The organism is Pseudomonas sp. BIC9C (assembly GCF_034541995.1).
GTDB classification, from domain to species: domain Bacteria; phylum Pseudomonadota; class Gammaproteobacteria; order Pseudomonadales; family Pseudomonadaceae; genus Aquipseudomonas; species Aquipseudomonas fluorescens_CC.
On sequence record NZ_JAWDGM010000004.1, the window covers coordinates 513494 to 628836 of the forward strand.

The 115343-nt window shown below is 58.4% G+C and carries 88 protein-coding genes and 6 pseudogenes (2 of these 94 running past the window's edge); 58 read left to right on the plus strand and 36 right to left on the minus strand.

Features of this window, described 5'->3' with window-relative positions; genetic code table 11:
• The 15 genes from aceA to RS887_RS20330 all read left to right on the plus strand — a co-directional run.
• Positions 1-534 carry the end of an isocitrate lyase gene (aceA, locus tag RS887_RS20260; protein ID WP_096510123.1) on the plus strand. It extends 792 nt beyond the left edge of the window, so only the last 534 of its 1326 coding nucleotides appear in the window; the start codon falls outside the window, past its left edge; its stop codon occupies positions 532-534.
• Between the two features lie 652 nt (positions 535-1186).
• Positions 1187-1600, plus strand: coding sequence for an NADH-quinone oxidoreductase subunit A (locus RS887_RS20265; RefSeq protein WP_003223812.1), 414 nt, complete (start codon positions 1187-1189; stop codon positions 1598-1600).
• A gap of 10 nt (positions 1601-1610) precedes the next feature.
• Positions 1611-2285, plus strand: a complete 675-nt coding sequence (locus tag RS887_RS20270) for a NuoB/complex I 20 kDa subunit family protein (RefSeq protein ID WP_007970441.1) — start codon at positions 1611-1613, stop codon at positions 2283-2285.
• 72 nt (positions 2286-2357) lie between these two features.
• Positions 2358-4142, plus strand: a complete 1785-nt coding sequence (gene nuoC / locus RS887_RS20275) for an NADH-quinone oxidoreductase subunit C/D (RefSeq protein WP_008020717.1) — start codon at positions 2358-2360, stop codon at positions 4140-4142.
• Between the two features lie 2 nt (positions 4143-4144).
• Positions 4145-4642 (plus strand): NADH-quinone oxidoreductase subunit NuoE, encoded by a 498-nt coding sequence (nuoE, locus tag RS887_RS20280; RefSeq protein WP_046037843.1) that lies wholly within the window; start codon positions 4145-4147, stop codon positions 4640-4642.
• The gene (gene nuoF / locus RS887_RS20285; protein ID WP_008020713.1) at positions 4639-5994 is read left to right on the plus strand and encodes an NADH-quinone oxidoreductase subunit NuoF; all 1356 of its coding nucleotides are present in this window, start codon (positions 4639-4641) and stop codon (positions 5992-5994) included. Before nuoE ends, nuoF begins: the two co-directional genes overlap by 4 nt.
• A 136-nt stretch (positions 5995-6130) precedes the next feature.
• Positions 6131-8845, plus strand: a complete 2715-nt coding sequence (gene nuoG / locus RS887_RS20290; protein WP_322616741.1) for an NADH-quinone oxidoreductase subunit NuoG — start codon at positions 6131-6133, stop codon at positions 8843-8845.
• On the plus strand, positions 8842-9849 hold the full coding sequence (nuoH, locus tag RS887_RS20295) for an NADH-quinone oxidoreductase subunit NuoH (RefSeq protein WP_111287957.1): 1008 nt from the start codon (positions 8842-8844) through the stop codon (positions 9847-9849). The genes nuoG and nuoH overlap by 4 nt, the downstream gene beginning before the upstream one ends.
• 12 nt (positions 9850-9861) lie before the next feature.
• Positions 9862-10407, plus strand: a complete 546-nt coding sequence (nuoI, locus tag RS887_RS20300) for an NADH-quinone oxidoreductase subunit NuoI (RefSeq protein WP_218278330.1) — start codon at positions 9862-9864, stop codon at positions 10405-10407.
• Positions 10408-10416: 9 nt separating this feature from the next.
• On the plus strand, positions 10417-10920 hold the full coding sequence (gene nuoJ / locus RS887_RS20305) for an NADH-quinone oxidoreductase subunit J (RefSeq protein ID WP_057399869.1): 504 nt from the start codon (positions 10417-10419) through the stop codon (positions 10918-10920).
• A gap of 2 nt (positions 10921-10922) precedes the next feature.
• On the plus strand, positions 10923-11231 hold the full coding sequence (nuoK, locus tag RS887_RS20310; RefSeq protein WP_007946416.1) for an NADH-quinone oxidoreductase subunit NuoK: 309 nt from the start codon (positions 10923-10925) through the stop codon (positions 11229-11231).
• Positions 11228-13081: an NADH-quinone oxidoreductase subunit L gene (gene nuoL / locus RS887_RS20315; protein WP_085718311.1), complete on the plus strand. Its 1854-nt coding sequence runs from the start codon at positions 11228-11230 to the stop codon at positions 13079-13081. Before nuoK ends, nuoL begins: the two co-directional genes overlap by 4 nt.
• A gap of 39 nt (positions 13082-13120) precedes the next feature.
• A complete protein-coding gene (gene nuoM / locus RS887_RS20320; protein ID WP_111287961.1) occupies positions 13121-14653 on the plus strand; it encodes an NADH-quinone oxidoreductase subunit M in 1533 nt (510 codons plus the stop codon).
• A gap of 7 nt (positions 14654-14660) precedes the next feature.
• A complete protein-coding gene (nuoN, locus tag RS887_RS20325; RefSeq protein WP_008020698.1) occupies positions 14661-16124 on the plus strand; it encodes an NADH-quinone oxidoreductase subunit NuoN in 1464 nt (487 codons plus the stop codon).
• Between the two features lie 205 nt (positions 16125-16329).
• Positions 16330-16515 carry a hypothetical protein gene (locus RS887_RS20330; RefSeq protein WP_322616742.1) on the plus strand — a complete coding sequence of 62 codons (186 nt, stop codon included), beginning with the start codon at positions 16330-16332 and terminating at the stop codon, positions 16513-16515.
• Between the two features lie 231 nt (positions 16516-16746).
• Here RS887_RS20330 and RS887_RS20335 read toward each other — a convergent pair whose 3' ends face one another.
• Genes RS887_RS20335 through RS887_RS20360 form a run of 6 tightly spaced genes read right to left on the minus strand, consistent with a single transcriptional unit; the run spans position 16747 to position 22723 of the window.
• A complete protein-coding gene (locus RS887_RS20335; RefSeq protein WP_322616743.1) occupies positions 16747-18489 on the minus strand; it encodes an ABC transporter substrate-binding protein in 1743 nt (580 codons plus the stop codon).
• A gap of 48 nt (positions 18490-18537) precedes the next feature.
• Positions 18538-18810 carry a DUF2160 domain-containing protein gene (locus RS887_RS20340; protein ID WP_057399940.1) on the minus strand — a complete coding sequence of 91 codons (273 nt, stop codon included), beginning with the start codon at positions 18808-18810 and terminating at the stop codon, positions 18538-18540.
• A 10-nt stretch (positions 18811-18820) separates the two neighbouring features.
• Complete coding sequence (locus tag RS887_RS20345) at positions 18821-19621, minus strand: carbohydrate ABC transporter permease (protein WP_085718305.1); 801 nt, start codon at positions 19619-19621, stop codon at positions 18821-18823.
• Between the two features lie 8 nt (positions 19622-19629).
• A complete protein-coding gene (locus tag RS887_RS20350) occupies positions 19630-20496 on the minus strand; it encodes a carbohydrate ABC transporter permease (protein WP_008020692.1) in 867 nt (288 codons plus the stop codon).
• Positions 20493-21629: an ABC transporter ATP-binding protein gene (locus RS887_RS20355; protein ID WP_322616744.1), complete on the minus strand. Its 1137-nt coding sequence runs from the start codon at positions 21627-21629 to the stop codon at positions 20493-20495. The genes RS887_RS20350 and RS887_RS20355 overlap by 4 nt, the downstream gene beginning before the upstream one ends.
• Complete coding sequence (locus RS887_RS20360) at positions 21629-22723, minus strand: ABC transporter ATP-binding protein (protein ID WP_322616745.1); 1095 nt, start codon at positions 22721-22723, stop codon at positions 21629-21631. Before RS887_RS20360 ends, RS887_RS20355 begins: the two co-directional genes overlap by 1 nt.
• 392 nt (positions 22724-23115) lie before the next feature.
• On the opposite strand from RS887_RS20360, the pseudogene RS887_RS20365 reads away from it, so the two are divergent.
• Positions 23116-24953, plus strand: a pseudogene (locus tag RS887_RS20365) (sigma-54-dependent Fis family transcriptional regulator).
• 214 nt (positions 24954-25167) lie between these two features.
• Here the strand turns inward: RS887_RS20365 and cysS are convergent.
• Both cysS and RS887_RS20375 read right to left on the minus strand, forming a co-directional pair.
• A complete protein-coding gene (cysS, locus tag RS887_RS20370) occupies positions 25168-26550 on the minus strand; it encodes a cysteine--tRNA ligase (RefSeq protein WP_322616746.1) in 1383 nt (460 codons plus the stop codon).
• 15 nt (positions 26551-26565) lie between these two features.
• Positions 26566-28263: a glutamine--tRNA ligase/YqeY domain fusion protein gene (locus RS887_RS20375; protein WP_322616747.1), complete on the minus strand. Its 1698-nt coding sequence runs from the start codon at positions 28261-28263 to the stop codon at positions 26566-26568.
• 251 nt (positions 28264-28514) lie between these two features.
• Between RS887_RS20375 and RS887_RS20380 the strand changes: the two genes are divergently transcribed.
• Entirely contained in the window at positions 28515-29018 is a 504-nt protein-coding gene (locus RS887_RS20380; protein ID WP_008020681.1) for a peptidylprolyl isomerase, read from the plus strand.
• Positions 29015-29767 (plus strand): UDP-2,3-diacylglucosamine diphosphatase, encoded by a 753-nt coding sequence (gene lpxH, locus RS887_RS20385; protein WP_322616748.1) that lies wholly within the window; start codon positions 29015-29017, stop codon positions 29765-29767. The genes RS887_RS20380 and lpxH overlap by 4 nt, the downstream gene beginning before the upstream one ends.
• Before the next feature lie 127 nt (positions 29768-29894).
• On the opposite strand, the gene RS887_RS20390 is transcribed toward lpxH, so the two are convergent.
• The 7 genes and pseudogenes from RS887_RS20390 to RS887_RS20420 all read right to left on the minus strand — a co-directional run bounded on the left by RS887_RS20390 (position 29895) and on the right by RS887_RS20420 (position 41079).
• Positions 29895-31427: a DHA2 family efflux MFS transporter permease subunit gene (locus tag RS887_RS20390; protein ID WP_322616749.1), complete on the minus strand. Its 1533-nt coding sequence runs from the start codon at positions 31425-31427 to the stop codon at positions 29895-29897.
• A gap of 146 nt (positions 31428-31573) precedes the next feature.
• Positions 31574-32776: an HlyD family efflux transporter periplasmic adaptor subunit gene (locus tag RS887_RS20395; protein ID WP_322616750.1), complete on the minus strand. Its 1203-nt coding sequence runs from the start codon at positions 32774-32776 to the stop codon at positions 31574-31576.
• 15 nt (positions 32777-32791) lie between these two features.
• A pseudogene (locus RS887_RS20400) lies at positions 32792-34260 on the minus strand (efflux transporter outer membrane subunit).
• The gene (locus RS887_RS20405) at positions 34257-34730 is read right to left on the minus strand and encodes a MarR family transcriptional regulator (protein WP_322616751.1); all 474 of its coding nucleotides are present in this window, start codon (positions 34728-34730) and stop codon (positions 34257-34259) included. The pseudogene RS887_RS20400 and the gene RS887_RS20405 overlap by 4 nt, the downstream one beginning before the upstream one ends.
• Before the next feature lie 237 nt (positions 34731-34967).
• On the minus strand, positions 34968-38639 hold the full coding sequence (locus RS887_RS20410) for a translocation/assembly module TamB domain-containing protein (protein WP_322616752.1): 3672 nt from the start codon (positions 38637-38639) through the stop codon (positions 34968-34970).
• Positions 38636-40363, minus strand: a complete 1728-nt coding sequence (locus RS887_RS20415) for an autotransporter assembly complex family protein (protein WP_322616753.1) — start codon at positions 40361-40363, stop codon at positions 38636-38638. Before RS887_RS20415 ends, RS887_RS20410 begins: the two co-directional genes overlap by 4 nt.
• 65 nt (positions 40364-40428) lie before the next feature.
• Positions 40429-41079 (minus strand): GNAT family N-acetyltransferase, encoded by a 651-nt coding sequence (locus tag RS887_RS20420; RefSeq protein ID WP_322616754.1) that lies wholly within the window; start codon positions 41077-41079, stop codon positions 40429-40431.
• Positions 41080-41376: 297 nt separating this feature from the next.
• Here RS887_RS20420 and xthA point away from each other — a divergent pair, with 297 nt between their 5' ends.
• Positions 41377-42189: an exodeoxyribonuclease III gene (gene xthA / locus RS887_RS20425; RefSeq protein WP_322616755.1), complete on the plus strand. Its 813-nt coding sequence runs from the start codon at positions 41377-41379 to the stop codon at positions 42187-42189.
• 194 nt (positions 42190-42383) lie between these two features.
• Positions 42384-43724 carry a phosphate ABC transporter substrate-binding/OmpA family protein gene (locus RS887_RS20430; protein WP_322616756.1) on the plus strand — a complete coding sequence of 447 codons (1341 nt, stop codon included), beginning with the start codon at positions 42384-42386 and terminating at the stop codon, positions 43722-43724.
• A 113-nt stretch (positions 43725-43837) separates the two neighbouring features.
• On the opposite strand, the gene RS887_RS20435 is transcribed toward RS887_RS20430, so the two are convergent.
• Entirely contained in the window at positions 43838-45067 is a 1230-nt protein-coding gene (locus RS887_RS20435) for an acyl-CoA dehydrogenase (protein ID WP_322616757.1), read from the minus strand.
• Positions 45068-45231: 164 nt separating this feature from the next.
• Between RS887_RS20435 and RS887_RS20440 the strand changes: the two are divergent.
• The 3 genes and pseudogenes from RS887_RS20440 to RS887_RS20450 all read left to right on the plus strand — a co-directional run bounded on the left by RS887_RS20440 (position 45232) and on the right by RS887_RS20450 (position 47802).
• Positions 45232-46159: pseudogene (locus RS887_RS20440) on the plus strand (LysR family transcriptional regulator).
• 186 nt (positions 46160-46345) lie between these two features.
• Positions 46346-46747, plus strand: a complete 402-nt coding sequence (locus RS887_RS20445) for a MerR family transcriptional regulator (protein ID WP_007980992.1) — start codon at positions 46346-46348, stop codon at positions 46745-46747.
• A 155-nt stretch (positions 46748-46902) separates the two neighbouring features.
• Positions 46903-47802 carry a hydroxymethylglutaryl-CoA lyase gene (locus tag RS887_RS20450; RefSeq protein WP_322616758.1) on the plus strand — a complete coding sequence of 300 codons (900 nt, stop codon included), beginning with the start codon at positions 46903-46905 and terminating at the stop codon, positions 47800-47802.
• 691 nt (positions 47803-48493) lie between these two features.
• Here the strand turns inward: RS887_RS20450 and RS887_RS20455 are convergent.
• Positions 48494-50191 carry an AMP-binding protein gene (locus RS887_RS20455; RefSeq protein ID WP_322616759.1) on the minus strand — a complete coding sequence of 566 codons (1698 nt, stop codon included), beginning with the start codon at positions 50189-50191 and terminating at the stop codon, positions 48494-48496.
• A 292-nt stretch (positions 50192-50483) separates the two neighbouring features.
• Between RS887_RS20455 and RS887_RS20460 the strand changes: the two genes are divergently transcribed.
• From RS887_RS20460 to RS887_RS20475, 4 genes are all read left to right on the plus strand, one after another.
• Positions 50484-51647, plus strand: coding sequence for an isovaleryl-CoA dehydrogenase (locus tag RS887_RS20460; RefSeq protein WP_322616760.1), 1164 nt, complete (start codon positions 50484-50486; stop codon positions 51645-51647).
• Between the two features lie 12 nt (positions 51648-51659).
• The gene (locus RS887_RS20465; RefSeq protein ID WP_322616761.1) at positions 51660-53267 is read left to right on the plus strand and encodes a carboxyl transferase domain-containing protein; all 1608 of its coding nucleotides are present in this window, start codon (positions 51660-51662) and stop codon (positions 53265-53267) included.
• Positions 53268-53404: 137 nt separating this feature from the next.
• The gene (locus tag RS887_RS20470; protein ID WP_322616762.1) at positions 53405-54217 is read left to right on the plus strand and encodes a gamma-carboxygeranoyl-CoA hydratase; all 813 of its coding nucleotides are present in this window, start codon (positions 53405-53407) and stop codon (positions 54215-54217) included.
• Positions 54217-56172, plus strand: coding sequence for an acetyl/propionyl/methylcrotonyl-CoA carboxylase subunit alpha (locus RS887_RS20475; RefSeq protein ID WP_322616763.1), 1956 nt, complete (start codon positions 54217-54219; stop codon positions 56170-56172). Before RS887_RS20470 ends, RS887_RS20475 begins: the two co-directional genes overlap by 1 nt.
• A gap of 39 nt (positions 56173-56211) precedes the next feature.
• On the opposite strand, the gene RS887_RS20480 is transcribed toward RS887_RS20475, so the two are convergent.
• From RS887_RS20480 to RS887_RS20505, 7 genes and pseudogenes are all read right to left on the minus strand, one after another.
• Positions 56212-56859: a LexA family protein gene (locus RS887_RS20480; protein WP_111288008.1), complete on the minus strand. Its 648-nt coding sequence runs from the start codon at positions 56857-56859 to the stop codon at positions 56212-56214.
• Between the two features lie 1471 nt (positions 56860-58330).
• Positions 58331-60496: a methyl-accepting chemotaxis protein gene (locus tag RS887_RS20485; RefSeq protein ID WP_322616764.1), complete on the minus strand. Its 2166-nt coding sequence runs from the start codon at positions 60494-60496 to the stop codon at positions 58331-58333.
• Between the two features lie 612 nt (positions 60497-61108).
• Positions 61109-61972: a methyl-accepting chemotaxis protein gene (locus RS887_RS30625; protein WP_416339988.1), complete on the minus strand. Its 864-nt coding sequence runs from the start codon at positions 61970-61972 to the stop codon at positions 61109-61111.
• Positions 61967-63055, minus strand: a pseudogene (locus RS887_RS30630) (HAMP domain-containing protein); the annotation flags it as partial. The gene RS887_RS30625 and the pseudogene RS887_RS30630, both read right to left, overlap by 6 nt.
• 1366 nt (positions 63056-64421) lie before the next feature.
• Positions 64422-64862, minus strand: a complete 441-nt coding sequence (locus tag RS887_RS20495) for a MarR family winged helix-turn-helix transcriptional regulator (protein ID WP_322616766.1) — start codon at positions 64860-64862, stop codon at positions 64422-64424.
• A 3-nt stretch (positions 64863-64865) separates the two neighbouring features.
• Complete coding sequence (locus RS887_RS20500) at positions 64866-66770, minus strand: FAD-binding monooxygenase (RefSeq protein ID WP_322616767.1); 1905 nt, start codon at positions 66768-66770, stop codon at positions 64866-64868.
• 171 nt (positions 66771-66941) lie between these two features.
• Positions 66942-67838 (minus strand): LysR family transcriptional regulator, encoded by an 897-nt coding sequence (locus tag RS887_RS20505; protein ID WP_322616768.1) that lies wholly within the window; start codon positions 67836-67838, stop codon positions 66942-66944.
• Between the two features lie 110 nt (positions 67839-67948).
• On the opposite strand from RS887_RS20505, the gene RS887_RS20510 reads away from it, so the two are divergent.
• The 8 genes from RS887_RS20510 (at position 67949) to pcaG (ending at position 75607) form a co-directional block, all read left to right on the plus strand.
• Positions 67949-68371, plus strand: a complete 423-nt coding sequence (locus tag RS887_RS20510) for a DoxX family protein (protein WP_322616769.1) — start codon at positions 67949-67951, stop codon at positions 68369-68371.
• A gap of 80 nt (positions 68372-68451) precedes the next feature.
• Positions 68452-69213: a DODA-type extradiol aromatic ring-opening family dioxygenase gene (locus RS887_RS20515; protein WP_416339985.1), complete on the plus strand. Its 762-nt coding sequence runs from the start codon at positions 68452-68454 to the stop codon at positions 69211-69213.
• 636 nt (positions 69214-69849) lie between these two features.
• Positions 69850-70842: an AraC family transcriptional regulator gene (locus RS887_RS20520; RefSeq protein ID WP_191628356.1), complete on the plus strand. Its 993-nt coding sequence runs from the start codon at positions 69850-69852 to the stop codon at positions 70840-70842.
• A gap of 72 nt (positions 70843-70914) precedes the next feature.
• Positions 70915-71301, plus strand: coding sequence for a nuclear transport factor 2 family protein (locus RS887_RS20525; protein ID WP_150671726.1), 387 nt, complete (start codon positions 70915-70917; stop codon positions 71299-71301).
• Positions 71302-71509: 208 nt separating this feature from the next.
• Positions 71510-72988, plus strand: coding sequence for an aldehyde dehydrogenase family protein (locus RS887_RS20530; protein ID WP_150671851.1), 1479 nt, complete (start codon positions 71510-71512; stop codon positions 72986-72988).
• Positions 72989-73216: 228 nt separating this feature from the next.
• Entirely contained in the window at positions 73217-74146 is a 930-nt protein-coding gene (pcaQ, locus tag RS887_RS20535) for a pca operon transcription factor PcaQ (protein ID WP_322616771.1), read from the plus strand.
• Between the two features lie 126 nt (positions 74147-74272).
• Positions 74273-74992 (plus strand): protocatechuate 3,4-dioxygenase subunit beta, encoded by a 720-nt coding sequence (gene pcaH, locus RS887_RS20540; RefSeq protein WP_322616772.1) that lies wholly within the window; start codon positions 74273-74275, stop codon positions 74990-74992.
• 12 nt (positions 74993-75004) lie between these two features.
• Entirely contained in the window at positions 75005-75607 is a 603-nt protein-coding gene (gene pcaG, locus RS887_RS20545) for a protocatechuate 3,4-dioxygenase subunit alpha (protein ID WP_322616773.1), read from the plus strand.
• A 645-nt stretch (positions 75608-76252) separates the two neighbouring features.
• Here pcaG and RS887_RS20550 read toward each other — a convergent pair.
• Positions 76253-77626, minus strand: a complete 1374-nt coding sequence (locus RS887_RS20550) for an IS1182 family transposase (protein WP_322616774.1) — start codon at positions 77624-77626, stop codon at positions 76253-76255.
• On the opposite strand from RS887_RS20550, the gene RS887_RS20555 reads away from it, so the two are divergent.
• From RS887_RS20555 to RS887_RS20565, 3 genes are all read left to right on the plus strand, one after another.
• Complete coding sequence (locus RS887_RS20555; protein ID WP_322616775.1) at positions 77625-77801, plus strand: hypothetical protein; 177 nt, start codon at positions 77625-77627, stop codon at positions 77799-77801. The two genes, RS887_RS20550 and RS887_RS20555, sit on opposite strands and share 2 nt — an antisense overlap.
• 438 nt (positions 77802-78239) lie before the next feature.
• Positions 78240-78656: a hypothetical protein gene (locus RS887_RS20560; protein WP_322616776.1), complete on the plus strand. Its 417-nt coding sequence runs from the start codon at positions 78240-78242 to the stop codon at positions 78654-78656.
• Between the two features lie 6 nt (positions 78657-78662).
• Positions 78663-79103: a type II toxin-antitoxin system YafO family toxin gene (locus tag RS887_RS20565; protein WP_322616777.1), complete on the plus strand. Its 441-nt coding sequence runs from the start codon at positions 78663-78665 to the stop codon at positions 79101-79103.
• Between the two features lie 151 nt (positions 79104-79254).
• Here RS887_RS20565 and RS887_RS20570 read toward each other — a convergent pair.
• The 3 genes and pseudogenes from RS887_RS20570 to istA all read right to left on the minus strand — a co-directional run.
• Positions 79255-79677: pseudogene (locus RS887_RS20570) on the minus strand (ABC transporter ATP-binding protein); the annotation flags it as partial.
• Positions 79678-80122: 445 nt separating this feature from the next.
• On the minus strand, positions 80123-80926 hold the full coding sequence (gene istB, locus RS887_RS20575) for an IS21-like element ISPsy20 family helper ATPase IstB (protein WP_322615747.1): 804 nt from the start codon (positions 80924-80926) through the stop codon (positions 80123-80125).
• Positions 80919-82418, minus strand: a complete 1500-nt coding sequence (istA, locus tag RS887_RS20580) for an IS21 family transposase (RefSeq protein WP_322615748.1) — start codon at positions 82416-82418, stop codon at positions 80919-80921. Before istA ends, istB begins: the two co-directional genes overlap by 8 nt.
• A 616-nt stretch (positions 82419-83034) precedes the next feature.
• Between istA and RS887_RS20585 the strand changes: the two genes are divergently transcribed.
• The 3 genes from RS887_RS20585 to RS887_RS20595 are packed head-to-tail and all read left to right on the plus strand — an operon-like array spanning position 83035 to position 86556.
• On the plus strand, positions 83035-83694 hold the full coding sequence (locus tag RS887_RS20585) for a hypothetical protein (RefSeq protein WP_322616779.1): 660 nt from the start codon (positions 83035-83037) through the stop codon (positions 83692-83694).
• Positions 83684-85630, plus strand: a complete 1947-nt coding sequence (locus RS887_RS20590; RefSeq protein WP_322616780.1) for a hypothetical protein — start codon at positions 83684-83686, stop codon at positions 85628-85630. The genes RS887_RS20585 and RS887_RS20590 overlap by 11 nt, the downstream gene beginning before the upstream one ends.
• Positions 85627-86556 (plus strand): TniB family NTP-binding protein, encoded by a 930-nt coding sequence (locus RS887_RS20595; RefSeq protein ID WP_322616781.1) that lies wholly within the window; start codon positions 85627-85629, stop codon positions 86554-86556. Before RS887_RS20590 ends, RS887_RS20595 begins: the two co-directional genes overlap by 4 nt.
• Before the next feature lie 570 nt (positions 86557-87126).
• Here the strand turns inward: RS887_RS20595 and RS887_RS20600 are convergent.
• Positions 87127-87372, minus strand: coding sequence for a hypothetical protein (locus RS887_RS20600; protein WP_322616782.1), 246 nt, complete (start codon positions 87370-87372; stop codon positions 87127-87129).
• Positions 87373-89932: 2560 nt separating this feature from the next.
• Between RS887_RS20600 and RS887_RS20605 the strand changes: the two genes are divergently transcribed.
• Positions 89933-90274: a DUF6124 family protein gene (locus tag RS887_RS20605; RefSeq protein WP_322616783.1), complete on the plus strand. Its 342-nt coding sequence runs from the start codon at positions 89933-89935 to the stop codon at positions 90272-90274.
• A gap of 485 nt (positions 90275-90759) precedes the next feature.
• Positions 90760-91911 (plus strand): M14-type cytosolic carboxypeptidase, encoded by a 1152-nt coding sequence (locus tag RS887_RS20610; RefSeq protein ID WP_322616784.1) that lies wholly within the window; start codon positions 90760-90762, stop codon positions 91909-91911.
• A gap of 53 nt (positions 91912-91964) precedes the next feature.
• Here RS887_RS20610 and RS887_RS20615 read toward each other — a convergent pair whose 3' ends face one another.
• Positions 91965-92510, minus strand: coding sequence for a cytochrome b (locus RS887_RS20615; protein ID WP_322616785.1), 546 nt, complete (start codon positions 92508-92510; stop codon positions 91965-91967).
• Positions 92507-93592 (minus strand): catalase family peroxidase, encoded by a 1086-nt coding sequence (locus RS887_RS20620; RefSeq protein WP_322616786.1) that lies wholly within the window; start codon positions 93590-93592, stop codon positions 92507-92509. Before RS887_RS20620 ends, RS887_RS20615 begins: the two co-directional genes overlap by 4 nt.
• 158 nt (positions 93593-93750) lie before the next feature.
• Here RS887_RS20620 and RS887_RS20625 point away from each other — a divergent pair, with 158 nt between their 5' ends.
• Positions 93751-94257: a sigma-70 family RNA polymerase sigma factor gene (locus RS887_RS20625; protein WP_322616787.1), complete on the plus strand. Its 507-nt coding sequence runs from the start codon at positions 93751-93753 to the stop codon at positions 94255-94257.
• The gene (locus RS887_RS20630; protein ID WP_322616788.1) at positions 94254-95006 is read left to right on the plus strand and encodes an anti-sigma factor; all 753 of its coding nucleotides are present in this window, start codon (positions 94254-94256) and stop codon (positions 95004-95006) included. Before RS887_RS20625 ends, RS887_RS20630 begins: the two co-directional genes overlap by 4 nt.
• A gap of 130 nt (positions 95007-95136) precedes the next feature.
• Here the strand turns inward: RS887_RS20630 and RS887_RS20635 are convergent, their stop codons facing one another.
• Positions 95137-95973, minus strand: a complete 837-nt coding sequence (locus tag RS887_RS20635) for an IclR family transcriptional regulator (protein ID WP_322616789.1) — start codon at positions 95971-95973, stop codon at positions 95137-95139.
• Positions 95974-96219: 246 nt separating this feature from the next.
• On the opposite strand from RS887_RS20635, the gene RS887_RS20640 reads away from it, so the two are divergent.
• From RS887_RS20640 to RS887_RS20680, 9 genes and pseudogenes are all read left to right on the plus strand, one after another.
• A complete protein-coding gene (locus RS887_RS20640) occupies positions 96220-97245 on the plus strand; it encodes an ABC transporter ATP-binding protein (RefSeq protein ID WP_322616790.1) in 1026 nt (341 codons plus the stop codon).
• Positions 97242-98111 (plus strand): ABC transporter permease, encoded by an 870-nt coding sequence (locus RS887_RS20645; RefSeq protein ID WP_322616791.1) that lies wholly within the window; start codon positions 97242-97244, stop codon positions 98109-98111. The genes RS887_RS20640 and RS887_RS20645 overlap by 4 nt, the downstream gene beginning before the upstream one ends.
• Before the next feature lie 6 nt (positions 98112-98117).
• Entirely contained in the window at positions 98118-98912 is a 795-nt protein-coding gene (locus RS887_RS20650) for an ABC transporter permease (RefSeq protein ID WP_322616792.1), read from the plus strand.
• A gap of 7 nt (positions 98913-98919) precedes the next feature.
• Complete coding sequence (locus RS887_RS20655) at positions 98920-99210, plus strand: (2Fe-2S)-binding protein (RefSeq protein ID WP_322616793.1); 291 nt, start codon at positions 98920-98922, stop codon at positions 99208-99210.
• A 280-nt stretch (positions 99211-99490) separates the two neighbouring features.
• A pseudogene (locus tag RS887_RS20660) lies at positions 99491-100847 on the plus strand (FAD-dependent oxidoreductase).
• Positions 100844-101959, plus strand: coding sequence for an FAD-dependent oxidoreductase (locus tag RS887_RS20665; protein WP_322616794.1), 1116 nt, complete (start codon positions 100844-100846; stop codon positions 101957-101959). The pseudogene RS887_RS20660 and the gene RS887_RS20665 overlap by 4 nt, the downstream one beginning before the upstream one ends.
• Positions 101960-101977: 18 nt before the next feature.
• Entirely contained in the window at positions 101978-103024 is a 1047-nt protein-coding gene (locus RS887_RS20670) for an ABC transporter substrate-binding protein (RefSeq protein WP_322616795.1), read from the plus strand.
• A 259-nt stretch (positions 103025-103283) separates the two neighbouring features.
• The gene (gene zapE, locus RS887_RS20675; protein ID WP_322616796.1) at positions 103284-104408 is read left to right on the plus strand and encodes a cell division protein ZapE; all 1125 of its coding nucleotides are present in this window, start codon (positions 103284-103286) and stop codon (positions 104406-104408) included.
• A gap of 81 nt (positions 104409-104489) precedes the next feature.
• Positions 104490-105809 (plus strand): leucine-rich repeat-containing protein kinase family protein, encoded by a 1320-nt coding sequence (locus tag RS887_RS20680; protein WP_322616797.1) that lies wholly within the window; start codon positions 104490-104492, stop codon positions 105807-105809.
• A 122-nt stretch (positions 105810-105931) separates the two neighbouring features.
• On the opposite strand, the gene RS887_RS20685 is transcribed toward RS887_RS20680, so the two are convergent.
• Positions 105932-106636, minus strand: coding sequence for a YebC/PmpR family DNA-binding transcriptional regulator (locus RS887_RS20685; RefSeq protein WP_008020881.1), 705 nt, complete (start codon positions 106634-106636; stop codon positions 105932-105934).
• 225 nt (positions 106637-106861) lie between these two features.
• Here RS887_RS20685 and RS887_RS20690 point away from each other — a divergent pair, with 225 nt between their 5' ends.
• Positions 106862-108283: a type VI secretion system Vgr family protein gene (locus RS887_RS20690; protein WP_322616798.1), complete on the plus strand. Its 1422-nt coding sequence runs from the start codon at positions 106862-106864 to the stop codon at positions 108281-108283.
• A gap of 3 nt (positions 108284-108286) precedes the next feature.
• Here RS887_RS20690 and RS887_RS20695 read toward each other — a convergent pair whose 3' ends face one another.
• Both RS887_RS20695 and RS887_RS20700 read right to left on the minus strand, forming a co-directional pair.
• Positions 108287-109678 (minus strand): FAD-dependent oxidoreductase, encoded by a 1392-nt coding sequence (locus RS887_RS20695; RefSeq protein ID WP_322616799.1) that lies wholly within the window; start codon positions 109676-109678, stop codon positions 108287-108289.
• A gap of 70 nt (positions 109679-109748) precedes the next feature.
• Positions 109749-111074 (minus strand): MFS transporter, encoded by a 1326-nt coding sequence (locus RS887_RS20700; protein ID WP_322616800.1) that lies wholly within the window; start codon positions 111072-111074, stop codon positions 109749-109751.
• Positions 111075-111343: 269 nt separating this feature from the next.
• Here RS887_RS20700 and RS887_RS20705 point away from each other — a divergent pair, with 269 nt between their 5' ends.
• Entirely contained in the window at positions 111344-112216 is an 873-nt protein-coding gene (locus RS887_RS20705) for a LysR family transcriptional regulator (RefSeq protein ID WP_322616801.1), read from the plus strand.
• A 121-nt stretch (positions 112217-112337) separates the two neighbouring features.
• Here the strand turns inward: RS887_RS20705 and RS887_RS20710 are convergent, their stop codons facing one another.
• Positions 112338-113201 carry a LysR substrate-binding domain-containing protein gene (locus tag RS887_RS20710; RefSeq protein ID WP_008020876.1) on the minus strand — a complete coding sequence of 288 codons (864 nt, stop codon included), beginning with the start codon at positions 113199-113201 and terminating at the stop codon, positions 112338-112340.
• Positions 113202-113310: 109 nt separating this feature from the next.
• On the opposite strand from RS887_RS20710, the gene RS887_RS20715 reads away from it, so the two are divergent.
• Positions 113311-114420 (plus strand): 2-aminoethylphosphonate--pyruvate transaminase, encoded by a 1110-nt coding sequence (locus tag RS887_RS20715; RefSeq protein WP_322616802.1) that lies wholly within the window; start codon positions 113311-113313, stop codon positions 114418-114420.
• A 154-nt stretch (positions 114421-114574) separates the two neighbouring features.
• A protein-coding gene (gene phnX / locus RS887_RS20720; protein ID WP_322616803.1) for a phosphonoacetaldehyde hydrolase crosses the window boundary here: on the plus strand, positions 114575-115343 show its 5' portion. 59 nt of this gene lie beyond the right edge of the window; the window shows 769 of its 828 coding nt (coding positions 1-769); its start codon is at positions 114575-114577; the stop codon falls past the right edge of the window.

Consider the following 115343-nt stretch of genomic DNA (forward strand, 5'->3'; position numbering starts at 1 on the left):
CGTACCCAGGAAGGTTTCTACAAGGTTCGCGCCGGTCTGGACCAGGCCATCGCTCGCGGCCTGGCCTACGCGCCGTACGCCGACCTGATCTGGTGTGAAACCGCCAAGCCGGACCTGGAAGAAGCCCGTCGCTTCGCTGAAGCGATCAAGAAGGAATACCCGGACCAACTGCTGTCGTACAACTGCTCGCCTTCCTTCAACTGGAAGAAAAACCTGGACGACGCGACCATCGCCAAGTTCCAGCGCGAACTGTCCGCCATGGGTTACAAGCACCAGTTCATCACCCTGGCCGGCATTCACAACATGTGGCACAGCATGTTCAACCTGGCGCACGACTACGCCCGCAACGACATGACTGCCTACGTGAAGCTGCAAGAACAGGAATTCGCCGACGCCGCCAAGGGCTACACCTTCGTGGCTCACCAGCAGGAAGTGGGCACCGGCTACTTCGACGACATGACCACCGTGATCCAGGGTGGCTCGTCTTCGGTAACCGCACTGACCGGTTCGACCGAAGAAGAACAGTTCCACTGATCTGCTTCGCTTGAGACATCAGCCGTTGCGGACCGAATAAAAAGCTAACCGCAACGCTGCACATCTGACGCCCCGACTGGTTCGGGGCGTTTTTTTTGCCCGCAATTCAACAAACACCACAAAACCCCTTGTAGGAGCGAGCCCGCTCGCGATGGTGGTCAACGATAACGCTGGGGGCCTGACACCCCGCGGTGTCCTCAGGGTCATCGCGAGCGGGCTCGCTCCTACAAGGGATGGTTGGTGATCCGGAAAAACATTGATCCAGAGCGACATCGACGTCAGGAAAATCCGCTAAAACGCACACCGCCGCTACTTGCTGTAACGCTCAAATAAGACAACTTCCCGAGCATCCGAGGGACAAACAGTTTGAAAACCAAGACAAACAATATTGATTATCATTTAGCCACAACTATGTTCGTTACATTCCCTACAAAACATTATTTGCGAAAAGACCCCTAATGCCCGCAACGCAAGGGCTGCCGGGTTTTGCAGACTCGCTATGTCCTTATTCCTATAAATAATTTCGCTATAGGAATTTTACTTGCCGGGTGTTTAGCCATAAAATCAGCGGGATTGATTGCTGCGACATATCGTCACTGCTTTGTTTCTTTTCAAGCTCAGAGACCTTTGCTCTCTGTTAAGGATTACCAGCATGCCCGAAGCGACAGGACTCATGGCCCACAACTGGGGCTTTGCCATTTTCCTTCTAGGCGTTGTCGGCCTCTGTGCCTTCATGCTGGGCGTTTCCAGCCTACTCGGGTCAAAAGCCTGGGGCCGCAGCAAAAACGAACCGTTCGAGTCCGGCATGCTACCTACAGGTGGCGCCCGCTTGCGGCTCTCAGCCAAATTCTATCTGGTCGCGATGCTCTTCGTGATCTTCGATATCGAAGCCCTCTTTCTCTTTGCATGGTCTGTGTCCGTCCGCGAAAGCGGCTGGACCGGATTCGTCGAAGCTCTCGTTTTCATAGCAATTCTGTTGGCAGGCCTTGTCTACCTATTCCGAGTGGGCGCCCTTGACTGGGCTCCGGAAGCTCGGCGCAAGCGGCAAGCGAAGCTGAAACAATGAGGCTTTGGCAATGCAATACAATCTCACCAGGATCGACCCCGATGCTCCTAACGAGCAGTATCCGATTGGCCAACGGGAAACCGTTTCCGATCCGTTAGAAGATCAAGTCCACAAAAACATTTTCATGGGCAAGCTCGAAGACGTGCTCAACGGCACGATCAACTGGGGGCGCAAGAACTCCCTGTGGCCGTATAACTTCGGTCTTTCGTGCTGCTACGTGGAAATGACCACCGCCTTCACGGCGCCCCACGACATCGCGCGCTTTGGCGCCGAGGTTATCCGGGCATCGCCGCGCCAGGCGGATTTCATGGTTATCGCCGGTACCTGCTTCATCAAGATGGCGCCGATCATTCAGCGTCTCTACGAGCAAATGCTCGAGCCTAAATGGGTCATCTCCATGGGTTCGTGCGCCAACTCCGGTGGCATGTACGACATCTACTCCGTCGTTCAAGGGGTGGACAAGTTCCTGCCCGTGGACGTCTACGTGCCTGGCTGCCCGCCCCGCCCTGAAGCTTTCCTGCAAGGCCTGATGCTGTTGCAGGAGTCGATTGGCCAGGAGCGTCGCCCACTTTCCTGGGTCGTTGGCGATCAAGGCGTGTATCGCGCCGAGATGCCGTCCGAAAAGGAAAAGCGCCGCGAACAGCGTATTCAGGTAACCAACCTGCGCAGCCCCGACGAAGTCTGATCCAGTTCTGCTGTTTCAAAGAAACGAAAAACTGGCTTCATTCTTTACGTTGACCGAAAGCGATAAATAACCATGACTACAGGCAGTGCTCTGTACATCCCGCCTTACAAGGCAGACGACCAGGATGTGGTCGTCGAACTGAACAACCGTTTTGGCCCGGAGGCGTTCACCGCCCAGCCTACCCGCACCGGCATGCCGGTGCTTTGGGTTGCCCGCGCCAAACTCGTCGAAGTCCTGACTTTCCTGCGCAACCTGCCCAAGCCGTACGTCATGCTCTATGACCTGCACGGCGTGGACGAGCGCCTGCGCACCAAGCGTCAAGGGCTGCCGAACGGCGTCGACTTCTCCGTGTTCTACCACCTGATGTCGATCGAACGTAATAGTGACGTAATGATCAAGGTCGCCTTGTCCGAGAGCGACCTCAGCCTGCCGACCGTCACCAGCATCTGGCCGAACGCCAACTGGTACGAGCGTGAAGTCTGGGACATGTACGGTATCGACTTCAAAGGCCACCCGCACCTGTCGCGCATCATGATGCCGCCGACCTGGGAAGGTCACCCGTTGCGCAAGGACTTCCCGGCCCGCGCCACCGAGTTCGACCCGTTCACCCTGAACCTGGCCAAGCAACAACTCGAGGAAGAGTCCGCGCGCTTCAAGCCTGAAGACTGGGGCATGAAGCGTTCCGGCCCGAACGAGGACTACATGTTCCTCAACCTCGGCCCGAACCACCCGTCCGCGCACGGTGCGTTCCGTATCATCCTGCAGCTGGACGGTGAAGAGATCGTCGACTGCGTCCCGGACATCGGCTACCACCACCGTGGTGCCGAGAAAATGGCCGAGCGTCAGTCCTGGCACAGCTTCATCCCGTACACCGACCGTATCGACTACCTCGGCGGCGTGATGAACAACCTGCCGTACGTGCTCTCGGTCGAGAAGCTGGCCGGCATCAAGGTGCCGGAGAAGGTCGACGTCATCCGCATCATGATGGCCGAGTTCTTCCGGATCACCAGCCACCTGCTGTTCCTGGGTACCTACATCCAGGACGTCGGCGCCATGACCCCGGTGTTCTTCACCTTCACCGACCGTCAGCGTGCCTACACCGTGATCGAAGCCATCACCGGTTTCCGTCTGCACCCGGCCTGGTACCGTATTGGCGGCGTCGCCCACGACCTGCCGCGCGGCTGGGAAAAACTGGTCAAGGATTTCGTCGAGTGGATGCCCAAGCGTCTGGACGAATATCAGAAAGCCGCCCTGGACAACAGCATCCTGCGTGGCCGGACCATCGGCGTCGCCGACTACAACACCAAAGAGGCCCTGGAATGGGGCGTCACCGGTGCCGGCCTGCGTTCGACCGGTTGCGATTTCGACCTGCGTAAAGCGCGCCCGTACTCGGGCTACGAGAACTTCGAATTCGAAGTGCCGCTGGCGGCCAATGGCGATGCCTACGACCGCTGCATCGTGCGTGTCGAGGAGATGCGCCAGAGCATCAGGATCATCGACCAGTGCCTGCGCAACATGCCGGAAGGCCCGTACAAGGCGGATCACCCGCTGACCACGCCGCCGCCGAAAGAGCGCACCCTGCAGCACATCGAAACCTTGATCACGCACTTCCTGCAGGTTTCGTGGGGCCCGGTCATGCCGGCCAACGAATCCTTCCAGATGATCGAAGCGACCAAGGGCATCAACAGTTATTACCTGACGAGCGATGGCGGCACCATGAGCTACCGCACCCGGATTCGTACCCCAAGCTTCCCGCACCTGCAGCAGATCCCTTCGGTGATCAAAGGCAGCATGGTCGCGGACTTGATTGCGTACCTGGGTAGTATCGATTTCGTTATGGCCGACGTGGACCGCTAAGCATGAACAGCACGCTTATCCAGACAGACCGTTTCACCTTGAGTGAAACCGAGCGCTCGGCCATCGAGCACGAGCTGCATCACTACGAAGACCCGCGCGCGGCGTCGATCGAAGCCCTGAAGATCGTCCAGAAGGAACGTGGCTGGGTGCCGGACGGCGCCTTGTACGCCATCGGCGAGATCCTCGGCATCCCGGCCAGCGACGTTGAAGGCGTGGCGACGTTCTATAGCCAGATCTTCCGCCAGCCGGTCGGCCGCCACATCATTCGCGTCTGCGACAGCATGGTCTGCTACATCGGCGGCCACGAGTCGGTGGTCAGCGAAATCCAGAGCAAGCTGGGCATCGGCCTGGGTCAGACCACCGCCGACGGTCGTTTCACCCTGCTGCCGGTCTGCTGCCTCGGCAACTGCGACAAGGCGCCGGCGTTGATGATCGACGACGACACTTTCGGTGATGTGCAGCCCGCAGGCGTTGCCAACTTGCTCGAGGGCTACGTATGACCCTGACTTCTTTCGGTCCAGCCAACCGCATCAAGCGTTCGGCCGAGACTCACCCGCTCACCTGGCGCCTGCGTGACGACGGCGAAGCCGTCTGGCTCGACGAATACCAGGCCAAGAACGGTTACGCCGCAGCGCGCAAGGCCTTCGCCGACATGGCTCAGGACGACATCGTCCAGACCGTGAAGGATTCCGGCCTCAAGGGTCGCGGCGGTGCAGGCTTCCCCACTGGCGTGAAGTGGGGCCTGATGCCCAAGGACGAATCCATCAACATCCGCTACCTGCTGTGCAACGCGGATGAAATGGAGCCCAACACCTGGAAAGACCGCATGCTGATGGAGCAACTGCCCCATCTGCTGATCGAAGGCATGCTGATCAGTGCCCGCGCACTGAAAACCTACCGTGGCTACATCTTCCTGCGTGGCGAATACACCACCGCCGCCAAGCACCTCAACCGTGCCGTGGAAGAAGCCAAGGCAGCGGGGCTGTTGGGTAAAAACATTTTGGGCAGTGGGTTCGATTTCGAGCTGTTCGTCCACACCGGCGCCGGGCGTTACATCTGCGGTGAAGAAACCGCACTGATCAACTCCCTCGAAGGCCGCCGCGCCAACCCGCGCTCCAAGCCGCCCTTCCCTGCCGCTGTTGGCGTGTGGGGCAAGCCGACCTGCGTGAACAACGTTGAAACCCTGTGCAACGTCCCGGCGATCATTGCCGACGGCGTGGACTGGTACAAATCGTTGGCTCGCGAAGGCAGCGACGACATGGGCACCAAGCTCATGGGCTTCTCCGGCAAGGTGAAGAACCCGGGCCTGTGGGAACTGCCATTCGGCGTCACCGGCCGCGAGTTGTTCGAAGACTACGCCGGCGGCATGCGCGACGGTTACAAGCTCAAGGCCTGGCAGCCTGGTGGCGCCGGTACCGGCTTCCTGTTGCCGGAGCACCTGGATGCACAAATGTACGCCGGCGGCATCGCCAAAGTGGGCACCCGTATGGGTACCGGCCTGGCCATGGCGGTAGACGACAGCATCAACATGGTGTCCCTGCTGCGCAACATGGAACAGTTCTTCGCTCGCGAATCCTGTGGCTTCTGCACCCCGTGCCGCGATGGCTTGCCATGGAGCGTCAAGCTCCTGATGGCCATCGAGAACGGCGAAGGCCAGCCAGGCGACATCGAGACCCTGCTGGGTCTGGTCGGTTTCCTCGGCCCAGGCAAGACCTTCTGTGCTCACGCACCGGGCGCCGTGGAGCCGTTGGGCAGCGCAATCAAATACTTCCGCCACGAGTTCGAAGCCGGCATCGCGCCTGTCAGCGCCGCCGTCCCGCCTCTGGCAAGGCCGATCGTAGTCGGCGCGTAAATGCTTAAAAAGGCGAAGGGTCCGTGCCCTTCGCTTTTCGTGTGATGACGCCGCAAGCGGCTGTGTTGATTCACGCGAATAACAAGATTCCATTAGCCACGCCCGCTGACACCGGGCCAACGAAGAACTTTGAACCATGGCCACTATCCACGTAGACGGCAAAGAGCTCGAAGTCGATGGGGCAGACAACCTGTTACAGGCATGTCTGTCGCTAGGCCTCGATATCCCTTATTTCTGCTGGCACCCTGCCCTTGGCAGCGTTGGCGCCTGCCGCCAGTGCGCGGTCAAGCAGTACACCGACGAGAACGACACCCGTGGTCGTATCGTCATGTCCTGCATGACCCCTGCCACCGACAACACCTGGATCTCCATCGAAGATGAAGAATCCAAGGCGTTCCGCGCCAGTGTTGTCGAATGGCTGATGACCAACCACCCTCACGACTGCCCGGTCTGTGAAGAAGGCGGTCACTGCCACCTGCAAGACATGACGGTAATGACCGGCCACAACGAGCGCCGTTACCGCTTCACCAAGCGTACCCACCAGAACCAGCAACTGGGCCCGTTCATTTCCCACGAAATGAACCGCTGCATCGCTTGCTACCGCTGCGTGCGCTTCTATAAAGACTACGCTGGCGGCACCGACCTCGGCGTGTACGGCGCCCACGACAACGTGTACTTCGGTCGCGTTGAAGACGGCACCCTGGAAAGCGAGTTCTCCGGCAACCTCACCGAGGTTTGCCCGACCGGCGTGTTCACCGACAAGACTCACTCCGAGCGCTACAACCGTAAATGGGACATGCAGTTCTCGCCGAGCATCTGCCATGGCTGCTCCAGCGGCTGCAACATCTCCCCGGGCGAGCGTTACGGCGAACTGCGTCGCATCGAAAACCGTTTCAACGGTTCGGTGAACCAGTACTTCCTGTGCGACCGTGGCCGTTTCGGCTATGGCTACGTCAACCGCGAAGACCGTCCGCGTCAGCCGCTGCTGGCCAACGGCACCAAGCTGAGCCTCGACGAAGCGCTGGATAAAGCCGCCGACCTGCTGCGCGGTCGCAACATCGTCGGTATCGGTTCGCCTCGCGCCAGCCTCGAAAGCAACTACGCGTTGCGCGAACTGGTGGGCGCCGAGCACTTCTACTCGGGTATCGAAGCCTCCGAACTGGAGCGCATCCGCCTGGTGCTGCAAGTGCTGAAAGATAGCCCGCTGCCAGTGCCGAACATGCGCGACATCGAGGACCACGACGCCGTGTTCGTCCTCGGTGAAGACCTGACCCAGACTGCCGCACGCATGGCCCTGTCCCTGCGTCAGTTGGTCAAGGGCAAGGCCGAAGACATGGCCGACGCCATGCGCGTCCAGCCTTGGCTCGACGCTGCGGTGAAGAACATCGGTCAGCACGCGCTGAACCCGCTGTTCATCGCCAGCCTGGCTGAAACCAAGCTCGACGACATCGCCGAAGAATGCGTTCACGCCGCTCCAGACGACCTGGCCCGAATCGGCTTCGCAGTGGCTCACGCCCTCGACGCCAGCGCTCCGGCCGTTGAAGGCCTGGACGCTGAAGCCCTCGAACTGGCCAAGCGCATTGCCGACGCCCTGCTCGCGGCCAAGCGTCCACTGATCATCGCCGGCACCTCGCTGGGTTCCAAGGCGCTGATCGAGGCCGCTGCCAATATTGCGAAGGCCCTGAAGCTGCGCGAGAAGAACGGTTCCATCAGCCTGATCGTGCCAGAGGCCAACAGCCTCGGCCTGGCCATGCTCGGTGGCGAATCGGTCGACGCCGCGCTGCAAGCGATGATCGACGGCCGTGCCGACGCCATTGTCGTGCTGGAAAACGATCTGTACACCCGTACCGACAAGGCCAAGGTTGATGCTGCCTTGACCGCCGCGAAAGTGGTAATCGTCGCCGACCATCAGAAGACCGCCACCAGCGATCGCGCACACCTGGTTCTACCAGCTGCCAGCTTCGCTGAAGGCGACGGTACGCTGGTCAGCCAGGAAGGCCGCGCCCAGCGCTTCTTCCAGGTCTTCGATCCGAAGTACCTGGATGCGAGCATCCTGGTTCACGAAGGCTGGCGCTGGCTGCATGCCCTGCGCGCTACCCTGCTGAACCAGCCGATCGACTGGACCCAACTGGACCACGCCACCGCTGCCGTTGCTGCCAGTACGCCGCAACTGAACCGCATCGTCGATGCCGCACCGTCCGCCGCGTTCCGCATCAAGGGCTTGAAACTGGCCCGTGAACCGCTGCGCTACTCCGGTCGTACCGCCATGCGCGCCGACATCAGCGTGCACGAACCGCGTACCCCGCAGGACAAGGACACCGCGTTCGCCTTCTCGATGGAAGGTTACTCGGGTTCCGCCGAACCGCGTCAGCAGGTGCCATTCGCCTGGTCTCCGGGCTGGAACTCGCCGCAAGCCTGGAACAAGTTCCAGGACGAAGTCGGTGGTCACATCCGTGCTGGTGACCCGGGCACCCGCCTGATCGAAAGCACCGGTGACTCGCTGAACTGGTTCGCAAGTGTTCCGCGCGCGTTCAACCCGGCCCAGGGCACCTGGCAGGTCGTGCCGTTCTTCCACCTGTTCGGCAGCGAAGAAAACTCTTCGAAAGCCGCTCCGGTTCAGGAACGCATCCCGGCCGCCTACGTCGCACTGGCCAAGTCCGAAGCCGACCGCCTCGGCGTCAACGACGGTGCCATGCTGAGCTTCAACGTGGCCGGCCAGACCCTGCGTCTGCCGCTGCGCATCAATGAAGAGCTGGGCGCCGGCCTGGTGGCACTGCCTGCGGGCATCGCCGGCATTCCGCCGGCGATCTTTGGCAAATCCGTTGACGGTCTGCAGGAGGCAGCTCAATGACCTGGTTCACTCCTGAAGTGATCGACATCATCATCGCGGTCCTCAAGGCCGTGGTGATCCTGCTCGCCGTGGTGATCTGCGGCGCCCTGCTCAGCTGGGTCGAGCGTCGTCTGCTCGCCCTCTGGCAGGACCGTTACGGTCCGAACCGCGTGGGTCCGTTCGGTGCGTTCCAGATCGCTGCCGACATGATCAAGATGTTCTTCAAGGAAGACTGGACGCCGCCGTTCGCCGACAAAGTGATCTTCACGTTGGCACCGGTCGTGGCCATGAGCGCCCTGCTGATTGCCTTCGCGATCATCCCGATCACCCCGACCTGGGGCGTGGCGGATATCAACATCGGCATCCTGTTCTTCTTCGCCATGGCCGGTCTGTCGGTCTACGCGGTGCTGTTCGCCGGTTGGTCGAGCAACAACAAGTTCGCCCTGTTGGGCAGCTTGCGGGCCTCGGCACAAACCGTGTCGTACGAAGTGTTCATGGGCCTGTCGCTGATGGGCATCGTGATCCAGGTTGGCTCGTTCAACATGCGCGACATCGTTGAATACCAGGCGCAGAATCTGTGGTTCGTCATTCCGCAGATCTTCGGTTTCCTGACCTTCTTCATCGCTGGCGTGGCCGTGACTCACCGTCACCCGTTCGACCAGCCGGAAGCGGAACAGGAACTGGCCGACGGTTACCACATTGAATACGCCGGCATGAAATGGGGCATGTTCTTCGTGGGTGAGTACATCGGCATCGTGTTGATTTCGGCGCTGCTGGTGACCTTGTTCTTCGGTGGCTGGCACGGCCCGTTCGGCATCCTGCCGCAGATCCCGTTCATCTGGTTCGCACTGAAAACCGCGTTCTTCATCATGTTCTTCATCCTGCTGCGCGCTTCGATTCCGCGCCCACGGTATGACCAAGTGATGGACTTCAGCTGGAAGTTCTGCCTGCCGCTGACCCTCGTCAACATGCTGGTGACCGCTGCGATCGTGTTGCTCAACACGCCCGCCGTCGCGGCTCAGTGAGGATAGAGAATCATGAAGTACATTTTTGACATCGTGCATGGCTTCTTCACCCAGCTTCGCAGCCTGGTGATGATTTTTAGCCACGCCTTCCGCAAGCGCGACACGCTGCAGTACCCGGAAGAAGCCGTGTACCTGCCACCGCGTTTCCGTGGCCGTATCGTGCTGACCCGCGACCCCGACGGCGAAGAACGTTGCGTAGCGTGCAACCTGTGCGCCGTGGCGTGCCCGGTCGGTTGCATCTCGCTGCAGAAAGCTGAAACCGAAGACGGTCGCTGGTACCCGGACTTCTTCCGCATCAACTTCTCGCGCTGCATTTTCTGCGGCCTCTGCGAGGAAGCCTGCCCGACCACCGCGATCCAGCTGACGCCGGATTTCGAAATGGCCGAGTTCAAACGTCAGGACCTGGTTTACGAGAAAGAAGATCTGCTGATCTCCGGCCCCGGCAAAAACCCTGATTACAACTTCTATCGTGTTGCAGGTATGGCGATTGCCGGTAAGCCGAAAGGCTCCGCGCAGAACGAAGCCGAACCGATCAACGTGAAGAGCTTGCTGCCTTAAGGAAGAAAGATGGAATTCGCTTTCTATTTCGCATCGGGTATCGCTGTGGTGTCCACGCTTCGCGTGATCACCAACACCAACCCTGTGCACGCCCTGCTCTACCTGATCATTTCGCTGATCGCCGTGGCGATGACGTTCTTCGCCCTCGGCGCACCGTTTGCCGGTGTCCTGGAAGTGATCGCCTATGCTGGCGCCATCATGGTGCTGTTCGTGTTCGTGGTGATGATGCTGAACCTGGGCCCGGCCTCGGTTCAACAAGAGCGCGCCTGGCTCAAGCCCGGTATCTGGGGCGGCCCGGTCGCCCTCGCAGCCTTGCTGCTGGTGGAACTGCTGTATGTGCTGCTCTCCCACCAGAGCGGCCAGGCCGTCGGCCACACCACCGTAGACGCCAAGGCCGTGGGCATCAGCCTGTTCGGTCCTTACCTGCTGGTGGTCGAACTCGCCTCGATGCTGCTGCTCGCCGCAGCCGTCACGGCGTTCCATCTGGGCCGTAACGAAGCCAAGGAGCAATGACGATGCCTGCTATCCCCATGGAGCATGGTCTGGCGGTTGCCGGCATCCTGTTCTGCCTCGGCCTGGTCGGCCTGATGGTCCGCCGTAACATTCTCTTCGTGCTGATGAGCCTGGAGGTCATGATGAATGCCTCCGCTTTGGCGTTCATCGTTGCCGGTAGCCGCTGGGCGCAGCCGGATGGACAGATCATGTTCATCCTGGTGATCAGCCTGGCGGCCGCCGAGGCCAGTATTGGCCTGGCGATCCTGCTGCAACTGTATCGCCGCTTCCACACGCTCGATATCGACGCTGCCAGTGAGATGCGCGGATGAATCTTCTCTATCTGACTTTCCTGTTCCCTCTCATAGGTTTCCTGCTGCTGGCGTTTTCTCGCGGCCGTCTCTCGGAAAACCTGTCGGCGCTGATCGGCGTCGGTTCCGTCGGCTTGTCTGCCATCGTCGCGGCCTACGTCATCTGGCAATTCAACGTCGCGCCACCGGAAGGCGGCCACTACACCCTGGTGTTGTGGCAGTGGATGGCGGTGGAAGGCTTCACGCCGAACTTCGCGCTGTACCTGGATGGTCTGTCCCTGACCATGCTCGGTGTGGTGGTCGGCGTCGGCTTCCTGATCCACCTGTTCGCTTCCTGGTACATGCGCGGTGAAGACGGCTACTCGCGTTTCTTCGCGTACACCAACCTGTTTATCGCCAGCATGCTGTTCCTGGTGCTGGGCGATAACCTGTTGTTCCTGTACTTCGGTTGGGAAGGCGTGGGCCTGTGCTCGTACCTGTTGATCGGTTTCTACTACAGCAACCGCAACAACGGTAACGCGGCACTCAAGGCCTTCATCGTGACCCGTATCGGTGACGTGTTCATGGCCATCGGCCTGTTCATCCTGTTTGCCCAGTTGGGCACGCTGAACGTTCAGGAGCTGCTGGTGCTGGCACCGCAGAAGTTCCAGGCCGGCAATATCTGGATGGTCCTGGCCACCCTGATGCTGCTGGGCGGCGCTGTCGGTAAATCCGCGCAACTGCCGCTGCAAACCTGGCTGGCGGACGCAATGGCCGGCCCGACTCCGGTTTCGGCACTGATCCACGCCGCAACCATGGTGACCGCGGGTGTCTACCTGATCGCCCGTACCCACGGTCTGTTCACCCTGGCGCCGGAAATCCTGCATCTCGTGGGAATCGTCGGCGGCGTGACCCTGGTCCTGGCCGGTTTTGCCGCACTGGTGCAGACCGACATCAAGCGTATCCTCGCCTACTCGACCATGAGCCAGATCGGCTACATGTTCCTGGCCCTGGGCGTCGGTGCCTGGGATGGCGCGATCTTCCACCTGATGACCCACGCCTTCTTCAAGGCCCTGTTGTTCCTTGCTTCCGGTGCGGTGATCGTTGCCTGCCACCACGAGCAGGACATCTTCAAGATGGGCGGTCTGTGGAAAAAACTGCCATTGGCCTACGCCAGCTTCATCGTCGGCGGCGCGGCCCTGGCGGCCCTGCCGCTGGTAACCGCAGGCTTCTACTCCAAGGACGAAATCCTCTGGGAAGCGTTCGCCAGCGGCAACCACGGTCTGCTGTATGCGGGCCTGGTCGGCGCATTCATGACCTCGCTGTACACCTTCCGCCTGATCTTCATCGCGTTCCACGGTGAAGCGAAGACCGAAGCCCACGCCGGTCACGGCATCGCCCACTGGCTGCCACTGTCGGTGCTGATCGTATTGTCCACCGCCATCGGTGCGATGATCGTTCCACCGCTGCACGGCGTACTGCCGGAAAGCGTCGGCCATGCCGGCGGCGAAGCCAAGCACAGCCTGGAAATCGCCTCGGGCGCCATCGCCCTGTCCGGTATCCTGCTGGCCGCGCTGCTGTTCCTCGGCAAGCGTCGCTTCGTCACCGCCATCGCCAACAGCGGCATAGGCCGTATCCTGTCGGCCTGGTGGTTCGCCGCCTGGGGCTTCGACTGGATCTACGACAAACTGTTCGTCAAGCCATACCTGGCGATCAACCACATCCTGCGCAAAGACCCGCTGGACCAGACCATCGGTCTGATCCCGCGTATGGCCAAAGGCGGTCACACCGCCCTGAGCCGTACCGAGACCGGTCAACTGCGTTGGTACGCCGCCTCGATGGCTGCTGGTGCCGTGCTGGTAATCGGCGCCGTCGTGCTGGTAGCGGTCTGATATGAACCTTGCGAACTTGCGAAAGGAATTGAGCCCGTCATGATTCTGCCTTGGCTAATCCTGATCCCCTTCATCGGCGGCCTGCTGTGCTGGATGGGTGAGCGCTTCGGCGCCACCCTCCCCCGCTGGATTGCGCTGATCACCATGTCCCTGCTGCTTTCCCTCGGCCTCTGGCTGTGGGCCAACGGTGACTATTCATTTGCTCCGGCACCGGGTGCCGATCCGACCTGGGCTCTTGAGTTCAAGCACGTCTGGATCCAGCGCTTCGGCATCAACGTGCACCTGGCTCTCGACGGCCTGTCGCTGTTGATGATCATGCTGACCGGCCTGCTGGGTGTCCTCTCGGTACTCTGCTCGTGGAAAGAGATCCAGCGTCACGTTGGCTTCTTCCACCTGAACCTGATGTGGATCCTGGGCGGTGTCGTCGGCGTGTTCCTCGCCCTCGACCTGTTCATGTTCTTCTTCTTCTGGGAAATGATGCTGGTGCCGATGTACTTCCTCATCGCGCTCTGGGGTCACAGTTCTTCGGACGGCAAGAAAACCCGGATCTACGCGGCGACCAAGTTCTTCATCTTCACTCAGGCTTCCGGCCTGATCATGCTGGTGGCGATCCTGGGCCTGGTACTGGTCAACTTCAACGACACCGGCGTGATTACCTTCAACTACGCCGACCTGTTGAAAACCAAGATGTCGACCACCACCGAGTACATCCTGATGCTCGGCTTCTTCATCGCCTTCGCGGTGAAGCTGCCCGTGGTGCCGTTCCACTCCTGGCTGCCTGACGCTCACGCCCAGGCGCCGACTGCAGGTTCCGTCGACCTCGCCGGTATCTTGCTGAAGACAGCGGCCTACGGCTTGCTGCGTTTCGCCCTGCCGCTGTTCCCGAACGCGTCGGCCGAGTTCGCGCCGTTCGCCATGACCCTGGGTCTGATCGGGATTTTCTACGGTGCGTTCCTGGCGTTCGCGCAAACCGACATCAAGCGTCTGATTGCCTTCTCGTCCGTTTCCCACATGGGCTTCGTCCTGATCGGCATCTACTCCGGCAGCCAACTGGCGCTGCAGGGCGCGGTGATGCAGATGCTGGCGCACGGTCTGTCGGCGGCGGCACTCTTTATCCTGAGTGGCCAGTTGTACGAACGCACCCACACCCGCGACATGCGCGAGATGGGTGGCCTGTGGTCGAAGATCGCTTACCTGCCGGCCCTCAGCCTGTTCTTCGCCGCCGCGTCGCTGGGCCTGCCGAGTACCGGTAACTTCGTCGGTGAGTTCCTGATCCTGATCGGCACCTTCCCGATTGCCCCGTGGGTCACCATCATCGCGACGTCCGGCCTGGTGTTCGGTTCGGTCTACTCGCTGATCATGATCCACCGCGCCTACTTCGGCCCGGCCAAATCGGACGTGGTGCTGCACGGCATGGACGGTCGCGAAATGATCATGGTGGTCGGTCTGGCAGCGCTGCTGATCTACATCGGCGTCTACCCGCAGCCGTTCCTCGATACCTCTGCCGCTACGATGCATGGCGTGCAGCAATGGCTCGGCACCGCCTTCACTCAACTCGCTTCGGCCCGGTAAGAGCGCTATGGAATTCACGACTCAACACTTTATCGCGCTAGCGCCGCTGTTGATTACCAGCGCCACGATCATCGTGGTGATGCTGGCAATTGCCTGGCGCCGCAACCACTCCCAGACCTTCCTGCTGTCGGTGGCGGGTCTGAACCTGGCGTTGCTGTCGATCCTGCCAGCCTTGAAGGTCGCGCCGCTGGCTGTGACTCCACTGCTGCAAATCGATAGCTTCGCTTGCTTGTACATGGCGCTGATCCTGGTCGCCACCCTCGCTTGTGTGACCCTCGCCCACGCCTACCTCGGCGATGGCGGCACGGGTTACCCGGGCAACCGCGAAGAACTGTACCTGCTGATCCTGATGGCCGCCGCCGGTGGCCTGGTGCTGGTCAGCGCACAGCACCTGGCCGGGTTGTTCGTCGGTCTGGAACTGCTGTCGGTGCCGGTCTACGGTCTGGTGGCCTATGCCTTCTTCAACAAGCGCTCGCTGGAAGCCGGTATCAAGTACATGGTGCTGTCGGCGGCCGGTTCCGCGTTCCTGTTGTTCGGCATGGCCCTGCTCTACGCTGACGCCGGCTCCCTGAGCTTCGTCGGCATCGGCCAGGCGCTGGCGGCTACCGGCCTGCCAAGCTCGCTGGCGCAACTGGGCCTGGGCATGATGCTGATCGGCCTGGCGTTCAAGCTGTCGCTGGTACCTTTCCACCTCTGGACTCCGGACGTTTACGAAGGCGCTCCGGCACCGGTAGCAGCGTTCCTGGCGACCGCTTCCAAGGTTGCCGTGTTTGCAGTGATGGTGCGCCTGTTCCAGATCTCCCCTGCTGCGAGCAGCGGCGTGCTGAGCAACGTGCTGACCATCATCGCCATCGCGTCGATCCTGTTCGGTAACCTGCTGGCCTTGACCCAGAGCAACCTCAAGCGTTTGCTGGGTTACTCGTCCATCGCTCACTTCGGTTACCTGCTGATCGCCCTGGTGGCGAGCAAGGGCCTGGCCGTGGAAGCCATCGGCGTATACCTGGTCACCTACGTGATCACCAGCCTCGGCGCCTTCGGCGTGATCACCCTGATGTCCTCGCCATACAAAGGCCGTGACGCAGACGCCCTGTACGAATACCGCGGCCTGTTCTGGCGCCGTCCGTACCTGACCGCCGTGCTGACCGTGATGATGCTGTCCCTGGCCGGTATCCCGCTGACCGCGGGCTTCATCGGCAAGTTCTACATCATCGCCACCGGTGTCGAGTCGCACCAATGGTGGTTGGTTGGTTCCCTGGTACTGGGCAGCGCCATCGGCGTGTTCTACTACCTGCGCGTCATGGTCACCCTGTACCTGATCGAGCCAAACCTGCGCCGCGTCGACGCTCAACTGCACTGGGAACAGAAGGCAGGCGGCGTGATGCTGCTGGCCATCGCAGTATTGGCGTTCTTCCTCGGCCTGTACCCACAACCGCTGCTTAACCTGGTTCAACAGTCGGGCCTGGCGGGTTGATCGCTTAGCGACACTTGGTAGCAAACAGAAACGGCACCTTCGGGTGCCGTTTTTGCGTTTGCAGGATTAGTTACCGCCGTTCTCCCTCCTTCTGAAATACCGGAAAGCTCTCGCTGAATTACCCGCCTCGTCCTACATCCAGGCTTGGGTAGCTGGTTCTACCTTGGAGGATTGCTGGATACGAAAATCAATGCGAGAACAAACAATGAACCGTGACATATTTTCCGAACTGCTAGAGGGCATTGATGCTCTGGCTGCTGAGCGCCTGAGTGCTGCTAAGCCCTGTAACCAACGTATAGGAACAATGAAAGCCAAACTGGTGCTTCCGGAAGACTTCGATGCGCCACTGCCTGATGACATGCTTGATGATATCGAAGGCGCCCAAAATTGAGAGTTCTGGTCTACACCCGGTACTTCTGACAGATGTTTGTTCGGCTGGGGAAGTTTGTTGTCTGGAATGGCCCCATCGCGGGCAAGCCCGCTCCCACAGTGTTCTGTGGTGAACACAGGAACCGGAGCAGGCACTAAACCTGTGGGAGCGGGCTTGCCCGCGATGGCGGTGGAACAGGCACAAAGTAAAACGGCACCTTTCGGTGCCGTTCGCGTTTCACATTACAGACGATTACTTACGCGCATCCGCCCACGATTTGAGCAGCTCGTTGTAGCTTACGGTTTCGCCTTTCGGCTTTTCGTTGGCCAGTTTCGGCTTCGGTGCGCCCGGCTGATCGAACCAGTATTGCGCATCGCGCTCGGGATTCATTTTCGGCGCGCAGGTGGCTTGGGCTTTCGAACGTTCCAGACGGGTCATGATTGCATCCTGATCCTTGGCCAGACCGTCCAGTGCCTGTTGCGGGGTCTTGTCGCCGCTGGCGGCTTCGGCGATGTGGCTCCACCACAGCTGCGCCAGACGCGGATAATCCGGCACGTTGGTCCCGGTCGGGGTCCATTGCACACGGGCCGGGCTGCGATAGAACTCCACCAGGCCACCGAGTTTCGGTGCCAGGTCGGTCATGGCTTGCGAGTTGATGTCCGACTCGCGGATCGGTGTCAGGCCAACGATGGTTTTCTTCAGCGATACGGTCTTCGAGGTCACGAACTGCGCGTACAGCCAGGCCGCCAGTTTCTGCTTCTCAGGCGTGGACTTCATGAAGGTCCAGGAGCCCACGTCCTGATAGCCCAGCTTCATGCCCTCTTCCCAGTACGGACCACGCGGCGACGGCGCCATGCGCCATTTCGGCGTGCCGTCGGCGTTCATCACCGCCAGGCCCGGTTTGGTCATGTCGGCGGTAAAGGCGGTGTACCAGAAAATCTGCTGGGCGATGCTGCCCTGGGATGGCACCGGACCCGATTCGGAGAAGGTCATGCCCGCCGCTTCCGGTGGCGCGTACTTCTTCAGCCAGTCGACGTACTTGGTGGTGGCAAAGACCGCCGCCGGACCGTTGGTGTCGCCGCCGCGGGTCACGCTGGAACCCACCGGGTGGCAGTCCTCGACACGAATGCCCCACTCGTCCACCGGCAAGCCGTTGGGAATGCCCTTGTCGCCGCCACCGGCCATGGAGAACCAGGCATCGGTGAAGCGCCAGCCCAGGGACGGGTCTTTCTTGCCGTAGTCCATGTGCCCGTAGACCCGCTTGCCGTCGATTTCCTTGACGTCTTCGCTGAAGAACTTGGCAATGTCTTCATAGGCCGACCAGTTCACCGGCACGCCCAACTCATAGCCGTACTTTTCCTTGAACTTGGCCTTGAGGTCCGCGCGCTCGAACCAGTCGGCGCGGAACCAATAGAGGTTGGCGAACTGTTGGTCGGGCAGTTGATAGAGCTTGCCGTCGGGCGCGGTGGTGAAAGAAAGGCCGATGAAATCCTTGAGGTCCAGGGTCGGCGAGGTGAAGTCCTTGCCCTCATTGGCCATCAGGTCGGTGATCGCTTCGGTCTTGCCGTAGCGAAAGTGCGTGCCGATCAGGTCCGAGTCGTTGACCCAGCCGTCATAGATGCTCTTGTCCGATTGCATCACGGTCTGCAGTTTTTCCACCACGTCGCCTTCCTGCAGCAGGTCGTGGGTGACTTTGATCCCGGTGATCTCGGTGAAGGCCTTGGCCAGCACCTTGGACTCGTACTCGTGGGTGGCGATGGTTTCCGAGACGACCTTGATGTCCATCCCGCGGAACGGCTCGGCGGCCTTGATGAACCACTTCAATTCCGCCAGTTGCTGATCGGCCGTCAGGGTGGATGGCTTGAACTCGCTGCCAATCCATTTCTTCGCAGCGTCTTCATAGGCATCGGCCCAGGCCGCTGCGCTCAACCCACTGAGTGCCAGCATGGCTGCCAATGAAATGCTATGTCGCAGCTTATTGTTTTTGTCGAACATAGAGACCTCCTGTATGGGATTTCGGAGCAACATTGCCGAGCGACTCGACTAGCCCCAACGCATCACAGCCAACAGCCACACCAGGGACAACGCGAAAGCGACCCAGATGCTCCAGTCGGTGACGCCGATTACCAGCAAATGCAGGTAGGCGCTGCCGAGAAGACCGATAAACAACCGATCGCCACGGGTGGTGGCAATCGGCAGGAAACCTCGCCGAAGCACACTCGGCGAACGCAACTCCCAGGTGGTCATGCCCACCAGGATCAAGGCAATGACGCCGAAGAACGCCGTCGTGGGGACGGTCCAACTCATCCATTCCATCATCAGTTCCTCATACCCGGCCCAGGGCAAAGCCCTTGGCCACGTGGTTGCGAACAAACCAGATCACCAGCATGCCCGGCAGGATGGTCAACACCCCCGCCGCCGCCAGTACGCCCCAGTCGATACCGGATGCCGAGACAGTGCGGGTCATCACCGCTGCGATCGGCTTGGCGTTCACCGAAGTGAGGGTGCGCGCCAACAGCAGTTCGACCCAGGAAAACATGAAGCAGAAGAACGCCGTGACGCCGATGCCGGAGCCGATCAGCGGGATGAAAATCTTCACGAAGAACTTGGGAAAGCTGTAGCCATCGATGTAGGCGGTTTCGTCGATTTCCTTGGGCACGCCGGACATGAAGCCTTCGAGAATCCACACCGCCAGCGGCACGTTGAACAGGCAGTGGGCCAGGGCCACGGCAATGTGGGTGTCGAACAACCCGATCGATGAATACAGCTGGAAGAACGGCAACAGGAACACCGCCGGTGGCGCCATGCGGTTGGTCAGCAGCCAGAAGAACAGGTGCTTGTCGCCGAGGAAGCGATAGCGCGAGAACGCATAGGCCGCCGGCAGTGCCACGCTCAGGGAAATGATCGTGTTCAGGCTCACGTAGTACAGCGAGTTGAGGTAGCCGGTGTACCAGCTCGGGTCGGTGAAGATCACCTTGTAGTTGTGGAAGGTGAAATCCTGCGGAAACAGCGTCAGGCCGCCGAGGATTTCGGTGTTGCTCTTGAACGACATGTTCAGCAGCCAGTAGATGGGCACCAGCAGGAACAGGATGTAGAGCAGCAGTGGAACCAGCTTTCTCTTGCTCATGGCGGGCCTCAGCGGTTGGCGTCAGAGTGAGTCATGGCGGTGTAGAACAGCCAGGACACCAACAGGATGATCAGGAAGTACACCAGCGAGAATGCCGCTGCCGGCCCCAGGTCGAATTGCCCTACGGCCATCTGGGTCAGGGTCTGGCTGAGGAAGGTCGTGGCATTGCCCGGACCGCCGCCCGTGAGTACGAACGGCTCGGTGTAGATCATGAAACTGTCCATGAACCGCAGCATCACAGCGATCAGCAGCACACTCTTGAGCTTGGGCAACTGGATATGCCGGAACACCGCCCAGGCCGAGGCACGGTCGATCCGTGCCGCCTGGTAATACACATCCGGAATCGCCCGCAACCCGGAGAAGCACAACAGCGCCACCAGCGAGGTCCAGTGCCAGACGTCCATCACCAGCACGGTGACCCAGGCGTCCATGGTGCTCGCCGCATAGTTGTAGCTGATGCCCATGGCATTGAGGCTCGAACCGAGCAGGCCGATATCGGCGCGGCCGAAGATCTGCCAGATGGTGCCCACCACGTTCCACGGAATCAGCAACGGGATCGCCAGCACGATCAACACCACCGAAGACCAGCGGCCCTTGGTCGGCATGGTCAGGGCTATGGCAATGCCCAAAGGGATTTCGATCAGCAGCACACAGGCGGAATAGATGAACTGACGCAGCAGCGAGTCATGCAGCCTCGGGTCGAGCAGTACCTGCTTGTACCAGTCGGCGCCGACGAAATAGCGGCTGGACTGGTCGAAAATGTCCTGCACCGAATAGTTGACCACGGTCATCATCGGGATCACCGCACTGAATGCCACCAGCAGGAACACCGGCAACACCAGCCACCAGGCCTTGTTGTTCTGCACCTTGTTCATGGCTGTGCCTCTTTTTTGTTGGCAGACGCTTCATTAATGCTTTGGGTTTCCAGGAGGAATTCGTCGGCGTAGACCATCAGCCATTGCGCCGGAAAACTGATGAAGGCCGTGCCTTGCGGCACCGGTTTGTCTTCGGCCAGGCGCACCTTCAGCGGCACGCCGTCGAGGTTGAGGGTCATGATCTTGTAGGTGCCCAGGTCTTCGACGTGTACGACCTGTGCCCGCAACGCGTCATCAAAGGCTTCGTCCCACACATGGACGAACTCCGGGCGAATGCCGACCTTCAGGGTTTTCCATTCGGATTCGGCGATACGCTGTTGCATGGCCTCGGACAGCGGCAGCCGGGTCGAGGCGAACCCGACACCCCCCGGTTGCGGCTGCACTTCGATCAGGTTCATCCCCGGGCTGCCAATGAAGTAGCCGACAAAGGTGTGGCTCGGCCGCTCGAACAATTCCCTTGGTGTGCCGAACTGCACAATCTGCCCGCCGTACATCACCGCGATCTTGTCGGCGAAGGTCGACGCTTCCAGCTGATCGTGGGTGACGTAGACCATGGTGATGTTGAACTGCTCGTGGATCTGCTTGAGCTTGCGCCGCAGTTTCCACTTCAGGTGCGGGTCGATCACCGTCAGCGGTTCGTCGAACAGGATCGCCGACACGTCATCGCGCACCAGTCCACGGCCCATGGAGACTTTCTGTTTTTCGTCGGCGGTGAGGTTGCGAGCCTTTTTGCTCAGCAGATTCTGAAGGTCGAGGACTTCGGCAATTTCCTGCACCTTGGTGTGAATCTTCGCCTCGGCCATGCCCTGGTTACGCAAGGGGAAGGCCAGGTTGTCGAACACCGTCATGGTGTCGTAGACCACCGGAAACTGGAAAACCTGGGCAATGTTGCGCTTCTCCGGGGTCAGGTTGTTGACTGCCTTGCCGTCGAACAGCACATGGCCCTGGGACGGGCTGAGCAGCCCGGAAATGATGTTGAGCAAGGTCGACTTGCCGCAGCCCGACGGACCGAGCAACGCGTAGGCGCCGCCCTGCTCCCAAATGTGGTCCATCTCGCGAATCGCGTAGTCCTCAGGTCCCACCGGGGTCCTGGTGTAGCTGTGGGCGAGGTTCTGCAAACGGATTTCGGCCATCAGGCAACCCTCGCGATACGCTGGCCCGGCGCCTGCACCAGCCGCCCCTGCGTATCGAACACAAACAGTTTATGGGTCGGGATGTAGATGCGGATCGGCGCATCGACGTCGTATTCGTGGACACCGGGCAAGTGCAGTACCAGCAGGAAATGCTCGTTGCGCACGTGCAGGAAGGTTTCCGAGCCGCTGATCTCGGCCACCTCGACGGTCACCGCCAGTTCAAGATCATCGTCGTTGCTCGGCACCAGCGAGATATGGCTGGGCCGCACGCCAAAGCGAAACTCGCCCTCGCCCACCGGACGCAAATCGACGTTCAACGGAAAGTGCACGAAGTTGGCAAAACTCACTTCGTTGCCGGCAATGCGTCCCGGCATCAGGTTGATCGGCGGCTCGGAGAACAGCTCCGCCGCCAGCACCGATTGCGGCTGGTGATAGACCGAGGAAGACTGGCCACTCTGGATCACCCGGCCTTCGTGAAGAATGGTCGTGGTGCCGCCCAGGGCCAGGGCTTCGTTGGGTTCGGTGGTGGCGTAGATCGCGATGGTATGACGCGCCTTGAACAGCTCGCGCATTTCCTGACGCAGCTCTTCGCGCAATTTGTAGTCGAGGTTGACCAGCGGCTCGTCGAACAGGATCAATTCGGCATCCTTGACCAGCGCCCGGGCCATGGCCGTGCGTTGTTGCTGGCCGCCGGAGAGTTCGAGGGGATGGCGCTGGAGGAACTTCTCGATGCGCAGCATCTTCGCGGTTTCCAGCACCTTGTTCTGGATCAGCTCGCTGGACACACCGGCCTGGCGCAGCGGTGAGGCGATGTTGTCGAAGACGGTCATGGTCGGGTAATTGATGAACTGCTGATACACCATCGACACGTTGCGCAAGCGCACCGGGCGTTGGGTGACATCGACGCCATTCATCAGGATGCGACCACTGTCGGGCTTGTCCAGCCCGGCCATCAAGCGCATCAGGCTGGTTTTGCCGGACAGCGTGCGCCCGAGCAAAACGTTGAAGGAACCGGGTTCGAAACTCAGATTGGCATCGTCGATCCAGGTCTGGCCCTCGACGGTACGGCTGACATGCTCCAGGGTTAATGACATGGCTCGGCCTTTTTTGTTTTTGGAATCAAGCGACCGGAGCTGTATAGCGACATTTGTGCCATAAATTGCAAACGATTGATTTGGTTTGAAATTCCTGAAAATGACCAGGGAGTCACGTTCGTTGCTGAACACAAATGAACAACTGCGACTGAACAACTGAACACTTCAACGGTTGACAATGAACATTAGTGAACAACACTCTACAAACCGTTTTCCGGCCTTTGTAGGAGCGAGCTTGCTCGCGATGGACGTGACGTCGCCTCGTTCCTTCAGACAGCCCTCGTCATCGTTAACGTCCATCGCGAGCAAGCTCGCTCCTACACAGGACAGGGCGCCATGTGTAATTGAAGTATCCATAACAACAATAAAAGTTTGCTCAGAGATCGACTGCCATGGCCGCACCCGCCTCGCCGCTGTCCCACGACGCCATCATCCAGGACTCCTGGTCCCGTTGTCGCGCGTTCGGCCTCAGTCATCAGAGCACGCCGGCCTTCGACCAATTGCCGGCCGCGGGCATCACGCAACTGCTGGAGAGCCAGCAGTCACTTGTGCAAACCACCCATCAGGAAGTACTGCCTTACTACGAGAACATCCTCAGCAATTCCAATTGCCTGATCATGCTCGCCGACCATCAGGGCCAGGTGCTCACGTCATGGGGAACACAGCGCTTCATCGAACCCAAACTGGCCCGGGGCTTCAGCGCCGGCGCCAGCTGGATGGAACGCTGCACCGGGACCAACGCCATTGGCACCGCCCTGGCCTGTGAACAAGCCGTGCACATTGAGCACGACGAACATTTCCTCAAGGCCAACCGCTTCATGACCGGTTCCGCCGCGCCGATTTTCGATGCCGAGCGCAAAGTGATTGCGGTGCTGGACGTGTCCAGTGACAGCTATCTGCCGCCATCCCACACTCTGGGCATGGTCAAGATGATGAGCCAGACCGTGGAGAACAGGCTGATCCTCAACCTGTTCCATGGCCAGCATTTCCAACTGACCTTCAATACCGGCCTTAACAACCTCGACAGCCAATGGGCCGGCTTGCTGATTTTCGATGAAACCGGCCAGGTACTGTCGGCCAACCGCCGGGCCGACAATCTGCTGGGCATCAGCCTGTCGCGGGTCAGTGTCGAGAGCCTGTTCAAGGTTTCGTTGCTGGAGCTGTTGAATCAACCCGAAGGCCTGCCCTTCTCCCTGCAAGCCTCGGGACGCAATCGCTTCCAGTGCCTGCTGAAAAGGCCGAAGCAGGTTCCGATCCAGCCGCGGCTGTTCGCCGAACCTGCGGTGACGAACCCGACACCGGCGGCGATCAGCCTCAATACCTTGCACTTCGGCGACAGCCGCGTGGAAAAAGCCGTGCGCCAGGCCGAACGCCTGCTGGAAAAAGACATCCCGCTGTTGATCCACGGTGAAACCGGGGTCGGCAAGGAAGTTTTCGTCAAAGCCTTGCACCTGGCCAGCTCGCGCAGCAAACAAGCGTTCATTGCCGTCAACTGCGCAGCGATCCCCGCCGAACTGGTGGAATCCGAGTTGTTCGGTTATGAGAAAGGCGCGTTCACCGGGGCCAACCAGAAAGGCAGTATCGGGCTGATCCGCAAGGCCGACAAAGGTACGTTGTTCCTCGACGAAATCGGCGACATGCCGCTGCCAACACAGGCGCGACTGTTGCGGGTGTTGCAGGAGCGTTGCGTGCAACCGGTCGGTAGCAGCGAGTTGTTCCCGGTAGACCTGCGGATTATCTCCGCCACCAACCGCTCATTGCGCGAACAGGTACAGCTGGGACGTTTCCGCGAGGATTTGTACTACCGCATCGGCGGTTTGACCCTGAACTGCCACCGCTACGCGAGCGCAGCGACAAGCAGGCGCTCTTCAAACGTCTATGGGAGCAGCACCGGGAGCCGAGCCAGTGGGCCGGTTTGAGCCGAGAGGTACTGGAGTTGTTCGACCGCCATCCCTGGCCGGGCAACCTGCGCCAGGTCAGCAGTGTGATTCAGGTGGCCTTGGCCATGGCCGAGGAGCAGCCGGTACGGCCGGAGCATTTACCGGATGATTTTTTTGTCGACCTGGAGATGGAGCCGGTGGAGTCGCAAGAACCACTGGCGGTTGATCTTGATGATGCCGAGGAGTTGAATCGGCAGTTACAGGCGGTTGGGGGGAATATTTCCCATCTGGCGCGCAGGCTCGGAGTAAGCCGTAATACCCTTTACAAACGTCTGCGCCAGTCGGAATGACGGGAGGACCTCACCTTTTGTGTTTGGCTTGAGACCATCGCGGGCAAGCCCGCTCCCACAGGTTCAGCGGTGCCCACGGATTTTGTGTACGACACGGACACTGTGGGAGCGGGCTTGCCCGCGAAGGCGCCTGTCCTGTCACTGCAGAATTATCGACCACTCCAAAAAACAAAAACCCGCACAAGGCGGGTTTTGTTTTTAAGCATTACAGCTGTCAGTCAGCCAGACGCCAGGTCGTGCCGCCCTTGCCGTCTTCCAGCACCACGCCCATGGCGGTGAGCTGGTCGCGGATGCGGTCGGATTCGGCCCAGTCCTTGCCGGCACGTGCCGCCAGGCGCGCGGCAATCAGCGCCTCGACTTGCGCGGCATCCACCCGCCCTTCGGCACCGGCCTGCAGGAAGTCATCGGCTTCCAGTTGCAACACACCCAGCACACTGGCCAGTTCTTTCAAACGGGCTGCCAGACCGGCCGCTGCGTTCAGATCGCTCTCGCGCAGGCGGTTGATCTCGCGGACCATCTCGAACAGCACCGCGCAGGCTTCCGGCGTGCCGAAGTCGTCGTTCATCACCTGGGTGAAGCGCTCGACGAAGGCTTCGCCGCCCGCCGGCGCCACGTTCGGCAGGCCTTTCAACGCGTGGTAGAAACGCTCCAGGGCGCCCTTGGCGTCCTTGAGGTTGTCTTCCGAGTAGTTGATGGCGCTGCGGTAGTGGCTCGATACCAGCAGGTAACGCACGACTTCCGGGTGGTACTTGTCGAGCACGTCGCGGATGGTGAAGAAGTTGTTCAAGGACTTGGACATCTTCTCGCCATTGATGCGGATCATGCCGCAATGCATCCACGCGTTGGCGTAAGTCTTGCCAGTGGCCGCTTCACTCTGGGCGATTTCGTTTTCGTGGTGCGGGAACTCAAGGTCGCTGCCACCGCCATGAATATCGAAAGTTTCGCCCAGGCAGCAGGTGGACATCACCGAGCATTCGATGTGCCAGCCCGGACGCCCGGCGCCCCACGGCGATTCCCAGCTCGGCTCGCCCGGCTTGGCGGCTTTCCACAGCACGAAGTCCAGCGGGTCCTGCTTCGACTCGTCGACTTCGATGCGGGCGCCGATGCGCAGGTCTTCGATCTTCTTGCGCGACAACTTGCCGTAGCCCATGAACTTGCCGACGCGGTAGTACACGTCGCCATTGCCCGGGGCGTAGGCATAGCCCTTGTCGATCAGGGTCTGGATCATCGCATGCATGCCCGGGATGTGGTCAGTGGCACGCGGCTCCATGTCCGGTTTCTTGATGTTCAGGCGCGCTTCATCTTCGTGCATCGCCGCGATCATGCGCTCGGTCAAGGCTTCGAACGACTCGCCGTTCTCGTTGGCCCGATTGATGATCTTGTCGTCAATGTCGGTGATATTGCGCACATAAGTCAGATCGTAGCCGCTAAAGCGCAGCCAGCGCGTCACCAGGTCGAACGCGACCATGCTGCGGCCGTGGCCGAGGTGGCAGTAGTCGTACACGGTCATGCCGCACACGTACATGCGCACCTTGTTGCCATCGAGCGGCTTGAAGACTTCTTTGCTCTTGGTGAGCGTGTTGTAAATCGTAAGCACGTTAACTTCCTTGAATCACTGGCCCCACGAATCACGCAGGGTCACGGTACGGTTGAATACCGGCTGACCTGGTTTCGAGTCCTTGAGATCAGCGACGAAGTAACCTTCGCGCTCGAACTGGAAACGGTCTTCCGGCTGTGCATTGCCCAGCGAGGGTTCAGCACGACAACCGGTGAGTACCTGCAGCGAGTCAGGGTTGATGTTGTCCAGGAAACTGGCGCTGTCTTCGGCCTTCTCCGGGTTCGGAGAACGGAACAGACGATCGTACAGGCGCACTTCGCACTCGACACTGGCCGCGGCCGGAACCCAGTGGATCACGCCTTTGACCTTGCGACCTTCCGGATTCTTGCCCAGGGTGTCCGGATCGTACGAGCAGCGCAGTTCGACGATATTGCCATCGGCGTCCTTGATCGCTTCGTCGGCACGGATCACGTAGCTGCCACGCAGACGCACTTCACCGGCCGGCTCCAGGCGCTTGTAGCCCTTCGGCGGCTCTTCCATGAAGTCGTCACGGTCGATGTAGATTTCACGCGCGAACGGCAACGCGCGCACGCCCATGTCTTCTTTCGGGTGGCACGGCAGCTCGAGGTTCTCGACCTGGCCTTCCGGGTAGTTGGTGATCACGACTTTCAGCGGACGCAGCACGCACATGGCACGCGGGGCGCTGTGGTCGAGGTCGTCACGGATGCTGAATTCGAGCATGCCGAAGTCGACCACGCCATCGGAACGGTTGGTGCCGATCATTTCGCAGAAGTTGCGGATCGATTTCGGCGTGTAGCCACGGCGGCGGAAACCCGACAGCGTGGACATGCGCGGGTCGTCCCAGCCGTTGACGTGGCCCTCGTCCACAAGCTGCTTGAGCTTGCGCTTGCTGGTGATGGTGTAGTTCAGGTTCAGGCGGCTGAACTCGTACTGGCGCGGGTTGGCCGGCACCGGCAGGTTGTCGAGGAACCACTCGTACAGCGGACGGTGGCTTTCGAATTCCAGGGTGCAGATCGAGTGAGTGATGCCTTCGATGGCGTCCGACTGACCGTGGGTGAAGTCATAGTTCGGGTAGATGCACCACTTGTCGCCGGTCTGGTGGTGATGAGCGTGGCGGATGCGATACATGATCGGGTCGCGCAGGTTCATGTTCGGCGAGGCCATGTCGATCTTGGCCCGCAGCACGCGTGCGCCGTCCTTGAACTCGCCGGCCTTCATGCGCGCGAACAGATCCAGGTTCTCTTCCACCGAACGGTCGCGGAACGGGCTGTTCTTGCCCGGTTCGGTCAGGCTGCCACGGTATTCCTTCGCCTGCTCAGGGGTCAGGTCATCGACGTAGGCCTTGCCGGACTTGATCAGCTCTACCGCCCAGTCGTGCAGCTGGTCGAAATACTGCGAGGCGTAGCGCACTTCACCGGACCACTCGAAGCCCAGCCATTTGACGTCGCTTTCGATCGCGTCGATGTATTCCTGGTCTTCCTTGGCCGGGTTGGTGTCGTCGAAACGCAGGTGCGTGACGCCGCCGAACTCCTGGGCGAGACCGAAGTTCACACAGATCGACTTGGCGTGACCGATGTGCAGGTAGCCGTTGGGTTCAGGCGGGAAACGGGTGACGATTTGCGTGTGCTTGCCCGAGTCCAGGTCTGCCTGGATGATCGGCCGCAGGAAGTTGACCGGCACGGCAGGGCCGGTCTTGGCATTCGAGGTAGGGTCGACAGTGGGCTTGCTCATAGGATCCTTGAACGTACAGGTGCATGGCCGTAATGAAGGCCGGACAAAACAAAGCCGCTATCATAGCCGATGCTGTCAAGGCCCTGACAGAGCGCACTCTGTAAACCGTCGCATTTAATGGGCCGTAAATGAAAAAACAGCCTCGAAATTCGTGCCTGTCACGCTAAACTGCGCACCTTGGCCGAGACAGGCTGAACCGGTTGCGGGATGGAATGTCCCAAAACCACGAATTCCTCAAGTGAGTAACGATCATGACCCAAGTCAAACTGACTACCAACTTCGGCGACATCGTCCTCGAACTGAACGCCGAAAAAGCCCCGATCACCGTGGCCAACTTCGTCGAGTACGTTAAAGCCGGTCACTACGAAAACACTGTTTTCCACCGTGTCATCGGTAACTTCATGATCCAGGGCGGCGGTTTCGAGCCAGGCATGAAAGAAAAGAAAGACAAGCGTCCAAGCATCCAGAACGAAGCTGACAACGGTCTTTCCAACGACAAGTACACCATCGCCATGGCCCGCACCATGGAGCCGCATTCGGCTTCCGCACAGTTCTTCATCAACGTGGCGGACAACAGCTTCCTGAACCACAGCGGCAAGAACGTTCAAGGCTGGGGCTACGCGGTATTCGGTAAAGTGACCGCAGGCACCGACGTTGTCGACAAGATCAAAGGCGTGGCCACCACTTCCAAGGCCGGCCATCAGGACGTGCCGGCAGACGACGTGATCATCGAGAAAGCCGAGATCATTGAGTGATACTGCTGATTTCAGACTTGCATCTGGAAGAGGAGCGCCCGGACATCACCCGGGCGTTTCTGGATTTTCTCGCCGGACGCGCCCGCTCGGCGAGTGCGTTGTACATTCTGGGCGACTTCTTCGAGGTGTGGATTGGCGACGACGCCATGACACCCTTCCAGCGTTCCATCTGCCAGGCCCTGCGCGACCTCAGCGACAGCGGCACGGCCATTTTCCTGATGCACGGCAATCGCGACTTCATGCTCGGCAAGGCGTTCTGCAAAGAAGCCGGCTGCACATTGTTGAAGGACCCGAGTGTCGTGCAACTCAACGGCGAGCCGGTGCTGCTGATGCACGGCGACAGCCTCTGCACCCGCGACGTGGGCTATATGAAGCTGCGCCGCTATCTGCGTAACCCCCTCACGCTGTTCATCCTGCGCAATCTGCCGCTGCGCACCCGGCACAAGCTGGCACGCAAGCTGCGCAGTGAAAGCCGAACCCAAGTGCGGATGAAGGCCAATGACATCGTCGATGTCACGCCCGAAGAGATTCCGCGGATCATGCAGCAATTCGGGGTGAAAACCCTGATCCACGGCCACACCCACCGTCCCGCGATTCACAAATTGCAGCTTGGCGAGCAGGCGGCCCGGCGCATTGTGCTGGGGGACTGGGATCGTCAGGGGTGGGCATTGCAGGTCGACGAACAAGGGTTTGCACTGGCGCCGTTTGATTTCACTCCGCCGCCGCAGTTAGCTGCACCTGCTAACTGACGACCAGACACAAATCACCTGTGGGAGCGGGCTTGCTCGCGAAGAGGGAGTGTCAGTCGACATCTGTCTTGACTGATCCACCGCTTTCGCGAGCAAGCCCGCTCCCACATTTGCCTTGCGGTGTTGGTCAGTGCCCGGCAGAGGCCGCAGGCCCCGCCTTCGCCGTAAACGGCGGCTTGGCCAGCCAGACAATCAGGATCAGCCCCAGGAACATCCAGCCCAGCAAGGTGAAGTAATCCACCGTGGACATGATGTACGCCTGGCTGATCACCGTCTGCTCCAGCTGCGTGTAGGCCTTGGCCCCTGCCCCGCCCAGTTGGGTCAGCGCTTCGCGAGTCGCCGGATCGAACGGGGTGATGCTTTCGGTCAGGTAGGCATGGTGTTGATCGGCCCGGCGAATCCAGATCCAGGTGGTCAACGATGCCGCGAAACTGCCGCCCAGGGTCCGCAAAAACGTCGCCAGCCCGGAACCGTCGGCAATCTGGCTCGGTGGCAGGTCCGACAGCAGGATCGTCAAGGTCGGCATGAAGAACAGCGCCACACCGATTCCCATGAACAACTGCACCAGCGCGATGTGCTGGAAGTCCACTTCATTGGTGAAGCCTGCGCGCATGAAACAGCTCAGGCCGATGGCCAGGAACGCCCCGCCCGCCAACACGCGCATATCGAACTTCGGTGCGTATTTACCGACAAACGGCGCCAGCAATACCGGCAGGATCCCCAGTGGTGCCACGGCAAAACCGGCCCAGGTCGCGGTGTAGCCCAATCGCGTTTGTAGCCACTGTGGCAGGATCAGGTTGATCCCGAAGAACCCGGCGTACCCCAGAATCAGCACAATGGTGCCGTAACGGAAATTGCGATGGGCAAACAGGCGCAGGTTGACCACCGGATGCTCGTCGGTCATTTCCCAGATCACGAAGAACGCCAGGGCCACCACCGAAATCACCGAGCCGATAATGATGAAGCTCGATTCGAACCAGTCGGCATCGTTGCCCTTGTCGAGCACTATCTGCAGCGCCCCGACGCCGATGATCAGCGCGATCAAGCCGACGTAATCCATCGGTTGGCGGCTGGTGACCACCGGGCGTTTTTTCATCTGCTGGGTTACCACCCAGGCAGCGAACAGGCCGATCGGCACGTTGATGAAGAAAATCCATGGCCAGCTGTAACTGTCAGTGATCCAGCCGCCGAGAATCGGCCCGGCAATCGGCGCGACCACCGTGACCATCGCCAGCAATGCCAGGGCCAGTCCCCGTTTCGCCGGGGGGTAAACCGCGATCAGCAGGGTCTGGGTCATCGGGTACAGTGGCCCGGCTACAACCCCTTGCAGTACCCGAAAGCCCACCAGCTCGGGCATGGTCGTGGAAATCCCGCACAAAAACGAGGCCAGCACGAACAGCAGCGTCGCCCAGACAAACAGCTTCACCTCGCCAAAACGACGACTGAGCCAACCGGTCAGCGGCAAGGCGATGGCGTTGCTCACCGCAAACGAGGTGATCACCCAGGTGCCCTGCTCCGAACTCACGCCCAGGTTGCCGGAGATCGTCGGCAACGCCACGTTGGCGATGGTGGTGTCGAGCACTTGCATGAAGGTCGCCAGCGACAGGCCGATGGTGCTGAGCAACAGGCTGGGCGGTGTGAAAGACGCGTTATTGCTCATGGCGAATCCTTTGAAACCAGTCGGGCGCAGCTAACCCTGTGGGAGCGGGCTTGCCCGCGAAGAGGTCGGCACATTCAACATGGATGTCGCCTGACGCTCCGCCTTCGCGAGCAAGCCCGCTCCCACAGGGTCGATGTAATGGCATATCAGCGTTGCGCGGTCTTGCTGACCGCGGCGCTGTTGTCGTGGATCAACTGGGTGATCATCGCGTCGGCCTCGGCCAACTGACGGTCATAGACGTTGGTACTGAACGACGCCTTCTGCGGTGGCTGTTGCGCCAGCACCGGCCCGCTCTGGTCGTGCAGGTCCACATCGACCATGGTCGACAGGCCGACCCGCAGCGGATGTTTGGCCAGTTCCTCGGCGTTGACGTGGATCCGCACCGGCACGCGCTGCACGATCTTGATCCAGTTGCCGGTGGCGTTCTGCGCCGGCAGCAGGGCAAACGCGCTGCCGGTTCCGGCGCCGAGGCTGTCGATGGTGCCGCTGTATTTCACGCTGCTGCCGTAGAGGTCAGTCTCGATTTCCACCGGTTGGCCGATGCGCATGTCACGCAGCTGGGTTTCCTTGAAGTTGGCGTCGATCCACAGCTGATCCAGCGGGATAACCGCCATCAGCGCGGTGCCCGGCTGCACCCGTTGCCCCAGTTGTACAGAGCGTTTGGCGACGTAACCGGTGACCGGTGCAATCAGCACGCTGCGCGAGTTGTTCAGATAGGCCTGGCGCAGTTGCGCGGCGGCGGCCATCACGTCCGGGTGCGATGAAACCACGGTGTCATCGACCAGCGCACTGCTGGTCTTGAGCTTTTGCTCGGCGTTGGCCAGGGCGTTTTGCGCCGAGGTCAGGTCGTCGCGGGCGTGGGACAGTTCTTCCTGGGAAATCGCCCCGCCGGCGGCGAGGTTCTTGCGCCGGCTGAAGTTGTCCTGGGCCTTTTGCACTTCGGCTTTCTGCGCGTTGACCTGGGCCTTCATGCCATCTACATCGCTGTACAAGCCGCGCACCTGACGCACGGTGCGCGCAAGATTGGCCTGGGCATTTTGCAGGCCGATTTCGGCGTCGTTCGGGTCGAAGTTCACCAGTACCTGGCCTTCATGGACCAGATCGCCGTCATCGGCGCCGATGCTGACCACGGTGCCGGTGACCAGCGGCGTGATTTCCACCACATTGCCGTTCACATAGGCATCGTCGGTGCTTTCGCTCCAGCGCCCGTAAAACTCGTGGTAAGCCCACACGCCCGCGCCGCTGAGCACGACGGCGGCAGCGAGGACCAACAGCATGAATTTGCGCTTGCCCGAGTTGGGATTGCCCTGGGTGTTTTCCGGAGATTGAGTTGTATCGGCAGTGGCCATGACAAGTACCTTGAATTAGTGGGTCAGCGTGGCGGGCGTGGCGTTGGCCGAGGCAATGGCCTCAGGCTGGTAACCGCCGCCCAGCGCCTGCATCAGTTGGATCGACAGGTCGATCTGCTCGGCATTCAGGTTGGCCAACTGGCGCTGGGCCTGGAGCAATTGCTGCTCGATGCTGAGCACGTCCAGGTAGTTGCCGATGCCGGAACCGTAACGCTGGACCACGGTGTTGTAGGAATCCTGGGCGATGTCGGTGGCGTGCTGCTGGGCAGCGATCTGCCGGCCGATATCACGCAGCTGGTTGATGCTGTCGCTGACATCCCCCAGCGCTTTCACCAGGCTTTTGTTGTACTGCGCCACCGCGAGGTCGTAATCGGCGTCACGCGCATCGAGGTCGGCACGCAAGCGGCCACCGTCGAAGATCGGCACAGAGATCGTCGGTGCAATGTTGAAGAAGCGGCTGGCCGAACCAAACATCGCATCGCCCAACAAGGATTCGGCACCGGCAGCGGCGCTGAGGTTCAGGTTGGGATAGAACCGGGTCTTGCCGGCGTCGATGCTTTTGCTCGCTGCCTCGACCCGCCAGCGCGCGGCCACCAGGTCCGGGCGACGCCCAGCAGTTCGGCCGGCAGCACCGAAGGTAGCGCTACCACACCCGGCTGAAGAATGTTCGGCCGGGCAATTTCATTGCCGCGATCCGGGCCTTTGCCGAGCAGCACCGCGAGAGCGATCTTCGCGCTGTTCAGGCGCTTCTCTGCATCGATCAGGTTGGCTTGGGAAGTGGCTTCCAGGCTTTCGGTCTGCTGGAACTGGTACTGGCTGTCGATCCCCGCTGTCAGGCGCCGCTGGCTAAGGTCGAGCATTTGCCGGGTGCGCTTGAGGTCTTCGCTGGACAGGTCGTAGACGATGTGTGCCTGACCGAGATCGCTGTAGGCACGGGCGACATCGGCCGCCAGCGTCAGTTGCGCGGCCTGCTGGTCGACTTCGGCAGCACGGGCCTGGCCGAGGGCGGCTTCCCAGGCATCGCGCTGGCCGCCCCACAGGTCGAAGTTGTAATTGAAACCGGTGCTGATGTTGCGAATGGTGGCGTACGCGTCACCTTGCCCGAGCGGGTCCTGATCCCGGGCCAGGCGCGAGCGGCTGACACCGGCGCTGGCATCCAGGGTCGGCATCCGTGCGGCGTCGGCGGCGTAAGCGGCGGCGTTGGCCTGATGGGCACGGGCGTCGGCAATCTGCATGTCCGGGCTGTCGCGCAGGGCCTCGCGGATCAGCCCGTCGAGTTGCGGGTCGCCGAGGCTTTTCCACCAGTCGCTTTTCGGCCAGGCGGCCGGTGACAGGGTCACGCCGCCAAGGGATTGCCCGGCCTTGAGGCTCTTCGCGTCGAGGCTGACGCCTTGGGTTTTCAGACCGCTGTAACTGGCGCAACCGGCCAGGCTCATGGCCAACAACACCAGGCTCAGCCCGGCACGCAAGGGTTTACTGCTCATTTGTCACCTACCCGCAGCAGGGTGATCGAATCACCGGCTGCCACCAAAATTTTCTTCAGGATCAGCTCCAGGGTTTTCAACTCTTCCGGAGTGATGGCTCCAGCCAGTTCATTCATGGCTTCGGCACCGATGTGCGGCAACAGCCCGGCGAGCTTCTGCCCTTCTTCCGTGAGCACAAGCTGCACCTGCCGGCGATCCGCTTCGGAGCGTTGGCGAGCGAGACAACCTTTCTGTTCCAGACGATCGAGCATGCGCGTCATCGAACCGCTGTCGAGTGACAGGTGACGGCACAACTCGCCCGGCGAATCGACGCCGTACTGGGCCATGATGATCAACACCTTGAACTGCGCGGCGGTGATGCCGTGGGGTTCCATGCGAGTGTCGAGGATCCGGTCCTTGAGCAGCGCGGCACGTCCGAGCAACAGGCCGAGATGGCAATTGTGGAAATCGTCTGGAGAGAAATGTTTCATCTGACCACCAGTTAGCTGCCTAGGCAGTGAATGTATGTCGAGATGTTACTGCCTAGGCAGCGAATGTCAACGTAATAGTTAGGTTGCTTTGTAAATAGTTGACCGGTGGCGTCGGGATTTGTGCCAGGCACACAGCCGCCATCGCGGGCAAGCCCGCTCCCACAGGTTCAATGCAATCCCTGTGGGAGCGGGCTTGCCCGCGATGGGGCGACTCGGTCTTTTGTACGGAATGCGGGTCTAGAAATCCCGCTTGTAGAAGATGTCCAGCGAACTGGCCACGCCGCCGGCGGCTTCGAGGTAGACCTTCTTGCTCAGCTTGTAGCGCAAGGCAATGGTGTTGGCCGGTTCGAACACACCAACGCCATAGCGCAGGCTGAGCTTCTCGGACAGGTTGCCGCTGGCCACCACACTGGTGGTGGTACCGCTGCCCTGGGTGTCAAGCTGGAAGTCCTGGATCCCCAGGTTCTTCGCCAGATCGCCAGTCACCCCGGCACTGCCCATCAGGCCAAGACCGAGGGCCGCCTGGGCGAGCATGTTGTTGTCTTCGCCGTTGCTGCTCAGCGGACGCCCGAGCACCAGATAAGACAGGGCCTGCTCCTGGCTCATGGCCGGTTCGGAGAAGATCTGTGTGGTCGGCTGCTCGGCGCTGCCACTCAAGCGAATGCCGGCGATGATGTCGTCGGTCTTGCGAATGGCCTCGATGTCCAGGTACGGCTGATCGATGGGACCTGCAAACAGCAAGCGTGCCCGACGCACCGAAAGCCGCTGGCCGTAGGCGCGATAGCGGCCGTCGTTGAGCCACAACTCGCCACGGGTGTCCATGTTGTCGCCGATGTGCACATGCCCCTGCACATTGGCCGTCAGGCCAAACCCGGCAAAGCTCAGCTTGTCCTCGCCGACCAGCACTTCGATGTCCATCTTCATGGCCAGTGGCGGCTTGCCCTGCTCGGTTTGCTGGCCGACGATCACCGTGTCATCGGAGACCTTGACCGTCGACGGCGGCAATTCGCGAATGGTGATCTCACCTTTGGGCACCAGCACTTTGCCGACGATGGCCAGTTCGTCGCCCTTCATCGAGATCTTCAGGTCCGGTGCGACTTCAAGCTTGGCGTAAGGCTCGACGGTCACCGGCAACTGCGCCCCCTTGAGCGCCAGATCCACCACCAGCGCCTGGCCCCAGGCGATGTTGCCGCTCAGGCTACCCTGCCCGGCCTTGCCGCTGTTCCAGCCGCCATTGAGCTGTACGCTTTCACCGGCGATCAGCGCTTGAACGCGCAGGTTTTGCAGCTCCATCGGCAACTCGGGCCCGGCCACCACGCCGTCGCTGAGTTGCAGGCTGCCATTGACCTGCGGCGCCAACAGCCCACCGGAAATCGTGCCACTGCCATTCAGGCGCCCGGCGAGCTTTTCGACCATGGGCACGAACGGCCGCGCCACTGACAGGTCCAGCCCGCTCAAGCGGAACGAGCCGCTGAGCGGTTTGTTCTTCGGCAACGGATTGAGCTGCGCCTGCACCATCAGCTCGCCGAGCTTGCCACCGGCGAAATCGAGTTCGGTGTCGATGCGTTTGGGCGTGAGTTTGCTGGTGAGTTTCAGGGTCTGGTACGGGAAGTCCAGCCACTGGTCCTTTTCCTTGATACGCAACGTGCCGCCGCCGGCGTCGACGCTGATCAGGCCGTTCGGGCCACTGGCCGGCAGGTCCAGTTGCAGGTCGGCATTGAGCCGTCCCTGCCAGGCGAAATCCTTCGGCAACCACTGCGCGAGGCTGTCGATCGGGAATTGCTTGAGGTGATAACGCAGCTTCGGCTCGGGCATCAGGCGCGAGTCTTCACCGCACAGGCTGGCCTGGCCGGATGCCCAGCAATGGGCGCCGAAGTTGATTTTTCCGTCCGCCAGGCGTTCGAGTTTCGCCGGCCCTTGCAGCTTCCAGTCCTGGCCACCGGCCTGGATATCACCACTGGCCAGGCGGCCACGCCAATTGCCTTTGTCCAGCATACCGTCCAGGCCCAGGGCCAGTTTCAGCTTCGGCCCTTCCAAGTCGAGGCTCAGCTTCTGGGTTTTGATGTCGCCCTGGCCGCTGGCGGTCAGCGTTCCCAGCACGGTGTCGCCGGCCCGGATGCCGCTGCCCTTGAGGTCGATTTTTGCCCGTTGCGCACTGTCCAGCGTGGCGTCGAGGTTCAGGCTTTGCAGGCGATTGTCCTGGAAGGCCAGTTGTGAGCCTTGCAGGTCAAGCTTGCCTTGGGGCGCCTTGAGTGTGCCGGCGACATCCACGCGACCATTGAGTTGGCCGCGCAGTTGCGGCCAGAGCTGGGCCAGGTGCGGCAGCTTGAGATCGATCTGCCCGGCGAGTTTCTGTTGCAGGCTGCCTTTGCCGCTGATGCTGTTATCGCCGAGGCGAACTTGCAGGGCGTTGAGGTTCCATTGCTCACCACGGCCATCGGCCTTGGCCTGGATCACCGCCAGTTGACCGCGCAGTTTGCCCTTGAGGTCCAGATCGGCATTGAGGCTGAGCGTTTCGTTCTTCATCTCGCCCTGGCTGCGCAACGGCCCGGCCAGGGTGCCCGGCAGCTCCGCCACCCAGTACGCCGGGTTGATCGCCGACAAATCCAGCGCGGTGTCCCAGGCAATGCCGTCGGCGAATTGCAGGTTCAGGTGCCCTTCGGCCTTGCCCTGCCCGGCCTGGAGTTGAATCTGTTGCAGGTAGATTTTCGTCAGGTCGCCCGCGAACGGGCTGGCCAGGGTGAAAGCGCCGGCCGGACCATCCGCCGCGGCGTCAAAATGACCGAGGTACTTGCCGTCGGTGTAGGACACTTCGCCGTTGAAGCGGCGCAACGTCACCTCCGGCTCGTCGATGAGCGGATAGAGACGGTGCCACGGGAAATCCAGCCAGTCGATCTTCGCCTCGGCGCTCAGGCCTTTGCTCCAATCCAGAAGCCCTGTGAGCTTGAGGCTTTGCTTGTCGTTGGCGGTCAGGTCCAGCGCGGCGATCTGTGCGCCCCTGGCGTCGACCTTGCCTTGCAGTGCCAATGCGACCGGCCCTTGCTCGGCGGGTAAGGTGGCATTGCCGAGCAACGCGTAGCCGTTCTTCAAGTCACCGGCACCCGTGAGCTCAAGCTGTTTGAGTTGCAGGGTGTCCGGCAGATCGGCACTGGGCTTGAAGCCGTCGGCGGTGATCCGCACCTTGGCTGGCAGGTTTTCCACCAGCGGTTGCAGTTCGCCTGTCAGTTGCCCGTTGAGGTAACCGCTACTGTCGGCTTTCAGGTTCAGGGTTTTCAGCAGGTCGCCGTCGATCTTCAATGCCAGCGCCAAAGGCTCAGGCGTCGACAACAGGGTCAGTTTGCCTTCGGCGCTGAGCGGCCAGTTACCGCTCGGTTGCAGCAGGCCGGACAGGTTCAGGCTCAGGTCTTCGCGCTGTAACGATACCGCGTCGATCTGCAAACCGGCTGCCGTCCAGTGCGCCGCCAGCTGCAACCCCTTAAGTTCTTCGCTGCCGTTGAACATCAGGCGGCCGACCTTGATCTCTCCAAGCTCGATGGCCAATGGCAACTTCAGCTCCGGGAGCGTGATCGGGCCGCTGCTCGGCTCTTCTGCACCCGGCGGGAAGGTCAGGCTGACCTGATCGGCCTGCAATTGCTCGATGCACAGGGTCATGCGGGTCAGGCACAACGGCGACCAGGCAAAAATCACCTGGCTCAGTTCTACCCGACTGGTGTCCTGCTGCCACAGCACCCGGTCCGTGCTCCACTGCCCGCCCAGCCGGCCCTGGAAGTTTTCCAGGGTCAAACCCGGGACGAAGCCCAATGCCCAGCGGCTGCCCGTTGCCGTGCCCAACACCGTGGCCAGTGTCAGGACAACCAGCATCAACAGCGCCGCCATCGCCAGCAGCGTTACTTTCAAACCACGCTTCACAGCTCAGGCCCCATGGAAAAGTGCAGTCGAATGCCGCCATCGTCGTCCAGCGCATGCGCCAGGTCGAGGCGGATCGGCCCCACCGGCGATACCCAGCGCACGCCGATACCGACCCCGGTCTTGAGGCTCGGCAGTTCGAGTGAATTGAAGGAGTTGCCCTGATCGACAAAGGTCGCGATCCGCCATTTTTCGGCGATGGAATACTGATATTCCGCGCTGGCGGCCACCATGTAGCGGCCACCGATGCGGTCACCGTCGGAGTTTTCCGGGGAAAGGCTCTGATAGTCGTAACCGCGCACACTCTGGTCACCACCGGCGAAGAAGCGCAGCGACGGCGGTACCGATTTGAAACCGTTGGTGGCACTGCCGCCGACCTGCACCCGCCCGAGGAAGCGATGGTTGTCGAACACCGTAGTCAGGCCTTTGACCAACGCCGTGCCGTAGATCAGGTTGCTGTCGGAACCCAGACCTTCCTTGGCAACTTTACTTTCGAATTGCAGGCGATAACCGTTGTGGGGGTCGATGCGGTTGTCACTTTTGAGGTACGAATAGCTTACACCGGGCATCAGCAAGTTACTGAGCCCCGAGTCGTCACCCAGTTGGTAATCCTCGCGTTGCCACTTCAGCGATACCACCCGCTGCCAGCCGCTGGGCAATTTGCTGTGCCACTCGGGGCCAAGGGTCAGCAGCTTGCTGTGGGTGTCGGTGCCCGCGATATCTTCATTCTGATAGCCGCCGGCAAAACGCAGTTTGTCCGTCAGCGGTGGATCCAGCGGAATGTCGTAGAACAGCCCGACGTTTTGCCGTGGTGCCGAAACTTCGGCCTCCCAACCGTAACTGTGCCCTTGTGCATTGACCCAGTGCCGGGTCCAGTTGGCCTTGGCCCGTGGGCCGACGTCGGTGGAGAAACCCAGGCCCAGGCCCATGGTCCGTGGTTTGCGGGTTTCAAGCTTGACGTTCACCGGGATCGCATCGTCCCGGGACGCCGTGGGTGCCGCGTCTACGCGCACGCCTTCGAAATAGCCGCTCGATTGCAGGTTCTGATTGAGTTCGGCGATCAGTTCCGAGTCATAGGGCGTACCGGCCTTGAATGGCACCATGCGCTGCAGCAACTCGTCATCGAACGGCGTATCACCCTCGAAACTGACCTTACCCAGGGTATAGCGCGGACCACTTTCATAGATCAATTCGATATCGGCGACGCCGGCCCGCGGGTCGACTGACAGTTTTGAACGGGTGAAGTGGCCGCTGAAAAAGCCATACCGCGAAGCCTGATTCTGGATCAGGCGCTTGGCGTCCTCGTAGTGGCCATGATTGAGCACGGCACCGGGCTTGAGCGCGTCGCTTTTGGGGACTCGAAAGGACTTGAGGGAGGCTGCCGGACCGTCGACACGCACCGTGACATTGCGCAGATGCACCGGCTCGCCGGGGTCGACCTTCAACACCAGGCGCGGCGTGTCGCCCCCCTTCACCTCGCTGTCGATGTCTGGCTGGTAGTAACCCAAGGCCTGGGCGGCCTTGCGCGCCTGCTCTTCGGCGCCACGGCTGAAGCGCAGCAACGCCTGTTCATCGCGATCGCCGAGGCTGCCGATATAGCCTTCTATATTGGCTTTCAGCTCATCATTGGACGGTTTGACCCGCACATCCAATTCACTTTGTGCCAGCGCCGCGCAGCTGATCATCAGCATCAGCACAGCGCTGGTATTTCTTCCTGGAAACTTCATAGGCGCGGATGCTATCACGAGCTTGAGAGCGTGATAGAGCCTGGCATGTACGGAAAGTTCGCGGTTCAGGCCATTGCGGTGTGCAACACCTGGGGATTGGGGTGAAAAAACACATGCTCGCGAATCGGTCCTACGGCGACCTCACCGATTTCTTCATACCCCTGACGCTTGTAGAACTCCAGATAACGTGGATTGCCGGTGTCGAGAATTACCCCCTGTGAGTGTTCATCCACCGCGCACCAGTTGTGCACGGCCTGCAGCAACTGCTCGCCGAAGTGTTTGCCCTGGAACTGCGGATGTACCCCCAGCAATGGCAGAACGTGCACCGAGTCGTTCGGCACGCAGGCCTCCACGGCAGCGTGATATTCGAGGTAGCGACGAGTGCAGCGAAATCCCGTGCTGAGCACCATGCGCAGGCGCCAGGCCCAACTTTCAGTGACGCCAAGACGACGTTGCGGCGGTGCGATCAGGGCGATGCCAATCAGGCGGTCATTGACCAGCAGGCCGATGGCCGGCAGGTCCTGGAGAAAATGCTGGGTCACCAGTTCGCGTACGGTGGCGCGAACCCGCTGTTCGTAACCGGGACGTTCGGCTTCGAACAAATAGCCGAAGGTCGGCTCGTGTCGATAAGCCTGGTACAGCAGCGAACGCGCTTCGCGGGCGTAGCCGCTGTCGAGCATGTGAATATCGGCGATGACGGTCGAGGTTTCGGGCATGACGGTTGATCTCCCCGGCACAGCTCGGATGGCTGCGCTCTTGTTGTTACGAGCTGATTGGCACCGACACAGTTCCTTACAGATTCGCAATCAGTGTAGGCAATGAAATCGCCTTCGCGAGCAGGCTCGCTACCACAAAGGTACAAACCACATCTATTCCCTGTGGGAGCGAGCCTGCTCGCGAAGGGGCCATCACTGCCCACATAAAGCTGAAGGGCCAAGCCGAATCCCCTCACCCCACACTGGCCCGATTCCCACATGTCAGCTAGCATCGCCCTTTTGCCAGGACTGCCGACCATGAAGATCGTCTCCTTCAACATCAACGGGCTGCGCGCCCGCCCCCATCAGCTGGCGGCGCTGATCGAAAAGCACCAGCCCGATGTGATCGGCCTGCAGGAAACCAAGGTTCACGACGACCAGTTCCCCCTCGATGAAGTCAAGGCGCTGGGCTATCACGTGTATTTCCACGGGCAAAAGGGCCACTACGGCGTCGCCCTGCTCTCGCGCCAGGAGCCGCTGGCCCTGCATAAAGGATTCGCCACCGACGAAGAAGACGCCCAACGGCGTTTCATCTGGGGCACCTTCCCCGACGCCAACGGCGTGCCGGTGACCATCATGAACGGTTATTTCCCGCAGGGCGAAAGCCGCGACCACCCGACCAAATTCCCGGCCAAGGAACGCTTCTACAGCGATTTGCAGCAATTGCTGGAAAGCCAGTTCAAGAATGACCAGCCACTGGTGGTGATGGGCGATGTGAACATTTCCCCGGAAGACTGCGACATCGGCATCGGCCCGGACAACATGAAACGCTGGCTGAAAACCGGCAAATGCAGCTTCCTGCCGGAAGAGCGCGAGTGGATGGCCCGCCTGAAAAACTGGGGCCTGGTCGACAGTTTCCGTCACTTGAACCCGGACGTGACCGACACCTTCAGCTGGTTCGACTACCGCAGCCGTGGCTTCGAAGACGAGCCCAAGCGTGGCCTGCGTATCGACCTGATCCTCGCCTCCCACGGCTTGCTGCCGCGGGTGAAGGCCGCCGGGGTGGACTACGAATTGCGCGGCATGGAAAAACCATCGGACCATGCGCCGATCTGGCTTGAGTTGAGTTGAGCTGACGTCTGACAGACACATCAATACCTTGTGGGGCGGGGCTTGCTCGCGAAGGCGGTCTTACATTCAACATCGACATTGAATGTTATGACCCCTTCGCGAGCAAGCCCGCTCCCACATTTGCAAAGTGTCATTTTTCGGAAACCTTACTGACTTAATCTCCCGGCACCTCCTTTGGCTATAAAGGTGCCGGCATGATGCTGCGCGTGTTGTTCCTGTTGATGCTGTGCATGGGCTTGCCGCAAGCCGTCTCGGCCGGCGACTTGCCGACACCCGAACAGGGCCCGGTGCTGCGCATTCAGGGTTCCAACACCATCGGCGCAGCATTGGGGCCGGCGCTGGTCGAGGGGTTGTTGAGCGCACAGGGCCTGCGCAAAATTCACCGCGAAACCCCGGACACCGCCAACGAACTGCGCATTGTCGGTGAAACCGTCCAGGGCCGTCGGATCGTGGTGGAAGTGGCAGCCCATGGTTCCAGCACCGGTTTCACCGCGTTAAAAGCAGCCAGTGCCGATCTGGCCGCCTCGTCGCGCCCGATCAAGGACAGCGAACTGGCCAGCCTGCAATCGCTCGGTGACCTGAAAAGCCCGAGCGCCGAACAGGTCATCGCCATCGACGGCCTGGCGATCATCCTTCACCCGGACAATCCGCTGAACCAGCTCGACACCGTGCAACTGGCGCGCATTTTCAGTGGAGAGGTGAAGACCTGGGAAGACATCGGCGGTCGTGGCGGGCCGATTCATCTGTATGCGCGGGATGATCAGTCCGGGACCTACGACACCTTCAAGGAACTGGTCCTCAGTGGTCGTGGCAAAACCCTCGGCAGCGCGGCGAAGCGCTTCGAGTCCAGCGAACAACTGTCCGATGCGGTCAGCGCAGATCCACAAGGCATCGGTTTCATCGGTTTACCCTACGTGCGCCAGGCCAAGGCTGTGGCCATTGTCGACGGTCAATCGCAAGCCATGCTGCCGCTCAACAGCCTGATTGCCACGGAAGACTATCCGCTGTCCCGTCGATTGTTCTTTTACCTGCCGCCCAGCGGGAAAAATCCCTGGGCCAATGCCCTGGTGGCCTTTGCCCAAAGCACCAAAGGTCAAGCCATAGTGGCCGCCAACGGCTTTATTGCACAGACCGTGCAAGCCATGGCCGTTACCCCCAATGCGTTGATGCCCGAGGGTTATCAGGCGCTGAGTCGACATGCTCAACGGCTGTCGGTGAACTTCCGTTTCGAGGAAGGCAGCGCCACCCTGGACAACAAGGCCCGACAGGATCTGTGGCGGGTGCTCGACTATATAAAGCAGCACGGCAAGACCGATGGGCAGGTCACGCTGGTGGGGTTTGGCGATGCCAAGAGCGACCCGGCGCGCGCCGACCTGTTGTCGAAACTGCGGGCCATGGCGGTACGGCGGGAGTTGGTGAAGAGCGGTGTGGTGTTTCGCGAGATTCGTGGATTCGGTGCCGAAATGCCGGTGGCGGCCAATAGCGCCGATGAGGGAAGGATCAGGAATCGGCGGGTTGAGGTTTGGGTTTATTGAATCTGCTGTTGATGTGCTGGATCGACTGACGCCATCGCGGGCAAGCCCGCTCCCACAGGTTCGGTGCAGTCTTTGTGGGAGCGGGCTTGCCCGCGAATGGCAACGCCGCGGTCTTAGTGCCCGCTACGCATCATTTCCTTCGGCACATACTTGCCTATCTCGAACTTGCCAATCGCCGCACGGTGCACTTCGTCCGGGCCGTCGGCCAGGCGCAGGGTGCGCTGCATCGCATACATGTAGGCCAGCGGGAAATCGTTGGAAACCCCTGCCCCGCCATGGATCTGGATCGCCCGGTCGATCACGCGCAACGCAACGTTTGGCGCGACGACCTTGATCTGCGCGATCTCGCTGCGGGCCACTTTGTTGCCAACCGTGTCCATCATGTACGCCGCCTTCAGTGTCAGCAGGCGTGCCATGTCGATCTCCATCCGCGAGTCGGCGATCTTGTCGACGTTACCACCCAGCCGCGCCAGGGGTTTGCCGAATGCCGTACGGCTCACCGAGCGTTTGCACATCAGTTCCAGTGCTCGCTCGGCCATGCCGATCGAACGCATGCAGTGGTGAATCCGGCCCGGACCCAGGCGACCTTGCGCAATTTCGAAGCCACGGCCTTCGCCCAGCAGGACGTTTTCGTACGGCACCCGAACATTTTCAAACAGCACTTCGGCGTGACCATGTGGAGCGTCGTCGTAGCCGAACACCGGCAGCGGACGCAGGATTTTTACCCCGGGGGTGTCCACCGGCACCAGAATCATCGAGTGCTGGGCGTGACGTGGCCCGTCCGGATTGCTCAGTCCCATGAAAATCAGGATCTTGCAGCGCGGGTCGCAAGCACCCGACGTCCACCATTTCTTGCCGCTGATCACCCACTCATCACCATCACGCACCGCGCGGGCGGCCATGTTGGTGGCGTCGGACGACGCGACGTCTGGTTCGGTCATGGCAAACGCCGAGCGGATCTCGCCGCGCAGCAATGGCTCGAGCCAGCGTTGTTTCTGTTCTTCATTGGCGTAGCGCACCAACACTTCCATGTTGCCGGTGTCCGGTGCCGAGCAGTTGAACGGCTCTGGCCCCAGCAGCGAGCGGCCCATGATTTCCGCCAGCGGCGCGTATTCAAGGTTGGTCAGCCCGGCACCCAGTTCAGACTCAGGCAGAAACAAATTCCACAGGCCTTCGGCCTTGGCCTTGGCCTTGAGCTCTTCCATGATCGCGGTCGGCTGCCAGCGATCGCCTTCGGCGACCTGGCGTTCGAACACGGCTTCAGCGGGATAAACGTAGGTGTCCATGAACGCAGTCACGCGCTCGCGCAGTTCCTGAACCTTGGGCGAATAAGCGAAATCCATGAGCAAGATACCTTCTGGGGGGAGGTTGTTTAGGTCCTGTATCGATGCTAGAACAGCGTTGATAATTTACCTAGCCTATTCTCGGCGTGTATAAACATTCATCACCGATATATGATCGACTGATCGTCACGGTCAGTCCGCCCACATAACAAGAGAGCCGCGTAATGAATCTGAGCAAGGTCGATCTCAACCTTTTCATCGTCTTCGACGCGATCTACACCGAAGCCAACCTGACCCGCGCCGGGCAGATTGTCGGCATCACCCAACCGGCGGTGTCGAACGCACTGGCGCGTCTGCGCGAGACCTTCAACGACCCGCTGTTCGTGCGCACCGCCCAGGGCATGGTGCCGACGCCCATGGCCCAGAACATCATCGGCCCGGTGCGCAACGCACTCTCGCTGCTGCGCGTGTCGGTGCAGGAAAGCCGCATATTCAACCCGCAGCAGGCGGTCAAGACCTACCGCATCAGCATGACCGACCTCACCGAAGCGGTGATCCTGCCGCCGCTGTTCCAGCGCCTGCGCCGCCTGGCACCAACGGTGATCATCGAAAGCTTCCTGTCCAAACGCCGCGAAACCACCAAGGAACTGGCGGCCGGGCGCCTCGACTTCGCGGTCGACGCGCCGCTCAACACCGACCCGCAGGTACGTCACGTCAAGTTGATGGAGGACCGCTACGTGTGTGCCATGCGCAAGGGGCATCCGCTGGCGGGCAAAGAGAAAACTCGCTGGATGATTACCTGGGCCTGACCCACATCCATATTTCCAGCCGCCGCAGCGGCTCGGCTATGTCGACCTGGCGCTGGGCAAGATGGGCATCCAGCGCAAGATCGCCCTGCGCTCCCAGCATTACCTGATGGCCTCGCAAGTGTTGCAGCAGACGGACATGGTCATGACCGTGCCGGAACGCTTCGCCCGCCGTAACGACCTGCACGCCTTTTATCTGCCGGTCAACGATGTGCCGCCGGTGGAAACCCACCTTTACTGGCACGAAAGCACTGACCAGGACCCGGCGAACCGCTGGATGCGCGAGCAGATGATCGAACTGTGCCAGCAAGTGACAGCGCAGGAGAAAAAGCTCGAGAAAGCGTAGAGCTTGATACCGAGGTGCCCTTATCGCGAGCAGGCTCGCTCCCACAGGGATTGTGTTCACTGGATATCTACTGTGGGAGCGAGCCTGCTCGCGATTAGGCCAGCAAGAACAGCGAAAACCACTGCCCCTTGACGTAAACGTCAACCTGCCATTAGCTTAGCGCCATGACCTTTTGCGAGCGCGCCCATGAGCAGCCAGACCTACAGCATTTCCGATCTCGCCCGCGAGCTCGATATCACCACCCGCGCCATTCGCTTTTATGAAGAGCAAGGCCTGCTCAGCCCCGAACGTCGTGGCCAGGAACGCATCTACTCGCCTCGCGACAAGGTCAGCCTGAAGCTGATCCTGCGGGGCAAACGCATCGGTTTCTCGCTGGCTGAATGCCGCGAGCTGATCGAGCTCTACGACCCGTCCAGCGGTAACACCAAGCAACTGCACAGCATGCTGGCGAAAATCAGCGAGCGCCGTGAGCAGCTTGAGCAGCAGTTGCTGGACATCGAGCAGATGAAACTGGAGCTGGATACTGCCGAAGAGCGCTGCGTGCAGGCGCTGGAGCAGACGCTCAAAAGCCAGGAATCGATTCAGTAAATCCACACCGCCCCCTGTAGGAGCGAGCTTGCTCGCGATGGCCGTTAACGATAACGCGTGTCTGCTGGATAAACGCGGTGCATGGGAGTCCATCGCGAGCAAGCTCGCTCCTACAGTTTTTTGCACATTCAGACAATCAGCACAGGTCGAAGCCCATGTCCCTCCCTACCCACGTACGCATTGTCGAAGTCGGCCCCCGCGACGGCCTGCAGAACGAAGCCCAGCCCATCAGCGTCGCCGACAAGGTGCAACTGGTCGACGCGCTCACGGCCGCGGGCCTCGGCTATATAGAAGTCGGCAGTTTCGTTTCGCCCAAGTGGGTGCCGCAGATGGCCGGTTCCGCCGAGGTTTTCGCGCAGATACAGCGCAAACCGGGTGTGGTGTATGGCGCGCTCGCTCCCAACCTGCGCGGTTTCGAAGATGCCCTCGCCGCCGGAGTGAAGGAAGTGGCGGTGTTTGCGGCGGCATCCGAAGCTTTTTCCCAACGCAACATCAATTGCTCGATCAGCGAAAGCCTGGAGCGTTTCGGGCCGATCATGGATGCCGCCAGACAACATGGGGTGACCGTGCGCGGGTATGTGTCCTGCGTGCTGGGCTGCCCCTATGAAGGTAACGTCGCACCGGAGCAAGTCGCCTTGGTCGCTCGCGAGCTCTATGCCATGGGCTGCTATGAGGTCTCGCTGGGGGACACCATCGGCACCGGCACCGCTGGCGCAACCCGCAAGATGTTCGAGGTGGTATCAAAGGATGTTCCCCGGGAAAAACTCGCGGGGCACTTCCACGACACCTACGGTCAGGCTGTGGCCAACATCTACGCCAGTCTGCTGGAAGGCATCTCGGTGTTCGACAGCTCCATCGCCGGTCTGGGCGGCTGCCCCTATGCCAAGGGTGCCAGCGGTAACGTCGCGACCGAAGACGTGGTTTACCTGCTCAACGGCCTGGGTATCGACACCGGGATCGATCTCGACGCCTTGATGCTCGCCGGTCAGCAGATTTGCACAGTATTGGGTCGCCCTACCGGTTCCCGCGTGGCCAAGGCCCGCAGCGCACAGTGAGTGCGTTGAGTGTGTCCGGGTGTTACCGCCCGGACACAAACGTGGGCGCAAGCGAGTAACACGGAAACAAAATGTAGGGTTTTGCCTGAGGCGTAAAACCCTACAAAACTACAAAGCATTGATTTTAAAGGCTTTTAAAAAGTTGGCACGGCTCCTGCTATTTCTATCGCACAACAAGAATAAAAAAATTGCGGCAAACCTAATAAAAACAAGACGTAACGACTCTGACATAACAAAAACAACACGGCAGAGACGCAGCTAACAGATTTTTTTGGAGAAGATGTGCTTTTCAGGGTGCTTTTCGGAGTTACCCGCAACCGGACAGAGAACAATAAAACTACCTTCAGGTAGCTCCCGAACTGGTTGGATCGCTTGGCGAAAAAGTAGATCAGCGCTCAAAAAAATACGTTTGCTCTTGATCCCGGATGGGGATCGCCAAAAACAGCGGTAAAGGGCAACGGTTGCCAAAAACAAAAACAGACCGACCCTCAATAATAAAAAAAGAGCACGCGCAACGACAAATTAAAGGGGAGCTTCGGCTCCCCTTTGTGCTGTCTGGCATTTGAGATTTCACCACACCCTGTAGGAGCGAGCTTGCTCGCGAAGGTCACCAACGATAACGCGCACATTCTGAATGAACGCGGCATCCTTGAGTTCTTCGCGAGCAAGCTCGCTCCTACAAGAAGCCTCGTCATGCCTTGTTGTTGCGCAACTCCTCGATACTGATCTCGCGCATCCGGAATTTCTGGATCTTGCCGGTCACGGTCATTGGAAACTCATCGACGAACTTGAAGTAGCGCGGCGTCTTGAAGTGCGCGATGCGCTCCTTGCACCAGGCTTGCAGCTCTTGCTCGGTGGCGCTGTGGCCAGGGTGGAACTTGATCCAGGCGACGATCTCTTCGCCGTAGCGCGAGCAAGGAATGCCGATCACCTGAACGTCCGCAACAGCCGGATGAGTAAAGAAAAACTCTTCCAGCTCCCGCGGGTAAATATTCTCACCGCCACGGATGATCATGTCCTTGTTACGCCCGGCAATGCACACGTAACCCTCATCGTTCATGCTCGCCAGGTCGCCGGTGTGCATCCAGCCTGCCTGATCGATGGCTTCTACGGTGCCCTGCGGGTTGTTCCAGTAGCCGAGCATCACGCTGTAGCCACGGGTACAGAGCTCACCGATAGTGCCACGGGGTACCAGGTTGCCCGCCTCGTCAATGATCTTGCTTTCCAGCTGCGGTTGGGTGCGACCCACCGTGGTGACGCGCAATTCCAGGTCGTCCGACGGACCGGTCTGCAACGACACAGGGCTGGTTTCCGTCATGCCGTAGGCAATCTGCACTTCACTCATGTGCATTTCGCTGATGACCCGGCGCATCACTTCGATAGGACAGGTCGCGCCCGCCATGATCCCGGTGCGCAGGCTCGACAGGTCGAACCCGGCACGTTGCGGCTGGTCAAGCATGGCGATGAACATGGTTGGCACGCCGTACAGCGCCGTGGCCTTTTCGTCGGCTACGGTGCCGAGGGTCAGCAATGGATCGAACGCGTCGTTCGGATAAATCATCGTGCTGCCATGGGTGATGCAGCCGAGGTTGCCCATGACCATGCCGAAGCAGTGATACAGCGGTACCGGGATCACCAGTCGATCGGCCGCCGTCAGGCCCAGGCTTTCGCCGACCATGTAGCCATTGTTGAGAATGTTGTAGTGACTGAGGGTCGCGCCCTTGGGGAAACCGGTGGTGCCGGAGGTGTACTGTATATTCACCGGCTGATCGAAATGCAGGCTGTCCTGGCGCTCATGCAGTTGCTCGACCGTCACGCCGCCCGCCAGAGCGGCCAGTTGCGACCATGGCAGGAACCCCGATGGTGGCTGCGCATCCAGGCTGATGACGCCACGCAACTCCGGCAACCGCTCGCTGTGTAACTTGCCGATGGATTGCTCGGCCAGTTCCGGCACCAGGCCTTGCAGCATCGCGTGATAGTTCGAGGTCTTGAAGGCCCCGGCACACACCAGCCATTGGCAACCGGATTGCTTCAGTACGTATTCGAGTTCGGAACTGCGATACGCGGGATTGATGTTGACCAGGATCACGCCGATTTTCGCGGTGGCAATCTGGCTGATGCACCACTGAGCGCAGTTCGGTGCCCAAATGCCGAGGCGGTCCCCGGCTTGCAGCCCCAACGCCAGCAGCGCCCTGGCGTGCAGGTCCGCGGCCTCGGCCAATTGCTGCCAGGTGTAACGCAACTGCTGATGGCGCACCACCAGCGCCTCCCCGTCCGGGTACTGCGCAACCGTGTTGTCGAACGCCTGGCCAATGGTCATCGCCAGCAAGGCTTTGTCCTGGGAACCACGGGTGTAACTGCGTTGCGGGCTTGCACTGGGTTGATCCATGACGACCCCTATTGTCTTTATTAATGGGCTACCGGCGGTCTCTTGTGGGAGCGGGCTTGCTCGCGAAAGCGGTGTACCAGACAACAGGAATGTCGACTGACAGGACGCCTTCGCGAGCAAGCCCGCTCCCACAGGGTAGGTCCGCGCTGATCTTGAACTGCCTCTACTCTCGCTCAAGTTGACGTTAACGTAAAGGGTGATTGACAGCCATTCGTCACAGGTTTACGTTAACGTAAAGGTGAGAACTGAATCACGGCCCTCTCCGCCCAACAAAAAAGCCAAAAGGTGACCCATGAGCTACCCATCCCTGAACTTTGCCCTCGGTGAAACCATCGACATGCTGCGCGATCAGGTTCAGTCCTTCGTCGCCAAAGAGATCGCCCCGCGTGCCGCCCAGATCGACACCGACAACCTGTTCCCCGCCGACCTGTGGCGCAAATTCGGCGACATGGGCCTGCTGGGCATTACCGTACCGGAAGAGTACGGCGGTGCTGGCCTGGGTTACCTGGCCCACGTGGTGGCCATGGAAGAAATCAGCCGTGGCTCGGCCTCAGTGGCGTTGTCCTACGGCGCGCACTCCAACCTCTGCGTCAACCAGATCAACCGTAACGGCACTCACGAACAGAAAAGCAAATACCTGCCGAAACTGATCAGCGGCGAGCACATCGGCGCCTTGGCCATGAGCGAGCCAAACGCCGGTTCCGACGTGGTCTCGATGAAACTGCGTGCCGACAAACGCGGCGACAAGTACGTGCTCAACGGCAGCAAGACCTGGATCACCAACGGTCCGGACGCCAACACCTATGTGATCTACGCCAAGACCGACCTGGAAAAAGGCCCTCACGGCATCACCGCCTTCATCGTCGAGCGCGACTGGAAAGGCTTCAGCCGCAGCAACAAGTTCGACAAGCTCGGCATGCGTGGTTCGAACACCTGCGAGCTGTTTTTCGATGACGTCGAAGTGCCGGAAGAAAATATCCTCGGCGTGCTCAACGGCGGCGTGAAAGTGCTGATGAGCGGCCTCGACTACGAGCGCGTTGTCCTGTCCGGTGGCCCGACCGGGATCATGCAGGCGTGCATGGACCTGATCGTGCCGTACATCCACGACCGCAAGCAGTTCGGCCAGAGCATCGGCGAGTTCCAGCTGATCCAGGGCAAGGTCGCCGACATGTACACCCAACTCAACGCCAGCCGCGCCTACCTGTACGCCGTGGCCCAGGCTTGCGAGCGCGGCGAAACCACGCGCAAGGACGCCGCCGGGGTCATCCTCTATTCCGCCGAACGTGCCACGCAAATGGCCCTCGACGCGATCCAGATTCTCGGTGGCAATGGCTACATCAACGAATTCCCGGCCGGCCGTCTGCTACGTGACGCCAAGTTGTACGAAATCGGCGCCGGCACCAGTGAGATCCGTCGCATGCTGATCGGTCGCGAACTGTTCAACGAAACCCGCTAAACGGAGCTGCCCATGGCTATCCTGCATACCCAGCTCAACCCCCGTTCAGCGGAGTTCGCCGCCAACAGCGCGGCGATGCTCAAACAGGTCGACGCCCTGCACACCCTGCTTGCCCAAGTCGCCCAAGGTGGCGGCCCGAAAGCGCAGGAGCGCCACACCTCGCGGGGTAAATTGCTGCCCCGCGAGCGCATCAACCGCTTGCTGGATCCGGGTTCGCCGTTTCTGGAAATCAGCCAACTGGCGGCCTATGAGGTGTATGGCGAAGACGTTCCAGCAGCTGGCGTGATTGCCGGGATCGGCCGCGTGGAAGGCGTCGAATGCATGATCGTCGCCAACGACGCCACGGTAAAAGGTGGCTCGTATTACCCACTGACGGTGAAAAAACACCTGCGCGCCCAGACCATCGCCCAGCAGAATCGCCTGCCGTGCATCTATCTGGTGGATTCGGGCGGTGCCAACCTGCCGCGTCAGGATGAAGTGTTTCCGGACCGCGAGCACTTCGGGCGAATCTTCTTCAACCAGGCCAACATGAGCGCCATGGGCATTCCGCAGATTGCCGTGGTCATGGGCTCCTGCACCGCCGGCGGCGCGTATGTGCCGGCGATGGCCGACGAAGCCATCATGGTCCGCGAACAAGCGACGATCTTCCTCGCCGGCCCGCCGCTGGTGAAAGCCGCGACCGGTGAGGTGGTCAGTGCCGAAGACCTCGGCGGGGCCGATGTGCATTGCAAGATTTCCGGGGTGGCCGACCATTACGCCGAGAGCGATGAACACGCGCTGGCCTTGGCCCGGCGTAGCGTCGCCAACCTCAACTGGCGCAAGCAAGGCGAGGTTCAGCAACGCACGCCGATCGCCCCGCTCTACAGCAGTGACGAGTTGTACGGTGTGGTTCCGGCTGATGCCAAGCAACCGTTTGACGTGCGTGAAGTGATTGCGCGACTGGTGGACGGATCGGTGTTCGACGAGTTCAAGGCGCTGTTCGGGACAACGCTGGTCTGCGGTTTTGCTTACCTGCACGGTTACCCGATCGCGATCCTCGCCAACAACGGCATTCTGTTCGCTGAAGCGGCGCAGAAAGGCGCGCACTTTATTGAGCTGGCCTGTCAGCGCGGCATTCCGTTGCTGTTCTTGCAGAACATCACCGGCTTCATGGTCGGCCAGAAATACGAAGCCGGCGGTATTGCCAAGCACGGCGCGAAACTGGTGACGGCGGTGGCTTGCGCCAAGGTGCCGAAGTTCACGGTGATCATCGGCGGCAGCTTCGGCGCCGGTAACTACGGCATGTGTGGCCGCGCCTACGATCCGCGTTTCCTGTGGATGTGGCCGAACGCCCGCATCGGTGTGATGGGCGCCGAACAGGCTGCCGGTGTTCTGGTGCAGGTCAAGCGCGAACAGGCCGAACGCAGCGGCCATGGTTTCAGCGCCGAGCAGGAAGCCGAGATCAAGCAACCGATCCTCGACCAGTATGAAGAACAGGGTCACCCCTACTATTCCAGCGCGCGCCTGTGGGACGACGGTGTCATCGACCCGGCCCAGACTCGCGACGTACTGGCCCTGGCCTTTTCCGCGTCGTTGAACGCGCCAATCGAACCGAGCCGCTTCGGCGTGTTCCGGATGTGATCCGACCTCTGTAGGAGCGAGCTTGCTCGCGATAGGCGTTAACGATAACGCGGGGCATCTGGTAGCCAGCGTCGGTTGAGCGTTCATCGCGAGCTTGCTCGCTCCTACAGAAGAACAGAGTTGTGGAGACGGACAATATGAGCGACTTCAACACCCTCGAACTGCTGACCGACCCGCGTGGTTTTGCCACCCTGTGGCTCAGCCGTGAAGAAAAGAACAACGCCTTCAACGCCGAAATGATCCGCGAACTGATCCTCGCCCTCGACAAAGTCGCCAGCGATTCCAGCCTGCGATTTCTGATCGTGCGCGGTCGCGGCAAACATTTCAGCGCCGGCGCCGACCTGGCCTGGATGCAGCAATCGGCCGAACTCGACTACGCCACCAACCTCGATGACGCCCGGGAACTGGCGGAGTTGATGTACAACCTGGCCAAACTGAAAGTTCCGACCCTGGCCGTGGTACAAGGCGCGGCCTTTGGCGGTGCGCTGGGCCTGATCAGTTGCTGCGACATGGCCATCGGTGCCGATGACGCGCAGTTCTGCCTGTCGGAAGTGCGCATCGGCCTGGCGCCGGCGGTGATCAGCCCGTTCGTGGTGCAGGCCATCGGCGAGCGCGCTACACGTCGCTATGCCTTGACCGCGGAGCGCTTCGGCGGGCAACGGGCACGGGAAATCGGTCTGTTGTCGGAAAGCTATGCAAGTGCCGAGCTGGAACAGAAAGTCGAGCAGTGGATCGACAACCTGTTGCTCAACAGTCCGGCCGCGATGCGCGCCAGCAAGGAGCTGTTGCGCGAAGTCGGCGACGGCTCACTGACCCCGGCATTGCGCCGCTACACCGAAAACGCCATCGCCCGCATCCGCGTCAGCCCGGAAGGCCAGGAAGGCCTGCGCGCCTTCCTGCAAAAACGTCCGCCGAGCTGGCAAGCCGAAACCACCAAGGAGCCCCGCTGATGAGCGCACCTGTCCTCACCACCCTGCTGGTGGCCAACCGCGGCGAAATCGCTTGCCGGGTGATGCGCACCGCCAAGGCGCTGGGCCTGACGACCGTGGCCGTGCACAGCGCCACCGACCGTGACGCCCGGCACAGCCGCGAAGCCGATATTCGTGTCGACCTCGGTGGCAGCAAAGCCGCCGACAGTTACCTGCAAATCGACAAACTGATCGCCGCCGCCAAAGCCAGTGGTGCCCAGGCGATTCACCCTGGCTATGGCTTTCTGTCGGAAAACGCCGGGTTTGCCCGCGCCATTGAAAGCGCCGGTTTGATATTCCTCGGCCCGCCTGCCTCGGCCATCGACGCCATGGGCAGCAAATCCGCCGCCAAAGCCTTGATGGAAACCGCCGGCGTGCCGTTGGTGCCCGGTTATCACGGCGAAGCCCAGGACCTGGAAACCTTCCGCGCCGCCTGCGAGCGCATCGGCTACCCGGTGCTGCTCAAGGCCACCGCGGGTGGCGGCGGCAAAGGCATGAAAGTGGTCGAGGACGTCAGCCAACTGGCCGAAGCCCTGGCCTCGGCACAGCGTGAAGCGCAATCGTCGTTCGGCGATTCGCGGATGCTGGTGGAGAAATACCTGCTCAAGCCACGCCACGTGGAAATCCAGGTGTTCGCCGACCAGCACGGCAACTGCCTGTACCTCAACGAACGTGACTGCTCGATTCAGCGGCGGCACCAGAAAGTCGTCGAGGAAGCCCCGGCACCAGGCCTGAGCCCGGAACTGCGTCGCGCCATGGGCGAAGCCGCCGTGCGTTCAGCCCAGGCCATCGGTTATGTCGGTGCCGGCACCGTTGAGTTTTTGCTGGATGCGCGCGGCGAGTTCTTCTTCATGGAGATGAACACCCGCCTGCAAGTGGAACACCCGGTCACCGAAGCCATCACCGGCCTCGACCTGGTGGCTTGGCAAATTCGCGTGGCACGCGGCGAAGCATTGCCCATCACTCAGGATCAGGTGCCGCTGGTGGGGCACGCGATCGAAGTGCGGCTGTATGCCGAAGATCCGGGCAATGATTTCCTCCCGGCGACCGGTCGCCTGGAGCTTTATCGCGAGTCTGCCCGTGGACCGGGGCGTCGAGTGGACAGCGGCGTTGAAGAGGGTGACGAGATCTCGCCGTTCTACGACCCGATGCTCGGCAAGCTGATTGCCTGGGGCGAGGACCGTGAACAGGCGCGCTTGCGCCTGCTGAGCATGCTGGACGAATTCGCCATCGGCGGTCTGAAGACCAACATCAATTTCCTGCGGCGCATCATCGGCCACCCGGCCTTTGCCGCTGCCGAACTGGATACCGGCTTCATTCCGCGCTATCAGGAGCAGTTGCTGCCGACGCCAGCGCAACTGAGCGATGATTTCTGGCAAGCCGCCGCCCAGGCATTTGCCCAGAGCCAGTCGCCTGCTACCCGCGCCGATGACCCGAGTTCGCCGTGGGCGGCACGTAATGGGTTGCGTGCCGGTTTGCCGAGAGAAGTCACCCTTCACTTGAGTTGTGAAGGCCAGGACCGTGCGATGACGCTGGGCAACATCGATGCCCACAGCGCTCGGCTCAAGGGTGAGCAACTGCTGACCGAGCAGGCTGGCGTGCGCCGTCAACACCGCGCCATACGCCGTGACGAACATGTGTATTTGCAGTGGGATGGCGAGTTGCGCCGCATCGAGGCTTACGACCCGATCAGCGCCGTCGAGGCCAGCCATAGCCATCAGGGCGGGCTGACCGCCCCCATGAACGGCAGCATCGTGCGCGTGCTGGTGGAGGCCGGGCAAACGGTCGAAGCCGGAGCGCAACTGGTGGTGCTGGAAGCGATGAAAATGGAGCACAGCATCCGCGCACCCCATGCCGGGGTGATCAAGGCGCTGTATTGCCAGGAAGGCGAGATGGTCAGCGAAGGCAGTGCGCTGGTCGAACTGGAAGAAGCGTGAAATGAAGATCGGTCCTACGCCTTGCGAGGACCGATCTGATTAGAATTTGGCTGTCGCCTGTACCACCACGCCGATGATTCGACATTCTTCGGTGTACAAGGCTTTCGGATACGTCGGATTGAGCGGGACCAGGTAACGCTGCCCGCCCTCTTCGATCAATTTGCGGAACGTGGCTTCGGTGCTGTCCGGCCACTGGGCGATGACCAGTTTGCCAGGCACGGCTTCCACGGCCGGGTCCACCAGAATCAACATGCCCTCCGGGATGCTGATGCCATTGGGTGCGGTCATCGCATCGCCCGCCACTCTCAACCAGAACGCCGCCCCCCGGGCGTGGTAATCGGACAGTTCAAAGTGCCCCTTTGCATACACCGCGACCTCGCCGTCGCGCACTTCGGCAGGTTCGCGCCAGTCACTGACCGGGTAGCGAAAGTAGGGGTTGTACTTCTGTGTCAGGGGGATTTCGTCGTCGGTTGACGCCTGCGGTTCCCGGATCACCAGCGCCACCTCGAGAAACTCAAGGCCCAGCGCCCGCAGCACACGGTTCATGTCTTCGATGCCGGGTTCACGACGTTTGTTGAGCCAGTGACCAATGCCACCCTGGGACATCCCGAGGCGCTCGGCGAGTATCTCTTGAGTGATTTTGAGTTCACTCATCTTGGCCTTGACCAATTCAATCCATTTATCCATGTGCGGCACGATACGTGGGTGACTCCGGCCATCAAAACACAAATTGTAGTATTTAAATTATCGTCACAAATACAGTCCGTATTAGCGACGAGTGCCATTAAAAGTTGAAATAGGATCATCAAAAACTGAAACGCCCTGCAGTTTTTAAGCACAGTTCCATCACAAACATCTGGACAGGCTAGCGATGTCTAGCGATTTCTAAGGAAGTTCGAAAAACATCACTATATGTCGCAAAAAATTGGGCCGCGGTCATTACCGCGCATTTACAACGTTCAGACGAGGCCAAGATTTCGGGTCACGGACGGCTGTATGTTTTGAGTGAATTGCAGGCCATTGAGAGAGACACCTGTCGGCCAGAAGCAGACGGTCATTTTCAATCAGAATCAGACTAAAGATGATGTTCGGTTCTGTCTGGAAAATTCGGGACAATTCAACCTTAACAGGCTCCACGGAGGACATCAGCCAACTCAACTAAATATCTATTTAGTTTAACTAAGTTCAGATTAACCTCTATTTTTAAAATACGCGAAGTAGATATGTCTGAGTTCCCTATTGATTAGGATAGTGTAGGCGCTGGAAGGTGTAGCTGTGCCCGCGGCTAATTGCTATTGGCTCCGCCCTAACCCTTTAGAAAGACGTGCCCTGCCCTCCCTGTTTTCATGCAGGTCACCACAAAAGCAGCGTGTTTGAAGCGAGGATACGCCTGCCTTCGTTCTCTCTGATGGCGTCTTCGGCCCATATCGCTCTCGATACATGCGCGCTCAAGGTCTCGGAACCAGGGGTATGCTCGATCTGAAGCAGGCACTGACAAACTTACAAGGATGTGCCGTGAAGCTTTTGACTGATACGCACTCCCCGATTATCCATCTTAGATAGGGATGCGGATAACAGACACCACGGTAATGAAGTCCGTCCCAACAAACGATCCGTTGCGTAACCATTGATGCGTCAAGTTGGGGTATCGCGCTTGGCTCAAGCCGGCGTTCTGTATTCGGCACACTTGCCCGTGCGCTGGCCCGAGCTGTGCTCGAGACGTCATCGCAGATTCTGAAGCTCTGGATATCCGCCTGGAAACGATGCAGTCCTTCCTTAAACCGGTTCGACATGTTCATTCCTCCAACGCTACCAGCATCAGTTGTTGAGAAAATCTAGGTAAATAGCCCTGTTTGCCGACCTAGGCATCCCTGCCGCAGTTAGCCAATACTGATTAGTGGTCTGAGTGAGACGGAACTCTCTCCTCCGGCTTGACTGCACACAGCCCTGGTCGAAAACAGACGTCCGACTGGCCTCTACGGTGCCTTTCACTGTACTCCGCCTCTACGATTTGAAGCTCACCTGAAGTGCTCTGTTTGTAGAAGTATTCAGACAGGCTCCCGCTCGCCCAGTCATATGATCGATTTAGTCTGTTCTAACTTAACATTGCGCCGATACGCGCCACAGTCCAGTTTGGCATGCACGCTACTACACGGACTCAAGCCGCCGCGCCTCGTCGGTCATTACAGCTCACCTCAAATTGCCCCAGCAACTTTTGCAATTTGTTGGCATTGAGCCTCACCGTTTCAGCGCTGCTCTGCAGCACGACGACGGTCTGGCGCATCTCGGTGGAGGACTGATCAACCTTCTTGATCGTCTTGCCGTAGTCGAGGCTGCGCTTGTTGAGCTGCTGAATGATTGCAAACATGCTTTCCACGGCTTGATGTAGTTGCACGTTTTCCGAGGATGCCTCTTCGGCTAGGCGCAGACTGTTATCGACATCCTTGACGCCGTTCTCCATGAAGCCTACGGCCTTTTGTGTTTCATTTTGCAAGCCTTCGACCATTTGCCGAATGTCGTCGGCAGCGCGCGACGTGCGCAACGCGAGACTGCGTACCTCATCGGCAACCACCGCAAAACCACGACCATGTTCACCCGCACGTGCGGCTTCAATGGCTGCATTGAGAGCCAACAGGTTGGTCTGGTTGGTGATGTCACTGATCAGGCCGGTGATATTGCCGATCTGTGTCATGCGGCTGTCGAGTAATTGCACACTGGAAGAAGATCGTTCGACCACATCGCGAATCGACTGCGTACCTTCCTGTACGGCGAGAAATTGCTCGCGGGCACGCATGACCACTTCGTCCATTGCCTGCTTCATCTGTACCGCACTGACGGAGGCTTGCTGAATTTCGCCCAATTGATCTTCGACGATGATCATCATGTGGTGCACCGCTTGAGCAACCTCGCCTGAAGTGAGACCGGCTTCCTGACTACGTCCCAACATCATTTGATTGGTGGTGCCAACGTTGCGGCTCGCTTTGATTACCTGCCCTACAACCGAGTCCAGATGGTCGATAAAACTATTGATCCAGCGCCCCATGTCCCCCGTCTCGTCGTTGGCCATGCGCGTGGTGTCCAGACGCTGGCGAAGGTTACCCTCGCCCTCCACGATAGTCCTGATGACTCCTGTCATCTCATTCAACCTTACCGCAAGACGTTTGGGCCCCAGTAGACTGAACAGGATTGCGGTGGACACCATACTCAAGACTTCGATGGTATCAATCAGACTCTGTGCCAAACCGCTGTAATGCTGGACCATGAAGTTGCAGGCAAAAAGGCCCGTCATGGTCATGAGGTAAGGTTTCATCAAGCCGTAACTAAGAGAGCGCCGGCGGTATACCTCCTCCAGATCGGCCTCGCACATCATGCCCCAAACGTCAGGTGATCCTGGCAATTGGAAAGTGACACCTTTACCGACCACCGGAATGTGTCGATAGTCCGAGTAACCGGGATAAGTAACGAACAGGTTGGAGCCGGTTCGGATGGTTTCGCGAACGCCAGGGTGCAGTTGCTGAGTCGCTGGATCAGTGAAGCGCAGTTCAAGTTCAGTATGGCGCTGGATCTGGACGATCTTCCAATCCGTGCGGACACCGCTTTTGAGATTCTCACCGTGAGTGAACGTACCGTCCTCGAAACGTGAGCGCGACAACGCGGTTCCCGGCTGGATAGCAGGATCAAAGCGTGACTGCGCCATGAACAAATAGTTGTCGCCCGACTCGGCAAAAATGTGCCCGGCCTCACGCTGGATAAGATCGCCCAACACATCGTTTGGTACGCGACCGCAGAGGCAGCCAAGGACTTTTTCACCTGTCTTTAATGGCTGGTAGAACATCAACGTGACTTCATCGTGAAAACGTGAAGATGATGGACCTATCTGCAAAGTCAGAGGATCGCTGTAAGGACCATGTAGAAAGGGCGCCTTCAAACCTTCGGTCAACGCACGAGACTGCTCGGGCTGACTTTTACCGCGTCCCTTCCAGGTCGAGAAAACAACAGTGCCGCTGGCGTCGACGACAAACAACTCCGAAAAATCTTCAGCCTGGTGGAGTTTATCCACCAGCGAAGAACTGTCGAGATGGTCGAAATCACGACTGAGATTTTCCGCCAGCTCAGCCAAGTGCTCCCATTGTTCGCGCGCCCAATTGTGCAGCACCTGCACGCGCGTTTCAGCAATGGCTTCGAACGTTTGCTCGATCAGCGGGTATGCCGACTGATTCAGCAGACAAGCCCGACGCATTGCGATTTTTCCAGTTTTACCGAACCAGGGTAACCAGTGCTTTTCGCTTGAGGACAACCGCATAGAATTACTTGTTAGCGACATTCACTTCTCCAACCACGACATTAACATGCGGAAGTCAAAGCAAATACCAAGCCAACTAGCAAGTGTGTTAAACATTGCTCCTATTGAAGATATTTAAACAACTTTCAATAGGCGCTCAATTGAGGATCGAGCTCTGTAAGGCATCTGATGGGTGGACGGGTATAATAAACCAATGCCTCAACTTAGTGCGTTAAGCTCGACTTGCTCTATAAGTGAGCCTATCTAAACCAGCGCGGATAACCCATGTGATATGGTCAACGGGCGCCTCAGGTTACGGGGGAATCATACCAGCAGATTCGGGCCTGTTTATCATCCCCAAAGTCACTTTGAAATGGCAACCCAAGGCTTTATGACTGTGAAGCAGCCACTCGGTTTCCAGCTTGTTCAAGGAAATATTGCTCCCCTAAGAAGAATGAAAGCCAGTGGATTATGTTAGGCGGACCTAGACTTAATAGCCGTCATCAATCAAGGTTCTGGGCTAGTAAGTCCACCAACTCGAGTTGGCTGCTTACGGAAACAGCACGAAAAAGTCGTACTTCCGCAGGGCTAGGATAATTGGCCCTTTGTTCAACTTCAGAGATACCGGGATAGGAACACCGAGATGCCTCTACATTAATTGCGGAAATGTCCGACTGCTGAATTCAGCTGCTCGCCTACTTCGCGTAGCCCCTCGGTGGCGGAAAGCAGGCTGATGCTTTCGAGTGCATTGTCCTCGGCGATAGAGCGGACGCGTTCCACGCTTTGACCAACTTGCTCTGCCATTGAGCTTTGCTGCTCTGCAGCGGTGGCTATACGTTGGTTCATCCGCTCGATGCTGGAGACAGCCTGTGCAATCCGAGTCAACGAATCCGAAGCCTGGCCGGCTAGCGATACCGTCTCTCCAGTCAATCTATGCGTCCCATTCAATCGCTCTGCAGCCAGCTGTGCGACAACCCGAAGCCTCTCAATGAGCGTCTCAATCTCCTCGGTAGAGGTTTGGGTACGTAGCGCCAGTGCACGAACCTCATCGGCAACCACGGCGAAACCACGACCGTGTTCACCCGCTCGGGCCGCCTCGATCGCGGCGTTCAGCGCAAGCAAGTTGGTCTGTTCGGCAAGCGCCCGGATTACATTGAGCACCCCACCAATGGCCACACTCTCCGCCAACAACGATTGCATCGCCTCTGCGCAATCTCTCATTTCCTCAGCCAGACTGTCGATCCGATCACGCGCCACTCGCACCAAGGCATCGCCCTCACGAGCCTGTCGATCGACCTGTGCCACCGCATCACTGGCGACGCTGGCATTTTGTGCCACCTCCTCGGCAGATACCGTCATCTGCCTCATCGCGGTGGCAGCTAGCTCAGTCTCCTGCCGCTGCTGCTCTACGCCGTGACGACTGCGTTCAATTATCTCGAGCAGGCCCATAGTAGCCACGTTGAGCCGGCCTACTCCGCCACCAATCCGCCCAACCAAGCCACGCAAACCACCGAGCATTTCACGTAAGCTGTCCAGTAGTTGCCCCATCTCATCGCGACGCCCAGCACCACCTATCTCATCGCGCAGATCGCCTGATGCAACGCGATGAGCCAATAGTACGGTCTGGCGCAACGGTCGTAGGATCAGTTGGCGAATCAGCAGGCTAGCTCCCACACTCAGGGCCAATGCCAACAGGGAAATGCAACCCAGCTGTGTGCTTGCGATAAGACTGTCAGTACGAATCGACTGTTCCTGACGATTTTTTTCTATTTCCAGCAAGTCGGTGAGATGCCTGGCGTCAACCTCCATCGCGGAGCTGCCAACGGACGCACGATTACGCCCTTCGGCGAAGCGCTCGAAGGCACTACGGTACTCATCAAGCGCACCAAGGGCGTCCTTCAGCGACTTCTGCTCAGCGTCACTCAAACGCAGTGACAGGGCTTGCATGGCACTAAGCAAATCACTCATGTTTGCTTCCCAATCGTCACGGAGACGCTCTTCGTCCCCCAGCGAATATAGCAATTCGCTGTCGCGTAGCTTGACCAGCTTATCCCGCAACTCCGACGACTGCTCAAGGAGATGCATCTGTTCTCCATCTGGAGTTTGGCCCTGGTCCACCAAAGAATTGAACGCATCCAGGCGATCCAGGAACACTGCATTGAACGAGTTCCCCATGGCCTTCGCTCGAACCTGCATGGCTAAGCGCGCCAAATGAGCTTGGCGTAGCGACTCGGCATAATTGAGAAACTGCTGCAGATAAGACTCCGCCCCACCCCTCATCGCGTCATGTTCACCTACCTGAGAAGTACCAACATCAAATTGTCGCAATAGTTCATCAATGTCAGCACGAACCTGTTCGACTGCCTGTGGCTTGAGATTGAAAGCGAAGTCTTTCTCTGCGATACGCGCCTGCAGGATCCTCTCCTCAAGGGCTGTTTGGCCAAGTAACCGTGTATTACTCGCTTGCAGCATGCCCATAGAGTGAAAGGCGGCCGCCGCGACACCTAGTGTGGATAGAAAAACAAGGCCAAATCCGAATGACAGTTTCGCAGCTACTGATAAATTAGCTGTCGTGCGACGCAATAATGCAATAAAAAGCATGTTGGAATGTCCTACTTACTATATTTGCATTCTCGAGATGGCTGAGTGCTGCCTTAATCACATTAGAGCTAACGGAATTAAAAATTTATCAGCGACACACATATGCTGCCGCAATGGCGATGACACGGTATTTTCTTGTCAGCTTATTGAGTTAAATAAACTTCTTGAGCTGCAATAACCCATACCGGCTTCGATCTCTGTAGGGATTCATATTAAATGTCTAGTTGCAACCTTAAAGCGCAACCAGGGGCCTTCCGACTAAAAGGCATCCCCCCACACACGACGAAAGCCATATCATCGACGATAGAAGGTTGAAAGCTACTAGGCTTACTTCTTGATTTCAACGAGTATAAGTGAGATGTTCTGCACCTAATATACCTCCGATGCTCAATTATCGGCTGTATCCCTCCCAATTGTCAGATAAACCTCCCAGCGGGTTTCGCTGTTACTCCCCGACAGTCCAATAGATCTTGACGAAAACCGTCGGCACCCGGCTCTGCCTGCCAACACATATCCAAGATACGTTTAATGGCCATAGATAAGTAGGGGCGAGTCAAAGAACCTCAATCAATAAAATGTAAAACCACTCTTCTCGAACCGATCAAAATTATGTCACTGGTCTGCATTAGCCAGATATTGTCCATCAATGAGTTCGACACAACTCCGTTGTGCAGTTTTCGCCTCGCCTTTGTCAACTTGACATCCAGTTTGCTACGTATCGGCAATCCATTCTGCTACACCATCCAGGCATATTCGCGATCCGAAGTCCAGTTTAAGCTCTGAATCCCCGCTAAGGGATGTCCTGACTTCTCGCAATGTGTAGTTGTCCAAACGCCCAACCATCGCATCCAGATGCCCTTGCTCCAGACGTTCAAACAAGCATTCATCATTCCCTCGTAAAACTCTACTCGAACCGCCAGATTCGATTTATAAGCAAGTGGAGTTTCGGAATGACGCAACAGGGCAAAAGGATATGAAGACGTTCGGCGTAAGCGAAGTTTGTTTATCGAAACCACGCTCTTCGCAATATAAATTCCGTGTGTCTGATTTAGTCGGCCGTAACCACTAGTGCCTGCCTATGGGCGACCTGCGGCTAGACATTCGGCCAAGTTCAGCATTGGGGGACGAACACATACAACAGTATCTCGTGCGGTACTTCCGATCACTGCAGTTGCCCCCCTCCCCCCGCTGCCCTCGTCGCAAGAAAAAACGCCGTTGATGACGACGCTTAAAGGTCGTGGCTGGCTATCGAACCGCCACATAGTATCTCTTCGCTAAGAGGTTTTTGTATGCAGAGTGAAGCCCGCTTAATCTACGGAAAAACTGGACTAATTTCGGAAGACACAGCAAGGGCTCATTGGTCTCATCACATTCCCCCTGCCAGTAAACCGCTAAGTAGTCGACGCAATTCAATGCACTCCTTGGCGTTCAACGAAGTGGTAAGTGCCTGTTCAACGCCTTCAACCCGAGGGCGAAGTAAAACAAGCTGCGCTTGCCCTTCAGGGGTTAGGCGCAGCGTTTTTCGTCGCTTATCGTCTTCGGATTGTGAACGCTCGATAAGTCCATTACGAGCCATTCGCGTGACAAGGTCAGCAATAGTCGATCGGTCGAGATCGAGTTCATCACACACTTCGCGCTGCGAGACTCCTGGCTTGTGCGAAAGGATCACAAGTGCCGCGTACTGTACGCTTGTAATTTCAGTTGACACGATGCGTTGCCACACTGCCACATGTCGTTGCTGTGCACGGCGTATCAAGCTGCCCGTAAATTGTGCGAGTTCCTGCTTTGCATCGAGCTTGGCTGCCAACCTTCAGTCTCCGATAGGAATGTTGAAAATAGGCTGTAAGAATGCCGTGAGTTCTGCACACGCGTCCAGCGCGAGGACATGCGCGACAAATTGATCTGGTCGAACAAGCACCAGAGCGCCCTGTTCGCGATTGATCCCGCGCTCGTCAAAGATGTTCACAGCTAGGTCAGGGGCGAAGGCTTTCTCATAGTCAATGAGACCGAGACGACCCTTGTGCGGCAACAAGAGTGCGTGAACATTTTCAAGACGCAGGTCGCGATGGGGTTTCTGGAAAACTGCCCGCACATCAAGAATGCTGTCTATATCTGCACCCTCAGGAGTGAACCGCCGCAACAGAGAGTCAGGTGTGGCCGTCAGATATTCGCACAGTGCGTGCAGCAGCGTGTGCTCGGCGTCCGCAAACAGGTACAAGCGCCAGCGACCGTCTGCAACCGCGGCGTGCCCCAATTGCATGGGCTTCGCATCAGCTAGGCGAACCACCGGCGCGGAATGAAAACGGGTACCGATCTCAAAACCTTTGGCCAGGTGTTGATAGGTCGGCTCACCTGTCAGCTTTGCCGGACGGTAACGCGTGGCGACCCCCGCCGTATAACGGCCGGCCTTAACGAAGTACTCCTGCAGCTCAGTGGGATCAACGCCGCCTGCCTCCGGATGGCGAGGATCTTTGGGAGGAGCCCCCATCATTGCAGACCACTCTTTGTCGAAGTCGATCAGTTCCTGAGCAACGGGTTGGCGCTCTTGTGAGTACGTTCGTAACAGACTTTCATCACTACGTTTTTCAAGCACCGCAGCGAGCTTCCAACCTAAGTTGAAGGCATCCTGCATGGATACATTCATACCTTGACCGGCCTTGGCGCTGTGTGTGTGACAAGCATCGCCGGCAATGAATACCCGTGGCTCTCGGTCACCGCCATCGCCTGCCAGGGAATCGTCGAAGCGATCGGTGAGACGCTGTCCAACTTCGTAGACTGAAAACCAAGCAACTTCCTTCACATCCAATGTGTAAGGGTGGAGGATGCGCTGCGCCGTTGCGATAATCTGATCTACAGTGATTTGCTTGACCATGGCGCGGTTGTCGGGTTCAACGTCACCGAGGTCGACGTAAAACCGCACGAGGTGTCCGCCCTCGCGCGGGATTATCAATAGATTGCCTCCAGTGGCAGACTGAATGGCGGCCTTCAGGCGGATGTCAGGAAAATCAGTCACCGCCAACACGTCCATGACTCCCCATGCATGATTGGCTGCATCTCCGCGCAACTCCAGGCCGATCGATGTCCGTACCCTGCTCCGCGCTCCGTCACAACCCACCAAGTATCGGGTACGCACTTTAATTTCCTTTCCCTGACGCGCTTCGTCGGTGTGGCGCAATGTGACGCAAACGGGATATTCACCAACCTCGTCACGATCAACGGCCACTACTTCAAGGTTGTAGTCAGGCTCGAGCCTTCTACTGGAAATCCGCATCGCATCGAGTAGGTAATCTTGGATGCGAGCCTGGTTAACAATCACATGTGGGAACTCCGAAAGGCCGTCTTCAGTATCTTGTACGCGGCCCGTTCGGGCGATGGAACTCCGGTTTTCAGCGTTCGGGCGCCAGAACACAGTTTCATTTACCCAGTACGCCTCACGCAGCAGCCGGTCACTCAATCCAAAGGCGTTGAACATTTCTACGGTACGGCAGGCGATCCCATCAGCCTGGCCCATCAACAGGCGACCTGCTCTACGCTCGACAATGCGCGTTTTGATACCGGGAAACTGAGCAAGCTGTGCAGCAAGGACGAGACCTGCAGGCCCACTACCGGCGATCAGTACGTCCATGGTCTCTGGTATCTCAGGTGCGTGCACACCATCCAGAGCGGGTTGAATATCAGGGTTGCCGGCGTTGAAACCATTGAGATGAAACTGCATTGGGACCGTCCTTATTGTGATAGCGCGTCACCGCGAGATCGCAATATATGCTCAGTACCCCAACCAATTCAAGCGCTGCATTTTTGCTATGAGATCGCCATCCGCGTGATGCCCTTAATAGTCGATCACGGGACTAGCGTGTTCCACGTAAGCCACGCTTTAGAGGAGCCATCACGCGCCGTTTATGCATTCGTTCTTGGCCAGAAAGTCGATAAATGTCCGAACCTTGGATGACAAGTACTTGCGGCTTGGGTAGACGGCGAGCAGTGGGTGGCTGAGAGTGCTTGAACCACTGAGAATTTTTACCAACCGGCCGTCCGAGATGTCTTCCGCTATCAACCAGGTGGGTAGCAGAGCGATACCCATTCCTAGTAGGGCAGCCAAGTGGAGTAGCGTCTCATTGGCGCTGCTCAAAACCGGGACTAGCTTTACGGCGACATCTGCCTGTTTTAGACCCGGCGGGAAGGCGCTTGTATCTGTTGGCATGCCCGAGTACCAGAGCAAGGCGTGGTCCTGCAAGTCGGCAAGTCCCCCCGGCATGCCCGCCCCTTCTACATAGCCCGGGGACGCGACGAGTTGAAATGAGACTGAGGCAATCTCACGCGCCACCAAATGGTCACCTGGTGACTGCGAAACTCTCAGCGCGAGATCAAACCCCTCCTCAACTAGGTTGACCAAGCGCCCGGACAAATCGATCTCGAGCCGAACGTCCGGATAGCTCTGGCGAAAACTCGCTAGTGCATTGACAAACGATTTACTGGCAACCCACACAGGGGCGCTCACTCGTAGCAACCCCTTAGGCATGACGACAGCATTTGTCACCGCACCTTCAACTTCTTCCAGTGCCTCAAGCATCTGTCGAGCCTGATCGAAGTACAGCTGGCCTACCTCCGTCAGGCTGACACTGCGACTCGTGCGATTGAGCAGACGTGCGCCCAGTCGCTTTTCGAGGTGCATTACGTGCTTGCTCGCCATGGCAGGTGACACGTTCATCCGATTCGCTGCGGCTACAAAACTTTTCAATTCGGCGACCAACCGGAACACCTGCATGCTGACCAAAGTATCCATCGCCATCATCAACCACCAAGAAATGATCCATCAACAATACGCTCAATGATGCGCAAACCGGCAATGAATATAGTGTCTAACTTCATCTAAACAAACTTCAGGATATAACCATGACATCAGCAGCCATCCATTCACCCGCCAAGCAACCGTTGCGTATAGCTCTGTGGATCGCCCAGGCCCTACTCGCCTTTGCTTTCGTAGGCGCAGGCCTTTTCAAACTCACGACACCGATTGCTGACCTGTCCCAAACGATGCATTGGACAGGCGAATACCCTGTGTGGTTTGTCCGCGGCATTGCGCTGATCGACTTGGCGGGCGGACTTGGGATTTTACTTCCAGCATTGACCCGCATAAAACCACGGTTGACTGTATTTGCCGCATTTGGATGCACGGTTCTGCAGGGTCTTGCCATCGCCTTTCATGTTTCACGTGGAGAGGCAAGCTTAATCCCACTCAATCTTTTTCTACTTGCCCTGTCGTTACTTGTCCTCTGGGGACGTGCGCGCCGAGTGCCGATCTTTTCCCGAGGCTAATCGTCGAACTCTTTGAGGTTTATTTTATGTCTCGACTACCCACTTACTTCCTCTCCCACGGGGGGGGACCCTGGCCGTGGATGAAGGCTGAAACCGGTACGACGTTCAACAGGCTTGAAGCTTCTTTGCAGGCGATGGCTCGCGAAGTTGGCGCGAAGGTAAGCGCAGTTTTAATCATCTCGGGTCATTGGGAAGAGTCGGAGTTCAGTCTGTCCTCAAACCCCTATCCATCCATGCTCTATGATTACTCGGGCTTTCCAGAACACACGTACCATATTCAGTACTCTGCGCCTGGTTCGCCAGAACTTGCTCATAGGGTACAGACAATGCTGCAAGCCGCCGGAGTTCCGGCAATGCTAGATCCAATCCGTGGTTTCGATCACGGAACATTCAGCGTTATGGGGGCAGCCTTTCCAAAGGCTGACGTCCCAATTGTCCAGATGTCACTGAAATCAGACTTTGATCCGCAAACACACCTTGAGGTAGGACGTCTATTGGCCCCGCTGCGTGATCAAGGCGTGCTCATCATTGGCAGCGGTCTTAGCTATCACAACTTGCGTAGGTTCGGTCCAGATGCGAAAGCGCCATCTCGAGCGTTTGACCTCTGGCTGCAGAGGGCGCTGGTCACCTCAACACCCCAGGAGCGCTACCATAAACTCGTTCATTGGGAGGAAGCGCCTTCTTCGAGGCTGGCGCATCCACGTGAAGATCACCTACTGCCACTGATGGTCGTCGCCGGCGCCGCGCAAGAGGACGTTGCCACCTGCGTATACCATGAGGATGACTTCTTTGGTGTCATCTGTGTTTCAAGCTTTAGGTTTGGAGCATTCGCCATCGAATGAGCACAATGGCCGGATCAGCATTCAGCGCTCACCGGCCCCCTTTGTGATGACTTCACTCAGGACAAAGCTACGCAATTGATTCAAGTGAAACCCGACTCCTAGTCAACGACGCATACCTCTCCCCGTCCACTGGGCTTTTGCTTGGAACCAGTTGAAAAGATGCCGTCAGCTCTAAATTTCCAGGTCCGCCCCTCGTGTCCACTCGCTGCTATTGCACGTGTTCTGTTTTTGATACAGCGACAGTGGATTTCGAGAGGCCTCCTCTGCTGCATCCAAGCGCTTTAACTCGCGTATCTTCCCCCCTTCTCATGGGTCCCCCTCCCTCGGATTACATAGACTGGCGAGTCATGGATTCGTTTCATAGTGAGCTCGGGAGTTTTCCTGCAATTCGAGAGAGGATACAGCCGTTATCCGGTCATTTACGGTGTATTAGCTGTCGTGCTTCCCACCTATACTCAGCGAAAACAAGAAGAAAATGACCTCGTGTGGAGGGGTTAAAGTGAATCCTGTCAAAGTGGCTTTACGTGCAACAGCCAATTATATGGAAATGCATCGAGTCGTTGTGCCTGGACGGGCAGGAAACGCGGCATCGAACGGCGCAAACTCTTTAGGAGTTTGGGTGCTGGAGCCGTAACCATGGATATTTTAGGCGATGTTCTACTGTCCATCCGCTTGCTAGCGAGCTCCATTGCCACCTTCGAGTTCGCCGGTGACTGGGGGATCAGCATGTCGAAAAATCCTGCCAATTTTGTATGTTGCTATACCGTCGTAGAAGGCCCTTGCTGGTTCGAATCTGAAGGACTGCCAATGACCAGGTTGGAGGTCGGCGATTCCGTCATGTTTCTTAACGGTATTGAGCACCGCTACATGTCAGGAAAAGATGTCCCCTTAAAAGAGTTTATCGACATTTGGACGGCACAGGGCTTACCTAGCGGTCCACCTACTCCCGGTAAGTCACGCAGTGCACCGGTACGAATGGCGTGGGGCGAGGGACAATGTTCCACGCGGCTGCTCGGACTGGCTTTTTTCGTGGAGAAGCCCGCCCATAACCCACTTCTTAGCGAACTGCCTTCGACACTGCTCGTGCGCAAAACAGCGATAGGACTGTTTCCATGGCTGCCCTCGACACTGGCATTCCTATCCGATGAGACTGCGTCGACTACACCAGGCTACATCGCAGCGCAAAAGCATTTGGCTGAGTTGATCTTCACAAGCTTCATTCGCGCGCATGTAGTTTCTACGCCAGCAATCAAGGCCAGTTGGCTGCGTGGCTTATCCGACCCGCGCATTGGTCGTGCTCTGGTTTGTATACATTCGCGCCCCGAAGAGCGCTGGACTGCCGCGATACTGGCCAAAGAGGCAGGTATGGCCAGGTCATCTTTCGCGCGACGTTTTGCCGAACTGATTGGACAGTCTCCGATCGATTACCTGATCGGGTGGCGCATGCTTGTGGCATCGGAGCGGCTCTCGCAGGAAAAACAGTCGGTCGCGAGGGTCGCGGAAAGTCTGGGCTATCAGTCCGAGCGATGGTTTCGCCAAGCATTTAAAGCCCACTTTGGGACTTCCCCTTTACGGCATATCAAGAATCAAACGGCCGGTACCAACCCGCTCGACACTCGCAAAACATAAACAAGCCAAGCGTGGGTCACGGAAAATACTAGGCGATGATAAAACAACAAACCGAAGATAAAAGGTGTAGTAATGGAACGTGGTGAATTCGAGGCCTACATGACGGCCTATAATGAAAATGATTTGGAGCGTATTTTTTCCTGGTACGCCCCTGATGTTATTTTTGAGAACTTTGGCGGATATCAAAAAGGAGAAGATGTTTTTACATTTTTACGTCAGCTACATGATGTTGTCTCGTCAACATTCACAATTCGTCAGTTATTAATTGATGGCGACCACGTGGCGATGGAAGCTGATTGTGAAATAGAAGCAAAAATAGATCTGCCCCATTTGCCAGCTGGTCCGATGCGCGCGGGCGAAAAAAATGTGTGTCGGATTTTTGGATTTTATAAGACGGAAGGAAACAAGATAGTCCATATCAAAGTTGCAGGCTGGCCTCCTGTACCTGTTGAACGTTAGGCGTTAATACTTTCGATGGCGGGTTCTCCGCCATCCATGTGGTACGCGATGGGTTCATTCGACCTAAAAGAAGCCTAGCAGGACAACGTACAAGCTGTTGATCTATAAATGCCTTCAATTTTTCATTGATCAACACAAAGTGGCGAACGTTAATACGCCCAAGAATAAGCACTACTACATACTTGCCAAAACAATAGAGGTTATTGTCATGCTCACCGCATTAACTACGCCCTACACTATCGACGGTCTTCAATTCATCGCTGGCGCCTGGCGTACAGGACGCTCTTCTCGCTGCTTGAGTGATAGAAATCCATTCAATGGCGAGCTACTACTGGAGATTCCGCAAGCAAGCGTAGCTGACCTGGATGATGCCTATAAAGCCGCCGAGCACGCTCAACATGAATGGAACAAAACTGCCGCGCAAGATCGTCGCGGCGCGCTGGAAAAACTTGCCCAGACGATCGAAAGCCGCAGCGAAGAAATCATTGGCTGGCTGATCCGGGAGTCGGGTAGCACGCGGATCAAAGCAACCTTCGAATGGCATAGCACGCTCGGCATGGTACGTGAATGCGCGGGAATGCCATTTCAAGTCGAGGGCCGAATCCTGACAAGCTACAAGCCCGGAGAGCAGAGTTACGTGTTCCGTGAGCCATTGGGTGTGGTCGGTGTCATCAGCCCTTGGAACTTTCCTTTGTATCTCAGCATGCGCTCTGTGGTTCCAGCCATCGCGCTTGGCAACGCTGTGGTTTTGAAACCTGCCAGTGATACCGCTGTCACGGGTGGGCTTTTGATTGCAAAACTGTTTGAAGAAGCTGGTTTCCCGAAGGGATTGCTCAATGTGGTCGTTGGCGCCGGCTCGGAAATTGGTGATGCTTTTGTAGCCCATCCGATTCCAAGCCTCATTTCATTTACAGGCTCAACTGATATTGGCCGCAATGTTGGCCGTATCGGTACCGGGGGCCAGCATATCAAGAGAGTAGCGTTGGAACTGGGCGGTAACAGCCCCCTGGTGGTACTCGATGACGCCGACCTAGAAGCAGCAGCACATGCCGCTGTAGTTGGACGCTTTCTTCACCAGGGGCAAATTTGCATGAGCACCAATCGAGTCATAGTCGATCGGTCCGTATACGGAGAATTTGCCGAGCTCATTACCGCGCGGGTGAAAAAACTCAAGGTGGGTGATCCTGAGCATGCAGATACCGTGATTGGTCCCGTGATCAATGACAGTCAGCTAAAGGGCCTTCAGCGCAAGATCGACAATGCTCGAAACGATGGAATCAAGCTACTTCATGGTGCTCCGTCTGAAGGCCTCCTCGTACCGCCGCATTTATTCGGCGACGTCGATGGCAATCATGAACTCGTACGCGAAGAAACCTTCGGCCCCCTGCTCCCTTTGGTGATCGCCCAGAATCAGGACCATGCCCTGCAGTTGGCCAATGCCAGTGAATATGGACTTTCCAGTGCCGTATTTACCCGAGATATGTCCCGAGGCTTGGCGTTTGCTCGAGGCATAGTTGCCGGCATGACCCATATCAACGATATGACCGTTGATGATCAACCCAATGCCCCGTTCGGAGGGGAGAAAAACTCCGGGCTCGGTCGATTCAACGGGCACTACGCTCTTGACGAATTTACTCGGGCTCATTGGGTCACCTGGCGTTCAGACGCAAATCAGTATCCTTTCTGACATTTAAATGCAGTAAAGCGTCGAGCAGGCTTATGCCTGTTCGATGCATCAAGGTCCCGGCTCCCCCATTTGGCAATCCCATCCCCATCCCAACGCCGATCACGCCAAACAAGAGCGGCTAATCGTTCCGCTGCTTTCAGCGTAGGATCACAAAAAAACTGCCGAACTTCTCTATATGCTGCTTTCGACACGCTTAAAAATGCCACCCCACGAAGGCAGCGCACCCGATTGAACATCGATACCCGAATTAAATTCCGTCATCTGGTGTGTTTTCTCGAGGTGGCGCGCCAGGGCAGCCTGGCACGTGCCTGCGACAAGTTGGCAATCAGCCAGCCGGCGCTATCAAAAACCCTCAAAGAGCTGGAGTCCCTGCTGGCTGCCAGGCTGTTTGAGCGAAGCAAAAAGGGCTCGACGCTGACCGCGGCCGGGGTGGCCTTTTTGCGCTATGCGGGGCCGAGCGTGCAATCGCTGCGTGAAGGGGTCAACAGCCTGCGCTCCGGTGTACATGAGCCGACTACCGTACGACTAGGCGTGCTATCCACCGTCGAAAGCCTGTTGGTTCCTGAAGTAGTCTGCCGTTTACACGAGCGACAACCCGCGTTGGCGGTCAGTGTCGTGACCGGGCCAAGCGCCTACCTATTGTCCCAACTGCGTGTCGGTGAGCTGGATCTGGTGATTGGCCGAATGACCGATAGCCCATCGATTCTCGGGTTGACGTTCGAGCACCTTTACAGCGAGTCCATGACCCTGGTGGTGCGTTGCGGCCATCCGCTGCTGACTGATCCACTGGGGCATAAAAACCTCGAAGACTTTCCAGTGGTATTGCCATTGGCGGGAACGACGATCCGGAAATTCGCCGACGGCCTGTTTGTGCAGCACGGAATTACCCCGTCACGCCAACGTCTGGAAACCCTGTCGGTAGCCCTGAGCCGGCGCTATGTGCAATGCAGTCAGGCCATCTGGGTCGCGCCTCTCGACGCTGTCCGACAGGACTTGCGGCAAGGCGAGTTGGTGGAGCTGAACCTGGGGCTGCGTGAACCAGGCGGTTCCGTAGGGTTATGTACGAACCCTGCGATGCCTGTGACACCCGCAGCGCAGTGGTGCGTGGAGGCTCTGCGTGAGGTCGGGCAAGAATATCGTGAGGGAAAATATCCATAACCTTTTGGATATGGACAAGGTCGGTTTTTTCAATTTCGGGTTGGGGTGCAACGAGGGAGACTGAGCCACAGGCAGCCGCCAATGCAGCGCTTGCCTCTGACCAACCATAACAACAGGAAGACCGACATGTCTGATGCGCATGACAGCCGCTTCGTCATACGTGACCGTAACTGGCACCCCAAAGCCCTGACGCCTGACTACAAGACTTCGATCCTGCGATCCCCCCGCCAGGCACTGGTGAGCATCCCCCAATCGCTATCGGAAACCAGCGGTCCGGATTTTTCCCACCTGAAGATGGGCCAGCACGATAACGATCTGCTGCTGAACTTCAATCATGGCGGCTTGCCCGTTGGCGAACGCATCATTGTCGCGGGTCGGGTTTGCGATCAATACGGCAAGCCAATTCCCCATACCCTGGTGGAGATGTGGCAAGCCAATGCCGGTGGCCGTTACCGGCATAAAAAAGACAGTTATCTGGCTCCCCTTGATCCGAATTTCGGCGGCGTCGGCCGTGCCTTGACCGACCGCGATGGCAACTACAGCTTCCGCACGGTCAAGCCCGGCCCCTATCCATGGCGCAACGGCCCCAACGACTGGCGGCCGGCCCATATCCATGTCTCCATCAGTGGCCCGTCAATTTCCACGCGCCTGATTACTCAGCTGTATTTCGAAGGTGATCCGCTCATCCCCATGTGCCCGATCGTCAAGTCGATCGCCAATCCGGATGCGGTGCAGAGCCTGATCGCCAGGCTTGATATGAGCATGGCCAATCCTATGGATTGCCTGGCTTATCGCTTTGATATCGTCCTGCGCGGCCAGCGCAAGACTCACTTCGAAAACTGCTGAGGAGGCCTGCACATGCCCGTTCAACTTCTGCCTGAAACCCCATCGCAAACGGCCGGCCCCTATGTGCATATCGGCCTGGCACTGGAGGCTGCCGGCAACGCGCCGCGCGCGCAGGAAATCTGGAATGAAATGGCCAAGCCTGGCGCGCCAGGCGAGCACATTTTGTTGATGGGTCACGTCTATGACGGTAACGGTCACTTGATCTGTGACGCGTTTCTGGAGTTTTGGCAGGCCAATCACGACGGCGTCTACGACAGCGGCTACGACCTGGAAAAACCCTTCAACGGCTTTGGCCGCACCGCCACGACCGATGTCGGTGAATGGACGATCAAGACCGTGAAGCCCGGCGTGGTGAAGAACGCCGCGGGCGTTGCCATGGCCGCGCATATCAACGTGGCGCTGTTTGCTCGGGGCATCAACATCCACTTGCAGACCCGCCTGTATTTCGACGACGAACCCCAGGCGAATGCAGTAGACCCGGTATTGAACCTGATCGAACAACCCCATCGGCGTGAATCGCTGATTGCCAAGCGCTGCACGGTTGACGGGAAGTTGGCGTACCGCTTCGATATCCACCTTCAAGGCGAATCGGAAACAGTGTTCTTCGACTTCTAACGAAATAAGCACCGTGTTGAGGAACCGGCGCTCAACATCTACAAACCTGTGCTGAGGCAGCCTCCCCTGTGCATGAAGGCTGCCTCAGCATGCGAATGCCCTCTTCCGTCGACAATAACTGAAGGTATGTCATGGGCGTTCACCTGCTGCTAATTCTCGCTGCACCACTGCCCCTGCGGTGGTAGTCGCAGGTTGTCCAGTAAGGCGAATCCCGCATACACCACCACACAAAGGAATATCAGCTGGAAGCCGACAGTGTTGGCCTGTGTGGTTTTGTCATGGATGCCGTGCTGCGCGGCGAAGATCGAGAGTTGTTGCAGAGTTGCCAGTTTGTCCCAAGAGCGGGATGCGGCGTTAGTTACAAAATTGCACTCCACTTGGCCACCGTTTGCATTCGGCCTGACCAGTCATTTGCATTCGTTCTGGCCGCCGATTACGTCGGATTTGAACAGCACGCTTTGTAACCATCATCGGCAGAGAACGGCCGATTGTGTTGAAAAAGTCGGATTTTCAGCTCGCCTGAACTCAGGCTCGGCCACCTCTGGAGAACCTATTCACCACGTTGCGTGGTTTTTCGGCCCTTCGTTGACCTTTACTGCTCGGTTATTGGGTTAATTTGAGGTTTTTTGCTTCGTGCAGACGCACCTATCCCGTAGCAGGTGGCCCTTGAGAGGTAAATTTGGCCAGCCGTCGCAGGTTCTGCACCGCGGCGGCCAGCGTGAACTCATCGGACGCGCCACTCATACCACGTAGGCGCAAGCGATCCAGTTTCAGGATGCGCTTGAGGTGGGCAAACAACATTTCGACCTTCTTACGTTCGTGGCGAGAGCGCTGATACGCCGGCGTCGCTGCGATGCGTCGAGCCACATCACGCGCGGCTTCATGGACGCTGCGGACAATCTTGCGAATCGAAGTGTTCGGGCAGCACTTGGCTTTCATCGGACATATCGCGCAGTCGGTCTGCCGGGATCGGAAGATGATGGTGTTGGCTTTGGTGACGTGCGAACGCTCGTTCTTGAAGGCTCGCCATTCGCTGCGCAATACGTTGCCGGCCGGGCAGCGGTATTCCTCAGCCTCTTCATTCCAGTGGAAATCGTTACTCGAAAAGCTGTCGTTCTTGCGCTCAGTTTTGTCCCACACTGGCACATGCGGTTCGATGTCTTTGTCCTCCACCATCCAGGCCAGCATCGGCGCTGTGCCGTAAGCGGTGTCGCCAATGAGGCGCTCTGGCTTGATGTCGAACTGCGCTTCGACCCGATCGATCATCGTCTTGGTGCTCTCGACTTCTGCGGTGCGATGAGCCGGTGTGGGTTCCACATCCATGATCACGCCGTGCTCGGTATCGATCAGATAATTCGTGGAGTAAGCGTAGAACGCTGGGCCGCCTGGAGCCGCGGTCCAGCGAGCCTGAGGATCCGTCAGCGACAGGCGCTTCGGTAGCGTTTCGGCCAAAGCCTCTTCATCGAGGCCTTCAAGGTACTCACGCACGGCGCGGGTGCTCAGGGCCGGATCGCTCCAGTTGATCGGTTCATCACCCGGTACGCCGCGCTGCCGACTCGCATCCGCTTTGATGATGCTGGCGTCCACGGCAAAGCCTTCGCCTTTAACCAGGCCTGCGTCCATGCAGCGACGCAGCACTTCATTGAACAACCAGCGAAACAGCTCACTGTCCCGAAAGCGGCCGTGTCGATTTTTGGAAAAGGTCGAGTGGTTGGGGACTTCATCTTCAAGGTTCAACCGGCAGAACCAGCGATACGCCAAGTTCAAATGGGCCTCTTCGCACAACCGCCGCTCGGAGCGAATGCCGTAGCAATAGCCCACGATCAGCATGCGGATCATCAGTTCAGGATCAATCGACGGACGCCCAATCGGGCTATAGAAATCGGCGAGGTAATGGCGCAGGTCGTTCAGATCAAGACACCGATCAATGCTGCGCAGAAGGTGATTGGCGGGGATGTGATCTTCAAGGTTGAACGAGTAAAACAGCCGCTCCTGCCCACTCGATAACTGTCCCATCATGCTGCGTGCTTCCCTGCTGGCCAATGCAGAGATTTTGCCGCAGGCCAGACAGGGAGCTACTTTTTCAACAGAATCGTTCAACGTCGGTCAGTGGCTGGCAGTTGTGAATCTGCGCGAACGCTGCGAGAAAGCCACTGACGGCGATGTTCTCGCTCATGGCTTTTCCGCAGGTTAGTGGCCCCTTCAAGAGCATCCGCTCTGTGTCGATCGAAGCCATCCCCGTGAACTCGAGAGCATCACAGCTGCCGGCATTCTCGCATCCTCGAGGACTTATTATGCGACGGCGCTACAGCTTGAAATGCGGTGTTCACCCTTTTTCCGAGCGATAGCCGCCTGTCTGATATGCCTGGTCGTTACAAAAATGTGGTGACATAACAGTGGCGCATTTGGTCAGACGATATAGAGTCACTTTTACACCGACCTGAAACGCAAGCAACAACAGACCAGAGCACGCCCAAGAGGGCAAAGACCATGAAGCGCGACCACCAACATCACCGTCATGACCCTTATTCTAAAGACGTCATGCTTTCCCTTACTTTGCGTGTGTCGCTGTATTGCGCACAGGTTGCGGCTGCCCCCAACGCTGAGCCGAGCGCTCGCCTGGAAGCCGCACGTGAGAGAAAATGTTGTTGAAGACGCAAAAATTCGTACTGCGATCAAAGAAGCTATTGTCAGCTTGAATGAGCTCAATGACTTTGTGTTTGACGCTGGGCGCTCCATGCTTACAAACATGCCCCCACGGCACGTGATAGAAGATGAACGGTTTTCCGAGGTGGCGAGCACATTGCGCACGCTGGAATCAGTGCTAGCCACTAAGGCTGAGCTATATGCGAACTTGCCAACTATGAGCGACGAATACAATGCGCTTCGGCGCAATCTTGCTACTACGCGTTCGCGGACAGCACAGAACGCCATGATTCTTAAACAGATGTTTCACGTACCCGAAAGCTACGAGAGTTCAATAGATATGAAAGGGCTGGAAGCCTTGGCTTCTATTTCGACAGAGCGCCTCCGCCAGCTTGTGAACTGATGCCGTATGACGATCATTGTCGAATATAGCCCCGACACATACGATGACTTTTTCAAGGATGTTTTGTCCAATCACCCAACAATTTTGAACTCTTTGCGCGACGATTTTTATACCTACATCGCGTCCAACAGAATGACGCTCCCGATATATTTCGGGTGCGACGTGCCATACACTCATCCACATGAAGCCTATGTCGTGGGCTTGATGCACATTCACATCGCCATTCCGCCGTCAGTGTTCCCTACGAGTAAACCGCAGTTTGATCGGAAATGTCCTCTAGGTGATCCCACCAAAGATGCTGCGTTGGTATATGCACAAGGGCTCTACGATGAGGATAGATACATTCTCATCGCCATGCTTCACCCCGGCGCCCACGACAAAGCCCGCACCGAAAAAATAATCAAGCGACTTGCGGGAGTGGCAAAGAGCTTTCGCGATATCTATTAGTCTGACTGTTCTGCATGCCGTCATTCATCCATGACCTTTCGCTCTAGTACAGGCCGCTGACTCTCTAGCCTTGCGCTCGAACCGTTCCCTGCCCAGGATGCCAGTGCCCTCGACTGTGGAAACATCGGCTCAGCTGTGTCGGACATAACAGTTAGAACTCATATTTTTCCTTCCGCTGTATGAAAGCTTCACGCCCTCCTTCCAAGATGCTGGCAACCTGAGCACGGATCGCCGGTACATCGATAGAGCCTTGAGCCTCCAGCCCAAGACAGCCTCTATTCTCTTCAGCTGTAAAGACGCCGATCCACTCCGCATCACCAAACACAGGGATGTTTGCGTTGTGCGTTGCAAAAAGGAATTGCCGCCTGGACTTGGCATCCCTCAGCTCAGTTACGATTCGGTCTGCAATGAAGGCGTTGTCCAAATTGTCCTCTGGCTGATCCATCAGTAATGGATCAGAGTTTTCCAGAAGTAGCATCAGAAGGATGGCTGTGCATTGCTGACCGGTCGATAGTTTGTTCAGCGGGCGGAACACTGGCTCAGCTTCACCGTGAGAAACGTTCAGAAAGATATTCGCCAGTTTTTACCGGTAACAGCTCGCGCTCGATCCCGTGTTTCAAGCGCGGAGGTGATCCGTCATTTCATCGCGACCAAGATCAACGGAAATATAAGGGGGAGTCATTCCTCAAAACGACACCCACCAATGCCGAGACTGTGGCATTTAGGTCTGCTGGTCAGCTCCTTCCTCAGTCGATCTTTTCGCCGATCTGGCTTCTTCTGTTCCCCACAAAAAACTCTGGGGTACAAGTTCCCCCGCTCAAGCGCCCGGAAACATTGGCTGTTCCCACTGTGTCGGCGCTGATTGAAAACTGACCCACCCTGCCGATTGAAAAATGACCCAGGACGGATTGCTGATTTTTGCCCCAGCAATTGTGGATAAGCTTAGCAGTAGTGTTCTGGTTGACGATGCATCCAGCCCCACCGCATGTAGGCATGCAGCAGGGCGTTTATGAAGCGGATCAAAACGGCTCATCGTCCTCGATACTCTCTTCATCCTTGCGCTTTCGTTCTCGTGATTTGATCTTTGTCTGGTCTGCCAAGGTGCTGTGTTGAAGGCGGTAAGACTCGTTGCCCGTTTCGACGATGTGGCAGTGGTGTGTCAGCCGATCCAGCAACGCTGTAGTCATCTTGGCGTCGCCAAACACACTCGACCATTCCGAGAAGCTGAGGTTGGTAGTGATGACCACGCTGGTGTGCTCGTACAGCTTGGACAGCAGGTGAAATAACAGGGCTCCACCGCTTTGGCTAAAGGGCAAATATCCCAGCTCATCAAGTATCACCAGATCTGTGCGAAGCAGTCCCTGGGCGATTCGCCCTGCCTTGCCATCGTACTTTTCACGCTCCAGCAGGTTCACCAGATCCACCGTAGAAAAGAAGCGCACTCGTTTGTTATGGGCCGTGATTCCGGATACAGCCAGGGCACTGGCCAGGTGTGTTTTTCCGGTTCCCGGCCCACCGATGAACACAACATTCTGCGCGGTTTCAGTGAACGCCAAGCTAGATAGATCGCTGACCAGCCGGGCATCAGCGCTGGAAACGCTGAAGTCAAAGCCCGCCAAATCACGGTGCATGGGGAGTTTTGCCATGTTCATCTGGTGGTTCACCGAGCGCACCGCGCGATCCGCCTGTTCCTGTTGAAGCAGATGCTCCAGCAGCCATTTCGATGAAGCCGTTGAGGCTGTTCCTTGAGAGACCAGTTCTTCCCAAGCACTGGCCATACCGTGCAAGCGCAGCTCTTTGAGTTCTGTCATTAAGTCACGCATTGCGGTTCTCCTCATCGGTCGTACGGAGCCGGTCGTAGCGAGCCGTATTGGCAACAGGTGCCACCTTGAGTTGCAGGCTGGTTTCTACGCAGGGAGGTGGTGCAGTGGAGGTCAGCCGGGCGAGGACATTGAGGATGTGATCGGCGCTCAGACTGCCCGACTCAAGTACCAGCTCCACCGCCACCAGCACCGGTTCTAGACCGGCGATAGGCACAGCAGCCAGTACCTGCATCATGATTCGATCACCGTTGGCGTGACGCCTCAGTGCCCGTTTGAGAAGCAGTAACGGCTTCGGTAGATCGGCAAATGGCGCGCCATTACGCAGTGCACCAGGCTTGCGTTCGATAAGCGGGATGTAATGCTGCCAGTCAAAACTGACCTGATCTCGATCAAAGAGGCGCTCGTGACTAGCGATCACCGTTTCATCGGCGATGACCACGATTCGCGAAGGATACAGACGGCTGCTGACCCACTGGCCGACTCGCTCACATGGCACTGAATAGCGATTTCGCGCCACGCTGATCAGGCAGGTGCTGGAGACCCGCACGGTACGTTCGACGTAGCCATCAAACGCTGTCGGCATCGGCATCATTTCAACCCGCTCCAGCTCCAAGACCTCGGCCACCGTCAGCCCGCTGTACTGCGGATGCACCAGCTCGCTCCAGAGCGACCGGCAGCGTTGACCGAGCCAGATATTCAGCTCTTCGAAGGTGTGAAACATGCAATCTTGAGCGTCGATCCAGATGCGCCGTCGGCTGTCTTGGACGTTCTTTTCGACGATGCCTTTTTCCCAACCCGAGGCGACGTTGCAGAAGTCCGGATCGAACAGGTAGTGCGCGCACATTACGGAAAACCTGGCATTGACCGTACGGCCTTTGCCTTTGTTGACCTTGTCGACAGCCGTTTTCATGTTGTCGTAGATGCCGCGACGTGGCACGCCACCCAACGCTCCAAACGAACGGGTATGGGCATCAAACAGCATCTCGTGCCCTTGGCTGGGATAGGCAACCAACCAGAATGCGCGACTGGCGCAGAGCTTCATGTGAGAGACCTGGATGCGTCGAAACAGGCCGCCGATCAGCAGACCTTCTTCGCTCCAGTCAAATTGAAAAGCCTCACCCAAGGCAAAAGTCAGCGGTACAAAAGCGCGTAAAGACTTGCCTTGCTCGCCTCGCCAAGAGCGCACGAACGCCGTGAGCTGGCTGTAGCCGCCGTCATAACCCTCGGCCTTGATCTGTTCGAAAAGTGCTTTGGCGCTTCTGCGGTTGTGCTTTGCCCGGAACGAATCGGCTTTCAGCGCCTGTTCTAGCGTGTCGTGGAATGGGCTGAGTTTGTTGAAGATTGCGCACCGCTGGTACGCCGGTTGAGTGGCTTCGGGTGCTCTGACCCATTTTCGGATGGTGTTTCTCGACAGCCCGGTACGCTTGGCTATCTGATGCAGCGAGAGCTTGTCGCGGAAGTACATCCGCCGGATTTTTCCCAACATTTCCATGCTGATCACCCTGTGTTCTCCTGCTCGAAAAGTGAGCAGAAGCAGTTGAACACCTGGGTCAGTTTTCAGTCGGCAGAACAGCCTCTACTGGGTCAGTTTTCGGTCAGCGGCAACAGCCACTTCCCGTGTGAGGGACATGCATAAGGTCGGCGAGTCCGTGAGCAATAAGCTTGCCACGAAAGTGTTGACACATCGGTTTCCGCGGCCTGGCCAAATTTCGCTCCCATAGACAATCAGCCGATTCGACCCAGTGTACGCCTTAGTAGATAAAACGGTATGTACCGTGTGTGTTTTTCAATAATTGATCGGCCTTAGTTCTGTCCTCCCTCTGTAAAGCCTGCTCTAGAGCCATATAGCTAAAGTGCCTAATTGTGTTTTAGGGGTTTATTTTTTTTAATCCGCTCGGTGTACCGTGGAGTTTCTCTAGATTTCCTACCACTGAAAAAGTAAGGCGAATCATGAAAACCTCTATCACACTCACATTTTTTATTTCCAAACGCTCTATGTCTTGGTATGTGATCCGCTCCACTTCCAGCCGCTTGCACCTTGGCCACACCACGATTTTGTAGTCCGCCCACAACTGCGCCCAAGTAATTCATTTGGATGGAGATGACATATGTTAAATCGTGCTTGGTCGCCAGAAGCCGGAGGGCCGACCCGAAGTTTCAGTCGATCGCACTTCGGCAAACACATTGTGCTGTTTCCATCGCACAAAAATAAAATACAAATTATTTGTGAAAGCCGTCTTGAGGCTGACTATTGTATTCGCCTAGAGTTTGATAACAACGTCAAACGTTATTTCCCGCAACCTGTAACAACTAAGTTTTGGGTAACCGGAAAAGTCATCCACTACACTCCCGACTTTTTTGTGAGAACTCACGACCACACTGACTATTTTGCGGAGGTAAAACCCAGCCTCAGCTATTGCACCTCCGAATACCTAGACACACTACTGTTATTTAACAAACTGGCAAAAAAACTTAATTATAACTTCGTCAAAATCGAAGGCAACCTGATACAACAAAAACCCATGAAGACCACGTTGCAGACACTGTACTTTCGTTCCTTGCATACACATCTCCTCGAGTACGAGTATTTGCTCCAGCAAATCAACCAGAAAACCTCACTCACACTCAGAGAACTGCTTAATCAACCTGCCCCGCCCTCGATGAGGGCAATAGCAAAGGCCATCGTGGAAGGATACATTCGGATTGATCTGAATAAAACCTTAACTCTCAATAGTACGCTATGGTTTGGAGATCATCATGAGTGTTGACTCCCCCATCACTCCGGGCGCCCAATATGCTCTGAACCATGACATCCATGAAGTAATCTCCGTCGAGCCAGACTATATTGCAATTCGTTCAATCAGTAACAAACGCTACCTATTCATGCCACATGATACATTTCAAGCACTCCAGGCAAAGGGAGATCTGATTCTTCACCAGCACGCGCCTATTAATAAGTCCCTTGTTCCTCTCCTAACAAATTTGACGACTCCCCAATCACAGTCAGTGCGCAGAAAAGTTCACTACATCCATGGCCTCGCAAAAAAATTCCACGGCACGCTGCCATATTTAGATACTATCGCCGAATCGAAAGTATTGGCTGCCAGCTATGGTGAACCCACCCCACCTTGTTATACGTCCCTTTACACTTGGTTCCGCCAATACAAAGAATCTAATTTTAACCCACTGGCTTTAATAAAAAAGCCCAGCACACGTCCCCGTGGCAAACAATTGTGCAGCATGACTCACGCCATCATTAGAGACTACATTTATACCGTTTACCTTAAGCGTCCTCACCCCAATATCAAAACACTATATATATTCATCCAATCTCATATCGAAATTGAAAATCGAACCCGCTTGACGCACTCCACCACGCCAATTGATATGCCTTCACTGAGCACTGTGCACCGCGCCATCAATTCCACAAACCGCTATCTGTTAGACCTGCGGCATCACGGCCATAAATTCGCCGCTGATGCCCATAAATTTGGGATTAAACATGAGGTATCCAACACTTTGCTTGCCGTCGTGCAAGGTGACTCGCACCTGATGGACTTAGAACTAATTGATGAGAATGGATGCAACTTGGGACGTCCCTGGCTGTATTTGCTGATCGAGTTATCAACTCGCTGCATTATTGGATGGGAACTATCATTTATACCACCGTGTGCGGAAAAAGTGCTGCGTGCTTTTCGAATGGCACTAGAGATTTCTACGGACAATCAGCCTGGAGGCCGGATGGAGGAACTTGTGTTAGACAATGGTCTAGAAACAGCCAATCATACTATTCAAAACGTTGCCGAATTACTAGGTTTCAAAATTACCTACGCGCCCCCGGGCTGTCCAGACGTGAAAGCTCATGTTGAACGTTTTTTCGCTACACTTAATAGCGGTCTTATTCACTCTATTCCGGGCACTACTTACTCCAACAGGGAAATAAGGGCTGGTTATAATTCTGAAAAAAAAGCATGCCTTACCATCGATCAATTGAATCACCATTTTTCACAATGGATCCGCAATGTCTATCATGAGTTTTACCATACAGGGATAAACCAATCTCCCCGTATGGCGTGGGAGTCAGCTTTGGTTGACCAGCTCCCGCCGGAACGCTATTCCAAAGACGACTTGGATGCACTCTGCCGAAGCCTTACTTATCGTAGACTCGCCAAAGGCAGAGTTCGGCATTTAAATTTAAGCTGGACCGGGCCTGGAGTTCCTGAGTTAGCACACCGTCTAAAACCTAAGCAAAAAGCACTGATCTACTATGACACTTCTGATCTATCAACAGTGTGGGTTGCTCACCCTGACCGTCCAGCAGAACTTTTTGAAGCTTATGCCACTGACCCCAATTATCAAAATCATTTGACGCTCTTCGAACACAAATTAGTTCAAGAAAGACTAATAGAGCAACGCCTCGCTTTTTCTGACGCTAATGCACGGCAGGCGTTAATGGACCTCCACCGTGAAATCCAACTGGATAGCGAGGAAAACAGAGTTAAGGTCAGATATAAAAAACGGAATTCGAGCAAGCGCTCAAAAAAGAAAGCTGTCCGAAGAGAGCATGTCAAGAAAACACGCAGCTTGCTGATACCGCCTACCCTCTCCGATATTGAAATATCCGCAGCAGAAGCGACGCTCACAGACCGCCTAGTGAGTCCTGAAGCCTTTCCAGTGATCCATCTAAAAGGAAAATCATCATGAATGAGTTAATCGAAGAAAAACTAGCAGCACTTTCCAACACAACCATTTTATATCCAGCGTACGAAAAAGCGATCAAAAAAATACAGCATAGCATCAGCGTTTCCAATACTCGCGGTGAACCAAGCAGCGCGATGCTTCTAGGGGACGCCGGCACGGGAAAAACAACATTATGCAATCACTTGGTTAATATTATCGGCAAGCCTATCGACATCTGCGACACGGATGGCGCATATCAATACACCCCTATACTGCTCTGTTCAATACCTGCACATTTCACTATCAAGAGCTTAACATTAGGAATCTTGGAAAAACTGGGATGCATAGAAAGTGTATACCAATCCGCAACCCTTAACTACCGACTAGTAACCAGACTAAAAACCTGCAGAACCAAAGTAATAGTACTGGATGAATTTCAACACCTGCTGGAAAAGGGTGCTGAAAAAACCCGAGAAATGCTGTGCAATTGGGTTAAGGATCTAACAAATCAAACTCTCATTCCAATCATCTTAGCAGGCACCCCAAACTGCGAGGCAATTGTTGACAATCACCCCCAACTGGCAAGGCGATACCCCTACCGAATACAACTACATAATCTCTCGTTTAACTCAGAGTTCCGCCCCGTTCTAACTGCTTTATTCGGTGAAATGATCAAAATCGGCAATCTTCGTGCGGAAATCGTTATCACTGACGTGCAGACAGCTAAAATATTTTATGCCTACAGCGGGGGAAACCTGAACTCTCTATGCTTATTATTATACGAAATTTTTCAGCATTCTCTTACAAAGGCAGAAAACACCTTAACTCTAAATGATTGTATTGCTGCCCTCGATGAACTGGATTTCCCTCCCTATTTCCCACTCACAGGAAATGCGTTCACATTAGCCCCCCGCATAATAAACAACGTATTAAGCAGGCACTCACCATGAACTCTCTATGCTTTGTGGCCAATCCGCATTTTGAGGAGAGCCCGAGTAGTATACTCATGAGAACCGCGTTTCATAACGGATTCTCCTGCGTTAATACAATGGCCAAAGCGCTAAAAATCCCGGGAATAAGCAGCCCACTGAGACTGGTTCTCTCTGACGGCCCTCTGTGCAGCTTGCTCTGCGATGCATCTCATAGCCTTGAGGAGAGACTAAAAGAAAGTTTCTATTCGCAGTTTCGAACACACTTGGGGTGCAGAGCTGATATCTTAATTGCAGGAATGGCGGTGCCCTGGGTGGCACTTCGACGACCCCAGGTTTTTTGTCCACGTTGCCTTCAAGATGGCTATTTGAAATTCATTCAGGACATCGATGGTTTCGGATCATGCCCTTACCATGGCACAGCTTATTTAACGAAATGCGCAATATGCGAACGTTCGTTTAATTGGAAAAGCATTTTGGACAGCCACTGCCTATGCGGATTTGATTTGCGGCAGTCCCCTGATATTCGAAGTGACGACCAATCAGGTTTAACACTGCTTAAAATTTTTCGCAGCCTGGATCAAGACGCATTCAATCGAACATTTGCTGCATTAAATTGCTTGAGATTTCGATATCTGAAAAGCGGCCGACGAACCGACATTTTCGACACTGCGTTAAATATTGGATTGAAAAGCAAAAAATGCCTGCACGACTTGCTGACAAGTGATCTCTTAAACTATAGACAGCTTCCCCCACAAGCGATAGCTGCGCCTTGGCTATCATCTGAAGACGAGTGGATACGGACAACAACACAAAAATTCGTCCTTCAATACTCATGGAGGAGCACTCCGTGTGCAACGCAAAATTGTTGTGCAAATTTCGGGTTAACGGCTAACGACCTCCGCCCCCTCCTTTCCTTATCTAGAACCCATTTGAGCGAAGCTGTAAACTCAGGAAAAATCAAAAAACAATACATTGGCAGCTTTCTCTTCTACACTTCAAAACACCTGTGTGTTTTTTTACGATCTATCAATTGTAAAGCAAAACGCCCTCCCGTAAATGGCAACCTCGACAGAGAAAACTACTTGTGCCTCAGTGAAATAAGACTATCTCTTCAGTTACAAACCCCAACTATAAAATTACTTATAGCGCGCGGCCTTTTTGGCAAAGTCATAATACATAATTATAGCACACTCATAGAACAAACTAATGTTAAAAAGTTTGACGACCTCTACATTAGTGGCAGCGCTCTAGCATTATCACTAAATGTTCCTGCTAGAGCCCTTCACAGAATACTAACAACTCTCGGCATTAAGCATTTAGACCTTCCACCGCTACCCCGCATAGGAACTAGAGTTTATTTACGGACATCTATCACACTTAAAACACGCAAACAAATAACTAAGATGTACGTCAAATACATACAATCAACTCTACCCAAATTGCACGAGCGGACCATTGCTAATGAATTAAAGCTAAAGCTGCCAATGGTTAAATATCTTCTTAAGAATCCTAGGTATTATCTTCGAGGCAAAAAAAAGACTCTGCACCCCGGCCCGCCTGAACTGTCGAAACCATTATTAACAGAATTAAAAAAATGGAGAAAAAGTCATTTCACCGATAGAGAAGTTGCCGACCTGGCAAATATAAGCTACCCAGATTTTTGTCGGCGCTTTTTGCACAACAAAACCTTTATACCAACGAAAATTCTAAAAGAAAAATTTTACGACAGAAAAACGCTTAGCTCAATACTACGACATACCAAAAAATACATTTCGGTAACGGAGGTTAAAAAAATAACTAACTTTAACAACGCCACCCTAAACAGGGTCGTTAGATTAGGCGTCATTCGCAAAGTCTACTGCAGAAGAAAAAACGGTTCCGACGGGCTATCACTCTATTACGCAGCAGACATTTCGAACTGTAAAATACAATCACTCATCTCTAAGACTCCCGACTTACGTGATTACAACATAAAACAATCGTCTAACCTTTAACTTTTCACAGCGAAAACTATTAGTCACCTTTCACACACCAGCCATTAGTATGACATCGCACTTTCTGGGCGAGGACGTAAGCCAAGCATAAATCGTCATCTATTTTAATTCCCACCCAGTAACTGTCGGCGGCAATATTAATTGCAACAGCACAGAATTGGTTAGCATTAACGGCCTGCTTCGCTTTTTGATATAGCTGCGACGGTTGGTGGAAATAGTGGTCAATGGACTGTCTGAATAGCTTACCGGTAAACCTGCTGTGGTTTTTACGGAAATGCCACGGCTGGCCGCAGCTATTACCAGCGCAGCGTAGTTCAGTCGTATCTATCCCCAGGTCCAGCATCTTTCCGTACATCCTGCCAGAGAGTCTGTATGGCCCCCGCCGAGCAGCATCCCTTCGTCTGGCCTTGGTCGACAGGCATGTCTGGCTGTGCCTGCCGGCTTGCTATCCTTGTAGAGCAGGGCAGGATCAGCGCACAACCCGTTAAACCGGGCGGATTAATCAAATTAATCATCCGGCAGGGCCGTGCCAGGGTGACACCAAGAATAGCCCCCACGCCTCGGGCAGGTCTTGGACCTGTACTGCGCACCAGGGGGTTAGTTATTTCTCACCCCAGAAAATGCCCCGCAGGGTGCCATGGCGTACCGTATACCCCCATCAACTTTCACAACCTGCCAAATCACCCAATGCCTTGCTACGTCTCCTGCAACTAAAAGGCTTAGGTACACAGCAACAGCAAGTCCAAGCCCTGTGGGTCCTGGACTATATCGGCTATCACTGGTTACTCATCTATATGCGACCGTTATAGAATCCGCACAAGCGCCTTTTTGCCACCGTCCAGTTCGACGACATCTTGCAGCTGTAAGACTTTGATCGGCGCCTGCGCCTAGTGTTCTGGATGCGATCGACCGTATTGAGGTCGCGCTCCGTTCGCCCCTGTGATCATCGATCTAATTGGTACGGAGGTGCAGTTGAAACTGCCATGCGTTTACGCGGGCCTCCAAGATGGCAATGTCTTGGCTATCGATGCAGTGAACACCGCTTCGAGGCCCCAGACAAACTGACCACGAAAAATGTCCGCTACACACCTGCCCGTCTCGAGCAGTTTTTATCGCAGTCATTTGTAAAATAATTTCGAATAACCGACAGCAATACTTTATGCCAATTCATTGAAGCTACCGGCCTTGGTATCCATTCGATAGCGCGAATAGCTAATATTTATTCAAGTTAAGATGCGATAAATGCACATAAATTCGTCATCTACTGACACTAAAAATTAAACCGATGAATTTATTTAACAAACCAGCTGTCTATGTCAACTTCGCAATTTATAATTTGATGACACATGTCGTTAGGATCGATTCACGGATCTGAATCCAACACGGAGCTTGCCATCACCATGAACCCACCTGCCAATGACCTGTCGGACATGCAAATCGACACCACCCTCACCTCGCCCCAGGGCTCAGCGGCGGCACAACGCGCGCTGGACTATTACTTGAAACCCGCCATTTCGGAGGAAGTGGCCGAGCTGAGCTTTTTTGAAGTGAACCGCAATATCAGCGGCGAAGAGGCGCTGGTGCATGCCTTGGACCTGTTGCGCTGTGCTGCCGCCACCGCGTATGAATCAGCCAGTCACCTGCAAGGCGCAAACCGCGACCTGGCGTTTTCGACGGTGCACATGATCGACATGGCCAAGGCGATGGTCGATCGATCGCTGGAGAAGTATGAAAACGGTTGAGGCAAGAAGGCCAATCGAGAGGACAGGAAAGAACTTTCCTGCCGCACAGGTGAAAACGTTTGACTTGCAAACGAGAATGATTATTATTGCATCAACTGGTCGCGAGATCAGTCGATGGACCAGGTGACCTTAGGTCGGTCTCCTGGACTATCTCCTCATCAGGCTAATCACGGTTTTTGACCCGGCTTTTTGCCGGGTCTTTTTTTTGCCAGTTTTCTGGCTTTTGGCTTCAGGCTAATGAAGTCTTTGGGTGTCGCAAATTCGATGGCGCGGATGATATCAAAAGAATGCCGCCTGGCAAGAGAAGCCCGCCATCACTGGTTCAAACCAGCGACAAATAGCACTTGAGAATCAATCGCATAGCCTCTAAGCTGCGACAGCGTCAAGGAGGACGCCCCCACCTCTGCACCCCGCAATTTCCCTCGGTTTCACCCCACTCTTGCGTGTAAAGTAGCCGCCATAAAAATCATATTCAGGACTCGATTATGACCGTGGGCAAATCCTCTTTCGACATCAGTGCCAACTTCGACAGCGGCAACATCCAAGTCATCGACATCAGCGACCCGCTAAGACCGCTTCTGGCCATTCGTCCGGACACCCGCAGTGCCCATTTCCAGTGGTTTCACTTCAAGGCCAGCGGCCTGCATGTCGGACAGGAGCACTGGTTTCGCCTGAACAATGCCAGCCAATCCTCCTATAACAAGGCCTGGACCGGTTATCAGGCGGTGGCGTCCTATGATCACGTCAACTGGTTCCGCGTTCCGACCATTTTTGAAGGCGACTGCCTGCGCTTCAGCCTCGAAGCCGAGCAGACCCACGCCTGGTTCGCCTACTTCGAACCCTACAGCCGTGGCCGCCACGACTGGCTGATCGAGCAGGCACTGAGCAAGGCTGGCACTGAGTTGCTGGCCACCGGCAAAAGTGTCGAAGGTCGCGACATCCAGTTATTGCGCAAAGGCACCGGGGCCGAAGGCCGGCGCAAGGTGTGGATGATTGCCCAGCAACATCCGGGCGAACACATGGCCGAGTGGTTCATGGAAGGCGTGATCGAACGCCTGGAAAAACACGACGACCCTGTGCTGAATAAACTGCTGGCCAGCGCCGACCTCTACCTGGTGCCGAACATGAACCCGGACGGTGCTTTCCACGGCCACCTGCGCACCAACGCCATGGGCCAGGACCTCAATCGCGCCTGGCAGAGCGCCAGCCAGGAAATCAGCCCGGAAGTCCTGTTCGTACAGAAACAGATGGAAAAATATGGCGTCGACATGTTCCTCGACGTCCATGGTGACGAGGAAATCCCCCACGTATTCACCGCCGGTTGCGAGGGCAACCCCGGTTACACGCCGCGGATCGAAAAGCTCGAGGAGCACTTCCGCAGCCATCTGAAGCACACTACCAAGGACTTCCAGACCAAATACGGATACACCCGCGACGAGCCGGGCAAAGCCAACATGACGCTGGCCTGCAACAGCGTCGGGCAGAAGTACGACTGTCTGTCGCTGACCCTGGAAATGCCGTTCAAGGATCACGACGATCATCCGAACGCGGAAACCGGTTGGTCGGGCAAGCGTTCGAAACAGTTGGGCAAGGATGTGCTGACCACGCTGGCCGATATGGTCGATACCCTGCGCTGACCACCTGTGGCGAGGGGCTTGCCCCCCTCGCCACAATGATTGATCGGCAGCTTTCAACCGCGATCCTTACCCCGCAACATGCTGTCCAGCACCTCATCGCGGCGCACCCAGCCGTGAAACAGCGCCGCCGCCAAATGCAGCAACACAGTCAGAAACAGCAGATACGCCAGATACCCGTGCGCCTTGCGCAGGAAGGCAAACACCTGCGGGTTCGCCGGCACAATCGACGGTAGTTGCAACGAACTGCTGAGCATTACCGGCTCACCAGACGCCGAAATCATCGCCCAACCCAGCAGCGGCAAAACCAGCATCAACGCATACAATAAGACATGCGACGCCTTGGCCGCCAGCGCCTGCCAACCTGGCAGGTCCGCCGGCAGCGGTGGCTGCGTGGTGGAAAAGCGCACCACCAGCCGCACGATCACCAACAGCAAGATCGCGACGCCCAAGGGCTTGTGCAGATGAATCAGCCACTCATGCCGCTCGGACACCGAGGCGACCATGCCGGCACCGATAAACAGCATGGCAATGATCATCAGCGCCATCAGCCAGTGCAGCAGGCGCGCCAACGGGGCGAAGTGGTTCGGTTGGGTGCTCATTGCAGGGCCTCCTGTTTGGCGGCGGGCAACTGGCTGACTTCGCTGGTGCGACGCAGGTAGGAATTGGCGTAACCGGCTGAACGAGCGGCGAGCAACGGGTCGTCGGAACCTTCGATCCCGGCAGGCAACACCAGCGGGTCGTAGTTGATGTCACGGCATTCACCGTTAAGTTGCGGCTGAGTCTTTTCCAGCACCAGGGTGCCAGCGTTCAACACCTTACGCCCTTCGGACCAGGCCTTGCTGGCGTCGTTGACCGGGTCGCCGGGGTTGGCCAGGGTAATGTTCAACTGCCAGCGCAAGGGGCCAGCGGCGATGCGCTGGACCAGGTCTTTCTCCAGGAAATCACTGCCTTCCGGTGCCGTGGCACCTGGCGCGTCCTGGGCCATCGGCACCATGTTCCAGCGCACGGCCTGGCGCTGGCCAGCCGCGTTGACCAGGTAGAACGCATTGACGCTGTTGTAGTTTTCGGTCACGTAACTGGCCGACGGCTTGGCGGTTTTGATCCAGGCCAGGAACGGTGCGGCTTCCGGGTGCGAAGCAAAAAATGCCGGTACCGCCTTGGGGTCCGGTTTGCCGGTAGCCGGGTCTGGCGACTGGGCTTTTTGCAATTGATAGAACGCCTCGGGCGTGCCAACCGGGAATACCGGCATGCTGTTCATCCCCGTACGCCACTGCTGGCCGTTGGCCTGAGTGAAGCGCAAGGCCATGCTGCGGATCGGCACGGCACTGTCAGGCGCATAGGGATTACCGGCCGGCAAGGCAAAACGCCCGACCACCGGTGTCCGCGCTTCATTGAACACCTGAGCGGTGGAATAGCTGCGTGCCTCGCCACTGCTCTCGAAATGCCCGATCACGCACACGCCTTTGGCATGGTTGCGACGGAAACCCGGATGCATGCCGTTGTTGGTTTCCAGTACGTTGATCAGTTTCTTCGGGGTCAGGCGCTGTGGGTCAAAGGTGCCGTTGACGTAGGCAAACGCCCCAGCCACTGAGGCAACGACCAGGGCAATGCCAGCCAGACGCAACGTCAGGCTCGCCGCACTCAAGGGTGGCCGGGTTGGCGGTGATGATCGATCTACCATGAAAGACTCCAGGGCCATCGGCCACAAGTGAGAAGAATCAAGCAGACGAACCCCACACAGGATTATTCCCATGCGCGGTATTTATTTTTTCAAGGGTGGAATAACCTCCGGCACGGGGCGTCTTCCTAGTCCCAAGCGTAGTGACTAGTCAGAACTTCATGAATGATATCGACGAACAACTGAGAGAAATCATTCCCCGATTGCGGCGGTTCGCTGTGTCGTTGACGCGCAACACCAGCAGCGCTGACGACCTGGTGCAGGCGAGCCTGGAGCGGGCGCTGTCGAGTTGGGGTGGCAAACGCGCCGAGGGCGACTTGCGCGCCTGGCTGTTTTCGATTCTCTATCGGCAGTTTCTCGATGCGCACCGCCGTTCCCGGCGTTATGCGCGCATGCTCGAATTCTTCACCGGGCGTGACGATACCCAGCCCTCGGTGGAACGCACCGTGATGGCACAATCCACCCTCAACGCCTTCGATCAACTGCCCACGGAGCAACGCGCGCTGCTGCTCTGGGTGTCGGTGGAAGGCTTGAGTTACAAAGAGGTCGCCGAGGTTCTCGACGTCCCCATCGGCACCGTGATGTCCCGCCTGTCCCGGGCTCGCCAGGCCCTGCGCCAACTCAGCGATGGCGAAATCAACCGCCCCTCCCTGCGGAGACTCAAATGATCAGCATGCCCCCCAGCGAGCGTGACCTGCACGCCTATGTCGACCACCAACTCAGTGATTCCGACCGGCTTCTGGTGGAAACCTTTCTCGCCAACAATCCGGACACGGCGGCACAGATACGGGCCTGGCAACAGGATGCCCAACGACTGCGAGCGGCCCTCAGTGGCGCCTTGCAACAACCGGCCAACCCGGAGCTCGATCCGGCGCTGATCCGCCAGCGCCTCAAACGCCAATCCCGGCGCCACCTGACCAGCGCCGCGGTGCTCCTGATTGCCGTCAGCGTTGGCGGGTTCAGCGGCTGGCAGGCCCGGGAAATGACCCTCCTCAGCGCCGCGCAACCGATGGCCGATGCCATGCAGGCTTACCGTCTGATTGCCGAGCAGGGGCTGTTGCCGGCCGACTATAAGGCTGGTGACGACGGCGACATGCAGGGTTGGCTCGACCGTTATTTCACCCAGGCCAATCGCTTACCGGACCTGGCTGGCGCCGGGTTCAAACCGGTGAGCGGACGCCTGCTCAGCACCGAACAGGGGCCCGCGGCGATGGTGGTGTATGAAGATCAGGGCGGGCACAAGATCAGTTTTTACGTGCGTCCACCGGGGCCGAAAAACTACCTGCTGCCCAGAGGCAGTCGCAGCGATGGCGGGTTGCAGGCCGAGTATTGGTCGGGGGGCGGCTACAACTATGCGATGGTCAGCCCGGCGGATACACCCGCGGCGCAGATGCTCCGGCAGACCGTGAACTTCTGACCACACTATCCCCTGTGGGAGCGGGCTTGCCCGCGATGACAGAGTGTCAGTCGCCATTTATGTTGCCTGGCACACCGCAATCGCGGGCAAGCCCGCTCCCACAGGGTTCAGTGATGCTCAGAGATTGTGGTCAACCTTGGCCAAACACCTGCGAAGGCCGCCGCAGCAACGGATCAAACGGATTGATCCTCGGCCCGATCAATGCCGCTTCGCGCTTGAGCATCTCCACCACCGTCGGCAAGCGATCAGGCCCCAGGCGGTCACTCACGGTCGCCACACTCAATGCCGCCACCGCCCGGCCCTCACGATCGAGAATCGGTACCGCCACCCCGGCCATGCCCTGCAGCACGCCGGTGTTGCGCCCGGCGTAACCGAGCTTGCGCACGTTCTCGACCTCCGAACGCAGGAACACCTCGTCATACAGATGGAAGTCCTTGAGCCGCGGCAAGTTGTAGTGGATCACCGTGTCGCGCTCCTCTTCCGGCAGGAACGCGAGAATCGCCAGGCTGCCTTGCCCCACGCCCAAGGCCACGCGTCCGCCGATGTCGCCAGTGAAGGTACGTATCGGAAACGGCCCTTCGCTGCGGTCCAGGCAGATCGCATCGAAGCCGCTGCGCGCCAGCAGGAACAATGAATCGCCCAGCGACGCCGATAGCCGCAGCAAGGCCGGACGCACCAGTTCGCGCAGGTTGCCGCTGTTGCCCGCGCGAGCGGCCAGGGCGAAAAAGTCCAGGCTCAGGCGATAGCGTTTGCTGCGCGCATCCTGCTCGACCATGCCCTCGTCCATCAGGCTGCGCAGCAAACGATGAGTCGTCGGCTGCGACAAGCCGATGTGCTGGGCCAGTTGCGTCACCCGTTCACCGCCCTCGACCGTATCGCCCAACGCCCGCAGCACCGCAAACAGTCTTGAGACGGCGCCGACTCCGACTTCATTTTTTATTTCATTCCGCTCATTGGAATCTGACATGGATATTCTCGACAATTAATTTACTCACTGAATGAAACTGAAAATAGTCATCTCCTCAGTGAAATTGGCCATTGAGCCCATCCTAGTCTTCGTCCTAATCTGCGTCCAGACAGGGGCGATTCGAACAACAGCGGCAGCCGACTCAAGTCGAGCACCAACGCACCCCGGCAACATTTTTTCGTATCTGCCCATACAAGAAAGCGCGCCTTCGGGCAACGCATAACAATCTCAGGTGGAGGCGCACTCATGGCTTTTGTGCAACTTGAAAAACTCGGCAAACGCTACGGTGAAATCGACGCCGTAGTGGCCACTGACCTCTCGGTGGAGAAAGGCGAATTCGTTTCCCTGCTCGGCCCCTCCGGATGCGGTAAGACCACCACCCTGCAAATGATCGCCGGCTTCGTCGAAGTCACCAGCGGGCGCATCGTCCTGGACGGTCGGGACATCACCCATGCCAAGCCCGCCAGTCGTGGCCTGGGCGTGGTGTTCCAGAGTTACGCGCTGTTCCCGCACATGACCGTCAAGGACAACGTCGCTTTCGGCCTGCGCATGCGCAAGGTACCGAACGGCGAGATCCAGCAACGGGTCGAGCGGGTGCTCAAGCTGGTGCGCCTACATCAGCATGCCGAGCGTTATCCACGGGAACTGTCCGGCGGCCAGCGCCAGCGTGTCGCCCTGGCCCGGGCATTGGTGATCCAGCCGCCGGTGCTGCTGCTCGATGAACCGCTGTCCAACCTCGACGCCAATCTGCGCGAAGAGATGCAATTCGAGATCCGCCGCATCCAGCGCGAAGTCGGCATTACCACGCTGATGGTCACCCACGACCAGTCCGAAGCCCTGTCGATCAGCGACCGCGTGGTGGTGATGCAGGCCGGGCGCATCACCCAGATCGACGCGCCCTACACCCTCTACGAACACCCGCGTACCGAGTTCATTTCCGGGTTCGTCGGCAAAGCCAACCTGCTGCCCGGTGAACGCGACACGGCCGGTGTGGTTCAGGTGTGCGGACGTGGCGATGGCGACCTGACCCTGAGCCTGCGTCCGGAAAAAATCGATCTGCGCGATGCAGGCCACGGTCGCCTGCAAGGCAAGGTCAGCAGCCGCTTCTTCCTCGGCAGCCAATGGCTGTACGGTGTTTCCACGACCCTGGGCGAACTCTGCGTGGTGCGTCGCAATGACGGCTCAGCGCCACTGAGCGAAGGCACGGCGGTCGGCCTGGACTGGGACGCGGCGCTGTTGCGGGTGCTGAGTGTCGACGAGGTGTCGGCATGAGTGCACTCGCCGCCATTCGCCAGGGCCGACAGGGTTACCTGCTGTCGGCACCCGCCCTGGCGTTGTATGTCAGCCTGCTGGTGATCCCGCTGATGCTGACGCTGCTGTTGTCGTTCAACGTCTTCGACTACGGCTCGGGGATCAAGGGCGACGCCTACACCGTCGATCACTACGGCAACCTTCTGGGTGATCCGTACTTCTACGAAATCTTCCTGCGCACTCTATGGATCAGCGCGCTGACCACCCTGCTCTGCGTGCTGATCGGGGTGCCCGAGGCTTACATCCTCAGCCGTATGGGCACGCCATGGCGCTCGATCTTCCTGATCCTGATCCTCACCCCGCTGCTGATTTCTGTGGTGGTGCGTGCCTTCGGCTGGAGCCTGCTGCTCGGCGCCGATGGCCTGGTCAACCAGGTCCTGCAAACCCTCGGCGGTTCGCCGATGAAGCTGCTCTACACGCCATTCGCCGTGGTGATAGCGCTGGTTCACGTGATGCTGCCGTTCATGATCATTCCGGTCTGGACCTCGTTGCAGAAACTCGACCCCGCCGCCGAGCAAGCTGCGCTGTCGCTGGGCGCCGGCCACTTCACGGTGATTCGCCAGGTGGTATTGCCACAGGTCATGCCCGGCATCCTGTCCGGCACCCTGATCGTGTTCGGCCTCGCCGCCAGTTCCTTCGCCATTCCCGGCCTGCTCGGCGGACGCCGCCTGAAGATGGTCGCCACGCTGATCTACGACCAGTACCTGTCGGAACTCAACTGGCCCATGGGCGCGACCATCGCCGTGGCCCTGCTGCTCATCAACCTGCTGATCATGCTGTCGTGGAACCGCATGATCGAAGGCCGCTACAAGAAGTCATTGGGATAATTCGTCATGTCCAGGAACGGTCCTTTCGCCCTGCTGTTTCATGCCCTTGTGGTGCTGTTCATGCTCGCGCCGCTGGTGGTGGTGTGCCTGGTGGCCTTCACTCCGGAGAACACCCTGAGCCTGCCGACCACCGAGTTTTCCCTGCGCTGGTTCCGGGCGGTGTTCGAGCGTGCCGACTTTGTCGATGCGTTCTACAACAGCCTGATCCTGGCGTTCAGTGCGGCCAGTCTGGCGACGCTAATTGCGGTGCCAGCGGCGCTGGCGATCACTCGCTTCGAATTCCCTGGCCGGGATTTTTTCAACGGGCTGTTTCTGTCGCCGATCATCATTCCGCACCTGGTACTGGGTGTGGCACTGCTGCGTATGTTTGCGCTGATGGGGGTCAACGGCAGCTTTGCCTGGCTGATCTTCGCCCATGTGCTGGTCATCACCCCGTATGTACTGCGCCTGGTGCTGGCCTCGGCCATCGGCCTGGATCGCAGCGCCGAACACGCTGCGCAATCCCTGGGGGCCGGTCGCTTCACGCTGTTCCGGCAAATCACCTTGCCGATGATCTTGCCGGGGGTCGCCGGTGGCTGGCTGCTGGCGTTCATCAACAGTTTCGACGAAGTCACCCTGTCGATCTTCGTCACCTCGCCGGCCACGCAAACCCTGCCGGTACGCATGTACGTCTACGCCACCGAATCCATTGATCCGATGATGGCGGCGGTGTCGGCGCTGGTCATCGCGCTGACCGCGCTAACCATGATTCTGCTCGACCGGGTGTATGGCCTGGATCGGGTTCTGGTGGGCAAACAATGAGGGCGCCATGGCTCTGCTGAAACGACTGGCCGAAGGCGACCGCCCGGTCCTGGACTTTACCCTCGACGGCCAACCGGCCAGCGGATTGCTCGGCGATACCGTGCTGACGGCGGTGCTGACCTGCAGCGATCACCTGCGCGGCAGCGACTTCAGCGCCGAACCCCGCGCCGGCTTCTGCCTGATGGGCGCCTGCCAGGACTGCTGGGTGCGCCTGGGCGATGGCCGCCGGGTGCGGGCCTGCTCGACGTTGCTGGAAGCCGGGCAACTCATCAACCGCGAACCGGGGCGATCGATATGAATCTGCATTCCATCGGCAGAAACCCAACCCCCTGTGGGAGCTGGCTTGCCAGCGATATCGGACTGTCTGCCGGCATCAATGTTGAATGTGTCGCCGCCATCGCGGGCAAGCCCGCTCCCACAGGGGATCCATGGCGGACACAAAAACCGCGGCTATCACCGATCAACTGTGGGGGCAAGCTTGCTCGCGAAAGCGAACTGTCAGTCAACATTTCCGCTGAATGTGCCGCCCTCTTCGCGAGCAAGCCCGCTCCCACAAAAGCACAGCAGCCGAGGTGCGCATGAAACCCGTGGTCATCATCGGCGCCGGCCCTGCCGGTATTCGCGCGGCGCAAACCCTGGTCGCCCACGGCGTTCACCCGGTGCTGCTGGACGAAGCCGCACGCGGTGGCGGACAGATTTATCGGCGCCAGCCGGCCAATTTCAAGCGTTCTCCGGTCAAGCTGTATGGCTTCGAAGCGCGCAAGGCCAGTGCGCTGCACCAGACCATCGACGAGCTGCGTGAACAACTCGATTACCGCCCTGAAACCCTGGTGTGGAACGCCGAGGACGGCACCCTCGACACCTTGCAGGATGGACGCGCCGCACGGCTGGAATTTTCCCGGGTGATTGTCGCCACCGGTGCCACCGACCGGATTCTGCCGGTGCCGGGCTGGACGCTACCCGGGGTCTACAGCCTCGGCGCAGCGCAGATCGCCTTGAAGTTCCAGGGCTGCGCCATCGGCGAACGCGTGGTGTTTCGCCGGCAGCGGCCCGCTGCTGTACCTGGTCGCGTATCAGTACGCCAAGGCTGGCGCCAAGGTGGTCGCGGTACTCGACAGCTCGCCCTTCAGCGCCCAGGCCCGCGCCCTGCCCGGCCTGCTGTCGCAACCGGCCACGCTGGCCAAAGGCATCTATTACCGTGGCTGGCTGACCGCCCACAGCATCCCGGTGCATCAGGGCGCGACCTTGAAACACGTCGAGGGCGAACAACGGGTGCAGGCGCTGATCTGGTCCGACGCAAAAGGTGAACATCGACTGGACTGCGATGCCGTCGCCTTCGCCCACGGCCTGCGCAGCGAAACCCAGCTCGCCGACCTGCTCGGCTGCGAATTCGCCTGGAACCCGCTCAACCGCGCCTGGCTCCCACAACGCGATCGCGCCGGGCGCAGCAGCGTCGCCGAGGTGTACCTGGCCGGTGACGGCGCCGGGATCATGGGCGCCGACGCCGCGGAAATGGCCGGCGAACGTGCCGCATTGGCGCTGCTCGAAGACATCGGCTGCCTGATCCCGACGCTGCGCACCGCACAGCTTGAACAGGTGCTGGAACGCATCGGCGATTTTCGCCGGGGCCTGGAACGCGCCTTCGCCTTTCCCGAGAACTGGGCCGCCGGCATTGCCGATGAGGTGATGGTCTGTCGCTGCGAAGAGGTCCGCGCCGGCGATATTCGTAAAGTGGTGCGCGAGGGCCATTGGGAAATCAATCGGGTCAAGGCCCATTGCCGGGTTGGCATGGGTCGCTGTCAGGGTCGGATGTGTGGCGCAGCCGCAGCGGAAATCATTGCCTGTGAAAGCCAGCGCGACGTGTCCGACATTGGCCGGCTACGGGCCCAGGCCCCCATCAAGCCGCTGCCCTTTGGCCTGGAGATCGACGCATGACCGAAGTCGACGCAGTGATCATCGGTGGCGGCATTGTCGGTGCTTCGGCGGCGCTGTTTCTCGGCAAGGCCGGGCGGCGCGTGGTGCTGCTGGAGCGGGACTTCTGCGGTTCGCATTCCAGCGGCGTCAACTACGGTGGCGTCCGCCGCCAGGGTCGAGCGTTATCGCAATTGCCGCTGTCGCAACGTGCCCACGCCATCTGGGCGCAGCTGCCGCAATTGATCGGCATCGACGGCGAATATCAACGCAGCGGCCACCTGAAGCTCGCCCGCAGTACTGACGATTTGCGTGCCCTGCAAGACTACGCCGCCAGCAGCCAAGGCTTCGGCCTCGATTTGCAGGTGCTTGAGCGCACCGAACTGCGCAGGCGTTTTCCATGGGTGGGAGACGTCGCGGTGGGCGCCTCGTATTGCCCGGATGACGGTCACGCCAACCCGCGTCTGGTGTCCCCGGCGTTCGCCCGGGCGGCGCGGCGCCACGGTGTGCATATACATGAGCAATGCACGGTCACCGCCGTGGAACACGACGGCCAGCGCTTTCGCGTGCGCACGCAAACCGGTCTGGAGCTGCACGCGCCCTGGCTGTTGAACTGCGCCGGGGCCTGGGCCGGCAGCCTGGCCGCGCAATTCGGCGAGCCGGTGCCGATGCACTCCGGCCACCCGGCGATGCTGGTCACCGAACCGTTGCCGCTGGTGATGGATGCCAGTACAGGGGTCGAGGGTGGCGGCATCTACGCGCGTCAGGTCGCACGCGGCAATTGCGTGTTGGGCGGCGGCCAGGGGTTTGCCCTGGACGACGCACGCGCCCGCCCCGGTCAAGGCGCCGTGCTGGACATCCTGCGTCAGGCCGTCGAGCTCTACCCCTTTCTGGAAGGTGCCCAGGCGATTCGGACCTGGAGCGGCACTGAAGGTTATCTTCCCGATCGCCAACCGGTGATCGGCCACAGCCGTACCCAGCCTGGTCTGTTGCATGCATTCGGCTTTGCCGGCGCCGGTTTCCAGATCGGCCCGGCGGTGGGCCAGGCGCTCACCGAGATCATCTGTAGCGGCGCGTCAAAGACGTCGCTGGATGCGTTTTCCATCACCCGGTTTCACTCCATCTCCGTAGCTTGATAGAGGAAGGTCGCGCCAATGAAAAACCTCAAACGCAACGCACTGCTCGGTTTGTCCTGCATGAGCGCCCTGCTCGCCATCACCCAGGCCCACGCCGAACCGGTGCTTTACCTGGGCATGAACGGCGGGACCATGGAGCGGCTTTACGCCGACAAGGTACTGCCGGCTTTCGAGAAGGCCAACAACGTCAAAGTGGTGATCGTGCCGGGTACCTCCGCCGATATCCTGGCCAAGGTCCAGGCCAGCAAGGACAACCCGCAGATGCACGTGATGTTCCTCGACGACGGCATCATGTACCGCGCCATCGCCATGGGCCTGTGCGACAAACTCGAAGAAAACCCGACCCTGGCGCAAATTCCGGCCAAGGGACGGATCAAGGATGAAGCGGTGGCCGTCAGCCTCGGCGTCACCGGGCTGGCCTACAACACGCGCCTGTTCAAGGAGAAAGGCTGGAATGCGCCGACCTCGTGGATGGACATGGCCGACCCGCGTTTCAAGGACAAACTGGTGTTCCAGTCGATGGCCTCCTCTACCTTCGGCCTGCACGGTTTCCTGATGTTCAACCGGATTCAGGGCGGTAGCGAAACCAACGTCGATCCGGGCTTCAAGGCTTGGCCAGACACCGTCGGACGCAACGTGCTGGAATATATTCCGAGCTCGGCAAAGATTTCAGAGATGCTCCAGACCGACGAAGCGGCGCTGTTCCCGCTGACACCGACCCAGGTCACCGCGCTGAAACTCAAGGGCATGCCGGTGGAATACGCACAACCGAAAGAAGGCGCCGTGGTGCTCAACGTTGCCGAATGCGCCATCGCCAACAACACGCAGCCGCAACTGGCGCAAAAACTCGCCGCGTTCCTGCTCACCCCCGAAGCCCAGGCCGCCGCGCTTGAGGACGGCGACCAGATTCCTTCCAACCCCAATACCCCGACCTCCGACCGGACCCGCGGCCAGGTCGAAGCGATGAAAAAATACCTGGAGACGGCCATCGCGGTGGATTGGGATCAGGTCAACGAACAGCGCCCCGCGTGGAATGCACGATGGAACCGGAGTATCGAGCGCTAGAAAGCCATCTCGTAAACGACGCAGTTCCCTGTGGGAGCGAGCTTGCTCGCGAAGGACGTCAACGATAACGCGTACTGCCTGAAGGAACGCGTTGCCCAGACGTTTTTCGCGAGCAGACTCGCTCCTACAGGCTCTTCCAATTGACCCGTCGGAACCGCTCCGACGGGCGCTGACACCGCTGGAAGCAAATTCCCTGCTCTGGTTACACTATGCCGCCGCAGCTCGCAGAGCCTGCCCGCACACCAAAGGTGATATCTCAGTGGCCGTTCGACCGCCCAATCGTTCGCGAATCAAATCGCGCTGGCAATCGTTGCGTCGCCTTTTCGGCAAGGCACCGGCTGCCGGCAGCGTCGCGGCGGGTCAAGTCATCCACGACTATTTCCGCCACCAGGCCCACTTCCAGGGCTACACCCTCAGTGACAGCCAACAGCGCGTGATCGACTGCATGGCCCGGCAGGCTTGCATACTGGAGGGCTCTGCGCCGTCCCCCCTTCCCGGCCTTTACCTGCATGGTGCCGTGGGGCGCGGCAAAAGCTGGCTGCTCGACGGGTTTTTCCGGGCCATTCCCCTCGCGAAAAAACAACGCCTGCACTTCCATCAGTTTTTCGCCCAACTGCACCAGGGCATGTTCGAGCACCGCGAACGTGCGGACGCCCTGGAGATCACCCTCGACACACTACTCAGCAATTGCCGGGTGCTGTGTTTCGATGAGTTCCATGTGCACGACATCGGTGATGCGATGCTCATCACCCGGTTATTCAAGGCACTGTTCCAGCGCGGCATCCTGTTGCTGGTCACCTCCAACTACCCGCCCGAGGGCCTGCTGCCCAATCCGCTGTACCACGCCCGCTTCAAACCGGTGATCGACTTGATCAATGCGCGCATGCAGGTGATGGAAGTCGGCGGTCCGCACGACTATCGCAGCCAGATCCGAAGCCACGCGCATCAGCTGTTCACCCAAGGCCATTACGTGTGGCCGGCCAGCACGGTGCAGCGCCGGTCATTGAATCTGCCGGATCGCGGTGCCCCGCCCGTATCGCTACCCGTGGGCACCCGGCATTTCCAGGCCCGTTTCTGCGACGAGCGGCGCATCGGTTTTACCTTCGCCGACCTGTGCGAACACCCTGTGGCCGTGATGGATTACCTGGAGCTGTGCCGCCGTTTCGATAGCTGGATCATCGATGAGCTGCCGCGGCTCGGTGAGTGCTCGATTGCCGCCCAACAGCGCTTCATCAACCTCATCGACGTGCTGTATGACCAGGACAAGCACCTGACGCTGCTCGGGCAGCATGCCCTGCGTGAAAGCCTGGACGGTGATGCCATTGATCTGGCGCGCACCCGCAGTCGATTGGGGCAACTGGTCGAAGTCTGCGAACCGACCTGACAGATCACCCGACTTTGCCGCTATGATGTCGCGCATTTCCGGGGCCACGCGCCTATTCCCTGATCAATAGCGAATCTGTTCATGCATACCCTTGCTCAATTGCGCGCCGGCGAGTTGTCAGGCATCACGCGGCTGGACCTTGTTGAAGGCCTCACCGAATTCCCCCGGGAGATTTTCGATCTGGCGGACTCGCTGGAAGTGCTCAACCTCAGCGGCAATGCCTTGAGCGACCTGCCGGAGGATTTGCATCGTCTGACCCGTTTGCGCGTGCTGTTCTGTTCCGATAACCGCTTCACCGAGTTGCCGGCCTGTCTGGGCCAATGCGCCGCACTGACGATGATCGGCTTCAAGGCCAACCGCATCGCCCACGTGCCCGCAGCGGCGCTCCCACCGCTGCTGCGCTGGCTGATCCTGACCGATAACTGCATCGAAACCTTGCCGAGCGAACTGGGAGAGCGCCCGTTCCTGCAAAAGCTCATGCTCGCCGGCAATCGTTTGCAAACGCTGCCGGAGTCGTTGCGCCAGTGCCATCGGCTGGAACTGATCCGCATCGCCGCCAACCAGTTGACCGGGCTGCCGCAATGGCTACTGGAATTGCCGAGCCTGACCTGGCTGGCGTACGCCGGCAACCCGCTGGAAACCGAAGCCGATGCCGCGGCCCTCGACGCCACACCGCGCATTGACTGGTCGGCATTGCGTCTGGAGAAAAAACTCGGAGAAGGTGCGTCGGGGGTCATTCATCAGGCCACCTGGCAACCGGCCGACCGGCCGTCCATGGCCGTTGCGGTGAAGCTCTACAAGGGCGAAATGACCAGCGACGGTTCGCCACTGCACGAGATGAACGCATGCATCACCGCAGGCCTGCACCCGAACCTGATCCGCGTCGAAGGGCGGATTATCGATCACCCGCAGCAAACCGCCGGGCTGGTGATGCAACTGATCGCACCGAGTTACCGCAACCTCGCCGCGCTGCCGAGCCTGGCGTCGTGCAGCCGTGACATTTACCCCGACGACTTGCGCTTCAGTGCTGCCGTGGCGCTGCGCATTGCCTCGGGCATTGCCTCGGTGGCCGAGCACCTGCACAGCCATGGCATCACCCACGGTGACCTCTATGGGCACAACATTCTGTGGAATGAACAGGGTGATTGCTTGCTGGGGGACTTTGGCGCGGCGTCGTTCCACGCGATATCCGACAGCCTTGAAAGCCGTGCCTTGCAGCGGATCGAAGTGCGGGCGTTCGGGGTGTTGTTGGGGGAGTTGCTGGAGCGGATCGACTCAGGGTTGAGCGATGAACTGCGTGGGGTGCTGGAAGATCTGGAGCAGCGTTGCTGTCAGCCGCAAGTGCTGGCGCGACCGGGGTTTGGCGAGATCGTTCAGGAGTTGGTTGTTTTCAGGAGTTAATACAAAACCTGTGGCGAGGGGGCTTGCCCCCGTTCGGCTGCGCAGCAGCCATTGATTTTGGGACGGCTTTGCCGTCCAACGGGGGCAAGCCCCCTCGCCACAATCGGTTCACAGGTGTCGAATCAACCCGCCAACCCGACAAACATGTCCTGCACGTCGTCGTGGTTATCGAGGCCTTCGAGGAACGCCTCGACTTCCGCCATCTGCTCGTCGCTCAGGCCGCTGACCGGGTTTTTCGGCTGGTAGCCCAGTTTGGCCGACAGCACGGTGAAGCCTTGTTCCGGCAGGGCTTTCTGTACCGCGTCGAGGTCGGTCGGCTCGGTCAGGAACAGGGTTGCACCGTCTTCACCCGGCTCGAAATCCTGTGCACCGGCTTCGATGGCGGCCATTTCCGGATCGGCGTCCGGGGTGTCCGGCGACGCTTCGATCATGCCGACATGGTTGAAGTCCCAGGCCACCGAACCGGAAGCCCCCAGTTGGCCCTTGCGGAACGCTACGCGGATCTCGGCGACGGTGCGGTTGATGTTGTCGGTCACGCATTCAACGATCAGGGGCACCTGATGCGGGGCGAACCCTTCATACGTCACGCGATGGTATTGCACGGTTTCGCCCAGCAGGCCCGCACCTTTCTTGATGGCGCGATCCAGTGTTTCCTTGGGCATCGAGGCTTTCTTGGCCTGTTCAACGACCAGACGCAAGTGTGCGTTGGTAGCAACATCAGCGCCGTTACGCGCAGCAATGGTGATTTCTTTCACCAGTTTGCCGAAGATCTTGCCCTTGGCATTGGCTGCCGCTTCTTTGTGTTTAACCTTCCACTGTGCGCCCATTTCTCACTCTCTTATCTGTGGCATCTGTGGCGCCGAGACAACGATTGGCCGGCGCTTTGCGCAAGTTTATACGGCCTAAAGTTGGCAATCGACCAAAAAATCCCGACTGGTATCGACATCTTCACCAGCGGTTGTAGGGCAATTCGGAAATGTCGCTTTAGCGTGCCCGCAATGCGCCGGGGTTTCGTACGCTTTGCACCCTATTCCACGGCAGCAGCGTGTTCGATGCACAACGAAAAGGAAAGTCCCGCCACCCTGACGCTTCTCGATGACGACCTGAGTTTCCAGGTGGTCCGGTTCAGTGGTCATGAAGCGCTCAACCAGCCCTTTCGATTCGACATCGAGGTGATCGGGCTGGCACCGGCCCTGAACCTTGAACGATTGCTGCACCAACCGGCGTTCCTCGAGTTCGGCCACGACCAAGGCATTCATGGCGTGCTGGACAGCGCCAGTTGCGAACACCGAAGCGGGCACCGGGTCGCTTACAAGCTGGTGCTGGTATCCCGTATCCAGGCGTTGGATCGGCAACGATGCCGACGGGTTTTCCAGCGCGCCAGCGTGCCCATGATCCTGCGCCAGTTACTGGAGGAACATGGGTTGCCCGCCGACAGCTATCGCTTTGAACTGGCAACCGGGCACTACCCCCTGCGACCTTTTTGCATCCAGTACGAAGAAACCGACCTGGCGTTGCTGCAACGACTGTGCGAGGAAGAAGGCGTCCACTACCACTTCGAACATCACCGCGATGGCCATGTCCTGGTGTTGGCCGATGACAGCCTGAGTTTTCCCCAGGAGCCGCTGCTCATGCCGTTGCGCAGCGACGCCCTCGACGAACATCACGAACCTGTGATCAGCGAATTGTTCCAGCGCCATGACGCTCCGCTCTTCCCCAGGCGCCCAAGTGCCAGGAATCCGGGCGCACCGGACATCAGCGACGGCGCAGCCAATCACTCGATCGCCACGGCGAGACACTTTCCCGCTCGCGAACAACAACATCGCGACCAGCTCAGCCGTCGGCAACTGGAACGCCTGCGTTGCCGGCACCTGCAGATCCACGGTCAAAGTAACCAGGGAGCATTACGCAGCGGCCGGATCGTACAGGTGGCCGAGCACCCGTTGGCGAATTTCAACGATCAATGGCTGGTCACCGAAATCCGCCATCAGGGGCGTCACGCCTCCATTCTGCTCGACGACACGGCGGGCATGGCCCCGGGTTACCGCAATCAATTCAGCGCCATCCCGTGGTCGACGGAATTCAGGCCAGCGCTCAATCAACCCAGGCCGAGTATCCCCGGGTATCAGCCCGCCCAGGTGTGCGGTCAGGTCGGGCAACCGGCGACAGTGGATGAGGATGGCCGGGTTCAGGTGATCCTCTGGCCCGACACACAATCAACCAAAGAGGTGTCCACCGGCCTGTGGTTACCGCTGGCGCTGACCACCGCCGAGAACTGGATCGATCCGGCCCGCTTGCCCGTGGCTGGCAGCGAGGTACTGGTGATTTTCCTCGACAGCGACCCGGATCGCCCGGTGCTCTGTACGGCCATGATCCCTCGGCCACAACCTCGCCACCCTCGTCCGCGCGAGCCCCGCGGCGATACCCGCCTGCTGTTCGACTGGCTGCTCAACCGCTCGGACCTTGCGCCCTGACGCTCAGCCCTTGTCAGCCTTTCCGGCCGCTGCGGCGAACTTTGCCAGACGCACATCCAGATGCCGCGGCCGACGCCCGTGATCTTCCGCGCGCTCCTTGCGGCGGATGGCATTGCGCACCAGCAGCGAACCGATGTAGCGAATCGGCTCCGGCGGGAAGAACCCCAGCGGTCCGTTGACCAGCGGCGAACGGGTCCAGGGGTTGTCCAGGCCCTGGACCATCGACGCCAGGATCTGCCCACCCATGTGGCAGGGCCCGACACCGCTGCCGGAGTAGCCAAAACCATAGAACACATTGCCACTGGCGCTCATCTGCCCAAAAAACGGCAACCCGGTCACCGAACGGTCCGACGGACCGTTCCAGGTCGCTTCGACCTTGACGTCGGCAAACGCCGGGAAGAAATCCGCCAGGCTGTTGCGCAACAATCCGGCATAGGGGGAAGGCTGATCGAACACCGGCAACATGCGTCCACCATAAGCGAAGGTATTGCCGCCCTTGCCCAGCATGATCCGGCCGTCCGGGGTGTTGTGGTAGTAGTGCACGAAAATCCGCGAATCGAGCACCGTGACACCGCTGGTCAAGCCGATTTCCTCGAGCAAATCCGGCCGGGGCTCGGTGATCAGCATGTCGCTGGAAACGATCGCCACGCTGCGTTCGAACTGCGGGAACGCCCGGGCCATCCAGGCGTTCATTGCCAGCACCACGCGATCGGCGCGAACGGTGCCGTTGGGGGTTTGAATACCCACCGGCCTGCCCTCTTCCAGCCCGGTCATCGCAGTGTTTTCGTGAATCCTCACACCCAATTGCAGGGCGACCCGGCGCAGGCCGCGCACCAGTTTGCCCGGCTGCACACTGGCCGCGGCCGGGGAAAACCAGCCTTCCAGGTGCTTGCTCGAACCGGCCATGCGCTGCACATCGGCCACCGGTCGCTGAGTGAACGAGTTGATGCCGTTACGCTCCAGTGCAGCGATGACCGCATCGGTCGAGCCGCATTGCGCACGGTTGGTGGCGGTGTAGAGCGTACCGTCGAGGCGGTAATCGGCATCCACCCCATACTGTTCGCAAAAGGCGCCGATGGCATGGATGCTGCGCTCTGACTCCTTGACCAGACGCACCGCCTCTTCGACGCCAAACAAACGTTCAAGGGTGAAATACTTGGCCGACCACGACAGCGCACAACCACCATTGCGTCCACTGGCTCCAGCGCCGCAGATGTCCGCTTCGATGAGCAACACATCCAGCTCGGGGTTCTGTTCCTTGAGCATGATCGCGGTCCACAACCCGGTATAACCGCCACCGACGATACACACGTCGGCGCGGCTGTCGCCTTCCAGCGGCGGACAGGTTTCGGATGCATCAGCCTTCAAGGCCTGCTCCAGCCAAAAGGGTCTCATGAGGTCAATCTCCGGTCAGTTGCCCACACGCCGGCCTGCCGCAGGTGCAGCAGGCGACGTGGGACAGGATTCAGGTACGCAGGGGTTTGATGGTCATCGCTTTATTGGGTACGTAGGCGAAGTGAGTACCCAGGCCGCCGGGGCGACTGTTCCAGTGCGGGATCAACACCAGCGCCGAGAACATGGCGCAGCCGGCGAAGACGATGAACACGGTAACGGTGTCGAAGTAGCCCGGCAGCAGTCCACCAAGAATCGCCCCGACCGAGCCGCAGCCATTGACGAAACCGGCTGCCGTGGCACCGGCCTTGACGGTGCCGAAGTCGATGGCGGCCGCGCCGCTGATCATCGAGTCCGGTCCGTAGAGCGTCAGGCCCATGACGAACAGCAGCGCCACCACCAGCAGCACACTGCCGGTATGCAGGGCGCCCATGAAGAATGCCAGGGACACCGTCAACGCCAACAGGCTGATCACGCAGGCTGGCATGCGCCGGGCGCCGAACAGTTTGTCCGAGGCCAGGCCAATCAGGATCGGCCCGAGCAACCCGGCCAGTTCAAACGCGGTCGGAATGATCGCCGCACCGACTTTGCCCACCGAAGGCATCTGTTCGAAGACGATCACCGGCCCCCACAGCAGGATCGCGTAGCGCGCCGGTTTCAGCATGAAGTACGCCAACCCCAGCACCAGCACCGTGCGATTGCGCAGGATTTCCTTCAAAGGCTCCCACATGCTGATTCTGCTTTGCGCGTCGGCTTGTTCGGCGGTCAGCTCGGGTTCCGGCTCCACCGCCGGCAAGCCGACGTCTTCCGGTTTGTTACGTTGGAAAATAAAAAACAGCACGGCGACCAGCCCAACCACCGCCGCACTGGAAATGAACGCCGCATGCCAGCTGCCGATGAGCGTGTACGCCCACCAACCGGCAAACGGCGAGGCTACCAGACCACCAAAGGCGTAGCAGGAACTCCACAGGCCCAATACCCGCCCGCGTTGCTCGGAGGGAAAGAAGCTGCCGAGGTTCTTGCACAGCCCCGACCATCCGGTGGACTGCGCCAGGCCTTGTATCAGCATGCAGGTAGCGAAAATCGGTAACGTTGCAAAGTTGCCCATCACCAGCGCCGCACAGGCGGAAATCAGCAACCCGCCCAGCACCACCACCCGCGGGCCGAAGCGGTCGGCAAGGATGCCCCAGGTGAACTGACCGACGGCGTAGGCCGTCAGGTAGATGGCGTCGAGGTTGGCCATGGCCATTTTGTCGAGCATGAAGGTCGGGTCTTCGGCGATGCCGAGTTTGGCCACCGAAAAGGCTTTGCGGGTGAAGTAGAACGCGGCGTAGGCGAGCCAGGTGATCGCGAAGATCTGCACGCGCCAACGCTTGATGGTGCCGATGTGCTTGTTCATTGTGGTTCTGACCTCAGGGTGTGAGTGTGCCGGCAGAATTGGAAGAAAACGCCTGTGTTTTTTATTGTTGAGCACTGCGATATCGCCCTGTCCCTACGGCGGATACCGGTCAGATGAGTCCTGTTGTTGCACGCCCAGGCTCATGGCACCCGCTGCTGTTCGACTGACCAGTCAGCGGGGCTGAGGTGGATAAAAACAATTACTGATTAATAAGTGAAATCGATTTATCGTATTTCAAATATAAGTTCAGATTGTTACTGGAGATTCCAATGTCGGTTTCCCACGCCCAGCTCAAAGCGTTCCACGCCGTGGCGGTCCATGGAAGCTTTACCAAAGCCGCCGAGCGGCTTTTTCTGACGCAACCGGCGATCTCCGACCAGGTGCGCAAGCTCGAAGAGCGCTACGGTGTTTTGCTGTTTCACCGCAACAAGCGCTCGGTGCGCCTGACCGATCTGGGCGAGCGACTGTTAAGCGTTACCCAGCGACTTTTTGTGATCGAGGCGGAAGCCCAGGAACTGCTTCAGGAGTCCCAGGCCTTGCAGACCGGCAGCCTGATTCTGGCGGTGGATGCACCGGTGCACGTGCTGCCGCAGATTGCCCGGTTCTGCGAACGCTACCCCGGGATCAGCGTGAAGATCGAAACCGGCAACACCGATGAGTCACTCTTCCGACTGTTCAACTACCAGGCCGACCTGGCGCTGCTGGGCCGTGACGTCAGCGATGAACGCCTGATCTCCCTGCCCCTGCGTAACGACCCGATGGTGGCGTTCGTGTCGCGCCATCACCCGTGGGCCGACCGCGAATCCATCACCCTCGCGGACCTCGACGACACGCCACTGGTGTTGCGGGAAATCGGCTCGGTAACCCGACAGACCCTGGAAGAGGAAATGCAACGCGCCGGGTTCCGCATTCGCCCGGCGATTCAGGTCGAGGGCCGGGAGGCTGCGCGGGAAGCGGTGGTGGTCGGGATCGGGGTGGGCGTGGTGTCAGCTGCGGAGTTTGGCGCGGACTCCAGGGTTTGCGCGCTGCCGATCACCGATTGCGAACGACGGCTGACGGAAACGCTGGTGTGCTTGCGCGAGCAGAGTTCGCGGCGGGTGGTGGCGACGTTTCTGGAGATGGTGCGCGGGAGTCTGGTGTAGGCAGGTCCGGCGCCATCGCGAGCAAGCTCGCTCCCACAGTGGTGGAGCGTCGTCTAAATAATCTGTGGTCGACGCAAATCCCTTGTGGGAGCGAGCTTGCTCGCGATGCAGGCAACTCGGTCTACCTGCCTGGTGCCAACCCGAAAAACGCCTGAATCAATCGCAAATCCCTGCGCCGCTCCATGCACCCGATCATGTGCCGGTTCACCAATCCCTCGCCAATGATCGGCACCGCCGCCACTCGCGGGTCGTGGCTGACCTCCACTGACGACACCACCCCCACCCCCAGTTCGGCGGCCACCGCCTCGGTCACCGCTTCGCGGCTGTCCAGTTCCAGCAACACCCGCGGATTGACCCTGGCCTGGGCGCAAGCCTCATCGAAGGTGCGCCGGGTAATCGAACTCGGCTCACGCAGCACCATGATCACCTGATCCAGTTCCTTGAGCTGCACACCTTTGGTCTTCTGCGCCCAGGGATGCCCATCGGGCACCAGCGCGCAAATCCGTGATTCGTTCAGCGCCTGCAGATGCAATCCCTTGCGTGGCTCGACCTCGGTCAGCACCGCCACGTCGGCATGTTCGGACAGCAGCGCCGCCAGGGTTTCCTGGGCGTTGCCCAGGCGCAGGTTCACCGTGATCCCCGGATAGCGCGCGCGCAGGCTGGCAAGCATCGGCATGACCATGTGCGGACCGTCCGCCGCCACCTCCAGGCGTCCGGTCAGCAATTGCCGATTGGCTTCAAGCATCACCTGCGCCTCTTCGGCCAGGCCGAACATCGCCCGGGTGATGGCCGCCAGCTTGGTGCCCTCCTCCGTCAGCTCCACTCGGCGGGCGGTGCGGCGCAACAGGGTGATCTGGTAGTGCTCCTCCAGGGCCTTGATGTGCCCGGTAACCGCCGGCTGGCTGATAAACAACCGCGCCGCCGCCCGGGTAAAGCTGCCTTCGCGCGCCACGGCATCGAAGGCGCGGAGCTGAAACAGGTTCATGAATAACCCTCACTGATGGCTGGCATAACAACAAACAATTTGATTGATAACACAGCAAATTGCAATTTAAGCCCCGTAGCTTCATCCCATCGATTGCGAGGACATGAGAATGAGTACTGCCGAACCCATCCTGCTCACCCCCGGCCCGTTGACCACGTCGCACCGCACCCGTCAGGCGATGATGATCGACTGGGGTTCATGGGATGACCGCTTCAATCAATTGACCGCCAGCCTCTGCGAACAACTGCTGGCAATCGTCAACGGCGCCGCCACGCACCACTGCGTGCCCTTGCAAGGCAGTGGCACCTTCGCCGTCGAGGCAGCGATCGGCACGCTGGTGCCTCGGGACGGCAAGGTTCTGGTGCTGATCAACGGCGCCTACGGCAAACGCCTGGCGAAGATCTGCGAAGTGCTGGGCCGCTCCTTCAGCACCTTCGAAACCGCCGAAGACGAGCCGACCACCGCCGCCGACGTCGACCGCCTGCTGCGCGCCGATAACGGCATCACCCACGTCGCCCTGATTCACTGCGAAACCAGCACCGGAATCCTCAATCCGCTGCCGGAAATCGCCGACGTGATTGCCCGGCACGGCAAACACCTGATCATCGACGCCATGAGTTCCTTCGGTGCACTACCGGTAGACGCGCAAGAGATTCCGTTCGACGCACTGATCGCTGCCTCGGGCAAATGCCTGGAGGGCGTGCCGGGCATGGGTTTTGTCTTCGCTCGCAAGGAGTGCCTGGCCGCTGCCGCCGGCAATTCGCATTCACTGGCGATGGACCTGCAGGACCAGCACGCCTACATGGCCAAGACCGGCCAGTGGCGCTTCACCCCGCCAACCCATGTGGTTGCCGCGCTACACGAAGCCCTGCTGCAATACAACGAAGAAGGTGGCTTGCCGGCGCGACACGAACGCTACGCCGCCAACTGCCAGGCATTGATGGAAGAGATGGGCAAACTGGGGCTGCGCAGCTTCCTGCCGGCGGCTATCCAGGCGCCGATCATCGCCACCTTCCATGCCCCGAAAGACCCTCGCTACCAGTTCAAGGCGTTCTACGAACGGGTCAAGGCCAAGGGCTACATCCTCTACCCCGGCAAGTTGACCCAGGTTGAAACCTTCCGCGTCGGTTGCATCGGCCATGTCAACCCGGCGCAAATGCGCGAAGCCGTGGCCGCGATTGGCGAAGTACTGCGCGAGATGGAAGTTTTAGAGATCTAAATCACAACACTGCCCCCTGTGGGAGCGGGCTTGCCCGCGATAGCGGTCTGACAGGCACCATTGATGTCGACTGACAGGGCCCCATCGCGGGCAAGCCCGCTCCCACAGGTAAATCGAACTCCTAATCAGCTCGTTCTCACAGGACTTGATCACCATGAACTACACCACCCCAACCAAACTGCAAGCCGCCATCCTCGACTGGGCCGGCACCGTGGTCGACTTCGGCTCCTTCGCCCCGACGCAGATTTTCGTCGAGGCCTTCGCCGAGTTCGACGTCCAGGTGTCCATCGAAGAAGCCCGTGGCCCGATGGGCATGGGCAAGTGGGACCACATCCGCACCCTGTGCGATCTGCCGGAAGTTGCCGAGCGTTATCGCAAAGTCTTCGGCTGCACGCCGACCGACGATGACGTCACCGCGATTTACCAACGCTTCATGCCGCTGCAGATCGAAAAAATCGCCGAACACTCGGCACTGATCCCGGGCGCGCTGGAGACCATCGCCAACCTGCGCCAGCAAGGGATCAAGATCGGTTCCTGCTCCGGTTACCCGAAACAGGTCATGGACAAAGTGGTCGAACTGGCTGCCACCAACGGCTACGTGGCCGATCACGTGGTCGCTACCGACGAAGTGCCGAATGGTCGTCCATGGCCCGCCCAGGCGCTGGCCAATGTCATCGCCCTGGGCATCGACGATGTTGCCGCGTGTGTGAAGATCGATGACACAGTGCCGGGCATTCTCGAAGGCCGCCGCGCCGGCATGTGGACCGTGGCGCTGATCTGCTCGGGCAACGCCCTGGGCCTGGACTACGAAGGTTATCGCGCGCTGGGCAGCGACCAGCTGGACAACGAGCGCAAGCGCATCCATGGGATGTTCGAAGGTTCGCGCCCGCACTACATGATCGACACCATCACCGATCTGCCGG

Coding starts and splice junctions, on each gene's coding strand:
- RS887_RS20265 (WP_003223812.1), top strand. CDS start 1,187: ATGCCCGAAGCGACAGGACTCATGGCCCACAACTGGGGCTTTGCCATT.
- RS887_RS20270 (WP_007970441.1), top strand. CDS start 1,611: ATGCAATACAATCTCACCAGGATCGACCCCGATGCTCCTAACGAGCAG.
- nuoC (WP_008020717.1), top strand. CDS start 2,358: ATGACTACAGGCAGTGCTCTGTACATCCCGCCTTACAAGGCAGACGAC.
- nuoE (WP_046037843.1), top strand. CDS start 4,145: ATGAACAGCACGCTTATCCAGACAGACCGTTTCACCTTGAGTGAAACC.
- nuoF (WP_008020713.1), top strand. CDS start 4,639: ATGACCCTGACTTCTTTCGGTCCAGCCAACCGCATCAAGCGTTCGGCC.
- nuoG (WP_322616741.1), top strand. CDS start 6,131: ATGGCCACTATCCACGTAGACGGCAAAGAGCTCGAAGTCGATGGGGCA.
- nuoH (WP_111287957.1), top strand. CDS start 8,842: ATGACCTGGTTCACTCCTGAAGTGATCGACATCATCATCGCGGTCCTC.
- nuoI (WP_218278330.1), top strand. CDS start 9,862: ATGAAGTACATTTTTGACATCGTGCATGGCTTCTTCACCCAGCTTCGC.
- nuoJ (WP_057399869.1), top strand. CDS start 10,417: ATGGAATTCGCTTTCTATTTCGCATCGGGTATCGCTGTGGTGTCCACG.
- nuoK (WP_007946416.1), top strand. CDS start 10,923: ATGCCTGCTATCCCCATGGAGCATGGTCTGGCGGTTGCCGGCATCCTG.
- nuoL (WP_085718311.1), top strand. CDS start 11,228: ATGAATCTTCTCTATCTGACTTTCCTGTTCCCTCTCATAGGTTTCCTG.
- nuoM (WP_111287961.1), top strand. CDS start 13,121: ATGATTCTGCCTTGGCTAATCCTGATCCCCTTCATCGGCGGCCTGCTG.
- nuoN (WP_008020698.1), top strand. CDS start 14,661: ATGGAATTCACGACTCAACACTTTATCGCGCTAGCGCCGCTGTTGATT.
- RS887_RS20330 (WP_322616742.1), top strand. CDS start 16,330: ATGAACCGTGACATATTTTCCGAACTGCTAGAGGGCATTGATGCTCTG.
- RS887_RS20335 (WP_322616743.1), bottom strand. CDS start 18,489: ATGTTCGACAAAAACAATAAGCTGCGACATAGCATTTCATTGGCAGCC.
- RS887_RS20340 (WP_057399940.1), bottom strand. CDS start 18,810: ATGGAATGGATGAGTTGGACCGTCCCCACGACGGCGTTCTTCGGCGTC.
- RS887_RS20345 (WP_085718305.1), bottom strand. CDS start 19,621: ATGAGCAAGAGAAAGCTGGTTCCACTGCTGCTCTACATCCTGTTCCTG.
- RS887_RS20350 (WP_008020692.1), bottom strand. CDS start 20,496: ATGAACAAGGTGCAGAACAACAAGGCCTGGTGGCTGGTGTTGCCGGTG.
- RS887_RS20355 (WP_322616744.1), bottom strand. CDS start 21,629: ATGGCCGAAATCCGTTTGCAGAACCTCGCCCACAGCTACACCAGGACC.
- RS887_RS20360 (WP_322616745.1), bottom strand. CDS start 22,723: ATGTCATTAACCCTGGAGCATGTCAGCCGTACCGTCGAGGGCCAGACC.
- RS887_RS20375 (WP_322616747.1), bottom strand. CDS start 28,263: ATGAGCAAGCCCACTGTCGACCCTACCTCGAATGCCAAGACCGGCCCT.
- RS887_RS20380 (WP_008020681.1), top strand. CDS start 28,515: ATGACCCAAGTCAAACTGACTACCAACTTCGGCGACATCGTCCTCGAA.
- RS887_RS20390 (WP_322616749.1), bottom strand. CDS start 31,427: ATGAGCAATAACGCGTCTTTCACACCGCCCAGCCTGTTGCTCAGCACC.
- RS887_RS20395 (WP_322616750.1), bottom strand. CDS start 32,776: ATGGCCACTGCCGATACAACTCAATCTCCGGAAAACACCCAGGGCAAT.
- RS887_RS20405 (WP_322616751.1), bottom strand. CDS start 34,730: ATGAAACATTTCTCTCCAGACGATTTCCACAATTGCCATCTCGGCCTG.
- RS887_RS20415 (WP_322616753.1), bottom strand. CDS start 40,363: ATGAAGTTTCCAGGAAGAAATACCAGCGCTGTGCTGATGCTGATGATC.
- RS887_RS20420 (WP_322616754.1), bottom strand. CDS start 41,079: ATGCCCGAAACCTCGACCGTCATCGCCGATATTCACATGCTCGACAGC.
- xthA (WP_322616755.1), top strand. CDS start 41,377: ATGAAGATCGTCTCCTTCAACATCAACGGGCTGCGCGCCCGCCCCCAT.
- RS887_RS20430 (WP_322616756.1), top strand. CDS start 42,384: ATGATGCTGCGCGTGTTGTTCCTGTTGATGCTGTGCATGGGCTTGCCG.
- RS887_RS20435 (WP_322616757.1), bottom strand. CDS start 45,067: ATGGATTTCGCTTATTCGCCCAAGGTTCAGGAACTGCGCGAGCGCGTG.
- RS887_RS20445 (WP_007980992.1), top strand. CDS start 46,346: ATGAGCAGCCAGACCTACAGCATTTCCGATCTCGCCCGCGAGCTCGAT.
- RS887_RS20450 (WP_322616758.1), top strand. CDS start 46,903: ATGTCCCTCCCTACCCACGTACGCATTGTCGAAGTCGGCCCCCGCGAC.
- RS887_RS20455 (WP_322616759.1), bottom strand. CDS start 50,191: ATGGATCAACCCAGTGCAAGCCCGCAACGCAGTTACACCCGTGGTTCC.
- RS887_RS20460 (WP_322616760.1), top strand. CDS start 50,484: ATGAGCTACCCATCCCTGAACTTTGCCCTCGGTGAAACCATCGACATG.
- RS887_RS20465 (WP_322616761.1), top strand. CDS start 51,660: ATGGCTATCCTGCATACCCAGCTCAACCCCCGTTCAGCGGAGTTCGCC.
- RS887_RS20470 (WP_322616762.1), top strand. CDS start 53,405: ATGAGCGACTTCAACACCCTCGAACTGCTGACCGACCCGCGTGGTTTT.
- RS887_RS20475 (WP_322616763.1), top strand. CDS start 54,217: ATGAGCGCACCTGTCCTCACCACCCTGCTGGTGGCCAACCGCGGCGAA.
- RS887_RS20480 (WP_111288008.1), bottom strand. CDS start 56,859: ATGGATAAATGGATTGAATTGGTCAAGGCCAAGATGAGTGAACTCAAA.
- RS887_RS20485 (WP_322616764.1), bottom strand. CDS start 60,496: ATGTCGCTAACAAGTAATTCTATGCGGTTGTCCTCAAGCGAAAAGCAC.
- RS887_RS30625 (WP_416339988.1), bottom strand. CDS start 61,972: ATGCTCGGTGGTTTGCGTGGCTTGGTTGGGCGGATTGGTGGCGGAGTA.
- RS887_RS20500 (WP_322616767.1), bottom strand. CDS start 66,770: ATGCAGTTTCATCTCAATGGTTTCAACGCCGGCAACCCTGATATTCAA.
- RS887_RS20505 (WP_322616768.1), bottom strand. CDS start 67,838: ATGGATACTTTGGTCAGCATGCAGGTGTTCCGGTTGGTCGCCGAATTG.
- RS887_RS20510 (WP_322616769.1), top strand. CDS start 67,949: ATGACATCAGCAGCCATCCATTCACCCGCCAAGCAACCGTTGCGTATA.
- RS887_RS20515 (WP_416339985.1), top strand. CDS start 68,452: ATGAAGGCTGAAACCGGTACGACGTTCAACAGGCTTGAAGCTTCTTTG.
- RS887_RS20520 (WP_191628356.1), top strand. CDS start 69,850: ATGGATATTTTAGGCGATGTTCTACTGTCCATCCGCTTGCTAGCGAGC.
- RS887_RS20525 (WP_150671726.1), top strand. CDS start 70,915: ATGGAACGTGGTGAATTCGAGGCCTACATGACGGCCTATAATGAAAAT.
- RS887_RS20530 (WP_150671851.1), top strand. CDS start 71,510: ATGCTCACCGCATTAACTACGCCCTACACTATCGACGGTCTTCAATTC.
- pcaH (WP_322616772.1), top strand. CDS start 74,273: ATGTCTGATGCGCATGACAGCCGCTTCGTCATACGTGACCGTAACTGG.
- pcaG (WP_322616773.1), top strand. CDS start 75,005: ATGCCCGTTCAACTTCTGCCTGAAACCCCATCGCAAACGGCCGGCCCC.
- RS887_RS20555 (WP_322616775.1), top strand. CDS start 77,625: ATGCTGCGTGCTTCCCTGCTGGCCAATGCAGAGATTTTGCCGCAGGCC.
- RS887_RS20550 (WP_322616774.1), bottom strand. CDS start 77,626: ATGATGGGACAGTTATCGAGTGGGCAGGAGCGGCTGTTTTACTCGTTC.
- RS887_RS20565 (WP_322616777.1), top strand. CDS start 78,663: ATGACGATCATTGTCGAATATAGCCCCGACACATACGATGACTTTTTC.
- istB (WP_322615747.1), bottom strand. CDS start 80,926: ATGCGTGACTTAATGACAGAACTCAAAGAGCTGCGCTTGCACGGTATG.
- istA (WP_322615748.1), bottom strand. CDS start 82,418: ATGGAAATGTTGGGAAAAATCCGGCGGATGTACTTCCGCGACAAGCTC.
- RS887_RS20585 (WP_322616779.1), top strand. CDS start 83,035: ATGTTAAATCGTGCTTGGTCGCCAGAAGCCGGAGGGCCGACCCGAAGT.
- RS887_RS20590 (WP_322616780.1), top strand. CDS start 83,684: ATGAGTGTTGACTCCCCCATCACTCCGGGCGCCCAATATGCTCTGAAC.
- RS887_RS20595 (WP_322616781.1), top strand. CDS start 85,627: ATGAATGAGTTAATCGAAGAAAAACTAGCAGCACTTTCCAACACAACC.
- RS887_RS20600 (WP_322616782.1), bottom strand. CDS start 87,372: ATGAGTATTGAAGGACGAATTTTTGTGTTGTTGTCCGTATCCACTCGT.
- RS887_RS20605 (WP_322616783.1), top strand. CDS start 89,933: ATGAACCCACCTGCCAATGACCTGTCGGACATGCAAATCGACACCACC.
- RS887_RS20610 (WP_322616784.1), top strand. CDS start 90,760: ATGACCGTGGGCAAATCCTCTTTCGACATCAGTGCCAACTTCGACAGC.
- RS887_RS20615 (WP_322616785.1), bottom strand. CDS start 92,510: ATGAGCACCCAACCGAACCACTTCGCCCCGTTGGCGCGCCTGCTGCAC.
- RS887_RS20620 (WP_322616786.1), bottom strand. CDS start 93,592: ATGGTAGATCGATCATCACCGCCAACCCGGCCACCCTTGAGTGCGGCG.
- RS887_RS20625 (WP_322616787.1), top strand. CDS start 93,751: ATGAATGATATCGACGAACAACTGAGAGAAATCATTCCCCGATTGCGG.
- RS887_RS20630 (WP_322616788.1), top strand. CDS start 94,254: ATGATCAGCATGCCCCCCAGCGAGCGTGACCTGCACGCCTATGTCGAC.
- RS887_RS20635 (WP_322616789.1), bottom strand. CDS start 95,973: ATGTCAGATTCCAATGAGCGGAATGAAATAAAAAATGAAGTCGGAGTC.
- RS887_RS20640 (WP_322616790.1), top strand. CDS start 96,220: ATGGCTTTTGTGCAACTTGAAAAACTCGGCAAACGCTACGGTGAAATC.
- RS887_RS20645 (WP_322616791.1), top strand. CDS start 97,242: ATGAGTGCACTCGCCGCCATTCGCCAGGGCCGACAGGGTTACCTGCTG.
- RS887_RS20650 (WP_322616792.1), top strand. CDS start 98,118: ATGTCCAGGAACGGTCCTTTCGCCCTGCTGTTTCATGCCCTTGTGGTG.
- RS887_RS20655 (WP_322616793.1), top strand. CDS start 98,920: ATGGCTCTGCTGAAACGACTGGCCGAAGGCGACCGCCCGGTCCTGGAC.
- RS887_RS20665 (WP_322616794.1), top strand. CDS start 100,844: ATGACCGAAGTCGACGCAGTGATCATCGGTGGCGGCATTGTCGGTGCT.
- RS887_RS20670 (WP_322616795.1), top strand. CDS start 101,978: ATGAAAAACCTCAAACGCAACGCACTGCTCGGTTTGTCCTGCATGAGC.
- RS887_RS20680 (WP_322616797.1), top strand. CDS start 104,490: ATGCATACCCTTGCTCAATTGCGCGCCGGCGAGTTGTCAGGCATCACG.
- RS887_RS20685 (WP_008020881.1), bottom strand. CDS start 106,636: ATGGGCGCACAGTGGAAGGTTAAACACAAAGAAGCGGCAGCCAATGCC.
- RS887_RS20690 (WP_322616798.1), top strand. CDS start 106,862: ATGCACAACGAAAAGGAAAGTCCCGCCACCCTGACGCTTCTCGATGAC.
- RS887_RS20695 (WP_322616799.1), bottom strand. CDS start 109,678: ATGAGACCCTTTTGGCTGGAGCAGGCCTTGAAGGCTGATGCATCCGAA.
- RS887_RS20700 (WP_322616800.1), bottom strand. CDS start 111,074: ATGAACAAGCACATCGGCACCATCAAGCGTTGGCGCGTGCAGATCTTC.
- RS887_RS20705 (WP_322616801.1), top strand. CDS start 111,344: ATGTCGGTTTCCCACGCCCAGCTCAAAGCGTTCCACGCCGTGGCGGTC.
- RS887_RS20710 (WP_008020876.1), bottom strand. CDS start 113,201: ATGAACCTGTTTCAGCTCCGCGCCTTCGATGCCGTGGCGCGCGAAGGC.
- RS887_RS20715 (WP_322616802.1), top strand. CDS start 113,311: ATGAGTACTGCCGAACCCATCCTGCTCACCCCCGGCCCGTTGACCACG.